The sequence below is a fragment of the Cellulomonas sp. ATA003 genome, from assembly GCF_031582905.1.
In the GTDB taxonomy this organism is placed as follows: Bacteria; Actinomycetota; Actinomycetes; order Actinomycetales; family Cellulomonadaceae; genus Pengzhenrongella.
In genome coordinates, this window is record NZ_CP133990.1 from 56,308 (window position 1) to 171,650 (window position 115,343).

At 74.7% G+C, this 115,343-nt stretch carries 93 protein-coding genes, 2 tRNA genes, 1 other RNA gene and 18 pseudogenes (2 of these 114 only partly in view); 62 read left to right on the forward strand and 52 right to left on the reverse strand.

Translation table 11 applies throughout. The features are described 5' to 3' along the window. From REH70_RS00290 to REH70_RS00315, 6 genes and pseudogenes are all read right to left on the reverse strand, one after another. Nucleotides 1-294, reverse strand: the beginning of a protein-coding gene (locus REH70_RS00290) for an anti-sigma factor (RefSeq protein ID WP_310750412.1). 528 nt of this gene lie to the left of the window's left edge; the window shows 294 of its 822 coding nt (coding positions 1-294); the start codon lies at nt 292-294; the stop codon falls past the left edge of the window. After that, complete coding sequence (locus REH70_RS00295) at nt 278-853, reverse strand: sigma-70 family RNA polymerase sigma factor (RefSeq protein WP_310750415.1); 576 nt, start codon at nt 851-853, stop codon at nt 278-280. Before REH70_RS00295 ends, REH70_RS00290 begins: the two co-directional genes overlap by 17 nt. Before the next feature lie 82 nt (nt 854-935). Next, nucleotides 936-1,616, reverse strand: a complete 681-nt coding sequence (locus REH70_RS00300; RefSeq protein WP_310750423.1) for a class F sortase — start codon at nt 1,614-1,616, stop codon at nt 936-938. A 250-nt stretch (nt 1,617-1,866) separates the two neighbouring features. Continuing rightward, nucleotides 1,867-2,688, reverse strand: a complete 822-nt coding sequence (locus tag REH70_RS00305; protein WP_310750425.1) for a DUF4397 domain-containing protein — start codon at nt 2,686-2,688, stop codon at nt 1,867-1,869. Between the two features lie 195 nt (nt 2,689-2,883). Further along, nucleotides 2,884-3,513 carry an MBL fold metallo-hydrolase gene (locus REH70_RS00310; RefSeq protein ID WP_310750428.1) on the reverse strand — a complete coding sequence of 210 codons (630 nt, stop codon included), beginning with the start codon at nt 3,511-3,513 and terminating at the stop codon, nt 2,884-2,886. Nucleotides 3,514-3,526: 13 nt separating this feature from the next. Next, a pseudogene (locus REH70_RS00315) lies at nt 3,527-4,618 on the reverse strand (S-(hydroxymethyl)mycothiol dehydrogenase); the annotation flags it as partial. A 216-nt stretch (nt 4,619-4,834) separates the two neighbouring features. Here REH70_RS00315 and REH70_RS00320 point away from each other — a divergent pair. From REH70_RS00320 to REH70_RS00335, 4 genes are all read left to right on the forward strand, one after another. Continuing rightward, the gene (locus REH70_RS00320) at nt 4,835-6,127 is read left to right on the forward strand and encodes an MFS transporter (protein WP_310754455.1); all 1,293 of its coding nucleotides are present in this window, start codon (nt 4,835-4,837) and stop codon (nt 6,125-6,127) included. A gap of 173 nt (nt 6,128-6,300) precedes the next feature. Beyond that, complete coding sequence (locus REH70_RS00325; protein WP_310750431.1) at nt 6,301-6,456, forward strand: hypothetical protein; 156 nt, start codon at nt 6,301-6,303, stop codon at nt 6,454-6,456. Further along, nucleotides 6,453-6,860, forward strand: a complete 408-nt coding sequence (locus REH70_RS00330; RefSeq protein WP_310750434.1) for a hypothetical protein — start codon at nt 6,453-6,455, stop codon at nt 6,858-6,860. The genes REH70_RS00325 and REH70_RS00330 overlap by 4 nt, the downstream gene beginning before the upstream one ends. A 197-nt stretch (nt 6,861-7,057) precedes the next feature. Next, nucleotides 7,058-8,347 carry an MFS transporter gene (locus REH70_RS00335; RefSeq protein ID WP_310750437.1) on the forward strand — a complete coding sequence of 430 codons (1,290 nt, stop codon included), beginning with the start codon at nt 7,058-7,060 and terminating at the stop codon, nt 8,345-8,347. A gap of 126 nt (nt 8,348-8,473) precedes the next feature. Here the strand turns inward: REH70_RS00335 and REH70_RS00340 are convergent, their stop codons facing one another. From REH70_RS00340 to REH70_RS00355, 4 genes are read right to left on the reverse strand one after another with little or no spacing between them, the layout of a single operon-like run. Next, a complete protein-coding gene (locus REH70_RS00340; protein ID WP_310750440.1) occupies nt 8,474-9,127 on the reverse strand; it encodes a hypothetical protein in 654 nt (217 codons plus the stop codon). Between the two features lie 16 nt (nt 9,128-9,143). Further along, on the reverse strand, nt 9,144-12,656 hold the full coding sequence (locus tag REH70_RS00345; protein ID WP_310754456.1) for an Ig-like domain-containing protein: 3,513 nt from the start codon (nt 12,654-12,656) through the stop codon (nt 9,144-9,146). Next, the gene (locus REH70_RS00350) at nt 12,611-12,991 is read right to left on the reverse strand and encodes a hypothetical protein (protein ID WP_310754488.1); all 381 of its coding nucleotides are present in this window, start codon (nt 12,989-12,991) and stop codon (nt 12,611-12,613) included. Before REH70_RS00350 ends, REH70_RS00345 begins: the two co-directional genes overlap by 46 nt. After that, a complete protein-coding gene (locus tag REH70_RS00355; RefSeq protein WP_310750443.1) occupies nt 12,988-13,452 on the reverse strand; it encodes a hypothetical protein in 465 nt (154 codons plus the stop codon). The genes REH70_RS00350 and REH70_RS00355 overlap by 4 nt, the downstream gene beginning before the upstream one ends. Nucleotides 13,453-13,686: 234 nt before the next feature. On the opposite strand from REH70_RS00355, the pseudogene REH70_RS00360 reads away from it, so the two are divergent. Together REH70_RS00360 and REH70_RS00365 are read left to right on the forward strand one after the other, a co-directional pair. Then, a pseudogene (locus REH70_RS00360) lies at nt 13,687-14,601 on the forward strand (FAD-dependent oxidoreductase); the annotation flags it as partial. Between the two features lie 299 nt (nt 14,602-14,900). Beyond that, a complete protein-coding gene (locus REH70_RS00365; protein ID WP_310754457.1) occupies nt 14,901-15,080 on the forward strand; it encodes a hypothetical protein in 180 nt (59 codons plus the stop codon). Between the two features lie 43 nt (nt 15,081-15,123). Here the strand turns inward: REH70_RS00365 and REH70_RS00370 are convergent, their stop codons facing one another. After that, nucleotides 15,124-16,479, reverse strand: a complete 1,356-nt coding sequence (locus REH70_RS00370) for an extracellular solute-binding protein (RefSeq protein WP_310750444.1) — start codon at nt 16,477-16,479, stop codon at nt 15,124-15,126. A 783-nt stretch (nt 16,480-17,262) separates the two neighbouring features. Here REH70_RS00370 and REH70_RS00375 point away from each other — a divergent pair. Beyond that, on the forward strand, nt 17,263-17,502 hold the full coding sequence (locus REH70_RS00375) for an LmeA family phospholipid-binding protein (RefSeq protein ID WP_310750447.1): 240 nt from the start codon (nt 17,263-17,265) through the stop codon (nt 17,500-17,502). 75 nt (nt 17,503-17,577) lie between these two features. On the opposite strand, the pseudogene REH70_RS00385 reads toward REH70_RS00375, so the two are convergent. Next, nucleotides 17,578-19,598: pseudogene (locus REH70_RS00385) on the reverse strand (putative bifunctional diguanylate cyclase/phosphodiesterase). Next, complete coding sequence (locus tag REH70_RS00390) at nt 19,558-20,598, reverse strand: DUF5995 family protein (RefSeq protein WP_310750454.1); 1,041 nt, start codon at nt 20,596-20,598, stop codon at nt 19,558-19,560. Before REH70_RS00390 ends, REH70_RS00385 begins: the two are co-directional and overlap by 41 nt. A 198-nt stretch (nt 20,599-20,796) precedes the next feature. On the opposite strand from REH70_RS00390, the gene REH70_RS00395 reads away from it, so the two are divergent. Together REH70_RS00395 and REH70_RS00400 are read left to right on the forward strand one after the other, a co-directional pair. Next, nucleotides 20,797-21,840, forward strand: a complete 1,044-nt coding sequence (locus REH70_RS00395) for an FGGY family carbohydrate kinase (protein ID WP_310750456.1) — start codon at nt 20,797-20,799, stop codon at nt 21,838-21,840. Next, nucleotides 21,789-22,277, forward strand: a complete 489-nt coding sequence (locus REH70_RS00400) for an FGGY-family carbohydrate kinase (RefSeq protein WP_396134604.1) — start codon at nt 21,789-21,791, stop codon at nt 22,275-22,277. Before REH70_RS00395 ends, REH70_RS00400 begins: the two co-directional genes overlap by 52 nt. A gap of 10 nt (nt 22,278-22,287) precedes the next feature. Here REH70_RS00400 and REH70_RS00405 read toward each other — a convergent pair whose 3' ends face one another. Both REH70_RS00405 and REH70_RS00410 read right to left on the reverse strand, forming a co-directional pair. After that, nucleotides 22,288-23,301 (reverse strand): hemolysin family protein, encoded by a 1,014-nt coding sequence (locus REH70_RS00405; RefSeq protein ID WP_310750462.1) that lies wholly within the window; start codon nt 23,299-23,301, stop codon nt 22,288-22,290. Beyond that, nucleotides 23,298-24,707: a hemolysin family protein gene (locus REH70_RS00410; RefSeq protein ID WP_310750467.1), complete on the reverse strand. Its 1,410-nt coding sequence runs from the start codon at nt 24,705-24,707 to the stop codon at nt 23,298-23,300. Before REH70_RS00410 ends, REH70_RS00405 begins: the two co-directional genes overlap by 4 nt. A 285-nt stretch (nt 24,708-24,992) precedes the next feature. On the opposite strand from REH70_RS00410, the gene arsB reads away from it, so the two are divergent. The 3 genes and pseudogenes from arsB to REH70_RS00425 all read left to right on the forward strand — a co-directional run. After that, nucleotides 24,993-26,117, forward strand: a complete 1,125-nt coding sequence (gene arsB / locus REH70_RS00415) for an ACR3 family arsenite efflux transporter (RefSeq protein ID WP_310750470.1) — start codon at nt 24,993-24,995, stop codon at nt 26,115-26,117. Next, nucleotides 26,114-27,121, forward strand: a pseudogene (locus REH70_RS00420) (metalloregulator ArsR/SmtB family transcription factor); the annotation flags it as partial. The gene arsB and the pseudogene REH70_RS00420, both read left to right, overlap by 4 nt. A gap of 84 nt (nt 27,122-27,205) precedes the next feature. Then, nucleotides 27,206-27,631 (forward strand): annotated as a pseudogene (locus REH70_RS00425) (arsenate reductase ArsC); the annotation flags it as partial. Between the two features lie 57 nt (nt 27,632-27,688). Here the strand turns inward: REH70_RS00425 and REH70_RS00430 are convergent. The 7 genes and pseudogenes from REH70_RS00430 to REH70_RS00460 form a co-directional block, all read right to left on the reverse strand. Continuing rightward, nucleotides 27,689-28,852, reverse strand: coding sequence for a TerC/Alx family metal homeostasis membrane protein (locus REH70_RS00430; protein ID WP_310754458.1), 1,164 nt, complete (start codon nt 28,850-28,852; stop codon nt 27,689-27,691). Between the two features lie 56 nt (nt 28,853-28,908). After that, nucleotides 28,909-29,604, reverse strand: a complete 696-nt coding sequence (locus tag REH70_RS00435) for a metal ABC transporter solute-binding protein, Zn/Mn family (RefSeq protein WP_310754460.1) — start codon at nt 29,602-29,604, stop codon at nt 28,909-28,911. Further along, nucleotides 29,556-29,822, reverse strand: coding sequence for a hypothetical protein (locus REH70_RS00440; protein ID WP_310750473.1), 267 nt, complete (start codon nt 29,820-29,822; stop codon nt 29,556-29,558). The genes REH70_RS00435 and REH70_RS00440 overlap by 49 nt, the downstream gene beginning before the upstream one ends. Before the next feature lie 106 nt (nt 29,823-29,928). Then, the gene (aztD, locus tag REH70_RS00445) at nt 29,929-31,293 is read right to left on the reverse strand and encodes a zinc metallochaperone AztD (RefSeq protein ID WP_396134605.1); all 1,365 of its coding nucleotides are present in this window, start codon (nt 31,291-31,293) and stop codon (nt 29,929-29,931) included. Between the two features lie 97 nt (nt 31,294-31,390). After that, nucleotides 31,391-32,587: a YibE/F family protein gene (locus REH70_RS00450; RefSeq protein ID WP_310750479.1), complete on the reverse strand. Its 1,197-nt coding sequence runs from the start codon at nt 32,585-32,587 to the stop codon at nt 31,391-31,393. Nucleotides 32,588-32,659: 72 nt separating this feature from the next. Beyond that, nucleotides 32,660-33,331: a TetR/AcrR family transcriptional regulator gene (locus REH70_RS00455; protein WP_310750482.1), complete on the reverse strand. Its 672-nt coding sequence runs from the start codon at nt 33,329-33,331 to the stop codon at nt 32,660-32,662. Continuing rightward, a pseudogene (locus REH70_RS00460) lies at nt 33,331-33,863 on the reverse strand (DoxX family membrane protein). The gene REH70_RS00455 and the pseudogene REH70_RS00460 overlap by 1 nt, the downstream one beginning before the upstream one ends. A gap of 230 nt (nt 33,864-34,093) precedes the next feature. Here REH70_RS00460 and REH70_RS00465 point away from each other — a divergent pair. Beyond that, nucleotides 34,094-34,552: an ATP-binding protein gene (locus REH70_RS00465; protein ID WP_310750484.1), complete on the forward strand. Its 459-nt coding sequence runs from the start codon at nt 34,094-34,096 to the stop codon at nt 34,550-34,552. A 46-nt stretch (nt 34,553-34,598) separates the two neighbouring features. On the opposite strand, the gene REH70_RS00470 is transcribed toward REH70_RS00465, so the two are convergent. Beyond that, entirely contained in the window at nt 34,599-34,931 is a 333-nt protein-coding gene (locus REH70_RS00470) for a hypothetical protein (protein ID WP_310750486.1), read from the reverse strand. 166 nt (nt 34,932-35,097) lie between these two features. Further along, nucleotides 35,098-35,805, reverse strand: a complete 708-nt coding sequence (locus tag REH70_RS00475) for a DUF4386 domain-containing protein (RefSeq protein WP_310750489.1) — start codon at nt 35,803-35,805, stop codon at nt 35,098-35,100. 412 nt (nt 35,806-36,217) lie between these two features. Between REH70_RS00475 and REH70_RS00480 the strand changes: the two genes are divergently transcribed. The 3 genes from REH70_RS00480 (at nt 36,218) to REH70_RS00490 (ending at nt 38,780) form a co-directional block, all read left to right on the forward strand. After that, nucleotides 36,218-36,718 (forward strand): AfsR/SARP family transcriptional regulator, encoded by a 501-nt coding sequence (locus REH70_RS00480; RefSeq protein ID WP_310750493.1) that lies wholly within the window; start codon nt 36,218-36,220, stop codon nt 36,716-36,718. Between the two features lie 182 nt (nt 36,719-36,900). Further along, on the forward strand, nt 36,901-38,064 hold the full coding sequence (locus REH70_RS00485) for a hypothetical protein (RefSeq protein WP_310750496.1): 1,164 nt from the start codon (nt 36,901-36,903) through the stop codon (nt 38,062-38,064). An 83-nt stretch (nt 38,065-38,147) separates the two neighbouring features. Further along, entirely contained in the window at nt 38,148-38,780 is a 633-nt protein-coding gene (locus REH70_RS00490; protein ID WP_310750499.1) for a hypothetical protein, read from the forward strand. A 104-nt stretch (nt 38,781-38,884) separates the two neighbouring features. Here the strand turns inward: REH70_RS00490 and REH70_RS00495 are convergent. After that, a tRNA-Ser gene (locus tag REH70_RS00495) sits at nt 38,885-38,969 on the reverse strand. A 172-nt stretch (nt 38,970-39,141) separates the two neighbouring features. Between REH70_RS00495 and ffs the strand changes: the two genes are divergently transcribed. From ffs to REH70_RS00525, 6 genes and pseudogenes are all read left to right on the forward strand, one after another. Further along, nucleotides 39,142-39,239: signal recognition particle sRNA small type (ffs, locus tag REH70_RS00500), an RNA gene on the forward strand. A 187-nt stretch (nt 39,240-39,426) separates the two neighbouring features. Then, nucleotides 39,427-40,143, forward strand: a complete 717-nt coding sequence (locus tag REH70_RS00505) for an ABC transporter ATP-binding protein (protein ID WP_310750502.1) — start codon at nt 39,427-39,429, stop codon at nt 40,141-40,143. Next, nucleotides 40,140-41,492, forward strand: coding sequence for an FtsX-like permease family protein (locus REH70_RS00510; protein ID WP_310750505.1), 1,353 nt, complete (start codon nt 40,140-40,142; stop codon nt 41,490-41,492). The genes REH70_RS00505 and REH70_RS00510 overlap by 4 nt, the downstream gene beginning before the upstream one ends. A 192-nt stretch (nt 41,493-41,684) precedes the next feature. Then, complete coding sequence (locus REH70_RS00515) at nt 41,685-44,093, forward strand: DNA polymerase III subunit gamma and tau (RefSeq protein WP_310750507.1); 2,409 nt, start codon at nt 41,685-41,687, stop codon at nt 44,091-44,093. 151 nt (nt 44,094-44,244) lie between these two features. Then, a pseudogene (recR, locus tag REH70_RS00520) lies at nt 44,245-44,843 on the forward strand (recombination mediator RecR). Next, nucleotides 44,836-45,453 (forward strand): DUF5063 domain-containing protein, encoded by a 618-nt coding sequence (locus REH70_RS00525; protein ID WP_310750510.1) that lies wholly within the window; start codon nt 44,836-44,838, stop codon nt 45,451-45,453. The pseudogene recR and the gene REH70_RS00525 overlap by 8 nt, the downstream one beginning before the upstream one ends. A gap of 25 nt (nt 45,454-45,478) precedes the next feature. Here REH70_RS00525 and REH70_RS00530 read toward each other — a convergent pair whose 3' ends face one another. Together REH70_RS00530 and REH70_RS00535 are read right to left on the reverse strand one after the other, a co-directional pair. Further along, nucleotides 45,479-46,591, reverse strand: coding sequence for an ABC transporter permease subunit (locus REH70_RS00530; RefSeq protein ID WP_310750513.1), 1,113 nt, complete (start codon nt 46,589-46,591; stop codon nt 45,479-45,481). Further along, the gene (locus REH70_RS00535; protein ID WP_310750516.1) at nt 46,588-47,574 is read right to left on the reverse strand and encodes an ATP-binding cassette domain-containing protein; all 987 of its coding nucleotides are present in this window, start codon (nt 47,572-47,574) and stop codon (nt 46,588-46,590) included. Before REH70_RS00535 ends, REH70_RS00530 begins: the two co-directional genes overlap by 4 nt. A 73-nt stretch (nt 47,575-47,647) precedes the next feature. Between REH70_RS00535 and REH70_RS00540 the strand changes: the two are divergent. The 4 genes and pseudogenes from REH70_RS00540 (at nt 47,648) to REH70_RS00555 (ending at nt 52,498) form a co-directional block, all read left to right on the forward strand. Continuing rightward, nucleotides 47,648-48,428, forward strand: a pseudogene (locus tag REH70_RS00540) (sulfite exporter TauE/SafE family protein). A gap of 113 nt (nt 48,429-48,541) precedes the next feature. Further along, a pseudogene (locus tag REH70_RS00545) lies at nt 48,542-49,884 on the forward strand (aspartate kinase). Between the two features lie 2 nt (nt 49,885-49,886). Continuing rightward, nucleotides 49,887-50,960, forward strand: coding sequence for an aspartate-semialdehyde dehydrogenase (locus tag REH70_RS00550; protein ID WP_310750520.1), 1,074 nt, complete (start codon nt 49,887-49,889; stop codon nt 50,958-50,960). Nucleotides 50,961-51,034: 74 nt separating this feature from the next. Continuing rightward, nucleotides 51,035-52,498 (forward strand): GGDEF domain-containing protein, encoded by a 1,464-nt coding sequence (locus REH70_RS00555; protein ID WP_310750522.1) that lies wholly within the window; start codon nt 51,035-51,037, stop codon nt 52,496-52,498. A 40-nt stretch (nt 52,499-52,538) separates the two neighbouring features. On the opposite strand, the gene REH70_RS00560 is transcribed toward REH70_RS00555, so the two are convergent. Beyond that, complete coding sequence (locus REH70_RS00560) at nt 52,539-53,030, reverse strand: NUDIX domain-containing protein (protein WP_310750526.1); 492 nt, start codon at nt 53,028-53,030, stop codon at nt 52,539-52,541. 280 nt (nt 53,031-53,310) lie between these two features. Between REH70_RS00560 and REH70_RS00565 the strand changes: the two genes are divergently transcribed. The 12 genes from REH70_RS00565 (at nt 53,311) to REH70_RS00625 (ending at nt 67,765) form a co-directional block, all read left to right on the forward strand. Next, entirely contained in the window at nt 53,311-53,811 is a 501-nt protein-coding gene (locus REH70_RS00565; RefSeq protein WP_310750529.1) for a hypothetical protein, read from the forward strand. A gap of 96 nt (nt 53,812-53,907) precedes the next feature. Continuing rightward, nucleotides 53,908-54,954, forward strand: a complete 1,047-nt coding sequence (locus REH70_RS00570; RefSeq protein ID WP_310750532.1) for a LacI family DNA-binding transcriptional regulator — start codon at nt 53,908-53,910, stop codon at nt 54,952-54,954. Further along, entirely contained in the window at nt 54,951-56,756 is a 1,806-nt protein-coding gene (locus tag REH70_RS00575) for an ABC transporter permease subunit (protein ID WP_310750535.1), read from the forward strand. Before REH70_RS00570 ends, REH70_RS00575 begins: the two co-directional genes overlap by 4 nt. 36 nt (nt 56,757-56,792) lie before the next feature. Then, complete coding sequence (locus tag REH70_RS00580; protein ID WP_310750538.1) at nt 56,793-58,103, forward strand: sugar ABC transporter substrate-binding protein; 1,311 nt, start codon at nt 56,793-56,795, stop codon at nt 58,101-58,103. A 169-nt stretch (nt 58,104-58,272) separates the two neighbouring features. Continuing rightward, nucleotides 58,273-59,460, forward strand: a complete 1,188-nt coding sequence (locus tag REH70_RS00585) for an ADP-ribosylglycohydrolase family protein (RefSeq protein WP_310750541.1) — start codon at nt 58,273-58,275, stop codon at nt 59,458-59,460. A 523-nt stretch (nt 59,461-59,983) separates the two neighbouring features. Continuing rightward, entirely contained in the window at nt 59,984-60,844 is an 861-nt protein-coding gene (locus tag REH70_RS20205) for an ADP-ribosylglycohydrolase family protein (protein WP_396134607.1), read from the forward strand. Between the two features lie 13 nt (nt 60,845-60,857). Next, nucleotides 60,858-61,829 (forward strand): ribokinase, encoded by a 972-nt coding sequence (locus tag REH70_RS00600; RefSeq protein WP_310750544.1) that lies wholly within the window; start codon nt 60,858-60,860, stop codon nt 61,827-61,829. Nucleotides 61,830-62,094: 265 nt separating this feature from the next. Beyond that, entirely contained in the window at nt 62,095-63,846 is a 1,752-nt protein-coding gene (locus REH70_RS00605) for an SUMF1/EgtB/PvdO family nonheme iron enzyme (RefSeq protein ID WP_310750547.1), read from the forward strand. Then, nucleotides 63,843-65,060 carry a CoA transferase gene (locus tag REH70_RS00610; protein WP_310750549.1) on the forward strand — a complete coding sequence of 406 codons (1,218 nt, stop codon included), beginning with the start codon at nt 63,843-63,845 and terminating at the stop codon, nt 65,058-65,060. Before REH70_RS00605 ends, REH70_RS00610 begins: the two co-directional genes overlap by 4 nt. Then, nucleotides 65,057-65,896, forward strand: coding sequence for a CoA ester lyase (locus REH70_RS00615; RefSeq protein ID WP_310750552.1), 840 nt, complete (start codon nt 65,057-65,059; stop codon nt 65,894-65,896). The genes REH70_RS00610 and REH70_RS00615 overlap by 4 nt, the downstream gene beginning before the upstream one ends. After that, nucleotides 65,893-66,543, forward strand: a complete 651-nt coding sequence (locus REH70_RS00620; protein ID WP_310750555.1) for a histidine phosphatase family protein — start codon at nt 65,893-65,895, stop codon at nt 66,541-66,543. The genes REH70_RS00615 and REH70_RS00620 overlap by 4 nt, the downstream gene beginning before the upstream one ends. A gap of 472 nt (nt 66,544-67,015) precedes the next feature. Beyond that, entirely contained in the window at nt 67,016-67,765 is a 750-nt protein-coding gene (locus tag REH70_RS00625) for an SRPBCC family protein (RefSeq protein ID WP_310750558.1), read from the forward strand. A 203-nt stretch (nt 67,766-67,968) separates the two neighbouring features. On the opposite strand, the gene REH70_RS00630 is transcribed toward REH70_RS00625, so the two are convergent. From REH70_RS00630 to REH70_RS00650, 5 genes are all read right to left on the reverse strand, one after another. Beyond that, nucleotides 67,969-68,463, reverse strand: a complete 495-nt coding sequence (locus tag REH70_RS00630; protein ID WP_310750562.1) for a hypothetical protein — start codon at nt 68,461-68,463, stop codon at nt 67,969-67,971. 121 nt (nt 68,464-68,584) lie between these two features. After that, nucleotides 68,585-68,658, reverse strand: a tRNA-Pro gene (locus tag REH70_RS00635). Nucleotides 68,659-68,711: 53 nt separating this feature from the next. Beyond that, entirely contained in the window at nt 68,712-69,632 is a 921-nt protein-coding gene (locus REH70_RS00640; RefSeq protein ID WP_310750565.1) for a metallophosphoesterase, read from the reverse strand. 4 nt (nt 69,633-69,636) lie between these two features. Continuing rightward, nucleotides 69,637-70,134, reverse strand: a complete 498-nt coding sequence (locus tag REH70_RS00645) for a PASTA domain-containing protein (protein WP_310750568.1) — start codon at nt 70,132-70,134, stop codon at nt 69,637-69,639. Continuing rightward, nucleotides 70,077-72,044, reverse strand: a complete 1,968-nt coding sequence (locus REH70_RS00650) for a transglycosylase domain-containing protein (RefSeq protein ID WP_310750570.1) — start codon at nt 72,042-72,044, stop codon at nt 70,077-70,079. Before REH70_RS00650 ends, REH70_RS00645 begins: the two co-directional genes overlap by 58 nt. A 186-nt stretch (nt 72,045-72,230) precedes the next feature. Here REH70_RS00650 and REH70_RS00655 point away from each other — a divergent pair, with 186 nt between their 5' ends. The 3 genes from REH70_RS00655 to REH70_RS00665 are packed head-to-tail and all read left to right on the forward strand — an operon-like array spanning nt 72,231 to nt 73,201. Next, nucleotides 72,231-72,530 carry a WhiB family transcriptional regulator gene (locus tag REH70_RS00655; RefSeq protein ID WP_310750574.1) on the forward strand — a complete coding sequence of 100 codons (300 nt, stop codon included), beginning with the start codon at nt 72,231-72,233 and terminating at the stop codon, nt 72,528-72,530. A gap of 13 nt (nt 72,531-72,543) precedes the next feature. After that, complete coding sequence (locus REH70_RS00660; protein ID WP_146899220.1) at nt 72,544-72,702, forward strand: DUF4177 domain-containing protein; 159 nt, start codon at nt 72,544-72,546, stop codon at nt 72,700-72,702. Between the two features lies 1 nt (nt 72,703). Further along, a complete protein-coding gene (locus tag REH70_RS00665) occupies nt 72,704-73,201 on the forward strand; it encodes a RidA family protein (RefSeq protein WP_310750577.1) in 498 nt (165 codons plus the stop codon). A gap of 91 nt (nt 73,202-73,292) precedes the next feature. On the opposite strand, the pseudogene REH70_RS00670 reads toward REH70_RS00665, so the two are convergent. Beyond that, nucleotides 73,293-73,969: pseudogene (locus REH70_RS00670) on the reverse strand (Crp/Fnr family transcriptional regulator). 23 nt (nt 73,970-73,992) lie between these two features. Further along, on the reverse strand, nt 73,993-74,358 hold the full coding sequence (locus REH70_RS00675; RefSeq protein ID WP_310750580.1) for a hypothetical protein: 366 nt from the start codon (nt 74,356-74,358) through the stop codon (nt 73,993-73,995). Between the two features lie 211 nt (nt 74,359-74,569). Here REH70_RS00675 and nth point away from each other — a divergent pair, with 211 nt between their 5' ends. Continuing rightward, nucleotides 74,570-75,235, forward strand: coding sequence for an endonuclease III (nth, locus tag REH70_RS00680; protein WP_310754073.1), 666 nt, complete (start codon nt 74,570-74,572; stop codon nt 75,233-75,235). 6 nt (nt 75,236-75,241) lie between these two features. Here nth and REH70_RS00685 read toward each other — a convergent pair whose 3' ends face one another. Together REH70_RS00685 and REH70_RS00690 are read right to left on the reverse strand one after the other, a co-directional pair. Further along, nucleotides 75,242-76,183, reverse strand: coding sequence for an alpha/beta hydrolase (locus REH70_RS00685; protein ID WP_310750582.1), 942 nt, complete (start codon nt 76,181-76,183; stop codon nt 75,242-75,244). A gap of 109 nt (nt 76,184-76,292) precedes the next feature. Beyond that, nucleotides 76,293-77,078: a response regulator transcription factor gene (locus REH70_RS00690; protein WP_310750585.1), complete on the reverse strand. Its 786-nt coding sequence runs from the start codon at nt 77,076-77,078 to the stop codon at nt 76,293-76,295. Between the two features lie 152 nt (nt 77,079-77,230). Between REH70_RS00690 and REH70_RS00695 the strand changes: the two genes are divergently transcribed. From REH70_RS00695 to REH70_RS00745, 11 genes and pseudogenes are all read left to right on the forward strand, one after another. Next, entirely contained in the window at nt 77,231-77,965 is a 735-nt protein-coding gene (locus REH70_RS00695) for a hypothetical protein (RefSeq protein ID WP_310750588.1), read from the forward strand. 283 nt (nt 77,966-78,248) lie between these two features. Continuing rightward, the gene (locus REH70_RS00700; protein WP_310750591.1) at nt 78,249-78,926 is read left to right on the forward strand and encodes an FABP family protein; all 678 of its coding nucleotides are present in this window, start codon (nt 78,249-78,251) and stop codon (nt 78,924-78,926) included. A 12-nt stretch (nt 78,927-78,938) separates the two neighbouring features. Beyond that, the gene (locus tag REH70_RS00705; RefSeq protein ID WP_310754075.1) at nt 78,939-80,039 is read left to right on the forward strand and encodes a glycine cleavage T C-terminal barrel domain-containing protein; all 1,101 of its coding nucleotides are present in this window, start codon (nt 78,939-78,941) and stop codon (nt 80,037-80,039) included. A 29-nt stretch (nt 80,040-80,068) separates the two neighbouring features. Then, the gene (locus REH70_RS00710) at nt 80,069-81,181 is read left to right on the forward strand and encodes an FUSC family protein (protein WP_310750594.1); all 1,113 of its coding nucleotides are present in this window, start codon (nt 80,069-80,071) and stop codon (nt 81,179-81,181) included. Between the two features lie 116 nt (nt 81,182-81,297). Further along, the gene (locus REH70_RS00715; RefSeq protein WP_310750597.1) at nt 81,298-81,642 is read left to right on the forward strand and encodes a DUF2516 family protein; all 345 of its coding nucleotides are present in this window, start codon (nt 81,298-81,300) and stop codon (nt 81,640-81,642) included. Between the two features lie 118 nt (nt 81,643-81,760). After that, a pseudogene (locus REH70_RS00720) lies at nt 81,761-82,186 on the forward strand (asparaginase); the annotation flags it as partial. A gap of 115 nt (nt 82,187-82,301) precedes the next feature. Next, nucleotides 82,302-82,655: an asparaginase gene (locus tag REH70_RS00725; protein ID WP_310754077.1), complete on the forward strand. Its 354-nt coding sequence runs from the start codon at nt 82,302-82,304 to the stop codon at nt 82,653-82,655. Further along, complete coding sequence (gene dtd / locus REH70_RS00730) at nt 82,652-83,077, forward strand: D-aminoacyl-tRNA deacylase (protein ID WP_310754079.1); 426 nt, start codon at nt 82,652-82,654, stop codon at nt 83,075-83,077. The genes REH70_RS00725 and dtd overlap by 4 nt, the downstream gene beginning before the upstream one ends. A gap of 195 nt (nt 83,078-83,272) precedes the next feature. Continuing rightward, nucleotides 83,273-85,848, forward strand: a pseudogene (locus REH70_RS00735) (ATP-dependent Clp protease ATP-binding subunit). A 207-nt stretch (nt 85,849-86,055) separates the two neighbouring features. Beyond that, nucleotides 86,056-87,909 (forward strand): ABC transporter ATP-binding protein, encoded by a 1,854-nt coding sequence (locus tag REH70_RS00740; protein ID WP_310750600.1) that lies wholly within the window; start codon nt 86,056-86,058, stop codon nt 87,907-87,909. Beyond that, nucleotides 87,906-89,827, forward strand: a pseudogene (locus tag REH70_RS00745) (ABC transporter ATP-binding protein). Before REH70_RS00740 ends, REH70_RS00745 begins: the two are co-directional and overlap by 4 nt. 15 nt (nt 89,828-89,842) lie before the next feature. Here the strand turns inward: REH70_RS00745 and REH70_RS00750 are convergent. The 4 genes and pseudogenes from REH70_RS00750 to REH70_RS00765 all read right to left on the reverse strand — a co-directional run bounded on the left by REH70_RS00750 (nt 89,843) and on the right by REH70_RS00765 (nt 95,756). Beyond that, on the reverse strand, nt 89,843-91,480 hold the full coding sequence (locus tag REH70_RS00750; protein ID WP_310750603.1) for an FAD-dependent oxidoreductase: 1,638 nt from the start codon (nt 91,478-91,480) through the stop codon (nt 89,843-89,845). After that, a pseudogene (locus tag REH70_RS00755) lies at nt 91,477-93,658 on the reverse strand (molybdopterin oxidoreductase family protein). The gene REH70_RS00750 and the pseudogene REH70_RS00755 overlap by 4 nt, the downstream one beginning before the upstream one ends. Before the next feature lie 51 nt (nt 93,659-93,709). Next, complete coding sequence (locus REH70_RS00760) at nt 93,710-95,110, reverse strand: nitrate/nitrite transporter (RefSeq protein WP_310750606.1); 1,401 nt, start codon at nt 95,108-95,110, stop codon at nt 93,710-93,712. 181 nt (nt 95,111-95,291) lie between these two features. Next, nucleotides 95,292-95,756 carry a tRNA (cytidine(34)-2'-O)-methyltransferase gene (locus REH70_RS00765; RefSeq protein ID WP_310750609.1) on the reverse strand — a complete coding sequence of 155 codons (465 nt, stop codon included), beginning with the start codon at nt 95,754-95,756 and terminating at the stop codon, nt 95,292-95,294. 380 nt (nt 95,757-96,136) lie between these two features. Between REH70_RS00765 and REH70_RS00770 the strand changes: the two genes are divergently transcribed. Together REH70_RS00770 and REH70_RS00775 are read left to right on the forward strand one after the other, a co-directional pair. Then, nucleotides 96,137-97,180, forward strand: coding sequence for an aldo/keto reductase (locus REH70_RS00770; RefSeq protein WP_310750612.1), 1,044 nt, complete (start codon nt 96,137-96,139; stop codon nt 97,178-97,180). A 182-nt stretch (nt 97,181-97,362) separates the two neighbouring features. Then, nucleotides 97,363-98,292 (forward strand): D-2-hydroxyacid dehydrogenase, encoded by a 930-nt coding sequence (locus REH70_RS00775; RefSeq protein ID WP_310750615.1) that lies wholly within the window; start codon nt 97,363-97,365, stop codon nt 98,290-98,292. On the opposite strand, the gene REH70_RS00780 is transcribed toward REH70_RS00775, so the two are convergent. From REH70_RS00780 to REH70_RS00795, 4 genes are read right to left on the reverse strand one after another with little or no spacing between them, the layout of a single operon-like run. Beyond that, a complete protein-coding gene (locus tag REH70_RS00780; RefSeq protein WP_310750617.1) occupies nt 98,219-99,571 on the reverse strand; it encodes an AGE family epimerase/isomerase in 1,353 nt (450 codons plus the stop codon). The genes REH70_RS00775 and REH70_RS00780 overlap by 74 nt on opposite strands. Further along, nucleotides 99,568-99,993, reverse strand: a complete 426-nt coding sequence (locus REH70_RS00785; RefSeq protein ID WP_310750620.1) for a TOBE domain-containing protein — start codon at nt 99,991-99,993, stop codon at nt 99,568-99,570. Before REH70_RS00785 ends, REH70_RS00780 begins: the two co-directional genes overlap by 4 nt. Then, on the reverse strand, nt 99,990-100,355 hold the full coding sequence (locus REH70_RS00790) for an ATP-binding cassette domain-containing protein (RefSeq protein ID WP_310750622.1): 366 nt from the start codon (nt 100,353-100,355) through the stop codon (nt 99,990-99,992). Before REH70_RS00790 ends, REH70_RS00785 begins: the two co-directional genes overlap by 4 nt. Then, nucleotides 100,352-100,687 carry an ATP-binding cassette domain-containing protein gene (locus REH70_RS00795; protein ID WP_310750626.1) on the reverse strand — a complete coding sequence of 112 codons (336 nt, stop codon included), beginning with the start codon at nt 100,685-100,687 and terminating at the stop codon, nt 100,352-100,354. Before REH70_RS00795 ends, REH70_RS00790 begins: the two co-directional genes overlap by 4 nt. Nucleotides 100,688-101,004: 317 nt before the next feature. On the opposite strand from REH70_RS00795, the pseudogene manD reads away from it, so the two are divergent. Both manD and REH70_RS00805 read left to right on the forward strand, forming a co-directional pair. Then, a pseudogene (manD, locus tag REH70_RS00800) lies at nt 101,005-102,230 on the forward strand (D-mannonate dehydratase ManD). A gap of 208 nt (nt 102,231-102,438) precedes the next feature. Then, nucleotides 102,439-103,991 (forward strand): annotated as a pseudogene (locus tag REH70_RS00805) (UxaA family hydrolase). 22 nt (nt 103,992-104,013) lie between these two features. Here REH70_RS00805 and REH70_RS00810 read toward each other — a convergent pair. After that, nucleotides 104,014-104,406 (reverse strand): VOC family protein, encoded by a 393-nt coding sequence (locus REH70_RS00810; RefSeq protein WP_310750629.1) that lies wholly within the window; start codon nt 104,404-104,406, stop codon nt 104,014-104,016. Nucleotides 104,407-104,484: 78 nt separating this feature from the next. On the opposite strand from REH70_RS00810, the gene REH70_RS00815 reads away from it, so the two are divergent. Further along, the gene (locus tag REH70_RS00815; protein WP_310750632.1) at nt 104,485-105,252 is read left to right on the forward strand and encodes a TetR/AcrR family transcriptional regulator C-terminal domain-containing protein; all 768 of its coding nucleotides are present in this window, start codon (nt 104,485-104,487) and stop codon (nt 105,250-105,252) included. A 19-nt stretch (nt 105,253-105,271) separates the two neighbouring features. Here the strand turns inward: REH70_RS00815 and REH70_RS00820 are convergent, their stop codons facing one another. From REH70_RS00820 to REH70_RS00830, 3 genes and pseudogenes are all read right to left on the reverse strand, one after another. Continuing rightward, the gene (locus REH70_RS00820; RefSeq protein WP_310754081.1) at nt 105,272-106,798 is read right to left on the reverse strand and encodes a mannitol dehydrogenase family protein; all 1,527 of its coding nucleotides are present in this window, start codon (nt 106,796-106,798) and stop codon (nt 105,272-105,274) included. 143 nt (nt 106,799-106,941) lie between these two features. Continuing rightward, complete coding sequence (locus tag REH70_RS00825) at nt 106,942-107,295, reverse strand: substrate-binding domain-containing protein (protein WP_310754082.1); 354 nt, start codon at nt 107,293-107,295, stop codon at nt 106,942-106,944. A 127-nt stretch (nt 107,296-107,422) separates the two neighbouring features. Beyond that, a pseudogene (locus REH70_RS00830) lies at nt 107,423-108,034 on the reverse strand (LacI family DNA-binding transcriptional regulator); the annotation flags it as partial. A 133-nt stretch (nt 108,035-108,167) separates the two neighbouring features. On the opposite strand from REH70_RS00830, the gene uxaC reads away from it, so the two are divergent. Next, nucleotides 108,168-109,601, forward strand: a complete 1,434-nt coding sequence (uxaC, locus tag REH70_RS00835; RefSeq protein ID WP_310750635.1) for a glucuronate isomerase — start codon at nt 108,168-108,170, stop codon at nt 109,599-109,601. A 78-nt stretch (nt 109,602-109,679) separates the two neighbouring features. Here uxaC and REH70_RS00840 read toward each other — a convergent pair whose 3' ends face one another. Beyond that, nucleotides 109,680-110,645 (reverse strand): AEC family transporter, encoded by a 966-nt coding sequence (locus REH70_RS00840; protein WP_310750638.1) that lies wholly within the window; start codon nt 110,643-110,645, stop codon nt 109,680-109,682. Between the two features lie 197 nt (nt 110,646-110,842). Here REH70_RS00840 and REH70_RS00845 point away from each other — a divergent pair, with 197 nt between their 5' ends. The 3 genes from REH70_RS00845 to REH70_RS00855 all read left to right on the forward strand — a co-directional run bounded on the left by REH70_RS00845 (nt 110,843) and on the right by REH70_RS00855 (nt 113,556). Continuing rightward, nucleotides 110,843-111,616 carry an IclR family transcriptional regulator gene (locus REH70_RS00845; RefSeq protein WP_310750641.1) on the forward strand — a complete coding sequence of 258 codons (774 nt, stop codon included), beginning with the start codon at nt 110,843-110,845 and terminating at the stop codon, nt 111,614-111,616. Nucleotides 111,617-111,707: 91 nt separating this feature from the next. Then, nucleotides 111,708-112,331: a bifunctional 4-hydroxy-2-oxoglutarate aldolase/2-dehydro-3-deoxy-phosphogluconate aldolase gene (eda, locus tag REH70_RS00850; RefSeq protein ID WP_310750645.1), complete on the forward strand. Its 624-nt coding sequence runs from the start codon at nt 111,708-111,710 to the stop codon at nt 112,329-112,331. 109 nt (nt 112,332-112,440) lie between these two features. Then, on the forward strand, nt 112,441-113,556 hold the full coding sequence (locus REH70_RS00855) for a sugar kinase (RefSeq protein ID WP_310750648.1): 1,116 nt from the start codon (nt 112,441-112,443) through the stop codon (nt 113,554-113,556). Nucleotides 113,557-113,630: 74 nt separating this feature from the next. On the opposite strand, the pseudogene glpK reads toward REH70_RS00855, so the two are convergent. Then, a pseudogene (gene glpK, locus REH70_RS00860) lies at nt 113,631-115,146 on the reverse strand (glycerol kinase GlpK). A gap of 98 nt (nt 115,147-115,244) precedes the next feature. Further along, a protein-coding gene (locus REH70_RS00865; protein ID WP_310750652.1) for an MIP/aquaporin family protein crosses the window boundary here: on the reverse strand, nt 115,245-115,343 show its final stretch. Its footprint extends 639 nt past the window's final position; 99 of the gene's 738 nt are visible here — the last part of the coding sequence; its start codon lies beyond the right edge, outside the window; its stop codon occupies nt 115,245-115,247.

A 115,343-nucleotide genomic window follows, 5' to 3' on the forward strand; every position in this document is an offset into this window, starting at 1 on the left:
GGTCGCGGTCGGCGCCGGAGCGGTGGACGGGCCCGTGGGCGGGCCGGGCGTCGCGCCCGGAGCGGTGAGGCCGCCGAGGTCGAGCTCGGCCCGGATGCGGTCCCAGACCGCGGGGGCCGGGGCGACCAGCGTGTCGGCGGGCGTCACGGAGCGTCCGACCGCCACGACGGCGGCCAGCGACGCGACCTCAGCCGCGCACCGCGGGCAGTGGTCGAGGTGGGCCCGGTCGGCGTCCGGCACGGGCTCGCCGAGCGCGACCAGGGCCAGGCCGTCGTCGTCAACGTGCTCCACCATCCACCTCCAACCGGTCTCGCAGGCGCAGCAGGCTACGTCTGATGTGGCTCTTGACGGTCCCCAGCGGCAGGTCGAGCCGCGCGGAGATCTGGTCGTGCGTGAGGTCCTCGTAGAACGCGAGGGCCACGATGGTCCGTTGCGGCTCGCCGAGCCGGCTCAGCTCGTCGGTCACGGTGAGACGCTCCGCGAGGCTCGCCGTGACGGGCTCGGGATCGGGCCCCGTCCGGGTCGCGACCGCCAGGGCGTCGCGCCGCTCCCGTGAGCGCCGGGCGTGCACGTCGGCGATCGCGTTCCGCGTCACGCCGACCAGCCACGCCGGCAGCGGGGAGCGGTCCGGGTCGAACCCGGCCCGCCCGCGCCAGGCGTTGACGTACACCTGCTGCGTGACGTCCTCGGCGTCCCCGACGTCGTGCAGCGAGCGCAGCGCGAGCGTGTGGACGAGCGAGGACCACCGACGGTACGCCTCCGCCATCCCGTCCTCGTCACCCGCACGGAATGCCCGGCCGACGGTGTCGTCGGTCCAGGCGTCCGGGGTGTCGAGCGCGGGGGCGCGCGGCACGGGTGTCAGGGCGGGCCTCCGGGTCGGGATCGGCAGGGGCGGCACGGGCGGCGGGGCGAGGCGAGGGCGGCCAGGACGGCCATCATGCACCGACAGGTTCCGCCGTCACGATGACGTTGTCCGTGTAGTGCCCCACGTCGCGCTGGAACGTACCACCGCAGGTGACGAGCACGAGGCGGTGCGCGCCGTCCCGCGCGAAGACGTCGCCCCAGGCGACCTCGGGCTTGGCCTGCCGGGTGACCGCGGTGACGGCGTACCGCCGGACACCGCCGTCGGCGAGCGTCACGTCGACGACGTCGCCCACCTCGGCGTCCGGGAGCCGTGCGAACGGGCCGAGCCCGGCGGACGCGACGGAGTCGACGTGCGCCGCGATGACCGCGGTGCCGGCGGCGTCGGCCGGGGACGCACCGAAGCGGTACCAGCCGCCGCGCTCGGCGAGCGGCGGGATCTCCATCTGGCCGTCGCCGGCCACCCCGACCGGGTCGACCGGCAGGGTGATGTCGAGCTCGGGGATCGTCAGGGCGACCGGGGTGACCGCCGTCGGGACGGTGGCCGCCGCATCGAGGGCCGCGCTGCGGACCGGTACGTCGGCGACGGTCCCGGACGACGCGTCGCGGGTCGGCTCGGGTTTGGGGTCGACGGCGGTGCCGGTGGGGGCGCCGGTAGGGGCGGACGGCGACCGGACCGGTTCACCACCGGGGGCCGCCGCGCCGCACCCGACCAGCCCGACGGCGAGCACCGACACGAGAGCGGCGGTCGCCACCCGGCGTGGTGCCCGTCGCAGGGGGCGGTCGAGGGACGGCACGGCGGGCCTCCGGGGGTGTGCGGATGACGGACAGGACGGACGGTCGTGCGGAGAGGTGCGGCACGGGGCCTGCGTCGCTGCGACGGTGCGGGTGTGGCAGCGGGGCGCGGCGCCCGGGGCGGGCGGAGTGGGCGCCGCGGCCCCGTGCCGGTCGGGTGGCGTGCTCGCGCACGCCGGTCGAGGGGCGCGCCCGGTCGGGCGCGCCGGTTCAGTCGCGGGTCACGCGCACCGGGCTGCGGCGGGAGAGCGCGAGCGCCCCACCGGCGGCGAGCAGGAGCGCGGAGCCGATCATCCAGCCGGCCGCGGGCGAGGAGTCGCTCGCGAGGCCGAGCTCACCGGACGGGACGCCGGCCGGTGCGGAGTGCAGGCCCTCGATGGTCTGGGTCGCGAGCTGCAGGTTGCCCGCCTCGAGGCTGCCCCACGCGTAGACGATCGTGCTGACGCCCTCGCGCACCGGGACGTCGGCCGGCCCGATGACCGGGTCGGTGGTCCCCGTGGCGGCGACCGCGGCGGACACGGTGCCGGCCGGGAGGTCGAGGACCTCCTCGTTCGGGTTGGACAGGTTCGTCACGACCGGGGAGCCACCGGCGAGCACGTCCACCGCGGGAGCGGCGGCCGTGTGCCGGACGGTGAGCCGGCCCTGACCTGCGGCGGTGTTCGACGTGTCGTTGGTGAACAGCGTCGCGGTGGGGGCGCCGGCGGCGTCCAGGTGCGCGACGGCGGTGTAGTTCGACCCGCCCGCCAGGGTGAGGTCGATCGGGCCGATCGCCGGGGCGGAGGCGTCGGCGGCGTCCGCGGCGGTGATGGCGACGCTGTAGGTGCCCGCGGGGAGCTCGAGCGGACCCGCCAGGTCACCCGGGGCGAAGTCGTCGAGGGTGCGCTCGCCGTTGACGTAGACGTCGACCGTGAGGTCCGGCACGCCGTGCAGCACGGAGAGCATGGCCTCGTGGTTGTCGGCCGAGGCGGGCATGGCGCCGGTGAGGGCGAGAGCGAGGCCGGCTGCGCTGCCGGCGATGAGACGAGTGCGCATGGTGTTCCTCCTGGTTCCGCCCGCTGGGGGCGCACTGAGAACTGCCTGACACACCCACTACGGCGCACGGTGCCGGTCTGGATGCAGACGGATCGATCGACTTCTCGCCGTTGCGCGCGGCTCGTTCCTCCTCACGACGGACGGGCCCGCACCTGCTCGTCGCAGGGTGCGGGCCCGTCCGTCGTCCGGGGCCGTTCAGTGCCCCCGGTCGATCCACTCCTGCAGGTGGGGGGCTTCGTCCCCGATCGTCGTGGAGTCACCGTGGCCGGTGAGCACCCTCGTCCCGGGCGGCAGCGTGAGCAGCCGGGTCCGGATCGACTCGACGATGGTCGGGAAGTCGGAGAACGACCGACCGGTCGCCCCGGGCCCGCCCGCGAACAGCGTGTCCCCGGTGAACACCGTGTCGAGACCGGGCGCGTACAGGCACACAGAGCCGGGGCTGTGCCCGGGCGTGTGCAGCACGTGCAGGTCGGTGCCCGCCACGGTGAGGACCTGACCGTCGGCCAGGTCGGTCGTCGTCGCCTGTGCGGGGTGCGTCAGCTCCCACACCGGGCGGTCGGCGGGATGCAGCAGCACGGGGGCGCCGAACCGGCTCGCGAGCTCGGGCGCGTGCCGCACGTGGTCGTCGTGCGCGTGGGTGGCGACGACGGCGACCAGCCGCCGTCCGCCGACCGCGGCGGCGATGACGTCCGCGTCGTGCGGCGCGTCGACCACGACGCACTCGTGGTCGTCCCCGACCACCCAGACGTTGTTGTCGACGTCGAACGTCTGCCCGTCCAGGCTGAACGTGCCGGACGTGACGAGGTGGTCCACCCGGGCGCTCACGCCTGCCCCCGTCCAGCACGACGACGGACCGCAGGACCTCGCCGCGCTTCATCGTGGCGAAGGCCGCCTCGACGTCGGCCAGGCCGATCCGTTCGGAGACGAAGGCGTCCAGGGGCAGCCGGCCACGCTGCCAGAGCTCGAGCAGCGCCGGGAAGTCCCGCTCGGGCAGGCAGTCGCCGTACCAGGACGACTTGAGCGCGCCGCCGCGACCGAACACGTCCGCGAGCGGGACGGTCAGCTGCATCTCGGGCGTCGGGACCCCGACCAGCACGACGGTCCCGGCGAGGTCGCGGCCGTAGAACGCCTGCCGCCAGGTCTCCGGTCGGCCGACCGCGTCGATGACGACATCGGCGCCCACGCCGTCGGTCTCGGCCTGGATGGCGGCGACGACGTCGTCCTCGCCCATGTCGCGCGAGCAGATCGTGTGCGTGGCGCCGAGCTCACGCGCCCAGGCCAGCTTCTTCTCGTCGAGGTCGATCGCGATGACGCGCCGGGCACCGGCGAGCACCGCGCCGGCCACGGCGGCGCAGCCCACCCCGCCGCAGCCGATCACGGCGACCGTCTGACCGCGGCGCACGGGCGCGGTGTTCACGGCCGCCCCGATGCCGGCCATCACGCCGCAGCCGAGGAGGCCGGCGACGGCCGGGTCGACGTCGGGGTCGACCACGGTGCACTGCCCGGCGTGCACGAGGGTCTTCTCCGCGAAGGCGCCGATCCCGAGCGCCGGCGAGAGCGGGGTGCCGTCGGTCAGCGTCATGGGCTGTGCGGCGTTGTGGGTCGCGAAGCAGTACTGCGGCTCACCGCGCTTGCAGGCCCGGCACTCCCCGCACACGGCGCGCCAGTTGAGGACGACGGTGTCGCCGACGGCGACGTGCGTGACGCCGTCGCCGATCGCGGACACGACGCCGGCGGCCTCGTGCCCGAGCAGGAACGGGTAGTCGTCGTTGATGCCGCCCTCGCGGTAGTGCAGGTCGGTGTGGCAGACCCCGCAGGCCCGGACGTCGACGACGGCCTCGCCGGGGCCGGGGTCGGGGACGACGATGTCGACGAGCTCGACGGGTGCTCCCTTCGCGCGGGACACGATCCCCTGGACGGTGTGCGGCATGTGCGTGCTCCCTGGTGTCAGGTGGGTGGTCCGGCGGCGTGCGTGCGGCGCACCGGGCGGCTGCTCGCCACGGTAACCGCACCCGGTGACGCCGGGCACGGGAGCGGCGCGGCGCCCGGCGCGGGAGGATGGTGCCTCGTGACCCCGTCGTCCTCCGCCCGGCTGCCCTCGTCGTGGTACGCGCTCGCGGTGTGGGGCACGGCGGTGGCCGCCTACGTGGTCGCGGTGCTCCACCGGTCGTCGTTCGGTGTCGCCGGCCTCGAGGCGTCCGAGCGGTTCGGGACCGGTGCGTCGACCCTGGCCACGTTCGTCGTCGTGCAGCTCGTCGTCTACGCCGGGCTCCAGGTCCCGGTCGGCGTCGTGCTCGACAGGCTCGGGCCGCGGCGCCTCATCGCCACGGGGGCCGTGCTCATGGCCGCCGGGCAGCTCCTCCTCGCGCTGGCCACGACGACGGGGCTCGCGTTGGCGGCTCGGGTGCTCATCGGGACGGGGGACGCCCTGACGTTCGTCTCGGTGATCCGGCTGCTGCCGTCCTGGTTCACCCTGCGCCGGGTCCCGCTGGTCACGCAGGTGACCGGCCTCCTCGGCATGCTCGGCCAGGTGCTCGCGGCGGTGCCGCTCGTGCTGCTGCTGCACTCCGCCGGGTGGACGACGGCGTTCGGGACCGCCGCCGGGCTCGGCCTGGCGGCGGCGGTCGCGGTGGCCGTGGTGGTGCGTGACTCGCCCGACCACGCCCCGGGACGGGCCGCGGGACGGCGGTTCCGGCGGGTGCGGCGCCCGGCCGAGCGCGCCGAGACGCTGCCGCTGGCCGAGCTCGCCGCCTCGTCGCCGGCGCCACGCCCGACGCGCGCCCCCGGGCTGCTCGCGGCGACGCTGCGCGAGCCCGGGACGTGGCTCGGCTTCTGGGTGCACTTCGTCGCGGGCTTCTCCGTCTACGCGATGGTGCTGCTCTGGGCGTACCCCTTCCTCGTCTCGGGCCAGGGCCGCACGCCCACCGAGGCCAGTGCGCTGCTGACCGTGACGGTCGTCGCGGCGGTCCTCGCCGGCCCGGTCGTCGGTCACGTCAGCGGACGCCACCCCGAGCGCCGCCTTGTCATGGTGGTCGTCGTCGCGGTCGTCGTCGGGATCGCCTGGGCCGGGCTGCTGCTGCCCGCCGACCCCTTGCCGCTCGGGACGCTCGCCGCCTTCATGACCGTGATCGGCGTGGGTGGGCCCGTCTCGCTCGTCGGGCTCGACATCGCTCGTGCGCACAACCCCCGGGAGCGGCTGGGGACGGCGACCGGCCTCGCGAACGCCGGTGCCTTCCTCGGCGCGCTGCTCATGATGATGGGCGTCGGGGTCGTGCTGGACGCCCGCGGCGGCGGCGCCGGTGTCGCGTACCCGCTGGCGGATTACCGCGTCGCACTGCTGAGCGCGGGTGCGGTGTGGGTGGTCGGGATGGTCGGCCTCGCGGTCGCGGCCCTGCGGCTGCGACGCCGACCCGCCGACGACGCGAGGCAGGCTCGGTAGCGGCCGACGCGCGACGCCCCACCGACGCGCGACCGACGCGCGACCGACGCGCGAACGACGCGCACCGCGAGCGCGGGGTCACGGCTCGGCCAACACTCGGCATCAGCTCGGGTCGATCCGTTGCCCCCGGGGTGCACCGGAGCAGCGTGGGGTGCCTACCGAGGAGGTGCACCATGCGCCGCCGACTCCTGGCGTTGCTGTGCTCGCTGTCCCTGATCGCAGGCCTCAACCTGCTCGTCGCGCCGGCTGCGTCGGCGCATCCCTTCTGCGGCCAGGTGTGGGGGTCGCACGCACGGTCGGTGGGCTCCTGTCCGACGGTCAGCTCGTGAACGTCCGCGCCGGACGGCACGCCTGCTTCGAACGTCTCGTCCTGGACATCGACGCTCCCCTGACGGGGTGGTCGGTGCGGTACGTCGACCAGCTCACGCAGTCCGGGTCCGGGTTCGTCGTGCCGGTCGCCGGTGGTGCGCGGCTCGAGGTCGTCGCTCGCGTCGGGGTGATCCCGACCGACAGCTTCTTCGTCGGGCCGGGGCGTCTGATCGACACGTCGTCCTACCGGACCTTCCGCGACGTCGCCTGGGTGGGCAGCTTCGAGGGCGTCACCACGGTCGGGCTGGGGGTCCGGGCTCACCTGCCCTTCCGGGCGTTCGTCCTGGCCGGGCCGGGGGACGGTTCGCGCCTGGTGGTCGATGTGGGGCACCGGTGGTGCGCCCCGGGCCACTCGCGCTGCTGAGGGTCCGGGCGGCTCACGGTCCGACGAGGGAGTGTCACCGGTCCGCTGGTGACCCTCCTCGTCGTCGTGCCCGGGTGCCGTGCCGGACGCCGTGCCGGGTGCCGTGCTGGACGCCGTGCCGGACGCCGAGTGCGACCCGACGCGGGCGACGGCATGATCGATCGCACCCAGACCCGGGCTCGACGTGAGGATGCGGAGTGCAGCGACCCGTGACGGCCGGACCCGGACCGGACCCGGCGACGAGGGCGCCCGAAGCCGTTCTGCCCGGCGCACCCACCGACGACGCGCGCTCGTGGCCGCGCGTCATGGTCGACCGCACGTTCGGGCGCTACCTGCTCGGCAACGTGCTGACGATGCTCGGGATCTGGGTCTTCAACATCGTCGCCGTCGTCGTCGCCTACGAGGCGACCGGGTCCGCGCTGGTCGCGGGCACGGTCACCGCCGCCCAGTTCGTGCCGCACATCCTGCTGAGCATCCCGGCCGGCGCCGCGGCCGACCGGTGGAGCCGCCGCACCCAGGCCGCCGTCGGGCACGCGATCGCCGCGTGCGGGTCGGGCGGGCTCGCGGTGTGGTCCGCGACCTCCGAGCTCGACGACGGCGCCGCGGTGCCGCTGGTCCTCGCGTCGGTGGTCGTGGGGGTCGGCACGAGCATCGCCGGGCCCGCGATGCTCGCGATGGTCCCGGCGCTCGTGCGGCCCGGCGAGCTGCCGACGGCCGTCACGCTCGGGATGGCGCCGCTGCCCATCGGTCGCGCGGTGGGGCCCGTGCTCGGCACGGCGATCGCCGTCGCCACCCAGCCCGCCGTCGCGTTCGCGCTGACCTCCGCGCTGAGCGTGGCGTTCGTCGTGCTCGTCCTGACCCTGCACCCCCGGCCCACGCCGCGCCCCGCCGAAGACGGCACCCCCCGCCTCGGCGTCTGGGCGTACCTGCGCGAGAACCGCCCGCTCGTCGTGCTGCTGCTGTGCGTCGCCGCGGTCGGCGCCGGGACGGACCCGCCCATCACCCTGGCGCCCGTCGTCTCCGCCTCGCTCACCGGGGGCACCGGGCTCGCCGGGCCGGTCGCGACCGCGTTCGGGGTGGGGGCCGGGCTCGGGTTCGCCCTCATCCCGGTCGCCCGCCGCGCGCTGGGTCTGCGCCGGTACGGGTACGCTGGGCTCCTCGTCATGGCGCTGGGCAGCGCGGTCGCGACGATCCCCACCGTCCCGGCCGCCGTCGTCGGCTTCGCGGTCTCCGGGGCCGGGCTCACCCTGACGATGACCGGGCTGAGCGCGACGCTCCAGGCGTCGCTGCCCGAGGCCGTCCGCGGTCGCATGATGGCGCTGTGGTCGGTCGCGTTCGTCGGCACCCGGCCGCTGGCCGCCGTCGGGAACGGGCTGGTCGCCGACCACCTGTCCCCGCAGGCGGCCCTGCTCGGCATGGCGCTCCTGGGCGCGGTCGCCGCCGGGTTCGGGCTCACGCGGGGTGCGGGGTCCCGTCGGGCGCCCTGACGTCGCCCACCCGTGCAGTCCCCGACGCCGCCTCTCGGACGGCGCCCCGGACGCCGCAGTGGCGGCGCCGGACGATGTCCGGCGCCGCCACGTCTGCTTCCGCCAGCGGGCGGAGTCCGCTGTCGATCAGGCGGTGCGACCACCTCGCCGGCGTGCCAGGACCAGAGCCGCAGCGCCGGTGAGCACGAGCAGCGCGCTCAGGCCCACGAGCGGCCCGGCGGTCGAGCCCGTGCGGGCGAGCGCGGTCGGACGGGCCGGACCGCTCGGCGCCGGTGCGGTGGTCGCCGGTGCGGTCGGCGCCGTGAGCACCGGGCCGACCGGTCCCGCGGGTGCGGTGACCGGCGCCGCCGGCGCCGGCGCCTCGGGGACCGCCGCGACCGTCACCGGGATCTCGGCGACGCGCTCGGAGGTGCCGCCGATCGCCCGGACGGTGTGCTGACCCAGCTCGGTGCCGGCGGGCAGCGCCGCGACCTCGAGCGTGGCGCGGCCGTCGTCGTCCGCGACCGCGGTGCCCAGGATGACGGGCTCGGAGTACAGGACGAACACGACCGTCTCGCCGGGCACGAACCCGTCGGCGGTGATCGACACCGGCGCGGCCGGCGCGAGCGTCTGGGACGACACGGTCACCTGCACGTCACCCCCGCTGGCCGTCGCCGGGCGCGGCGGGATGCCGGCCACGGTGAGCCGCACGGAGTGCTCGCTCGCGGTGTAGCGGTCGTCGCCGGCGTACCGGACGACGAGCGTGTGGTCACCCGCGGGCAGCGCCCGGTCGAGGCGCACGGGGTGCGCTCGCCGGTCACCGTGGCGGACCCGACGCCCTGGCCGTCGAGCTGCACGGTGAGCGCGCCGCCGGTCGGCACCGCTGCGGTGCCGCCGTCGATCCGCACGTCGAGCACCGCCGGCGTGCCCACCGTGGTGGTGGCGTCGGGGACGACCAGCGTCGTCGTCGACGGCACGACCGTGACGTCCACGCGCTGCTCGGCCGGGAGGTAGTGGGCGTCGCCCGGGAAGGACGCGGTGACCGTGTACGTCCCCGGTGCCCACGGCATGGCGCCGTCCGGTGCGACGACGACGCCGCCGGTCGCCGTGAGCGTCGCGGTTCCCGGCTGGGCGGCACCCGCGTGCGGGACCCCGTCGTCCGTGCGACCACCGACGACGCCGCACCGTAGGACCAGGTGCTGTCGCCGCGGACCTCGAGCAGGACCGCGGCCGGCGCCTTGGTGACGACGACGGGCAGCAGCTCGCTGGTGCGGGCCCGGTAGGACGTGTCACCCGAGTACACCGCGGTGACCGCGTAGGCCCCGGGGGCCAGCAGTGACAGGTCTGCCGTGAGCTGGTCGGATCCCACGTCCAGCCCGGTGCCGAGCGGCTCGGACGTGCCGTCGGTGCGCTGCACCCGGAACGTCAGCGAACCGGTCGGGGTGTCGGCGCCCTCGACGCCGGGCACGGCGCCGGTGACGACCGCCGGGGAGCCGTAGGCCCAGGTGGCCGGCCCCGAGACGGTCACACCGGCGTCGCCGGTCCGCACGTGCACGGTGGCGTCGGCCTTCGCCTCGGTGTAGCGCGTGGTCCCGAGGTAGCGCACCCGCGCATCGAGGTCACCCGCGGTGGTGGTCGGCACGGGGACGGTCACGGTGCCGTCCTCGCCCAGGTCGAGCGTGCGGGCCTCCCCGCCGACCGTGACGACGACCTGGCCCTCGGTGACCGGCGTGGTGGTGCCGTCGCGCACGACCCGGACGGTCGCGGTGGCCGGTGCACCGAGCAGGACATGCCCGTCGCCGGGGACCTCGACCTGCACGGCCGTGGTGATGGCGTCCACGGTGACTGGCCGGTCCTCGCTGCGCGAGGTCCGGTAGAGGGCGTCACCCGCGTACGTCGCGGTGATCGTGTGGTCGCCCGGCTCGAGCGACCCGAGGTCCAGGGTCGCCGCCCCGGCGGCGTCCACGGCGACCGGCTGCGCCGGTCGCCCGTCGACCGTGAAGGTCACGGCGCCGGACGGCACCGCCGTGCCGGACTTCGGGGTGACCGTGGCGGTCACGTGCGCGGGGTGCTCCCACGTCCACCGGTCCGGCCCGGACAGCGTGACGGACGTGGCGGCGGGCGTGACCTCGACCGACGCGGTGCCGGTCGCCGGCAGGTAGAAGGCGCTACCGGGGTAGGTCGCGGTCACGGTGTAGCGGCCGGGAGCCCAGTCCATGGCCCCGTCCGGGGCGATCCGGTCGCCGCCGTCGACGGTGAGCGTCGCGTCCCCCAGCTGGGCGAGGTGGCGGCCGGCGGGACCGGTGACCCGTGCCGACACGGTGGAGTGCGCGCCGTACACCCAGGCCTCCGGGCCGTCGACGACGGCCTCGACCGACACCGGGGCGCGCTCGACGACGACCTCGATCGGTGCGGTCGTCACCGGGACGTAGGTCGAGTCACCTGCGTAGGTGGCCGTCACCGTGTAGGTCCCCGGGGCGAGCCGGCTCAGGTCGGTGCCCGCCTGACCGTCCTCGAGCGGACCGTCGCCGTGCGGCATGCCGTCCACGTGGAAGGTCACGGTGCCGGTGGGCGCGTCGGCACCCGGCAGCCCGGCAGCCGTCGCCGTGAAGCTCGCGGGGGAGCCGTAGGCCCACGTGGTCGGTCCGGTGAGCCGGACCGCCGCGTCGCCCGCGGCGACGGACACGCGTCCCGTGCCCGCGCTGCCGATGTGCGTCCGGGTGCCGAGGTACTCGGCGTGCAGGACGACGTCGCCGACGCGGCTGGTCGGGACCTCGACGGTCACGGTGCCGTCGGCGCCGACCTCACGCATGACGTCGAACACGCCGAGGCGGCTGTCCGTCCGGAGGCGGACGGTGCCGGAGGTGATCGGCGTGCCGGTGCCGGTCCGGGTGACGGACACGGTGGCGGTGGTCGAGGTGCCGACCGTCGTGCTCGCCGTCGGCGTGGTCGTCAGCGTCGTGGTGGTGGGCACCATGCCGACGACGACGTGCTGCGGCGTGATGGAGGTCGAGCCGGCCTGGAGCGCGCTGCCCGAGTAGGTCGCGACGACGTCGTGCGCACCGGGGTCGAGCGCGTCGAGGGAGAGGGACGCCAGCCCGTCGACCAGCGGCACCGGCGGCTGCGCGATGCCGTCGACGACGAACGTCACCGACCCCGAACGCGGGGCCGGGCCGGTACGCGCCTGGACCAGGGCGTGGACCTGGCCCTCGTCGCCGTATGTCAGGAAGCCGGTTCCGGACAGGACCGTGTCCGTCTCGGCGTGCGTGACCTCGAAGGTGAGCTCGGCCGTGGCGGCCGCGTAGTGGTCGTCGCCGGGGTAGTGCGCGGTCACGGTGTGGTTGCCGGGCTTCCAGTCGCGCGTGTCGACGTGGGGCTGCGGGTCGCCGCCGTCGACCGTGTAGGTGACGGTGCCCGTGGGGTCGTGCCCGGTGACGTGGCCGATGCCGAAGAGGTTCGCGGTGATCGGTGCCGCCTCCCCGTAGGCGCGGGTGGTGCGGCCGTCGTGCACGACGATCTCGAGCGACGGCGTCGCCCTGGCGACCTCGACGACGACGGGCTCGGTCTGGGTCGGGACGTAGCTCGCGTCGCCGGAGTAGCGGACGGCGACCTCGTGGCGGCCGGGCGCGAGCCGGTACAGGTCGATCGGCAGGGTGGGTATGCCCGCGTGGAGGAACGCGGCGTGTCCCCAGGGGGCACCGTCGACGAGCGCCTCGACGATGCCGGTGGGCGCGTCGGCGTCGGGCACGCCCTTCAGGTGGGCGGAGAAGCCCGCGCTGTCGCCGTAGGCCCAGGCCGTGGGGCCCTCGAGGTCGATCGTCGGGGTGGCGGGCTGCACCGCGAGGGTGGAGCCGGTGTGGCTGGCCGTCCACTCGCCGCGACCGAGGTACTCGGCCTGCACGGACAGGTCCCCGGCGGTGCCACCGCGCAGCTCCCAGCGCGCGGTGCCGTCCGGCCCCAGGGGCACGACGACGCTGTGCAGCGACGTGGTGAACCGGACGTCGCCGCCCGTGACGGGTGACCCGTCGTCCTGGCGGACGACGGTCGCGACGGCCGTGGTCGGTGCGCCGAGGAGCGGCGCCCCGTCGAGGAACGAGACGGTGGTGCTGGTGGGGAAGGCGGTGACCTCGACGACGAACGGCGCGTACTGCTCGACGGGGGCGTGGGTCTTGTCACCCAGGTACACCGCGGTGACGTGGTACGTCTGCGCGGGCAGGCCGCTGAGGTCGAGCGTCGCGACGCCGTGCGCGTCGAGCTCCGCGTGCACCGAGGTGTGGCCACCGCTCAGGGGCTCGAGGTCGAAGAGGACGGTGCCGACCGGCGCAGGCAGGTCGGCGTGCGCGCCGCGGTGCGCGACCGTGGCCTGGACAGACGCGGGACGGCCCTGGGGGTGGTCGACGGGCCGGTCAGCGTCAGCGTGCTCTCGGCGCGCGAGACGTCGAGCCGCGCGGGGACGGACTCGGACGCCGCCAGGCGACCCGGCACACCCGGGAACGTCGCGACGACGTCGCCGCCCCACGCGGAGCCGGGGAGCTCGCAGGTACCGGACCACGTGTCGACCGACAGGGGCACGAGGGTCGCCTCGCATGCCGTGGCGGACCCGAGCGAGACCATGACGGGCGGCACGACGACATCCGACGGGACGTGCCCGCCGTGCGTGGTCACCGTGGCGGTCGCGGTGACGGGCTGGCCCGGGAGCACGCGGGAGGGGTGAGCGCGAGCTCTGTCGTCGTCTCGGTGACGGAGGCGACGTGGAAGGTGAAGGTCGCGTCAGGCGCCGAGTACAGGTGATCGTCCCCGGCGCACCAGACGGTGACGGGCTCGGTGGAGTCAGCCCGGTACTCCGCCTCGAAGGTGTCGGAGCCGGTAGGTCGGCCCCAGTCGCCCCAGCTCCAGCCTCCGATGTTTGACCAGTGCGTTCCCGCGGGGCAGGACCATGTCACTGAGGTGGGTTGGCCGGGAGCCGCCGGCATCGGCGACTGCTGGAAGTTCGTCGGTCCGGCCGGCATGGCCGACCCGGGCGCGGCGAGCGCCGTCATGCCGGCCAGCGCGACCGCGAGGCTCACTCCGGCGGCCGCGGCGCGGCGGAGCCGGCGCGGCAGAGGGATCGAGGATGCGGCGTGCATCGGGGGATGTCCTTCGGGCGGTGGGAGCGCGCCGCCGGGGCCCGGGGCGCGGCGGAAGGCACCCGTCTGGCTGTCACGCACCCGTGCGCACACGCTCGTCCGTCTTCCGCGTCGGACAGATCGGCGGTCGACCGGCCGATGTGACGACTTCCCGCGCTGCGCGGGTGACCGGTTGCGCGATTTCGTGCATGATCTCGGGGCGCGCCGCGGGCCGCCAGGCGTCAGAGTGTGCCCGTGACCGACACCTACGACGTCCTCGTCCTCGGGGCCGGCCCCGCCGGCACCTCCGCCGCGCTGCGCGCCGCCGAGCTCGGCGCCCGCGTCGCCGTCGCCGAGGAGCGACGGACCGGCGGCACCTGCGTCAACACCGGGTGCGTGCCCACCCGGGTGCTGGCGAAGACCGCGCGCCTCGTGCGCGAGGTCCGCACCGCCGGCATGTACGGGATCACGGTCGCCGCACCGACCGTCGACTGGCCGACGACGGTCGCCCGCGTCCGCGCCACGGTGGATCGCGTGCTCGAGGCGAAGTCCGACCCCGGGCGGCTCGAGGCCGCCGGGGTCGACCTGCTGCTCGAGGGTCGCGCGCGCTTCGTCGGCCCGCACGAGGTCGAGCTCACCGGGACGGGTCGCCGGGTGCGGGCGGACTCGGTGATCCTGTGTGTCGGCGGGCACTCCCGCCGGCTCCCGGTCCCCGGTGCGGAGCTCGCGACCCTGCCGGAGCACGTGCTCGACCTGCCCGACCGGCCCCGCCGGGTCGCGATCATCGGTGCCGGCAACACCGGCGCCCAGCTCGTGACCATCCTCAACGCGTTCGGCAGCGACGTCACGCTGCTCGAGGTCGCCCCGCGCATCCTCATCTCCGCCGACGCCGCCGTGTCCGCCGACGTCGCCGGTGCCTTCACCGACCAGGGTGTGCGGGTGCTCACCTCGGTGGAGACCGTGGTGTCACTCGCCCGGGCCGACGACGGCGCCATCGACCTCACCTGGCGAGTGGACGGCGCGGAGGAGACCGCGCGGTTCGACGCGGTCATCATGGCGGCCGGCTGGCCCGCGTCGGTGGAGGGGCTGGGCCTGGAGGCGGCCGGCGTGACCGTCGAGCGCGGGCGGATCCCGGTCGACGAGTACCTGCGCACCGACGTCGGGCACATCTTCGCCGCGGGCGACGCGAACGGGCAGGCGATGCTCGTGCAGGCCGCGCACTTCGAGGCGGAGGCCGCGGCACGCAACGCGGTGCTCGGCGCGACCCAGCGCAGCCCGCACCACCTGCTCCCGTCCGGCGGGTTCACCGACCCCGACTACGCCGGCGTCGGGCTCACCGAGGAGCAGGCGCGCGAGCGTGACCGCGACTGCCTCGTCGCGCACGTGCGGTACGACTCCATCGAGCGCCCGATCATCGACGACCGGCCCCGGGGTTCCTCAAGCTCGTCGCCGACCGTCGTCGCGAGCTCCTGCTCGGGGCGCACGCGGTCGGGGAGAACGCCGTCGAGGTCATCCAGGCGGTCACGACCGCGATGGCGGCCGGGATCGACGTCGCGACGCTCGCCCGCGTCGAGTTCGCCTACCCCACCTACAGCGCCGTCATCGGCGTCGCGGCCCGGCAGCTGCTCGCGCAGCCGGCGTCGCAGTGACGCCGGCCGCGCGAGCCGCCGCTGGTCGGTCCGGCGGTGCGGGTCAGCCTTCGTAGCCGGCGATGACGTCCAGCGTGGCCTGCGCGGCCTGCTCCGGTGTCATCGACCCGAACAGGACCTCGCTGCCGATGCGGCCGACCTCGGCGTCGAACGTCGCCGCGCTGCTCGGGGTGACCTGCGGCGGGTCGACGACCTCCTCCTGCATGGTCGAGGCGAAGTCGAGAGCCATCACGCCGGTGGGTGACAGCTGGGGCCGGATGACCTCCTGGATCGCCGGGATGCCGGGGACCCCGCGCTCGACCCCGAGCACCAGGGCGGCCTCCTCGTCGTTCAGCATGAAGTCGACGAGTGCGGCCGCCTCCGCCGGGTGCTCCGTCGTGGAGGCGATCGACCAGTACATCGACGCCTTGTTGACCATCTGCGGCTCGCCGGGCTCGACCGACGGGAGCCGCAGGAGCTGCAGCTCGGTGCCGCTCGCGTCGACGAACGCCTGGATCTGGGTGTGGAACTGCAGGTGGAACGCCGAGGTGTTCGTGCCGAACGGGCTCTGCTCGATCGAGGTGACGATGGTCTCGGTCTGCAGCGACGGCTGCGGGGTCGCGCCCGTCTCCTCCATGCGCTTGGCCAGCGCGTAGAACTCGGTGAGCGTCTCCTCGCTCACGGGCTCCTCGCCCTCGCGCGGGAACACCTGCTCGCCGTTCTGCCGGGCGTAGGCGGCCACCTCGGCCGAGTCCATCCCGAAGAAGTCCATCCCGGTGATGCCCTCGTCGCCGAGCGCCTCCGTCACCTGCGCCGACATCTCGACGAAGTCGTCCCAGGTCCAGGTCGTGTCGTCCGGCATCTCCAGGCCGGCGCGCTCGAGGATGGTCGGGTTGACGCCCACGGAGTAGATCGCGATGCCGACCGGTGCGCCGACGATCGTGCCGTCCACCTCGCCGGTGAGCAGCACCTCGGGCTCGATCGTGCTGACGTCGAGCGCGTCGGGCTGGGACTCCAGGTCCAGCAGCGACCCCTGCGTGCCGTAGGCGTTGATCTGGCTCTCGTCCATCTGGACGACGTCCGGCATGTCGCCGGCCGCGGCCCCGGTGGCGAGCTTGTCCCAGTAGCCGTCCCACGTGCTCCACTCGGGGACGACCGTGACCCCGGGGTTCTCGGCCTCGAACATGTCGATCACCTCCTCGGTGATCTCGGCGCGGGCGTCCGCGCCCCACCACGTGAAGCGGAGCTCGACGTCCCCGCCGGCGGCGGCCGGGTCGTCGTCGGTGGCGGTGCCCGGGTCCTCGCCCTGGCCGCAGGCCGTCAGGACGAGGGAGCCCGCGGCGACGAGGGTCACCGTGGTGACGAGCGGCCGATGCGGGCGGCCGGAGCGGGATCGGGTGACGGGGCGGGGGATGCGCATGGTGTCTCCTCGGGGTGGACAGCGGGCCGGAGCGGTGCGGCACCGTCCGCACCCGACGTCGTCGTCGACGCCGGTCTGTCGGGGCTCAGGTGGCGGGGTGTCTCGCCCGCCACGCGGACTCGGGTCGCCTCATCGAGGTCCCTCGTCGAGCCTCGTCTCTCTCCCCGAGCCTACGCCGGTCGCCGTCCCTCCACGCCCGCCGGAGGGGTCGCCATGGTCGCCACCGCCACCGCCACCGCCACCGCCGCCGCCGCCGAGCGCAGCGACGGCGCCGCTGACCCCTGAGGGCCAGACTGTCGCCATGGAGCGACGACGTGTGCAGGACCGTCTGGTCGGGGCGGCCGTCGCCGTCGGGGTGCTGGTCCTGGTCGCGGTGGTCGGGCTGTGGTGGGTCACCGACCCGGTCGCCGACGAGCCCGCGTCGCCCCCGAGGGTGACCTCGGACAGCACCGGCGGCACCGGCGGCACCGGCGGCACCGGCTCACCGGTGGGCGTCGACCCGCCGTCGGACCTCGCGGCGGGAGAGACCTGGCTCGGTGACTTCACGCTGGACGCGGGTGCGCTCGCCACCCCGGACTCGCGGCTGCGCGACGTGCGCGCGGTCGGCACCGACGCGCGCACCGGGCCGGACGGGGTGACCGTCGGGACGCTCGCGGTGGACGCCACGGTGCCGTTCGACGTGGTCGCCGACGGGATCGGGGGCGGACCACGATCCGCGCCACCGACGACCCGTCGCAGGCGACCGTCGTCCGGACCGTCGAGATCGCGGGCCGCGAGCTGCGCGTGGCCGCCACCGGCACGATCGAGGTGGAGCGCGGGCGCCTGGTCATCGAGCCGCGGTCGGTGGACATCGGCGGCCCGGACCTCCTCTCCGGAGCGCTCGGTGGGATCGCGCGCCGCCTGGTGACGATCGACCAGGACGTCGAGGGCCTGCCGGAGGGCCTCGTCCTGCAGGACGTCGTCGTGCAGGACGACGGCTTCCGCGCGACGCTGCGCGGCGACGACGTCGTGCTCGCGCAGTAGGTCGTTCGCGCACGGGTCTGGCGCGCTGCGGCAGAGCGACCGCGGGACGCCCCGGGTGACGCGGCCGGCGAGGGCTCAGCGGCCGCGCGGCCGGTCCGTCCCCGGGAGGACCCGCGGCGTCAGCACCGGCTCCGCCGCCGGCTGGTCGAGCAGGAACCCCTGCACGGCGGGGCACCGCATGGCACGCAGCGCCGCGAGCTGGGCGGCGGTCTCGACGCCCTCCGCGACGACGTCGATCCCGAGCTCCCGGCTGAGCGTGACGAGCGACTGGACGACTGCCGCGTGATGACGGTTGTCGGGGAGGCCGGCGACGAACGAGCGGTCGATCTTCATGGCCTGGATGGGCAGCTGGGTCAGATGCGTGAGGGACGAGTACCCGGTGCCGAAGTCGTCGAGGAACAGCTGGACCCCGATCTCGCGCAGACGGGCGAGGGAGCGGCGGTGGTCGTCGTCGCCGGCCAGGATCGCCGACTCGGTGAGCTCGAGCGCCAGGGCGTCCGGCGGCAGGCCGGTCTCCGTGAGCACGGCGGCCACGGTGTCCGGCAGCCCGGGGTCGTCGAGCTGACGGGGGACACGTTGACGGACACCCACGGTGTCGCACCCGGCTCGGTGCCCGGCGCCGCGTCCCGGTGCCACGCGGCCGCCCGGGCGCACGCGGTGCGCAGCACCCACGTGCCGAGCGGGACCAGCAGCCCGGTCCGCTCGGCGCTCGGGACGAAGAGGCTGGGGAGCTGCAGGCCGCTCGTCGGGTGCTGCCAGCGGACCAGCGCCTCGACCCCCGCCACCGCGAGGTCGTCGGCGCGCCGGACCGGTTGGTAGTGCAGGCGGAACTCGCCGTCGGCGAGGGCCTGCTCGAGCTCGGCCTCGAGCTCGCGGCGGCGGCGGGTGGAGCGGCGCAGCCCCTCGTCGAACAGCTGGACGTGGCCGCGGCCGCGAGCCTTGGCGCCGTACAGCGCGGCGTCCGCCTCGCTGAGCAGGGCGGCGGCGGTGCGGGCCTCGGGCGGTGCTCCGCCGGCCCAGGTCACCCCGAAGCTCGCGCTGAACGCGAGCGGGGTCCCGGACACGACCGCGGGCTCGGTGCACGCCGCCTGCAGCCGGTGCGCGAGCCGCATCGCGGCCGTCTCGTCCGGCACGGGCTCGCAGAGCACGGCGAACTCGTCCCCGCCCAGGCGCGCGACCGTGTCCTGCGGGCGGACCACGTCGACGAACCGACGTGCGGCCAGGGTCAGCAGGTGGTCGCCGGCGGCGTGGCCGTAGGTGTCGTTGACCGACTTGAAGTCGTCGAGGTCGACCATGATGACCGCGACGTCCGCGCCCCGGCCCGCCTCGTCCGACGTCGGCCGGCGGGCGAGCGCCTGGTCGAGGCGGTCGAGGAGCAGGGCGCGGTTCGGCAGACCGGTCAGCGGGTCGTGCAGCGCCTGGTGACCCAGGTGCTCGCGCTGCGCGACCTGCTCCCAGGCCGTCGCGACGACGCGGGCGAGCCGGCCGACGGCGTCGACGTCGTCGGGGCGGAACCGGTGGCGGCGTCGGGCGTGCACGGCCAGTACGCCCGTGACCTCCTGCGCGCCGCGGACCGGGACCGCCAGGCCGCTGACGACGCCGCGGGTCAGCAGCGGCTGGGGTGGCGCGATCCGGGGGTCGGACCGCAGGTCGGCGGAGACGAACGGCTCGCCGGTCTCGACCACCCGCATGACGTAGGACCGCTCGGGCGCGATCGGCAGGACCGTGCCCGGCGCCAGCGGCTCCGGACCGAGCTCCTCGGCGACGCGCATCCGGCCGTCCGGCAGGCGCCGCACCGCCGTGCCGTAGTCGGCGTGCGTCACGGCGACGGCGACCCGCAGCGCCTCGCGCAGCAGCGCGTCGGGCTGGTCCGCGGTGAGCGCCCGGTGGCTGAGCTCGGCGACCGCCTCCGAGACGACGGCGCGGCGGCGGAGCCGGGCGGTCAGCAGCCGGTCCCGCACCGCCAGCGCCGCCGCCAGGCCTGCCCCGGCGACGCCGAGCAGGGGAGGCCGCAGGGTCCGGGGCGGGCGCGGACCGGGGCGCGTCGGGGGACACCTAGTCCCCGGTCGCCGCGTGCTCGGCGCAGTGGCGGGCACGCCGGTCGGAGGACGTCAGCGGAGGCAGGTAGTGCGTCCCGGTGACGATCGTCTGCGCGGTCAGGGCCGCCTCGAGCTCGATCGTCCGGGCGACCAGCGCGCGGGTGACGTCGTCGGGGGCCGCGGCGAGCAGCTCGGCGTGACGCCACGCGGACTCGCGCCACGTCTGCAGCACCTGCAGGAGGGCGGTGTAGCCGACGCCGTACGGCGTCCACGGGACCCGCACGGTGGGGTCGAGGTCGGCGGCGATCTCGGCGACGAGCGGCTCGACGACCCCGTTGAGCATGCGGTTGATCCGGTCGTGGTCCACCTTGCGGCTCGTGCCGTCCGGCGCCACCAGCCCGATCGCGGCCAGGGCGAACGGCAGGTCCCGGTTGACGTGGGCGTTCATCCCGAGCAGCAGGTCCCCGACGCCGGCGACCCGGCGGTCGTCCGCGGCGCCGAACGCGATCCGCCACGCGGGTGGCACCCGCTCGGCCCGGCCGGCCGACCAGGCGTCCCACGCGTCGAAGTACATCTTGGCGAAGACGACGTCCTGGTGGTTGACGAAGGACGGGTCACGCAGGAACCCCGGCGTCAGCGCTGCGTCGAGGTAGCTCTCCGTCGTGCGCAGGTAGGCCAGCCCGAACACCGCCCCGTGCGAGCAGTCCGCGACCAACGGCTCGAGGCGGCGCTCCATCTCGCGGATCGTGCGGCGCACGCAGGACGTCCGGCCCGCCACGCAGTCGTCCGCGCTCGTCGGGGAGAACTGCCAGGCGAGGGCGGGCAGGGTCGCCGTCCACCCGACGAACGGCGGGTCCTCGGTGGCTGCGGCCGCCACGGAGTGTGGGGCGGCGAGGGCGGGAGGGGAGGCGGTGGCGGCGGTGCCCGCGCGGGCGGACGTCGCCGCCGTGGCCCCTGCCGGCAGCGCGGGCGCGGTGATCGCGAGTGCCGCGAGGGTCGCCACGACCGCTGCGCGGCGTGGTCGCCGCGACCTGCGGCGACGGTCTGCTCCAGGCATCTCGGCTCCGTCCCTGCGCAGCGACGCCGGTCCGCGTCGCGCCCTCGTCGTCGGTGCACGCCGGTCCACGTCGACCTCGATCGACCCTAGCCGGGGGCGCCCGGATCGGCTCGACGGGCCGGTGACGGCCGGGCGCACGCCCGGCAGGTGTGGTGAGGTCGGTGGCGACCCGGAAGCCCCACGGACGCGAGGTGCGAGATGACCAGGCCTGTCGACGACGTCGGACTCGGTGCGGCGCAGGACCCGCTGGTCGTGGCGCTCGACGTCGGGTCGACGGCGAGCCGCGGCGGGGTCTACGACGCGACCGGACGACCGGTCACCGGGCTGCAGCACAAGGTGCCGCACGCCTTCACGACGGCCCCGGACGGCACCTCCGAGATCGACCCCGACGCGGTCGTCGCGGAGATCGAGGAGATCCTCGACGCGCTCACCCGCGACCCGGCGCTCGGCACCCGGATCGCCGGGGTCGCGATGGACACCTTCGCGGCGTCCCTGCTCGCGGTGGACGCCGACGGTCGCCCGCTGACCGGGTGCCTGACGTACGCCGACTCCCGCTGCGCCGGTGAGGTCGCGGCGCTGCGGGCCGAGCTGGACGAGCACGCCGTCCAGCAGCGCACCGGCACCCGGATCCACACGAGCTACCACGCGCCGCGGCTGCGGTGGCTCGCCGGTGCGGACCCACGGACCTTCGCCGCAGCCGCGGGCTGGTGGTCGCTCGGGGAGTACGTGCTGCACCGCCTCACGGGGGTGGACGCGGCCGGGACCGCCACCGCCGCGTGGACGGGCCTGCTCGACCGGCGCACCGGCGAGCTCGACGCCGAGCTGCTCGCGGCGGCCGGGGTGCGGCCCGAGCAGTTCTCCCCCGGCACGACGTCGACGACCCGGTGCACCCGACCCACGGCGTGCGGTGGCCGGCGCTCGCGGACGCCGTGTGGTTCCCGGCGATCGCCGACGGCTTCGCGAGCAACGTCGGCGCCGGCGCGACCGATCCCGGCGTCATGGCGGCCGCCACGGCGACCAGCGGCGCGATGCGGGTGCTGTTGGACGGCCCCGCCGACCCGCTGCCGTTCGGGCTGTGGAACTACCGCGTCGGCGCGCACCGGTCCCTCCTGGGCGGAGCGCTCAACGACGTGGGCCGCGCGATCAGCTGGGCGCAGAGCACCTTCGACGTCGGCCGCGACCGCGCCTCGGTGCTGTCCGCGGCGCCGTCGTCGGGCACGCCGCTCGTGCTGCCGTACCTGACCGGGGAGCGCGCCCCGGGCTGGGTGGCGGACGCCCGTGCGGTGCTCGCGGGGGTCACCGCGTCCACCGACGGCGACGACCTCTTCCGCGGGACGGTCGAGGGCATCGCGATGACCTACGCCCGGGTCGCCGCCGAGCTCGCCCCCGCCGCGCCGGACGCCGCGCAGATCATGGCGTCCGGCCGGGTCAGCAACGACCAGCCCGATTGGTTGCAGATCCTCGCCGACGTCCTGGGCCGGCCGGTCACGCACGTGACGCTCAAGCGGTCGACGCTGCGGGGGACCGCCCTGCTCGCCCTGGACGTCCTGGCGCCGGACGTCCCGCGCGCCCCGCGGGCGACCGGCGCGACGTACGAGCCGGTCCCCGATCGTGCCGACCACTACGCCGAGCGCCGGGCGCGCTTCGGCGCGGTGTACGACGCCGTCGTGGCGCGCTGACGCGCACGCGTCACCCCACCCGGACGTCCCGCGGGAAGAGCCGGGCCAGGACGTCGGCGAGCGTGACCACCCCGACGAAGGCGCCGCCGTCGGTCGCGACCGCGAGGTGGTTGCGGGACTCGCGCATCGCGGTCAGCGCGCTGTGCACCGCCATGCCCGCCTCGACCGTGAAGACCGGGCGCATGAGGTCGGCCGCCGGGCGGTCGTCGGGCTCGGTCAGCGTGTCGCGCACGTGGATCACGCCCTGGACCGACCCGGCGACCCCGACCAGGACGCGCAGGTGGCCCGACGCGCGGGTCGCGGCCCGGACGTCCTCGACCGTGGCGTCCGACGCGACCGCTGTCGGCCGTGCGCCCGGACGGAGCAGGTCGCGGACGGTGAGCGACTGCAGGTCCAGCGCACCGGCCAGCTGGGCGGAGTAGCTCGCGTCCAGCGCCCCGACGTTGGTCGAGTGCTCGAGCAGGTGCCGCAGGTCCTCCGGGCTCTGGCCGGTCGCCAGCTCGTTGGCCGGCTCGACGCCCACCCGTCGCAGGCACCAGTTGGCCATCTCGTTGAGCGCGACCAGCAGCGGCCGGGTGAAGAACATGAACGCGCGCATGGGCAGCGCCAGGACGGTCGCCGACGTCTCCGGGTGCGCGATCGCCCACGACTTGGGTGCCATCTCGCCCACGACGAGGTGCAGGAAGGTCACGACGACCAGCGCGAGCACGAACCCGGCGACGTCGGCCAGCCACAGCACGACGCCCCAGGACTCGAAGATCGGGGTCAGCCAGTAGTGGACCGCCGGCTTGGTCAGGGCGCCGAGGGCGAGCGTGCAGGCGGTGATGCCGAGCTGGGAGCCGGCGAGCAGCACCGTGAGCTCGGTCGAGCTGCGCAGCGCGGCGCGCGCGGAGCGGCTGGTCGCGGCGGCGTCCTCGAGGCGGTGCCGGCGCGCGGCGAGCAGCGCGAACTCGACGGCGACGAAGAAGGCGCTGAGCGCGATCAGGCCCGCGGTGACCAGGGTGAAGACGATCGGGTCGCTCATCGGTGGGCCCCCTGGGCGTCGGTGCGGGCGGCGTGGTCGGCGCGGGCGGCCGGGACGGCCGGCACCGCGGGGACGGTCACCCGGACCGTCGCGGGGACGTGCCGCTCGATGGCCAGGACCTCGACGCGCATCCACACCGGGGCGGGCGGGTCGGCGAGAGCCAGGTCGGCGGGGTCGGGCGGGAGCTCGAGCTCGACGGTGGTGCCGACGTCCGGCAGCGCACCGTGCCGCTCGATCACCAGGCCGGCGATCGTCTCGTAGTCGTCGCGCGGCAGGTCGTGCCCGACGGCGCGCTCGACCTCGTCGATGTGGACGTCACCGGCCATGACCCAGGTGCCGTCGTCCGCGACCGGCAGGACGTCGGGCTCGGCCGGGTCGTGCTCGTCGGTGATCTCCCCGACCAGCTCCTCGGCGAGGTCCTCGAGGGTGATGACGCCCGCGAAGCCGCCGTACTCGTCGACGACGCACGCCATCTGGTTGCGGGACTCGGCCAGGAGGCGCAGGACGTCCGGCAGGGTCATCGCCGTGGGGACCATGACCGCGGGCCGGATGAGGCCGGTCAGGGCGGCCGTGTCGGCGTGCACGCCGACGAGGACGTCCTGGAGGTGCACCACGCCGACGACCTGGTCGTCGTCGTCCAGCACGGGGTAGCGCGAGTGCCCGGTGCTCATGAGCTCGCGGACCTGGCCGACATGGTCGCCCGTGCGGACGACGTCGACCCGGGCGCGGGGGATCATCGCGTGCTCCACGTCGCGCTCCGGGAAGTCCAGGATGCGGTCGAGCAGGAGCGAGAGCTCCTCGGGCAGGTCACCGCTCTCGCGCGAGTCGGCGACGATGTGCTCGAGGTCGCGGACCGTCGCGGAGTGCTCGACGTCGTGCACCGGTTCGATGCGCAGGGCCCGCAGCAGGACGTTGGAGGCGTGGTCGAAGACCTGGATGAGCCAGCCGAAGGCCTTGAGGTACAGCGTCGTGGACGTCGCCAGGCGCAGCGCGACCGGCTCGGGCCGGGCGATCGCGAGGTTCTTCGGGAACAGCTCGCCGAAGAGCATCTGCACGAAGGTCGAGAGCACCAGGGCGAGCACCGTCCCGATGGCGATGCCGACGCCGGTGGGCACGCCTACACCGCCGAGGGCCGTGCCCAGCGACTCGCCGATCAGCGGCTCGGCGACGTACCCGACCAGCAGCCCGGTGACCGTGATGCCGAGCTGGGCCCCGGAGAGCATGAAGGACGTGCGTCGCGTGACGGCCAGCGCCCGCTTGGACGACGGGTCACCGGCCGCGGCCCGGGCGCTCAACCGTGACCGGTCGACGGCCATGTACGCGAACTCCTGCGCCACGAAGTAGCCGGTGGCCGCGGTGATCGCGAGCACCACGAGGATGCCCAGGAGCAGGGACAGCACCCACATCAGTGGTTCCCCCTCTCGCCACGTCGTCTGCGTGCGGCTCGAGGGGGCTCGTACTGTCGCTGTCCATCTCTCTCCAGGGTCGGTGACGTCGGTCCACGGTGCCAACGCCCTGCGGGGCGCGCCGGTTCCGTCGGACGAGGGTATGCCGCCGGGTTAGCGGGACCGACTCACCAGCTCTTGTTTCGAGGCGCTTCTATATAGACTAGATTCGAAGCAGTACCACCTCACGTCCCCGTGTTCCCTCTCGTGCACCGCGGGCGTGTCACCAGCAGGGAGGAACCTCCAGTGACGCACACAGTCGCCGTCCCCCGGCGGTCGGCTGCCGGACGGCTCTCGGGCCTCGACCGGTGGCTACCGGCCTGGATCGGGCTCGCGATGCTCGCCGGACTGGCCCTGGGTCGGTTCGTTCCCGCCCTGGCCGACGTCCTGGCGCGTTTCGAGGTGGGCGGCATCTCGCTGCCGATCGGCGTCGGCCTGCTCGTGATGATGTACCCCGTGCTGGCCAAGGTGCGGTACGACCGTGTCGCCGCCGTGACGGGTGATCGCCGCCTGCTGGTCAGCTCGCTCGTCCTCAACTGGGTCGTCGGGCCGGCGCTCATGTTCGCCCTGGCCTGGGCGCTGCTCCCGGACCTGCCCGAGTACCGGACCGGCCTCATCATCGTCGGGCTCGCCCGGTGCATCGCCATGGTGGTGATCTGGAACGACCTGGCGTGCGGGGACCGGGAGGCCGCCGCGGTGCTGGTCGCGGTCAACTCCGTGTTCCAGGTCGTCGCGTTCGCCCTCCTCGGCTGGTTCTACCTCACCGTGCTCCCCGGGTGGCTGGGGTGGGACACCCAGGGGCTGGACGTCTCCGTCGGGCAGATCGCGGTCAACGTCCTGGTGTTCCTCGGGGTCCCTCTCGTCGCGGGCTTCGCGTCCCGCGCGGTGGGGGAGCGCGTGCGAGGGCGGGACTGGTACGAGGCCGTCTTCGTCCCACGGGTCGGCCCGTGGGCGCTGTACGGGCTGCTGTTCACGATCGTGCTGCTGTTCGCCCTGCAGGGCGATGCGGTGACCCGCAACCCGCTCGACGTCGTGCGCATCGCGCTCCCGCTGCTGGCCTACTTCGCCCTCATGTGGGGCGCCGGTCTCGCGACCGGGAGGGCGCTGGGGCTGGGGTACGCGCGGTCGACGACCCTGGCGTTCACCGCGGCGGGCAACAACTTCGAGCTCGCGATCGCGGTGGCGATCGGCACGTTCGGCGCCACGTCCGGGCAGGCCCTGGCGGGGGTCGTCGGGCCGCTGATCGAGGTTCCCGTGCTCGTCGGCCTGGTCTACGTCTCCCTGTGGGCCGCCCGCCGGTGGTTCGCGACCGACCCGTATGCCACCGCGCCGGACGTCACCGTCCCGGTCCACGAGGAGGCCCCGCGATGACCACCGTGACCCCGCCACCGCCGTCGTCCACCTCCGCCGCCGACCCCGGCTGCGCCCCCACTGAGGCCCGTGCCATGGGCCCGGACGTCGCGGGGCAGGTCGCCGTCGTGCTCAAGGCCCTGGCGGACCCCCTGCGGCTGCGGATGCTGTCCTTCCTCACCGCCAGCGCCACCGGTGAGGCCTGCGTGTGCGACATCGCAGGGGTCGCCGACGTGTCGCAGTCGACCGTCTCGCACCACCTCAAGGTCCTCAAGGACGTCGGGCTCCTGACGTCCGAACGGCGCGGCACCTGGGTCTGGTACTCCGTCGTGCCCGAGGCGCGCCGTGCGGTCACCGCGCTGCTGGAGTCCTTCGCGCCGGCGGCCCTGGACGCCGCGCGGCACCGGGCGCAGCCCCTGGGCGGGCTGACCGACGTCGACGCGGCGCTGGCGCGGCTCGCCGACGACCTCGCCCCCGGTACTGCGCTGGACCCCGGCACCGTCCTGCGCACGGTGCGCGAGTCCTACGCCGCGCTGGTGCGCAACGCCGGGGTCAGCGGTCATCTCGTCGCCCTCACCCGCCGGTTCGCCGAGCAGCGCCTCGCCGACCTGGCACGCACCGCAGCACCGCAGGCGCCGGGCCGCCCACCTCAGGTGCTGTTCGTCTGCGTCGCGAACGCCGGTCGGTCCCAGCTGGCCGCGGCGCTCCTGCGGCACCACGCCGGCAGTGCCGTGATCGCCCGCTCGGCCGGCTCCGCGCCCGCCGGAGCGGTGCACGACGCCGTCCGCCCTCTGCTGGGCGATCTCGGCGCCGACGACGCCTACCCCAAGCCACTGACCGACGACGCCGTCCGCGCTGCCGACGTCGTCGTCACGATGGGCTGTGGGGACACCTGCCCCGTGATCCCGAGGGTGCGGTACGAGGACTGGGTGGTCGGGGACCCGGCGCTCGCCTCGACCGACGGCGTCGCGGCGATCCGCGACGACCTCGACGCGCGGGTCCGCGCCCTGCTGGCCGATCTCGTCCCCGACCTGCCCCTGCCCGTGCGTCCGGACGGCGCCCGGCGCGACGACCACCCCGACCACCACCGCGACGAGGAGAACGAACCGATGAGCGACCTGCCCACCACCACCACCACGCCGAGCGCCCTGTTCGTCTGCGTGCACAACGCGGGCCGCTCGCAGATGGCCGCCGGGTTCCTGCGCCACCTGTCCGGCGGCAGCGTCGAGGTGCGGTCCGCCGGCTCGATGCCGGCCGACGCCATCAACCCCGTCGCGGTCGAGGCCATGCTCGAGGCCGGCATCGACATCCGTACCGAGCGCCCCAAGGTCCTCACGCCCGAGGCCGTCCAGGCCTCCGACGTCGTCATCACCATGGGCTGCGGGGACGTGTGCCCGATCTACCCCGGCAAGCGGTACGAGGACTGGGCGCTCGCGGACCCCGCGGGGCAGGGGATCGACGCGGTGCGGCCGATCCGCGACGAGATCCGCGGTCGCGTGCTGGCGCTGCTCGACGAGCTCGGGGTCGAGCCCGTCGAGCAGCACGAGCCGGCCGAGCGCACGAGGGGCGTCGAGCCGCTCGAGGGTGACCGCTCAGTGCGCGCCGGGCTCGGCGACGTGCGCCGAGTGCTGGGCGTCGCCGTCCTTGCCGCGGGTGGTGTAGAGGCTCGTCGCGGTGACCACCGCGAGCACCACGAGGATGACGACGAGCGAGAGCACCGTCGGGATCTCCGGGACGCCGGCCCACTCGCCGTGCGCCCAGTGCAGGACGAGCTTGACGCCGATGAACGCGAGGATCGTCGCGAGGCCGTAGCCGAGGTGGACGAGCTTGCTCAGTGCGCCCTGGAGCACGAAGTACAGCGCGCGCAGGCCGAGCAGGGCGAACGCGTTCGTGGCGAACACGAGGTACGGGTCGCCGGTGATGCCGTAGACCGCCGGCACGGAGTCGACCGCGAAGACGACGTCGGTGGCGAAGACGGCGGCGACGACGACGGCGAGCGGCGTGAGGATCCGCCGGCCACCCTCCTTCACCGACAGGCGCGGGCCGCGGTAGTCGTCGGTCACGGGCATGACCCGGCGGATCAGCCGCACGGAGCGCATCGTCGACACGTCGACCTCGTGGCCGGCGCCGGTGAGCTGGTCGCGCAGGATCTTCACCGCGGTGAGCAGGAGGATCACGCCGAACAGCAGGAACGCCCAGCTGAGGTTGGCCAGCACGGCCGCGCCGAGCGCGATGAAGATCCCGCGCAGCACGAGCGCACCGGCGATGCCGAAGAGGAGGACGCGCTGCTGGAGCACGACCGGGACCGCGAACGCCGACAGCAAGAGCATGAAGACGAAGAGGTTGTCCACGGACAACGACTTCTCGACGAGGTACCCGGTGAGGTACTCGACGCCGGTGGTGGAGCCGTAGCGGGACCAGATCCAGGCGCCGAACCCGAGCGGCAGGGCGATGTAGAAGGCGCTCCACCCCAAGGCCTCGCGCATGGAGACCTCGTGCGGCTTGCGCGTCACGGCGAAGTCGAGGGCCAGCAGGGCCAGGACGCCGGCGATGGTCACCGCCCACAGCGAGGGGGTGGCGATGGTGGCCAGGACGTCGTCGGTCACGGCGACGGGGGCGAGATCGAGCACGGAGTCTCCCGGGATCGGTGGGGTCCCGAGGTCTCCTTCACCCTGAGCAGGGCCACCGTCCGAGGTCGCTGGTGCGCCGTACTGACCGGATCGGTGCTGGGAAGTACTCCCTCGCCCGCGCAGCATAGGCAGGTGCCCGTGGGTCGCGCACCGTGGGCCGGGTCACGCCGGGTCACGCCGGGTCACGACTGGCAGCTCAGCCCCGTCCGCAGCGCCTCGAGGTTGGCGTGCATGGTGTCGAGGTAGTCGCGGTCCGGGTCGGTGCGCCCCTCCAGCGGGTCGAGCACCGCGGTGGCGACGCCGAGGTCGTCGGCGAGCACCCGGGTGACCTCGGGGTCGGCCAGCACCTCGAAGAACAGCCGCCGGACGCCGTTGTCCTCCACGACCTGACGGACGCCCCTCAGGCGTGCCGGGGACGGCTCGACCTCGGGGTCGACGCCCGTGATCCCGACCTGCTGCAGCCCGTACCGGTCGGCCAGGAAGCCGAAGGCGGCGTGCGACGAGACCACGGTCGCCCCGGCGCAGCCGGCCAGTCCTTCGGCCATCGCCTCGTCGAGCGCCGTGAGGTCGGACTCGAGCTCCGCTGCCGCGGCGGCGTAGTCGGCGGCGTGGTCGGGGTCGACCTCGGCCAGGGCGTCGGCGACGTCGTCCACGACGAGGGCCAGCCGGGTCGGGTCCAGCCAGAAGTGCAGGTCGGTCGGGCCGTCGGGCGCTCCTGCAGTGGTCCCGGCCCCGGGGTCGTCCGCGGCGGCGCCGACGGCGTCCACGACTCGCGCCCGTACGCCGGTCGCGACCGCCTCGTCGGTGGCCGCTTGCAGCCCGGACAGCATCACGACGACGTCGGCGTCGCGGATGTCCCGGACCTGCCGCGGCGACAGCTCGAGGCTGTGCGGGTCCGCCCCGGGAGGGTGAGCGAGCCGACGTCGGCGTGCTCGCCACCCACCCGGTCGGCGACGAACTGCAAGGGGTAGAACGACGCGAGCACCTGGGGGCGGCCGCCGTCCGGCGGCGAGGTCGGTGCCGCGGCGCAGCCGGTCAGCAGTCCGGCCGCGACGAGCGCGGACGTGAGGGTGTGGAGCGGGCGGGTGGCGGGCATGTGTCCTCGTGTCAGCGGAGCGGTGGGCGTGCGCCGGCCGGCCGCCTCGCGCGCAGGGGCGGAGGCGGCCGGTGCGGGGAGCTGCCGGGCGGCGGGGTGACGGCGGTCAGTCCTGGTGGACGTCCTCGTCCGCCTCGTCCTCGTGCGCGGGGTCGTCGTGCGCGTGGTCGTGGTCGTCGGCCGGGACGTCGCCCGTGACGCCGGTGAGCTCGTTCGGCGTGACCGGGAGCCGCACGCTGTTCCAGATCTCACCCGTCTCGATGTCCACCGCGTGCAGGGTGTCGGTGCTCGGGTCGGTGACGTACGCCGAGCCGTCGAGCACGAACAGGGTCGGTCGCGGGCTCTGCCAGTCGTCCGGCTCCTCCCACGCGTCGACCACGGGGATCGACCGCACGAGGGTCCCGGCCTCCGGGTCGATGACGTGCAGCGCGCCGTCCGTCCCGAGCACGAGCGCCTCGCCGGCGTCGCCGCGTCCGAGCGAGCGGAAGCTGTAGCTCGCCGGGAGGTCGACGAGGGCCAGTCCGGCGGTCCGCGTGTCGATGAGCGAGACGCGGGTCGGGCGTTCGAGGTCGGCGTCCGGGTCGGACTTGTAATCCCCGAGCACCACGGGCGAGACGTCGCTGCCGGCCTGGTTGCCGATCCGACCGTACGGGTCCGGGCTGGACACCTTGGTGATGGTCGCGCCGACGTGGACGAGGGCGCCGTCCTCGCACCCGATGACGACGGCGTCGTCGGCCGCGACGGCCTCGCCGTGCACGCCCGGGCAGTCGTCGGACGACGCCACGGTCCTCCCGTTCGCGTCGAGCACGCGGGTCCCGGTCCGCTCGTCCTCGGTCCCCTCGGAGACGACGAGCGTGCCGTCGGCCAGCTCGACCGCGACGCCGTGGTGCGCGGACGGCGTGGTCAGCTCGCGCAGTGCGCGGTGCTCGCTCTCGGCGACGGCGGCCGAGTCGAAGGCGACGACGTCACCCGTGCCGTCGTCGAACAGGACGGTGCGCCCGTCGTGGACGACGACGTGCCCGGGCTTCTCGGCCTCCCAGGCGACATCCGGGAACGTGGGGGCCTGCGTGTAGTGGTGCGCGTGGTCGCCGTGCGGCTCGGACCACGTGCCGGCGTCGAGGAGCTGGAAGCGTCCGGCGGTCGACACGAGCAGGTGGCGACCGTCGCCGGCGCCGTTGAGCCGGTTGAAGCCCGGCAGCTCGAGGTCACCGACGGTCTCGAGCGAGGTGGCGTCCAGGACGAGGACGCCGCCGTCGTAGGTGAGCGCGAGGCGGGGCGTCACCGTCGCTGCCTCGCTCGGGCGCGGGGTGGCCGAGGGCGCGGCCTCGGTCGGCGTCCCGGTGTCGGGACCGGACTGCGTGGCGGTCCCGCCGGAGGCGCACCCGGCCAGGAGGAGCAGCGGGACGGCGAGCCCGAGGGCGGCGCGGGAGCGGGAGCGCGGGCGCGGACGGGGCGAGGGCATGGGGGTCATCGGCGGGTCGGGTGCGCCGACGCAGGGCGCGGCGCACCCGTCTCCTCTCTGGGGAGGTGGGACGGACGCCGGTGACGCTAGCAGCAAATGAGAATCATTATCGAGAAGCACCGACGGGCGGGGGCGCCGGTTCCGCGGGGTCGGGCGTCGACGCGGACCGCACCACCCAGGCACCGATGGCCGTGGTGACCGGGATCGCCAGGACGAGGCCGATCGACCCGACGAGCGTCCGCGCGACCTCCTCCGCGATGTCGCCGCTGGTCAGGGAGTCGAGGATCGACCGGTCGGAGATGCTCAGGAGCAGCACGAGCGGCAGGCTCGCGCCGAGGTACGCGAAGACGATCGTGTAGACGGTCGAGGCGATGTGGTCGCGGCCGATCCGCATGCCGCGGTCGAACAGCTCGCGCCAGGACGCGTGCGGCGACGTCGCGTGCAGCTCCCAGACCGCCGAGGCCTGGGTGATGGTGACGTCGTTCAGCACGCCGAGCCCGGCCAGGACCATCCCGCACAGCAGCACGCTGCGGAGCTGGATCTGGGGTGCGTACGACTGCAGGTCCATGGCGTACTCGCCGGCCAGCCCGGTCAGGTGAGCGGCGCCGCTGGCCCACGCGGCGATGCCCGCGGTCGCGACCAGGCCGACCAGGGTGCCCAGCAGCGCCGTGGACGTCCTGGTCGTGAACCCGTGCGCGAGGTACAGGACGACGAACATGATGAGCGAGGACGACACGAGCGCGACCGGCATCGCCGGGCGCCCCTCGAGGAGCGCGGGCAGGGTGAACGCGCCCACCACGGCCAGGGACAGTCCAAGCCCGATGAGCGCAGCCAGCCCGCGCCAGCGGGCGACGGCGACCACGAGGACGCCGAATACGGCCGCCAGCCAGCCGAGCGGCGGGCCGCGGACGAAGTCGACGAAGAGGTGCGGCGTGCCCTCGACGGCGGCCTCGGCGACGTACGCGATCCGCACCCGGTCACCCGGCGCGACCTCGGGCAGGTACTCCTGTGGGACGAGGACGCCGACGTCGGTGCCGTCCGCCATGGTCGCGCGGACCTGCTCGGACACCGCGGCGGCGTCCGGCCGGACCGTCGTCACCTGCACCGCGTGGAACGTCATCCCGGGGCCGGTCGTCTGCATGACCGGCCGGTCCTCGGCGGTCGGTCGCAGGAGGACCGCCCCGGCGAGGGTCGCCAGGAGCGCGGGCACCAGGATGGCGGCGAAGATCACGCGTGCCCGCCGACGCACCGGCGGCGCTGCCGTCGTCACCGCGGCCCCGTGGGTGTGGGTGTGGGTGGTCATCGCACCAGGGTCGGCGACGCCGAGGGTGCGACCGGGCGGGACGCGCCGCGGGTCGTCCGCCGAGCGCGTCGCTCAGGCGCCGGTAGGGCGCCCCGGCGCACGAGCCGACCGTCCCGCGGCGACGACCGCCGCGCCGGCGCGCAGGAGCGCTCGCCGCACCTCGGCCGCCGGCACGTCGTCGCCGGCGGCCATGGCGCCGTCGCGGAGCATGACCAGCTGGACGGCGATGCGGTCGGGTCGGGCGAGGCCGAGGTCGTCGAGCAGGTCGCGAGCCTGGCCCCGCAGCCACGTCCGGTGCTCCTCGGCGGCCAGGTGCACGGGGTGCGCCGGCTCAGGGTGCGCGGCGAGCGCGTTGAGGAAGGGGCACCCGCGGAAGTCGGGACCGTGCGCCTGGGCCCCGAGCGACCAGGCGTACGCGACGAGGACCCGTCCGGGCGCCGTCGGGTGCCGCGCGCGCCATCCGGCGACCGTGGCGCGCTCCGCGGCCGCGACGGAGCGCAGGTAGACGACCACGACGTCGTCCTTGGTGGGGAAGTGGCGGTAGAACGTCGCCTTGGTGACCCCGGCGGCCTCGATGATCGCGTCGGCCGCGACCGCCCGCACGCCACGGCCGTACAGGAGCGGGGCCGCGGCGGCGACGATGCGCCGCGCCGCCTCTGCCTGGCCGCCGTCCCGGGTCGGGCGCCCGACGACGAGCGCGGCGTCGACTGCCGGGGCGAACGCGGGTGGCGGGGTCGGAGCCATCAGCGGGGCGCGCTCGTCGACCGTCCGGTGCCGGTGCCGGTGCCGGCGGCGCGGTGCGCGTCGCTCCGGGCGCGCCAGGCGGCCCAGGCGCCGGTCGACCACAGCGCCCACAGCACGAGCAGCGGCTGGAAGGCGAGGCGGACGGCCCGGGCGCGATCGGTGTCCAGGCCGAACCCGTCGGTGCGCTCGACGTACTGCGCGATGTTGCCGGGGAAGATCGCGACGAAGAACGCCCCGACCACCCAGCCGACGATCCAGCGGTGGCGGCGAGGGTGACCAGCAGGGCCAGCCCGAGGGCGATCTCCACGACCCCGGACGCCACGACGACGACGTCGGGATCCAGCGGCACCCAGCTCGGGACCTGCGCCTGGAACTCCTGCCGGCTCACGGTCAGGTGGCTCACGCCGGCGAACGCGAGCACGCCGCCGAGCGCGAGCCGCCCGGCGGTCCGCGCCGGGGACGCCGGGCCGGGAGGTGCGTCCGGCGCCGCACGCAGCGACGCCGGCGAGCGGTGGGCGGGTGTGCTGCTCATGGGTTTCCTTCGGTGCGCGCTGGTAGACAGACGAGTTCGTCTACCCTAGGCGGTCATGGTGCTGCGACGGCTGTGCTGACGCCGTGCCGTGCGGCGCCGCGGCGTCGTCGGTGGTGGACTAGGGGCCCAGGGGCACCACACCAGCGTGCCCGCAGAGAGGCCCCAGGTCGGTCTCCACCTGGACCGTACGGGGAGGGTCGTTGAGCGGGCACACGCCGGACCATCAGGACATGGACGAACGGCGCGCGGACGAGGGCCTGGTCACCGCCCGACCGCCGGCCGGCTTCACGCTCGTCCGGCAGTGGCGGCTGGACACCACGCCGCAGCTGGCGGGACTGCGCGCGAGCCTGAAGAGCGAGCTCGCCGAGGGGACGCGCCCCGAGCCGGAGCTGGACCCGGTCGCGCACGACATGGTGCTGGTCGCGTCCGAGCTGGCGACCAACGCGCTGCGGCACGGCATCCCGCCGACCATCGTCCGGCTGCTGCGCTCGGTGGGCACCTATCTCCTGGACGTCGCCGACCACGACCTCAGCTCGACCCCGCACATCGCCGGTCCCCGTGCCCCGGGCGAGGGCGGCTACGGACTGCAGATCGCCCGCCGCGTCGCCGTGGACGTCGGCTGGTACACCACCGACGCCACCAAGCACGTGTGGGCGCTGTTCCCGGCGCGCGAGGCGTCGATCTCGTAGACGTCCGCCCCGCGCCGGGTACTGGGTACACGACGGCACGACGGCGTCAGGGCGTGCTGCGGAGGCGCCAGATCAAGATGGCGAGTGCCGCCGCGACGGGTGCCCACACGCGCTCCACGGGTGACTGTGTCGCCAGGTTCCCGACGATGCCGAGCACCATGAACAGGCTCGTCCCCGTCAGCGATCGACGCCGTGCGGTCGGCGAGAGCCTGTGGGTGGCCACCAGGGCGGCAAGCCCGCAGTAGATGAGCATCGAGCCGGTGCTGGCAGCCCGTAGCGGCCCGGGCAGCACGCCCGGCGCTACCCCGCCCCACGCAGCCGCTCCCCAGGGCGCGCCGGCTGCCAGCGCGAGCTGGAACGCTGCGACGACGCCCAGCAAGCTGAGCGCAGCGCGGCGGTCAGACGTTCGCTGTCCCGAGGGATGAGCTGCTCCGACGCCGGTCACGGTGTTCGCGCTCCAACGCCGACCGGGGTGATGGGCACGAGTGACCTCCACACGGATGGCTGGGGCATCGAGCGGGATGGTCGGACGGACCGGTCGCGGGTCACGCGTCGACCAGGAAGCGCTCGGCCGGCTGCCGGTTCAGGACGCCCTTGGCGAGGAGGAACACGAGCAGCGACCCCTCGGCGAGGACGAACAGGCTCACGAGCGCTGGGTTGACCAGGTCGGCGGCGGTGGGTGCCAGGAACTGCAGGAGGACGTCGACGAGGTACCCCGTGGAGGCGGCGATCAGGACCGCTGCGATGGCGCGGGGGAACATCCCGGACCGCCAGGCGAGGAGGCCGAGGGGGAACAGCCACAGGCCGAAGAAGATCTGGGCGGCGAGGTACCCGTAGTGCTGCAGGTCCATCAGGAGCATCACCAGAGAATCCGCGCCGTCGGCGCCGAGGGCTGCGGCGTAGGACGGTTCGGTCGCGACGAGCAGCGCGCCGAACTGATGCACCATGTTGAGCGTGATCATGGCCACGGCGATCACCACGAACAGGACCATCGCCCGCGCCACCCGGGCGTCGACGTGGTGCAGGAGCCGATGGAGCGCCAGGACGACGAAGACGAGGAAGGTCGCCTGAACCAGGTCCGCCGCGACGCTGTACCGGACGAGGGCGACGTTCTCGACCACGCGCGCGGCGGTGGTCGTCGCATCGCCGGGGACGTACACGATGCCGCGGACGATGTGTGCGAAGGCGCCGAGGACGGCGACGACGAGGTAGTACAGACCTGCGGTGCGGGCGAGCCGCTGGGTGGGCTTCATGACGTGCTCCTCTGATCGGGGTGGGCCGTGCTGTCGTCCGACCGTCGCAGCGACGGGTTGAGCCCGGGTCGAGCCGTGGTCGAGGGCAGCGAGCGCCGGCAGGAGTCGTGCGAAGATCGGTCACCGACCAGGAGGGACGTGCCGTGGTCCGGATCCGGCTCTTCGGCGAGGTCGGCGCCACGGATGACCGTGGCCGGCCGCTCGATCTGGGGCCCGCGAAGTGTCTGGCGGTCCTGGCGGTCCTCGCCCTCGCGCCGCGGTCGGCGATCCCGGTGTCCCGGATCGTGGAGGCGGTCTGGGAGGGGACGCGCCGCGGACCGCGGAGAAGACCCTGCAATCCTACGTCACACGCCTGCGCAAGGCCCTGGGCAACGATGCGATCGTCCGCGCCGGTGCGGCTTACCGTCTGGATGTGCCCGGCGGGGCGATCGACGTGGTCCGCTTCCGCAAGCACCTGGACGTCGGCGAGGTCGAAGCGGCACTGGCGGAGTGGACCGGGGCGCCTCTCGCCGGCCTGGATGCCCCGGGCCTCGCCGCCACGGTCGACGGTCTGCTCGAGGAACGACTCGCTGCCCTCGAGACGGCGCTCGGGCGGCAGGTGGACGCGGATCCCGCCGCCGTGATCGGCGCCCTGACGGAGCTGACGGTGGACCACCCGTTCCGCGAGGGCTTCTGGGCGCTCCTGATGACAGCGCTCTACCGATTGGGCCGGCAGGCGGACGCCCTGGCTGCGTTCCAGCGGGTCCGGTACCACCTCGTCGACGAGCTGGGGGTCGAGCCCGGCCGGCGGCTGCGCGACCTCGAGGCTCGCATCCTCGACCAGAGCCCATCCCTCGGTGATCCGCAGGGGTCGCAGCCCGTGCGGGGCGACGGCACGCGGCAGGAAACCTTCCGGCGCGGCGCGAGCGGCTGATCGGCCGCGAGGCCGACCTGGAAGCCATCGCGGGTGCATCGGCGACCTCGGCGGTCGTCACCCTCGTCGGACCAGGGGGAATCGGGAAGACGCGCCTGAGCCTCGCCACGGCGCAGGCCTGGGGAGAAGGCACAGGTGAGGCATGGTTCGTCGCGCTTGCCGGCCTCACCTCCCCCGCGGACGTGCCGCGCGCCGTCGCCGAAGTCGTCGGGGTCGCCGAGGGGCCCGGCAGGACGACGACGCAGGCGGTCGTCGCGGCGCTACGACCCCGACGGGCGCTCGTGGTGCTCGACAACTGCGAGCACGTGATCGCTGGGGCGGCCGCGATGGCGACGGCGCTCGCCGAAGGCTGCCCCGAGCTGTGCGTCCTCGCCACCTCGCGCTCGCGGCTCGGGGCACGCGGGGAGCGCCTCCTCGCGGTGCCTCCGCTGGACATCGCCGGACCGGCCGTCGAGCTGTTCACGGCGCGCGCGCGAGCCGTGTCCCGAACGGTCGACATGGAGGCCCATCGTGCCGAGATCGAGGAGATCTGCTGCGCCCTTGACGGGGTGCCGCTCGCGATCGAGCTCGCGGCCGCCCGGACCACGACGCTCTCCGTGCCGGAGATCGTCGGACGGCTGGACGACCGTCTCCGGCTCCTGACGCGGAGCCCACGGACGAACGAGGACCGGCACCGGACCCTGCGCGCGACCATCAACTGGTCGGTCGACCTCCTCACCCAGGAGCTCCGCACGTTGTTCGCCCGGCTCTCCGTCTTCGCGGGAGGGGTCGATCTCCGGGCGGTCCACCGGGTATGTGGCGAACCGGGGCTCGACGAGGCGCAGGTGGAAGATCTCCTGGAGGACCTCGTCGACCAGTCGATGCTCGTCATCGAGCCCGAGCCGGCCGGGCGCCGCTTCCGGTTGCTCGAAACCCTGCGGGAGTTCGGGGCGGCCGAGCTCGCCGCAGCCGGCGTGACGGACCAGGTCGCGGCACGCCACGCAGGGTGGTGCCTGGAGGAGGTCGACCGCATCCATCGCCAGCTGGTGGGGCACGCCGAGGTGGAGGGCGTCGCGCGGCTCGGCGTCCTGTGGCCCGACCTGCGCGTGGCCGTCGACCGCGCCTGCCGGATCGGGGACCACCTCCTGGCGGACGCGCTCGTCCGGCCGCTCGTCGCCGAGGTGACCCTGCGGCGGCAGGGGGAGATCGGCGAATGGAGCGAACGGATCCTCGCCGTCGTCCCGCCCGACGACGTGGACCGGGTCGTGTTCTGGCTCACCTGGGCGGCGCACCGCTCCATGCACAGGGGGACAGAGAGCGCTACGAGCAGGTCGTCGGCCGCCACGGCCACCGCGATCACCCGCTGATCGCCTACACGCGCGCCTACCTCTACGAGGACAGCGCCGCGCTCAGCGGTGTCTCACCCGCAGCGGTCGCAGAGCTGCGGCGGATGGGTGAGCCGTACCTCGCCTCGCTCATCGAGCTGTCCGGGGTGGCGTCCGGGTTGATGGCCACCGGACAGCTGGCCGCCTTCGACACGTTCGTGGCGCCCCTCGTGGCCCGCTACCGAGCGGACGGCCCACCGGCGATGCTCCACCTCGCACTTCTGGGCCTGGGGTACTCGGCCCTCTTCCAGGGCAGGACGCAGGACGCGGACGACCTCTTCGACCAGGTGTCCCACATCGATGTGCCCGAACGGACCTTCTCGGTGAACCGCCCCGTCGAGGCGCGCGCCGCCTTCCGACGCGGCGACCGTGAGCGCGCCTACACCGTCCTGCGGGACCACGTCGACGATCTGCTCGACACCGACGTGATGGACACCGCCCGGCTCGCAGCCCTCGAGTTCGTCACGATCATGCTGGCGGTGGGCCGTGCGGACGACGCCGGCCGGGTCCGGCCCTACCTCGAGTCGACCGGTGGCTTCGGCGAGCTGGCCGCCCGCGTCGTCGGGGCCTTGGGGGATCCGCCCGTGAGGGCTCCCGCGCCCGGCCAGGTGACCACGCCACCAGCCGCCGTGGACGCGGACGCGCGCCGTGCGCTGGAGCACGTCCGTGACGTCCTCACGTCCATCCTCGCCCGCTGACGACAGCCCACGGCGAGCGCCGTCCACGAGGTCGGGCGCACCGCCGCCCGCGCACACGACGAAGGGCCCGTGACCTGGCAGCAGGTCACGGGCCCTTCGACCGGCGGAGGATGGGGGATTCGAACCCCCGAGGGCTCTCACCCAACACGCTTTCCAAGCGTGCGCCATAGGCCACTAGGCGAATCCTCCCGGCCGGACGAGGATACCGGAGCCGGACGCGTGCGCCGAACGTGACCTCGGGCACGGCGCCGCGGGTGACCGATGGGGCGGTGTCTCCCGGTGTGCGCTGCGTGGCGCCCCCGCTGCCGGCGGCGGTCCGCGACCGGTTCGCCAGCACGCCCGCGGGCTGCGTTAGGCTGAGTGCAGACCCCTCGTGCGGCGTCATCTCGCTGAACTCCCCCAGGGCCGGAAGGCAGCAAGGGCAGGCGGGCTCTGGCGGGTGTGCGGGGGTCCTTCCATGCCCGGAGACGCCAGGCCCCGAAGGCCCCGCGACCCTGAGGTCGCACCCTGACGGCGTTCGGGGTCCGACCGGTCCGCGGGTACGACTCAGGGTGGACCGTGACGCGACCCGGGTCGTAGCCCACGCCGCCACGGACCGTGCCGGGGGCCGATGTGCCGCCCCACCGGTCCCGGCCAGCCTGGGGGCATGACCTCAGCACCCGCCTCCGCCACCCCGCGTCTGCAGGCCCGCGGCCTCGTCAAGAGCTACGGCCCGACGACGGCCCTGGCCGGCGTCGACCTCGACGTCGCCGAGGGCGAGTCGCTCGCGGTCACGGGGCCGTCCGGGTCCGGCAAGTCGACGCTGCTGCACACCCTGGCCGGCGTGCTGACCCCGGACGCGGGCTCGGTCCGGCTGCGCGGTCGTGAGGTCGCGGACCTCAACGAGCGTGAGCGCTCCCTGCTGCGCCGCCGGCACTACGGCTTCGTCTTCCAGTTCGGTCAGCTGCTCTCCGAGCTGACCGCGGCCGAGAACGTGGCACTGCCGCCCATGCTGCTCGGGACGTCGCGCAACCAGGCGCTCACGCACGCCCGGCAGTGGCTCGGCGCGCTGGGTCTGGCCGGCATGGAGGACCGGCGCCCCGGCGAGCTGTCCGGTGGCCAGGCGCAGCGCGTCGCCGTCGCGCGGGCGCTCATCACCGGGCCGGACGTCGTCTTCGCCGACGAGCCGACCGGCGCGCTCGACCAGTCCACCGGCGCCGAGGTGATGCAGGTGCTGACCGACGCGACCCGCGCCGCCGGCGCCTCGCTCGTCGTCGTGACGCACGACCGCGACGTCGCGGCGTGGTGCTCGCGCCGGATCGAGGTCCGTGACGGTCTGGTGGTCGCCGACGAGCGCACGCCGATCGGCGTGGCCGCCCGATGAGCGTGATGGTCCCGCTCGCCGTCCAGCTCGGCCGGGCCGGTGGCCGCCGCGGGCTGACGACGACGGCGCTCGCGGTCGTCGCCTTCGCGGTCACCGCGACGTTCGGGCTGAGCGTCCTCGGCGGCCTGCGCGGGTTCATGCGCCGCGACGCCGCGCCGACGTCGTCGGCGATGGCCGAGTACTCCGACATCTACGTCGTGCTCGCATGGGCCGCCGTCGTGCTGCTGCTGGTGCCGCTGGTCGCCCTCGGAGGGGCCGCGGCCCGGCTGGGGCTGTCCCGGCGGGACGCGCGCCTGGCGACGTTGCGGCTGCTCGGCGTGACCCCGCGCGAGGTGGTCGGTCTGACCGTCCTGGAGACCGCGGCGCAGGGGCTGGTCGGGGCGCTCCTCGGGATCGTCGGCTACCTCGTGCTCCTCCCGGTCTGGACGTCCATCCCGTTCCAGGGCGCCGACTTCACGGTGGGCGAGGTGTGGGTCGGCGTGCCGTCGCTCCTCGGTGCGCTCGTGGCGGTGCCTGCCCTGGCGGCGGTGAGTGGCGCGGTGTCCCTGCGTCGCGTCGTCGTCGCCCCGCTCGGGGTGGCGCAGCGCACGACGCCGCCGCGGCTGCGGGTGGTCCGCCTCGCCGGCGCCGGGATCGCGCTGCTGGCCTTCGCGCTCGTGACGCAGGGCGGGGACGCGTTCGGTGCCTTGCTCTTCGTCGTGCTGATCGGGATGGTCGGCGTCGTCATGCTGTCCTTCAACGCGCTCGGGCCGTGGCTGATCGGCCGGCTCGGGCGGGTCATGGTCCGGTTCGCCCGGAGGCCCGCGCAGCTCCTGGCGGGCCGGCGGCTGCTCGACGAGCCGCGCGCCGCGTGGCGCGTCGTCGGTGGGCTGGGGCTGGCCGGCTTCGTGGCGGGCGTGCTGGCGGTCGTCCCGGTGGCCGGCGCCGGGGGCGGTGACAGCCCCGACGCGGTCCTCATGCGGGACCTGACGACCGGTGCGCTGCTGACTCTCGCGATCGCGTTCACCGTCGCCGCCGCGTCGGCCGGGATCATGCAGGCCGCGAGCGTCCTGGACCGCCGCCGCGAGTTCGCCCTGCAGCGCCTCGCCGGCGTACCCGTCGAGCTGTTCGACGCCGTCCGGCGCCGCGAGGTGCTGGCCCCGATGGTGCTCGTCGCCGGCTCCGCGGTGGCGACCGCGTGGCTCCTGCTGCTGCCCCTCTTCGGCATGTCGCTGGTGGCCGGGCCGCAGGGCGTGATCCTGCTGGTCGGGTGCCTCGTCGGCGGTGGGCTGCTCGTCTTCGGAGCGACCGAGCTGAGCCGACCGCTGCTGCGGTCCGTGCTCGCCGAGACGGTCGTCCGCGCAGACTGACCCGCTTCGCCGACGCCGAGCTGGGGGCGGCATCGGCAGGCGGGTCGAACGGCCTCGGCGCCGCCCGTGACGACAGGGTCAGGGGCGGCGTCCGAGGCAGCCGGTGCACCGCCCGCGCGCGTGGACGAGTGGTGCGGGGGAGCGGCGGGGAGCGGCTGGGGTGCGTGGGTGGCGGCGTCTAGAGTTCCGTGGGTGACGACCGCCCTGTACCGCCGCTACCGGCCCGAGAACTTCGCCGAGGTGATCGGGCAGGAGCACGTCACGGTGCCGCTGATGCAGGCGCTGCGCACCGGGCGGATCAACCACGCCTACCTGTTCAGCGGCCCGCGCGGCTGTGGCAAGACGACGTCGGCCCGCATCCTCGCGCGCTGCCTCAACTGCGCCGAGGGCCCGACGGACACTCCGTGCGGTGTGTGCCCGTCGTGCGTCGAGCTCGCCCGCGGCGGCGCGGGGTCCCTCGACGTGGTGGAGATCGACGCCGCGAGCCACGGCGGCGTCGACGACGCCCGCGACCTGCGCGAGCGTGCGACCTTCGCCCCGGCGCGCGACCGCCACAAGATCTTCATCCTCGACGAGGCCCACATGGTCACGCCGCAGGGCTTCAACGCGCTGCTCAAGATCGTCGAGGAGCCGCCCGAGCACGTCATGTTCATCTTCGCGACGACGGAGCCGGACAAGGTCATCGGCACGATCCGCTCGCGCACGCACCACTACCCGTTCCGCCTCGTCCCGCCGGACGTGCTGTCCGGCTACCTCGAGACGCTGTGCGCGTCCGAGGGGGTGCCGGTCGGTGCGGGCGTGCTGCCGCTGGTCATCCGCGCCGGCGCGGGGTCCGTCCGCGACTCGTTGTCCGTCCTCGACCAGCTCGTGGCCGGTGCCGACGAGCGCGGGCTCGACTACGAGCGTGCGGTGCAGCTGCTCGGCTACACCCACGCGACCCTGCTCGACGACGTCGTGGAGGCGATCGCCGCGGGCGACGGCGCCAGCGCGTTCCGCGTGGTCGAGCGGGTCATCACCACCGGGCACGAGCCGCGCCGCTTCGTCGAGGACCTGCTCGAGCGCCTGCGCGACCTCATCGTGCTCGCCGCCGCGGGCGAGGCCGCCGACGCCGCGCTGCGCGAGATCCCCGGTGACCAGCTGACCCGGATGCGTGCGCAGGCCACCCACCTCGGTCCGGCCGAGCTCTCTCGCGCCGCCGACGTCGTCAACGCGGCGCTCGGAGAGATGACCGGGGCGACGTCACCGCGCCTGCACCTCGAGCTGCTCATCGCCCGGCTGCTGCTGCCCGCCGCCGACGACGGCGTCCTGGGTCACGCGGCGCGCCTGGACCGGCTCGAGCGCGGGACCGGCGCGCCCGTCGCGTCTGTCGCGTCCGCCGAGCGTGCGGTGGGTGGTGGGGCGGCCGTGCCCGCGGTGGCCGCCGCGCAACCTGTGCCTGCTGAGCCGGCCGTGGCACCGCTGCCGGCACCTGTGGTGGCAGCGCCGGTCGAGCCCCGGCCGGACGGTCCCCCTGCGCCCCGACCGGTGGCGGGGCCGGTCGGCGAGACCGCCGACGGCCACCCCGGGCAGCCGCCGGAGAGGACGGCCGAGCGCGCCGTCGCTGCCGAGGCTGCGTCGGCCGCTGAGCCGACGGACCGGCCGACGGACCGGCCGACGGACCGGCCGACGCCGGAGGCCGCGCCCGTCGGGCCCCCGCAGCCGGGGCCGTCGCTGATGGCGTCCGGCACACCCAACGCCGCGCCGGCGACGTCGACCCCGGTGACGCCGACCCCGGTGACGCCCTCGGCGCCCGCGCACCCGGCCGACGCGCCGGCTCCCGCCCGGGGCGATGCGGCGCCCGCGCCCGCGGCGCCGGCCTCGCCGCCCGCGCAAGCCGCTGCGCAGGCCGCGCCCGCACCCGCCGGTCGGCCCGCACCTGCGTCCGGGGTGCCCGGCCTGGAGACCGAGGTCCTGCGCCGCCGGTGGCCCGAGGTGCTCGAGACGCTCAGCCGGCTCAAGAAGGCGACGTGGGCGATGGTCGGCCAGCACGCGCAGGTCGGCGAGCTCACCGGGACGTCCCTCACGTTGCTGTTCCCCGGGCCGGGGCTCGCGACGGCGTTCCGCGGCGGCCCGCACGCCGAGGTCGTGCAGCGCGCGGTGCGCGAGACGCTCGGGTTCGACGTCCGGGTCGAGGGGCGGGTGGGCGACGGCGCGTCCGCGGCGGGCGGCGGCTCGTCGTCCGCGCCGGTCCGTGCGGCGGCTGAGCCGACCCGCCCGGCGGAGGCGCCGTCGGGTCGTCGGGTCGTGGACCGCGCGGCGGCCGAGGCGTCGTGGGCGACCGTCGAGCCGCCCGACGACGACATCCCCGAGGGGCCGACGGTCGACGCGGTGCCGCCGGACCTCGAGCCGGAGCGCCCGGCCGGTCGCCCCAGCGCCCGCGAGGCCGGGGAGCGCGCGCACGCCGCCGCTGCCCAGCGCGCCGCGGCGTCGGGCCCGGCCGTCGAGGACTCGCCGGACCCGGACGACCCCGACATCGCGAGCTCGCACCTGACCGGTCCGCCCCTGGTCGCGCAGATGCTCGGCGGCACCGTGATCGACGAGCAGGTCGGGGACGAGGTCTGACGATCCGGCACGCCACGGCCCCGTGCCCGGTCCCTCTCGCGCACGGGTCGCGGACCGTGGTTCGCTCGTCGCCGACCTCGGTTCGCTCCCAGCGCGACCCTGCCCGGCCCCGCCGAGGGGCGGCGTCGGTGGGACCCCCTAGGCTGGTGGGGTGTACGAGGGCGCGGTCCAGGACCTGATCGACGAGCTCGGGCGACTGCCCGGCGTCGGTCCCAAGAGCGCGCAGCGGATCGCGTTCCACCTGCTCGCTGCCGACCCGATCGACGTCCGGCGGCTGACCGACGCGCTGACCGAGGTCAAGGCGCGCGTCCGGTTCTGCGAGATCTGCGGGAACGTCTCCCAGGAGCCGCAGTGCCGCGTCTGCCGCGACCCGCGGCGGTCGGACGAGGTCATCTGCGTCGTCGAGGAGCCCAAGGACGTCGTCGCGATCGAGCGCACCCGCGAGTTCCGCGGCAAGTACCACGTGCTCGGCGGGGCCATCAACCCGATCGCGGGCGTCGGCCCGGACGACCTGCGCATCAAGGACCTGCTGTCGCGGCTCGCCAGCGGGGTCGTCACCGAGGTCATCCTGGCGACCGACCCGAACGTCGAGGGGAGGCCACGTCCACCTACCTCGCACGCATGCTCGTGCCCATGGGGCTCACCGTGAGCCGGCTCGCCTCCGGGCTGCCGGTCGGCGGTGACCTCGAGTACGCGGACGAGGTCACCCTCGGCCGCGCCTTCGAAGGAAGACGGCGGATCCATGCCTGAGCTCATCCCCGAACCCCGCCCCGCTGTCGACGCGGTCGACGAGGCCGTCGTCGCCGAGGCCACCGAGCTGCTCGAGGTCGCCCGCGCCGTCGCGGAGGAGTCGCGCAGCTACCTCAGCACGGTCACCGAGGTCGCCGCCGGGTCCAGTCCCGACGCGACGATCCCGCTGCTGCTGCTGGCCGTCTCGGACATGCTCGCGGCCGGTGCCCGGCTCGGTGCGATGCAGGACATCGTGCCGCCGGAGCGGTTCGAGCCCGACGTCGGCCCCGACCCGGACGTCGACCCCCTGCACACCGCGCTGGCCAACGTGCTCGACGGGCTCGACGAGTACCCCGAGATCGTCGACCCCGTGCTGGGGATCGAGGTCGGCGCCGCGACACTCTCCGGCGACCTGGTCGCCGTCGCCGGGGCGATCGCGCAGGGCCTGCGCCACTACGAGGCCGGCCAGGCGCTGGAGGCGCTGTGGTGGTGGCAGTTCTCCTACCTGTCGGTGTGGGGTGAGCGGGCGTCGAGCGTGCTGCGGGTGCTGCAGCTGCTGCTCGCCCACCTGCGGCTCGACGTGGAGGACGACGTCGCCGCCGAGGCGGAGTACGACGCCCTCCAGGCGTGAACCGCACGCCGCACAACCCTCACAGTCAGGCCACCCGGGTCCCCCGCGGCAGCCGGCGCTGCGGGATCGACAACCGCCGGATCGCCACCGCCAGCCCGGCGCCACCGAGCAGAAGGTTCGCCGCCAGCCCGTACGGCCACACGACGCTGCGGTCCGGCTCCGGCTCCTGGACCGGTGACTGCGCCGCGTCGGCCGGGGTGCCGTCCGCGGTCAGCTCACCCCACGCGCCGGTGCACCAGTCCTGCTCGGTCGCGGGTCCGGTCCGGGCCGTGCGCACGCCGGCGCGGATCGCCCCGAGCGGGTCCGCGACGCTCGCGGTGGACGCGCGGGCCTCCGGGGCGGCGTCGGCCAGGATCACGAACGGGTTGACCGCCAGCAGCCACCACGTCCGCTCGGTGTGCGCCACGCTCATGGTCTGGGTCTGCCACTCGCACACGGGTGGCTCCCCGCTCTCCCAGTCGTAGGACGCCGGGATCGTCCAGACCCGGACCTCCTCCTGGGCGGTGACCGACGGCAGGCTGAGGGCGAACACGATCGGGCTGAGCACACTCAGCGCCGCGACCGACAGGAAGGTCAGCACGGCCGAGCCGGAGGTGCGCGGCGTGACGGCGGAGAAGCCCAGGCCGATCGCGCACACCACGGCGAGCAGCAGCGCGAGCACCACGAGGGACACGGGGACGGACGCGACCGGCACCCCGCCCGCCGCCAGGGCGACGACGAGGAACGGCACGCTGACCGCGAGGAACGCGAGCGCGGCGGCCCACGCGGCGAGCAGCTTGCCGACGGCGATCTCGGCCGGGCTCAGCAGCGTCACCTGCAGCGTGGCGAGCGTCCCGGCGTTGCGGTCGCCGTTGACCGAGGTCGCGCTGAGGGTCGGCGAGACCAGCAGGCCGAGGAAGAGCACGAAGAAGACGACGACGCCGTAGACCGGCGGTCCGACGAACACCCCGCCGGTCTCGCCGGGGTCGCCGACGAAGCCCTGGCCGAACCGGCTCACGGCCGCCCACGTGAGCGCGGTGATCGCACCGACGATGACGAACCACACGACGAGCGCGACGACCCAGCGGGTCGAGCGCACGCGCTGGCGCAGCTCGAGCACCGCGACGGTCCGGACGCCGTGCCAGCTCACCGCGCTCATCGCCGCTCCTCCTCGAGGGTCAGGTAGGCGCGCTCCAGCGCCCCGCCCGCCGGTGCCAGCGCGGTCACCGGGACCCCGGCCCGGACGGCGTCGGCGAGGAGCTGCGCCGCGCCGACCTCGCCGGCGACCGGCAGGAGCACACCGCCGGACCCGGGCGGGGCGTCACCCCCGCCCGCGTCGTCCGGTCGCCACGGCGTCCCGGTCGAGTCCAGCCAGGTCGTGAGCGCCTCGAGCGACAGCGCCCGCACCCGCCACTCCCGGGCGCCGTCGGCGGCGCCCCCGAGCTCGTGCGGGTGGACGGTGCGGCCGCCGGAGAGGAACACCGCGTCGTCCGCCATCTCGTCGAGCTCGCTGAGCACGTGGCTCGAGACGAGGACGGTCGTCCCGGCTGCGGCGAGGTCGCGCAGGAGGACCCGCAGGTCGACGCGCGAGCGCGGGTCGAGGCCGCTGGCCGGCTCGTCGAGCAGCAGCACGTCCGGCCGGTGCACCAGGGCGCGGGCCAGACCGAGCCGCTGCTTCTGGCCGCGCGACAGCACGCTCGCGGGACGGTCGGCGTACTCCGTCAGGTGCACGGTCTCGAGCAGCTCGGCGGCCCGCTCGCTCGCGACGGCGCGCGGCAGTCGGTACGCGGCGGCGAAGGTCAGCAGGACCTCGCGCGCCGTCAGGGAGTCCCAGGTGCCGAAGGCGTCCGGCATCCAGCCGGTCGCGGCGCGGGCGGCGCGGCCGTCGGTCACCGGGTCGTGCCCGGCGATCCGGACCTGACCGCCGTCCGGGACGAGCAGCCCGGCCAGGACCAGCAGCAGTGTGGTCTTGCCGGAGCCGTTCGGCCCGACGAGCGCGGTCACCGCGCCGGCGCGCGCGACGAGGTCCACCCCGTCGAGCGCGCGCACGGTGCCGAACGACCGGTGCACCGCGGTCACCTCGATGCCCGGCGGGACGGACGGCGCGGGCGGCGGGACGGCGGTGTCCGTGGCGGTCGACATGGTTCGACCGTAGGCCCGGTGCGGGCTCGGGCGGGTCAGACCCGCCCGCCGACTCCTGTGGTAGACCAGCGCGGTGACCAGCGGAGGCGTCGAGATCGCGACCACCGCGGTCGCCCTCCTCGTGCTCGCCGGCTTCGTCGCCGGGTGGATCGACGCCGTGGTGGGCGGCGGGGGCTGGTGCAGCTCCCCGCCCTGCTGCTCGTGCCCGGCCTGAGCCCGGTGCAGGCCCTCGCGACCAACAAGCTCGCCGGGATCATGGGCACCTCGGTCAGCGCCGCGACCTACTACCGGCGCGTGCACCCGGACATGCGCACGGCCACACCGATGGCCCTCGCCGCGCTCGGCGGGGCGGCCGGGGAGCGCTGCTCGCGAGCTCGCTGCCCGCCGCGGTGTTCCGCCCGGTGATCCTCGTGGCGCTCGTCGCGGTGGCCGTCTACACCGTCGCCCGGCCGTCGCTGGGCCGGGCGACGTCCCTGCGCTGGACCGGACGACGGCACCTCGGGGCCGCCGCCGGGCTCGGCGCCGGCATCGGCTTCTACGACGGGCTGCTCGGTCCAGGGACGGGCACGTTCCTCGTCATGGGCCTGGTCGCGGTGCTCGGCTACGCGTTCCTCGAGGCGTCCGCGAAGGCGAAGATCGTCAACGCCGCGACGAACCTCGGCGCGCTCGCCGTGTTCAGCGTGCAGGGCGCGCCGCTGTGGAAGCTCGGGCTGATGGTCGGCGCCGCGAACATCGCCGGCTCCTACCTCGGGGCCCGGATGGCGGTCGCCAAGGGCAGCACGTTCGTCCGGGTGGTGTTCATGGTGGTCGTCGGCGGACTGATCCTGCGCCTGGGCTGGGACGTGTTCGCCTGAACGACACCCACCGGCGACCTCGTCCGCCATGTGACACCGGCACCGTCCACACTCTGGTCCCGCCGTAGACTCGGCCGCCGACCGACCGCTGTCCCACCCCCGGAGCGTCCAACGTGGCCCTGATCGTGCAGAAGTACGGCGGGTCGTCCGTCGCGGACGCCGCCAGCATCAAGCGCGTCGCGAAGCGGATCGCCGAGTCCAAGCGGGCCGGGCACGACGTCGTCGTCGTGGTCTCCGCGATGGGGGACACGACGGACGAGCTCATCGACCTCGCCAACGAGGTCTCCCCGCTGCCGCCGTCGCGCGAGATGGACATCCTGCTCACCGCGGGCGAGCGGATCTCGATGTCGCTGCTCGCGATGGCGATCGCCAACCTCGGGGTGGAGGCGCAGTCGTTCACCGGCCAGCAGGCCGGCGTCATCACCGACACCGCGCACGGCAAGGCACGGATCATCGACGTCACGCCGTCGCGGATCCGCAACGCGATCGCCCAGGGCGCGGTCGCGATCGTCGCCGGCTTCCAGGGCGTCACCCAGCACACGAACGACGTCACCACGCTCGGCCGCGGCGGGTCGGACACGACCGCCGTCGCCCTCGCCGCGGCGCTGATGGCGGACGTCTGCGAGATCTACACCGACGTCGACGGCGTCTTCACCGCGGACCCGCGGATCGTGCCGACCGCCCGCAAGATCGACCGGATCACGTACGACGAGATGCTGGAGATGGCGGCCAGCGGCGCCAAGGTGCTCGTGCTGCGGTGCGTGGAGTACGCCCGCCGCTACGACGTCCCGATCCACGTGCGGTCCTCGTTCTCGGGGCGCCAGGGGACACTGGTGACGTCGCGTGCCGCGTCCGGGGACCCGGCCGCCCCGGGGGCCACGTCCAGACCGACGACCAGGCCGACGACCAGACCGACGAGCAGGGAGAGGGAGCCGTGGAGCAGCCGATCATCTCGGGCGTCGCGCACGACCGCACCGAGGCCAAGATCACGGTCGTCGGGGTGCCCGACGTCCCCGGCAAGGCGGCGCGGATCTTCGAGGTCGTCGCCGGTGCCGGCGTCAACATCGACATGATCGTGCAGAACGTCTCCGCCGCGGCCACCGGCCTGACGGACATCTCGTTCACGCTGCCCGCGACCGACGGCCAGGTCGGCATCGCCGCGCTCACCGCCGTCCAGGGCGACATCGGCTTCGAGTCGCTGCAGTACGACGACACGATCGGCAAGCTCTCGCTCATCGGTGCCGGCATGCGCTCGCACCCGGGCGTCTCGGCGAAGCTGTTCGCCGCGCTGAGCGGCGCCGGGATCAACATCGAGATGATCTCGACGTCGGAGATCCGCATCTCGGTGGTCACCCGGGCCGACCACCTGGACGACGCGGTCCGCGCCGTCCACACCGCGTTCGAGCTCGACAGCACCGAGGACGAGGCCGTGGTCTACGGCGGGACGGGGCGGTAGTCATGAGCGGGACCAACGGTCTGCGCGTCGGCGTCGTCGGCGCGACCGGTCAGGTCGGCGCCGTGATGCGCCGGCTGCTCGAGGAGCGGGACTTCCCGGTCGCCGAGATGCGGTACTTCGCGTCGGCCCGCTCGGCCGGCACGACGCTGCCGTGGCGGGGCGCCGACGTCGTCGTCGAGGACGCCGCGACCGCCGACCCCAGCGGGCTGGACATCGCGCTGTTCTCCGCCGGTGGGGCGACGTCGAAGGCGCAGGCGCCGCGGTTCGCGGCGGCCGGCGCGATCGTCATCGACAACTCCTCCGCCTGGCGGATGGACCCCGACGTCCCGCTCGTCGTCGCGGAGGTCAACCCCGAGGCGGTCCGCGAGGCACGCACGGGCATCATCGCCAACCCGAACTGCACCACGATGGCCGCGATGCCGGTCCTCAAGGTGCTGCACGACGAGGCCGGTCTGCAGCGGCTCGTCGTCAGCACCTACCAGGCCGTGTCCGGCAGCGGCCTGGCGGGCGCGACCGAGCTGGACGAGCAGGTCCGCAGCGCCGTCGAGCAGGACACCCTCGGGCTCGTGCACGACGGCGGCGCGGTGACCTTCCCCGAGCCGCAGAAGTACGTGCGCCCGATCGCGTTCGACGTCGTCCCGCTCGCCGGCAACCTCGTCGACGACGGCTCGCACGAGACCGACGAGGAGCAGAAGCTCCGCAACGAGAGCCGCAAGATCCTCGGCGTCCCCGAGCTGCGGGTGTCCGGCACGTGCGTGCGGGTGCCGGTGTTCACCGGCCACTCCCTGTCGGTCAACGCCGAGTTCGACCGGCCGCTGCCGGTCGAGCGCGCGCGCGAGCTGCTCGCCGGTGCGCCCGGGGTCGAGCTCACCGACGTCCCGACGCCGCTGCAGGCCGCGGGCGCGGACCCGAGCTTCGTCGGCCGGTTGCGGCAGGATCCCGGTGTGCCGGACGAGCGCGGGCTCGCGCTGTTCATCTCCAACGACAACCTGCGCAAGGGTGCGGCGCTCAACGCGGTGCAGATCGCCGAGGTGCTGGTCGCGGACCGCGCGGCGCGGGAGTCCGTCGCCGGTTGACGGCGGGGGCCGCCGGCCCCTCACCCCGGCCTCGGCCGTGCCGATGGGCAGACGTGGCCGGACGTGCGTCTCGCGTGTTCCTCGCCCTCGGCGGCCTCGCCGTGGCGGGGTACGTCGTGCTGCCCACGGCGGCCCGGGACGCCGTCTACCTCGCGGTCGGCCTCGCCGCCTGCGTCGCGATCGTCGTCGGGGTGCACGTGCTGCGGCCCGTGCGGCGTGCGCCGTGGTGGCTCATGGCCGCGGGGCAGCTCTCCTGGATCGCCGGTGACGTCGTCTACACCTGGTACGAGAGCGTCCTGGCCGTCGAGCCGTTCCCGTCGCCCGCGGACGTGCTGTACCTCGCCGCCTACCCGCTGCTCGCGGTGGCGTTCGCGCTGCTGATCCGCGGTCGGCGGTCCGGTCGGGACCGCGACGGTCTGATCGACAGCGCGATCTTCACCGTCGCCGTCGGCCTGCTGTCCTGGGTGTTCCTCATGCGCCCGACCCTGCTGGGCGAGGGCGTCGACGTCGTCGAGCGCGCCATCGCGCTCGCGTACCCGCTGGGCGACATCCTGCTGCTCGGGGTCCTGCTGCGGCTTCTCGCCGGTCCGGGCGCGCGGAGCCCGGCCTTCGGGATGCTCGCCGCGGCGTGCGGGCTGCTGGTCCTGGCCGACGCCGCCTTCGCGGTGCTCGCGACGACCTCGTCGTACGGCGGCGGCTGGGTCGACCTGCTGTGGCTCGGCTCGTACGTCTTGTGGGGTGCGGCGGCGCTGCACCCGTCGATGCGCGGGCTGTCCCTGCCGTCGCCGGACGGCACGGCGCCGTTCACGCGCCGCCGTCTGGCCGCCCTCACGGTCGCGATCCTCGCCGCCCCGGCGACGCTCGCGGCGCAGCTCCTGCTCGGGATGGCGCTCGACGGCTGGGCCGTCGTCGTCGGCTCGACCGTGCTGTCCGTCCTCGTCGTCGTCCGGATGTCCGGGCTGCTCACGCGGCTCCAGGCGCAGGCGGGACGGCTCGACGAGCTGGCCCGGACGGACGCGCTCACCGGTCTGCCCAACCGGCGCAGCGCGGACGCGGAGCTGGCGCGCATGCGGCGGGTCAGTGCCCTCGACGGTCGCCCCCTGGTCGTCGCGATGCTCGACCTCGACCGGTTCAAGGCCTTCAACGACACGTACGGCCACGGGGCCGGCGACCGGCTCCTCACCGAGGCCGCCGACGCCTGGCGCGGGGCGCTCGGGAGCGGGCCGCTGCTCGCCCGCTACGGCGGTGAGGAGTTCGTCGTCGCCTTCACCGGGTTGTCGCTGCCGGACGCCGTCGACGCGCTCGACCGCGTCCGCGCCGTGACCCCCGGGGGGCAGACCGTGTCGGTCGGGGCCGCGCTGTGGGACGGCGTCGAGGACACCGCCGCGTTGACGCAGCGCGCGGACGTCGCGCTGTACGCGGCGAAGCGCGCGGGGCGGGACCGGGTGGTGGCCGCCGAGGGCGCCGCGCGCACCGGAGCGGTCCTGCCCACCCAGGCCGACGCGGCCACCCGGCCCGGCACCGTCCCGACCGGCTGATCCGCCGCCGTCGGGCGCGACCCCGCAGTCGGTGCCCCGGTCAGTCCCGCGCGAACCAGGGCCCGCGCCCCGGGTCGGCGTGCAGCGCCAGCGCCCGGTCGATCCGCATCCGCGACGACGCGACGAGTGGCTCGGGCAGCGCGTCCGGGTGGAACCAGGCCACCTCCGTCGACTCGTCATCGGCCACGTGCGCCTCGCCGCGGACCGCGCGGCACAGGAAGGTCACGTCGAGGTACTGCGCACGGTCCCCGTTCGGGTAGACGACGACGTCGCTGTCCGTGCCGACCGAGGCCAGGGCCTCGATCCGGGCGACCACCCCGGTCTCCTCGAGGACCTCGCGCACCGCGGCGACCCCGGGCTCCTCGCCCGGTTCGAGGATGCCGCTGATGACGGCCCACCGGCCGTTGTCCGACCGCCGCCCCAGCAGGACGCGGCCCACGTCGTCGACGACGACGGCGCTCACGCCGGGCAGCCACAGCAGCTCGGTGCCGACGTGGGCGCGCAGGCGGCTGACGAACTCGGGGATCGGCACGCGCTGACCCTAGCCAGCCGCCCGTCCCGCCGTGGCGCGGGCGAGCCGGACCCGACGGTGCAGTCGCCGCCCGAGGGTGATGTGGCGGACGTCGCACGCCCTGCGGCTCACCGAGGTCCGCGCTGCGCCGATGGACGGCCGGAGGCGCGGGAGGACCCGCGCCCGCCCCCCACCACCCCGCAGCCCGCGCACGTGACCCGTGCCGGGTCTGCTCCTGCGCGTCGACCCGCACGCAGGTCCTGCACCGCCTGCCCACCCGCAGGTTCGACATCGGAGAGACATGCACGCCGCCACGGAGGTCATCGGGATGATGGCCTCGCTCACCTCGTTCCTGCTCTGGCTGCCCCAGGGGCTGCGGGTCTGGAGGCACCGCCACGAGCCGGCCCGGCTCGCCGGGATCGCGATGAGCACCCAGCTCATCTCGGTGGCCGGGAACGTCCTGTGGACGGCGTACGCGGTCCTGCTGGGCTCGTTCTGGCTCGGGGCACCGGCGATCGTGAACCTCCCGATCGCGGTCGCGACGATCGTCGTCCTGCGGCGAGGGCCGCGGCGTCGCCCGCGCGGGCGACGGACGACGACGCCCGCGGCGACGCGCTCGGCACCGCGCTCGACATACCGCAGGACACCGCGGTGGGCGTGGTGGCGGACCCGGCCACGGACCTCGACCTCGCCGCCTGAGCGGGACGCGGCGCGGGTCCGTCGCCGTGCTGCCCACGCCACCGACCGGCGACGTCGCCCCGGACGGATGACGCCGCGGTCGCGGCGGCGCCGCCGTCGTTGACAACCACCCCGACGACGTGGAAACGTCTCCACCAGCAGACGTGGAAACGTTTACAAGGCCTCGACGACGAGGCCACGACCTCGACGGGGAGGTGCGGTGAAGCAGCGTGCGACCATCACGGACGTCGCCCGGCGTGCGGGCGTCTCCGTCGCGTCCGCCTCGCGCGCGCTCAACGGTCTGAGCGCGAGCGCGGCGACCGTGGAGCGCGTGCGCACCGCGGCGGGTGACCTCGGGTACATCCCGGACGCCACCGCCCGGGCGCTCAAGATGGGCCGGACGCTGCAGCTGTCCTTCGCGGTCGACGACATCGGCAACCCGGTCTACGTCGAGATGATGAAGGCCGTCCAGTCCGTCGTCACCGTGCCCGGCTACCGCCTGATGATCTCCTCCACCGGCGACGCGGACGACACGATCGACCTGCTGCGCAGCCTGAGCAAGGGGTACGCGGACGGGATGATCCTCTCCCCGCTGCGGGTCACCGACCGGCTCGTCGAGGAGGTCCGCGCAGCACCCGTCCCGGTGGTCGTCATCGGCCGCCTGCCCGAGGGCAGCGGCGTGGACACCGTGATGACCGACTCGGCGCGCGGCGTCGGCATCGCCGTCGACCACCTCGTCGAGACCGGCCGGCGCCGGATCGGCTTCGTCAACGGACCGCTCGACACGACGCCCGGCCGCGCCCGTCAGCACGGGTTCGAGGCCACCGCCGAGCGCCTCGGCGACCGCCACGGACCCGCCGTGGCGGCCGCGGACTTCACCGTCGCGGCCGGGTACGACGCCGCCCGGACGCTGCTCGCCGGGCACGGCGCCCCCGGCGGGACCGGGCCGGGCCCGCACGCCCTGGACGCCGTCGTCGCGGCGAACGACCTGCTCGCGATCGGCGTGATGCACGCCGCGCACGACGCGGGCGTGCGCGTGCCGGACGACCTCGCCGTCGTCGGCATGGACGACACCGAGCTCGCGCGGGTGTTCCAGCCCTCCCTCACCAGCGTCAGCCTCGGCTCGGGCGAGCGCGGGACCCGCGCCGCCGAGCTGCTGCTCGCCCGCCTCGCCGACCCGCAGCGCGAGGCCACCACCGTCGTCGTGCCGCCCGCGCTGCACGTGCGGCACTCGACCCGACCCCCGCACGGAAGGGACACCCCATGACGGCCTCCACCCCGTCGGCCGCGTCGACCGCGGCGCTGCGCCGCCAGGCCGACGTCCCGCCCGGGCCGCCGCGGCCGCCGATGCGGACCGGCGGTGTGGGCCGCAGCCAGCGTCGCGAGGCGATCGGGCTGGTCATCCCGGCGATGCTGCCGGTGGTGATCTTCTCGGTGATCCCGCTGGTCAACGGCATCTACCTGGGCTTCACCGACGCTTCGCTGCGACGCAACGCGGAGACGAGCTTCGTCGGCCTGGAGAACTTCGCCCGGCTGATGGGTGACCGGCTGTTCTGGGAGTCGTTCCGGATCGGGCTGGTGTGGTCGGTGTCGGTCGCGCTGCTCACGCTGATCGCCGCGATGGGGCTGGCGCTGCTCCTCAACGCGGACCTGCGCCTGAAGTCGCTGACCCGCATCCTCGCGCTCATCCCGTGGGCGATGCCCCCGGTCGTCGTCGCGATCATGTGGCGGATGATCTACTCCCCGACCTCGGGGCCGCTCAACGCGGGCCTGGAGATGGTCGGGATCCCCGGCGTGAACTGGCTCGGCGACTTCTCCACCGCGCTGCCGGCGGTCATCGTCGTCGCGGTGTGGAGCGGCATCCCGCAGACCACGGTCCTGCTCCTGGCCGGCATGCAGCAGATCCCGGACGAGCAGTACGAGGCCGCAGCCGTCGACGGCGCGGGCGCGGTCCGCCAGTTCTGGCACGTGACCCTGCCCGCGCTGCGCCCCGTGATGTTCGCCATCACGTCGCTCGACTTCATCTGGAGCTTCAACTCCTTCGGCCTCGTCTACGTCATGACCGAGGGCGGTCCGGGCGGCCGGACGATGCTGCCGATGCTGTTCACCTACCTCGAGGCCTTCAAGAACCGCAACACCGGCTACGCGGCCGCGATGGGCGACGTCCTCGTGCTCGCCGTCGTCCTCATGCTCTCGGTCTACCTCGTCCACCAGTTCCGCAAGGAGGACCGCATGAACCAGCGCGCGTGGTTCGTCCGGCCGGGGCAGTACGTCCTGCTCACCGGCTACCTGCTGTTCCTCGGGTTCCCGCTGCTGTGGCTGGTCTCCGCGTCCCTCAAGTCGTCCGCCGAGCTGAACTCCCTCGCGGTCAACCTCATCCCGAGCGAGTTCGTCTGGCAGAACTTCACCGACGCGATCGAGCGGCAGAACCTCATCCGGTCCGGGCTGAACTCGCTCCTCGTCGCGGTCGCGACGATGGTCATCTCCGTCGTGCTGTCGCTGCCGGCGGCCTACGCCCTGGCCCGCTTCCGCGGGCGGATCAAGACGATCGGGACGACGTGGATCCTGGTCAGCCAGGTGTTCCCGACCATCCTCATCATCATCCCGCTGTTCCTCATCCTGCGGACGCTGCTCCTCAACGACACCCTCATGGGCCTGATCCTCGTGTACGTCACGTTCACGATGCCGTTCTCGCTGTGGATGCTGCAGGGCTACGTCGCGGCCATCCCGCGCGAGCTCGAGGAGGCCGGGTCCATGGACGGCGCCACCCGCCTGACCGTCCTGCGCACCATCGTCTTCCCGCTGCTCATGCCGGGCATCATCGCGACCGCGATGTTCACGTTCGTCGCGGCGTGGAACGAGTTCTTCATCGCGCTGGTGCTCATCCAGTCGCCGGAGAACTACACGCTCCCGCTGACGCTCAAGATGTTCATCGGCATCGAGGGCCAGCTCGCCCTCGGTCCCCTCGCCGCGGGCTCGGTGCTCGCGACCATCCCCTCCCTCGTCGTCTTCGGCTTCCTCCAGAAGAAGCTCACCGGGGGACTCCTCTCCGGTGCCGTCAAGGGCTGACCCGCACCGCCACCCACCCCGAAGAAAGGGTCGATCATGAAGTCACGTGGTCTCACCGCCATGGCCGGAGCGGCAGCCGTCGCGCTCGCCCTCACGGCCTGCCAGCAGGGCAGCGCCACCGCCCCCGACGACGCGGACGCCGGCGGCGACCAGGCCGCCGGGGAGCCGATCACCCTGGAGTTCCAGTCCCTCGCCGGGCAGCCGGCGGCGATCGCCGCGGTCGACGACATCGTCGCGGCCTGGAACGCGGACAACCCCGACGTCCAGGTCGAGATCGTCCCCGCCGGCTGGGACGGCATCTACGACAAGCTCGTCGCGCAGTTCAACGGCGGCGCCGCGCCGGACATCCTCCACTTCGAGGCGGCGAGCATCATCCCGTTCGGCGTCGACGGCTACCTCGCCGACCTCACCGACCACATCACGCCCGAGGTCCGGGACGACGTGCCCGAGGGCATCTGGGAGTCCGTCACGGTCGACGGCCAGATCATCGCCTACCCGACCATGCTCCAGTCGTACATGGTGTTCGCGAACACGGCGCTGCTGGAGGCCGCCGGGGTCGAGGTCCCCACCGGCGACACGATGACCTGGGACGAGCTGCGCGAGATCGCCCGCGCCACCACGTCCGACGGCGTCTACGGCCTCACCTGGGGCCTGCGCAGCCCCACCGCGACCGTCATGAGCCTGTCGATGGGCTTCGACGGCGACTTCTTCGAGGGCGAGGGCACCGACGTCACGATCGACGTCGGCGACGACGAGCTGGCCGTCCCGCAGCGCATCCACCAGATGGCCTACGAGGACGGCTCGATCGACCCCGTGTCCCTGACGCAGTCCGGCTCGGAGGTGCTCGCCGGCTTCTACGGCGGGACCGCCGCGATGACGGTCCAGGGCTCGTTCCAGGCCGCGAACATCGCCGACGACGCCCCCGAGGGCTTCGAGTGGACCGTGCTGCCCCCGCTCGAGGGCTCCGCCGACGCCGAGCAGGCCGCCAACCCGCAGACGTACTCGGTCAACGTCGACTCCGAGCACGTCGAGGAGTCCGCGGAGTTCCTCAACTTCCTCATGTCCGCCGAGAACCTCGCCGCGCTCAACATGGCCGACGCCCTCATCCCGACCACCGAGTCGGCACGGGCCGAGCTCGCGACGATGACGGCCGACCAGACCGGCTGGGACCAGATCCTCAAGTCCGCCGACCACCTCACGTCCCCGGCGTTCATGCACGTCGGTCCCTACACGCAGTGGAAGGACACCATCGCGACGCCGTCGCTGCAGCGCTACCTCGCGAACGAGATCGACCTCGAGGGGCTGCAGACCGAGCTGACCGAGGGCTGGGAGCAGACCAACCGCTGACCACAGGTGCCGGTGCCGGTGCCGACCGACGACGACCGTCCGTCGGCACCGCGCACCGCGTACGAGCACGAGCACGAGCACGAGCACCGAGCAGCGGGCCGTGCGCCGCCCGGCGCCGGCGCACGGCCCGGCGCAGACTGCCGCCGCAGGCGACGACGAGGAGAGACACGTGAACTGGCTCGACGACCGGGTGGGTGCGGTGCTGACCGGCGCCGCCGTGGGGGACGCGCTGGGTGGTGCCACCGAGGGGTGGACGCCCGAGCAGATCGCGGAGCGGCACGGGGGCCGCGTGACCGGGATCGTCCCGCCGTACTACGACGACTGGCGCACGGCGCGGCCGATCGCGCCGTACCACAAGGGTGACGGGCACGTCACCGACGACACCCTCATGACCCACGCCCTGGTGGACGTGTACGCCAAGCGGCGCCGGCACCTCGACGCGTTCAACGTCGCGGAGGACCTCGTCCCGCTCATGATCGGCGCGACCCGCTGGGTGCCCGAGCTCGAGGCGGACGCACTCATCCTCCAGCGCGTGTTCCTCGCCGAGAAGTGGATCGTCGCACGCCTGCACTACGGCCACGTCGACCCGCGCGAGGCGGGCGTGGGCAACATCGTCAACTGCGGCGCCACGATGTACATGGCACCGGTCGGCCTGGTGAACGCCGGCGACCCGGAGGGCGCGTACCGCGAGGCCATCGACCTGGCCGGGGCGCACCAGTCGTCCTACGGCCGGGAGGCGGCGGGTGTCTTCGCGGCGGCCGTCGCGGCGTCCGTCGTCCCGGGGGCCACCGCGCGGTCGGTCGTCGACGCCGCCGCGGCGCTCGCGCACGACGGCACCGCGGCCGCGGTGGCCGCGGTGGTCGGCGCCGTCGAGCGCGCCGGGGCCGTGGGACCGGACGAGCTGGGCCGGGTCATCCGCGACGCCGTCGCGCCGTACGACACCGTCGGGCCGGAGTACCGCAGCCCCGCGATGGACGCCCGGCTGCCCTCGCGCACCAAGTCGATCGAGGAGCTGCCCGCCGCCCTGGGGTTCGTCCTGGCGCACGACGGCGACTTCAGCGCCGCCGTCCTCGGCGCGGTCAACTACGGCCGCGACGCGGACTCGATCGCGACGATGGCCGGTGCGATCTGCGGCGGCCTGGGGGGACGTGAGGTCATCCCGGCCGACTGGGCGCGGGACATCGCGGCCGCGAGCCGCATCGACCTCGACGCGGTCGGTGCCACCATGGCCGACGTCGTCCGCGACGTCGCCGCGGCGGACGCCGAGCGCGCCCGTGCCCGGGTGGAGACGCTCGCCGCGCTCACGGCGGCGCAGCCCTCCCCGGCGCAGCCTTCCGCGGGTCGGGACCTGGGTTGAGGCTCACCTGGGCGCAGCCGGAGGACCTCGTGCCGGCCGAGCTGGTCGCGCTGCACGAGCAGGGCGCCGACCCCGGGCCGGTCGACGCGGTGGCCGAGCGGTGGGCCGCCGCCGGCGGGGCGGTCGTCCCGTCGTCGGCCGGGGCGAGCGACCGCCCGGCCGACGCGGGGCTGCGCGCCCTCGCCCGCGACCTGCTCGACGAGCTCGCGACCCTGCAGCCGACGTCGGCCACCGAGCCGGACGGGTGGGACGAGATCGTGGCGCTCCTGCCCGCGTCGCCCGGCCGGGGGCCGGTCGGCGGAGCGCCGACCACCGAGACGGCCGCTGTGCCGGCCACCGTGCCGAGCCTCGACCGGTTCCTCGGTGCGTGGACGGGCCGGGCGGCCGGGTGCCTGCTCGGCAAGCCGGTCGAGAAGATCCCGCGCGCCGGCATCGAGGAGATCCTGCGCTCGACCGGTCGCTGGCCGCTGGACCGGTGGTTCACCGCGGTGGGCCTCGACCCCGCCGTCGCCGCACGCTGGCCGTGGAACCGCCGCAGCGCCCCGACCTCCTCGAGGAGACCATCGACGGGATGCCCGAGGACGACGACCTCAACTTCCCGATGCTCGCCCTCGACCTGCTCGAGGTGCACGGGGACGCGCTCACCACGGACGACGTCGCCCTCGCGTGGCTCGCGAACCTGCCCGCCGGGCGGGTCTTCACCGCCGAGCGCGCCGCGTACCGCAACCTGCTCGACGCGCGCCCCGTGCCGCAGACCGCGACCCACCACAACCCCTTCCGGGAGTGGATCGGCGCGCTCATCCGCACCGACGCCTTCGGCTGGGCCCACCCCGGCGACCCGCTCACGGCGGCCCGGCTCGCCTGGACGGACGCGCGTCTGAGCCACACCCGCAACGGCCTGTACGGCGCGATGTGGGCCGCCGCGCTGTGCTCGGCCTCCGTGGTCGCCGACGACGTCCGCGCCGTCCTGGACGCCGCCGACGGCGTCGTGCCGCCCGGGAGCCGGCTCGCGGCGGCGGTCGCGCTCGGGCGCGAGCTCGGCGACTCCGGCCGCCCCGTCACCGACGCGCTGGACGTGCTGCACGCCGAGCTCGGCCGGCACCACTGGGTGCACACCCTCAACAACGCCGCCCTGATCGCCTTCGCGCTCGCCGGGGTGGCGCCGGTGGCGCCGACCTGGGGCGCAGCATCGCGATCGCGGTCACCGGCGGGTGGGACACCGACTCGGCCGGCGCGACCGTGGGGTCGGTGGTCGGCGGCCTGCGCGGCGCCGCCGCGATCCCCGCGCAGTGGTCTGAGCCCCTGCGGGGCCGGATCGCCACGTCGCTGCCCGGCGGGGCGACGCGTGACATCGAGGACCTGGCGCGGCGGACCCGCGCGCTGAGCGGAGGTGACCGGTGAGCGGTGTGGTGGTGGTCGGCAGCGCCAACCTCGACGTGGTGGTGCGGGTGCCGCGCATCCCCGGGCCCGGCGAGACGCTGCTCGCGGGCGGGATCGCGCGGGGTGCGGGCGGCAAGGGCGCGAACCAGGCGGTCGCGTCCGCGCGGGCCGGCGGCGCGCCGACGGCGTTCGTCGGCGCGGTGGGCCGGGACGACGACGGCGCCGCGCTGCGCGCCTCGCTGACCGCCGCCGGCGTGGGTGTCGAGGCGCTCGGGGAGTCCGGCGAGCCGTCCGGGACCGCGCTCATCTCGGTGTCCGACGACGGCGAGAACGCGATCGTCGTCGTCGGCGGGGCGAACGCGTCGTGGGACCGGCTCTCCGACGCCCAGCGGGCGACCGTCGCCGCGGCCGACGTCGTCCTGGCGCAGCTCGAGGTGCCGCTCGACGTCGTCCTCGGCGCCGCGCACGCGCGGCGCCCCGGTGTGCCGTTCGTGCTCAACGCCGCGCCGTCGCGCGACCTGCCGCCCGCGCTGTGGGCCCAGGTCGACGTCCTGGTGGTCAACGAGCACGAGGCGCGCGACCTGGCCGGCGGTGCGTCGCTCGACGACGCCGTCGCCGCGCTCGCCGCCCGCGTCCCGGCGGTCGTGGTGACCCTGGGGGCGCAGGGCTGCGTCGTCGTCGAGGGCCAGCGGCGCACCGACGTGCTCGGCACCCCGGTGCGCCCGGTCGACACCACGGGCGCGGGCGACACCTTCTGCGGCGTGCTCGCCGCGCGTCTCGCCGCCGGGGACGGCCTCGTGGAGGCGGCCCGGTGGGGTGGCGCGGCGGCCGCGCTCGCGGTGCAGCGTCCCGGCGCGCAGTCCGCGGTGCCGACCGCGGACGAGACCCGCCGCGCCCGCGCGGCGCAGGACGACGGGGCCGACGGTGCCGACGGCGCGGACCTTGCCGACGGTGCCCGGTCCGCCCGGACCGAGGGGACCCCGCGATGAGCGACGGCTTCGACCCCCTGGTCCCGCGTTCCCTGGACCTGCCGACGGCCGTCCCGCTCGACGTCGACCTGTCGTCCGGCCCCGCGGCGGAGGCGCTCGACGAGGCGAAGATCCTCGCGGCGCCCGACGACCCGGCCGACCTGCCCCGCTGGCGCGCGCAGCTCGCCGCCTGGCGGGCGGGGCGCGGGCCCGGCACGGGCACACCGGCGAGCGGTACGACCGCCCCGAGGCCGCGTGGGCGGCGACCTGCTTCACGGTCGCCCAGGTGTGGCTGTGGGACGAGCTGTTCTTCGACGCCGCCGCCCAGCGGTTCACCCCGGACCGCTTCCTCGCCGACGCCCGCGAGCGCCTCGGCGGCGTCGACGGCGTCGTGCTGTGGCACGCGTACCCGGTGATCGGGATCGACGACCGCAACCAGTGGGACTTCTACCGCGACGTCCCCGGCCTGCCCGACGTCGTCGCGGCGCTCCAGGGCGCGGGCGTGCGGGTGTTCGTCGACTACAACCCGTGGGACACCGGCACCCGGCGCGGCCACGACGACGTCACCGAGCTCGCCGACGTCGTGCGCCTGCTGGGTGCCGACGGGGTCTTCCTCGACACCCTGAAGAAGGCCGAGCCCGCGCTCGTCGGCGCGCTCGAGGCGGCCCGCCCCGGGATCGCGCTCGAGGGCGAGTCGAAGCTCGCGACCGAGCGCGTCGCCGACCACGCGCTCTCCTGGGCGCAGTGGTTCGCCGACTCCGGTGCCCCCGGCGTCCTGCGCGCGCACCTGTACGAGCGGCGGCACATGCAGCACCACGTGCGCCGCTGGAACCGGGACCACTCCGCCGAGCTGCAGTCCGCGTGGGTCAACGGCGTCGGGCTCATGGTGTGGGAGGTCGTGTTCGGCGTCTGGGTCGGCTGGAACGAGCGGGACGCGACGACGCTGCGCCGCATGCTGCCCGTGCAGCGCCGCCTGTCCCGGCTGCTCGTCGACGGCGAGTGGGTGCCGCTCGCGCCGCTGCTGCCGGGTGCGCGCGAGGCCGGCGTGCACGCGTCGTCCTTCACCCGGAACGGCGTCACGCTGTGGACGCTGGTCAACCGCTCCACCGCCGACGTCACGCTCCCGGTGCTCGACGCCGCACCCGGCCGCTGGGTCGACCTGCACGCCGGGCGGGACGCGGACCCGCGGCCGGCGACGGGCCCGGTGACGGTGCGCGTCCCGGGCCGCGGCGTGGCCGCCGTGCTGCACGTCGCCGAGGGGGCACGGCGCCCGCGGACCTGGACGCGCTGCTCGCCGAGCTGGCCGCCGTGCCGCAGTCCGGCGACCCGGCGTTCGTGCACCGCCGCGCGGTGCGCGTGCCGCCGCCCGTGCCGGTGGCGGCCCGGGACCGTGACGCGCAGGGCGACGTCGTCGTCGTGCCGGCGGGGAGCACGTCCTCACGGTCCGCCACCGCGCGCGGGAGACCGGGATGTACGACGGCGCTCCCTACGTCGAGGAGTGGAAGCCCCTGCCGCCGCGGCTGCACGACCCCGGACGCTCGAGCGCGTCGTCCACCTCGACGTCCCCGTGCAGGTCGCGGCGCGCGAGGTGTCCGTCGCCGAGTGGGACGCCTTCGTCGCCGCGACCGGGTACGAGCCCCGCGTCCCGAACCGCTACCTGACGGGCACCGCGGGCCCGTCCGACCCCTCCGACCCCGAGGCGCCCGTCACCCGGATCGGGCTCGACGACGCGCGCGCCTACGCGGCGTGGGTCGGCGGGCGGCTGCCCACCGAGGACGAGTGGCAGCTCGCCGCCGCGCTCCCCGGGTTCCGGCGCCGCACCCCGGCGGTGTGGAGCTGGACCGAGAGCGAGCACACCGACGGCCGCACCCGGTTCGTCATGCTCAAGGGCGGCGCCGACCACGTCAGCACCGGGTCCCACTGGTACTTCGACGGCGGGGTGCGCGGGCCCGAGTTCACCGCGAAGTACCTGCTGCCCGGGCTGGGCGTCGAGCGCTCGGCGAGCATCGGGTTCCGCTGCTGCTGGGAGGACCGATGACCGACCACGGGCGAAACCACGACCACGACGCCGGCGCGCTGGCCGGGCTGCGGGTGCTGGACGTCTCGACCCTGTTCGCCGGGCCGATGGCGGCGATGCACCTGGGGGACATGGGGGCGGAGGTCATCAAGGTCGAGCACCCGCGGCGACCCGACCCGTCCCGCGGGCACGGCCCCTCGCGCGACGGGCACAACCTGTGGTGGAAGACCCTCGGCCGCAACAAGCGCACGGTCACCCTGGACCTGTCCGTGCCCGCCGGGCAGAGGGTGTTCACCCGGCTCGCCGCGACGGCCGACGTCGTCATCGAGAACTTCCGCCCCGGCACGCTCGAGCGCTGGGACCTCGGGCCCGACCGCCTCGCCGCGGTGAACCCGGGTCTCGTGCTCGCGCGCGTCACCGGCTTCGGCCAGGTCGGCCCGTACCGGCGCCGGCCGGGCTTCGGGACGCTCGCGGAGGCGATGAGCGGGTTCGCGGCGATGACCGGCGAGCCGGACGGCCCGCCCACGCTGCCACCCTTCGGGCTGGCAGACGGCGTCGCCTCGCTCGCGACCGCCTACGCCGTCATGGTCGCGCTGCACGCCCGCGAGCGCACCGGGCTCGGGCAGGTGGTCGACCTCGCGATCATCGAGCCGATCCTCGCGATGCTCGGCCCGCAGATCACCCGCTGGGATCAGCTCGGGACCACGCAGCCCCGCACCGGCAACCGGTCGGCGAACAACGCGCCCCGCAACACCTACCGGACCGCCGACGGCCTGTGGGTCGCGGTGTCGACGAGCGCGCAGAGCATCGCCGAGCGGGTGATGACGCTGGTCGGCCGGCCCGACCTCGCCGCGGAGCCGTGGTTCGCGTCCGGCGCGGAGCGCGCCGCCCACGCCGACGAGTTCGACGACGCCGTCGGGGCCTGGATCGCCCGCCGCACGCGCGACGAGGTGGTCGCCGCGTTCGAGGAGGCGCAGGCCGCGGTCGCACCCGTCTACGACGCGCAGGACATCATGGCCGACCCCCAGTTCGAGGCCCTCGGCACCATCCGTCGGGTCCACGACGACGACCTGGGGGACATGGCCATGCAGGGGCCGCTGTTCCGGCTGTCCCGGGACCGGCCGGTGCTCGGGTTCACCGGCCGGGTGCCGGGCGCGGACACCGACGCCGTGCTCGGCGAGCTCGGGTACGACACCGACGCGATCACCGCCCTGCGCGCCGGCGGTGCGGTGTGACGGCGCCCGCCGGGCGCCCGGTGCTCACGCTGCTCTACGTCCCCGGCGACCAGCCCGCGCGCATCGCCAAGGCGCTCGCCTCCACCGCGGACGTCGTCATCGTCGACCTGGAGGACGCCGTCGCGCCCGACCGCAAGGACGTCGCCCGGGCGGCCGCCGTCGAGGCCGTCGCCGCCACCGACCGGCCGGTCCAGGTACGGGTCAACGCGCTGGGCTCGCCGTGGGCGCTCGACGACGTCGCCGCGGTCGCCGACCTGCCGCTCGGCGTCGGGTTGCGCGTGCCCAAGGTCGTCGACGTCGACGACGTCCGGACGCTCGCCGCCTCGGCGCCGGGTCGGGGGCTGCACCTGCTGCTCGAGTCGGCGCTCGGGGTCGAGCGCGCCTTCGACCTCGCGACCGCGAGCCCCGACGTCGCCGGGCTGGGCCTCGGCGAGGCCGACCTGCGGTCCGACCTCGGCCTGACCGGCGACGCGGGCCTGCTCTACGCGCGCTCGCGGGTCATCGTCGCGGCCCGGGCGGCGGGTCTGCCGGCCCCGGCGATGTCCGCCTACACCCGGGTGGGCGACCCCGAGGGGCTGCGCGAGTCGTGCCTGGCCGGCCGTGCGCTCGGCTTCCTCGGCCGCACCGCGATCCACCCCGCGCAGCTCGACGTCATCGTGGCGGCGTTCCGGCCGTCCGCCGAGGAGGTCGAGCGCGCCGCTGCGGTCGTGGACGGGGTCGCCGCCGCGACGACGGTCGGGCGGGGGACGGTCGTCCTGCCCGACGGCACGTTCCTCGACGTCGCGATGGTCGAGCAGGCGCGTCGCGTGCTGGCGCTCGCGGACCGCGACCGGTGAGCGCCGGCCGCCTCGTCCTGCTGCGGCACGGGCGCACCGCCTGGAACGACACCGGCCGGCTCCAGGGCCGCTCGGACGTCCCCCTGGACGACGTCGGGCAGCGGCAGGCCGTGGCCGCCGCGGCGACGCTGCGCGACCCCGCGCCCGCACTCGTGCTGTCGTCCGACCTGCGCCGGGCGCACGACACCGCCCGCGTGCTCGCGCACGCGTCCGGCGCGCCGCTGCGCACCGACCCGCGACTGCGCGAACGCGACTTCGGCGCGTGGGAGGGCCTGACCGGCGACCGGATCGCCGCCACCTGGCCCGACGCGTACGCCGCGTGGCGCCGCGGCGACGAGCCGGTCGAGATGGCGGCCGAGGCGCGCGCCGCCGTCGGGCACCGGGTGGCCGCCGCCGTCACGGACGCGGTCGGATGCGTCGCGGACGGCGGGACGCTCGTGGTCGTCGGCCACGGCGGGGCGCTGTCGACCGCGATGGCGGCGCTGCTCGGCATGACGCCGGGGGAGTGGTTCGGCGTCTACGCGATGGGCAACGGCCGCTGGTCCGTCCTCGAGCCCAACCCGCGCCGGGAGCCCGCGTGGCGCCTGCGGCGGCACGACGTCGCCCCGGATGCCGGCGCGGCGTGTTCAGATCTCGCCACTGGCTGATGGTGGACGCCGCCGGCATCCGCACCCTCCTACCGTCGTCGGGACACGGCACACCACGTGCCCCGACCTCGACGACGAGGAGAGACCGTTGGCCACCACCCCGGCCGCCACGCACCTGCCCGACCCGCCGCCCCGGCACCCGCCGCCCCCTCGGCGGCGTCGCCCCGGCGAGCCGAGGCCGCGCGATGACCGCCCTCGGGTCGCCGGCGAACTCCGGCCACACCGACGCGACCGGCGCCGTCGTCGCCAGGCCGGCGTCCTGCAGCGCCCACGCCACCGTGAGCCCGGCGACGCCCTTGGTCGCCGACGCACACGGGCGTCTCGCGCCGGTAAGCATGGCGCGCTCCGGCACCGCCCGGTCGCGGTCGGGGAAGCCGACCTAGCGTCGACGGCACCGACCGGCCGCTGCCGCACCCAGGGTGGCGCCGGACCGACCACGGGGCGCTGCGCCCCCGCAGGAGGTTCAGCACAGATGACGACCACCGTCGAGAAGTCCATCATCGTCGGCGTCCCCGTGGGCGTCGCCTACGCCCAGTGGACGCAGTTCGAGAGCTTTCCCCGCTTCATGAGCGGCGTGACGTCCGTGACCCAGCTGACCGACGACCGGCTGGAGTGGGTCGCCGAGATCGCCGGCGTCAAGCGGCAGTGGGAGGCGAAGATCCTCGAGCAGGTGCCCGACCGCAAGGTCGCGTGGGCTGCCACGTCCGGGGCCACCAACGCCGGGTCGGTGTCCTTCGAGCCGGCCGGGGCGGACCAGACCCACGTGCACCTGCACCTGGAGTACGAGCCCGAGGGACTCGTGGAGACGGTCGGGGACAAGCTGAACGTCGTCGAGAAGCAGGCCGAGGGCGACCTCGAGCGGTTCAAGGCATTCATCGAGTCCGAGGGCGCCCCGACCGGTGAGTGGCTCGGCGCGGTCGCCCCCGGCCGGGACGCGCACCCCGGCGTTGCCGACGCGGCCGCCTCGCAGGGCGACTCGGGCAAGGCCGGCGTGTCCACGGGCGCCGTCGCCGCCGGGGTCGGCCTGACCGCCGCGGCCGTGGCCGGTGCGGTCGCCGCGACCCGGTCGGGCTCGGACGACACCGACGACGTCGACGTGAGCCACCCCGCCCCGGTCGACACGGTGGTGACCGACACGGTCGTCGTCGAGCCCGCGGGCACGCCGGACCTGCCGGTCGAGCAGACCGGCGCCGTGCCGGGCGACGAGGCCAACCTCATCTGAGCCCTGAGCCCTGAGCCCTGAGCCCTGAGCCCTGAGCCCTGAGCCCTGAACCCTGGGCCCTGGGCCCTGGGCCCTGGGCCCTGAGCCCTGGGCCGTCCCGCTCGCCGACCGATCGGCGAGCGGGACGGCGCCCCTCGCTCAGGCGCCGGGCGACCGGACGCGGCGCAGTTGCGCCCGGCACGTCACCGCGAGCCGTGCGGTGGTCACCCGCGTCGACGCTCCAGGTGCGCCCGGAAGCGTGCGGCGCACCCGGGGCACACCGGCATGGTCTGCAGGCGGCGTCGTTCCGCCTCGCTCAGGTGCACGAGCACGCTGCGAGCCCCGCACAGCGTCATCTCGTCGCGGACGACGTGCGCCCACGACGTGGGCCACCGGTAGGAGTATTCGTATCCCTCGACCAGCTCGAGGTCCGGCACCCGCGGGCCGGTGGAGTGCGCGATCGAGTGCGCCCGGAGCTCCTCGTCCCCGGTGCCCTGACGGGTGAGCCGGCAGGTGTGGCGCAGGAGGAACGGCTCGCCGACCGGGCGCCGAGCGACCGTGGCCGGGACCGCGCCCCGGGTGCGCGAGACGTACCAGCGCACCGACTCGGGAGCGGCGGGGTTGGTCACCGGCTCGACGTCGAACCGCTCCCGCTGGCCGTTGTACGTGTCCAGCAGCAGCGTGGGTGCGCCGCACGTCCGGCAGGCTTCCGTGCTCACCTCGGTCGTCCTCCCTCGGATCGTGCGTCGCCACCCGGCCGGTCACCCTGCCCCGGGTGACCGTGGGCAAGCAGAAGGCCCGCGCCAGCGTTTCCGCTGAGCACGGGCCTTCCTTCACCGGTCGGGGTGGCGGGATTCGAACCCACGACCTCCTCGTCCCGAACGAGGCGCGCTACCAAGCTGCGCCACACCCCGATGAAGCCTGCTCAGGATAGCCGACGCGCGAGGGTGCCACGAAACCGAGACGCCTAGCGGGCGACGAGTGTGAGCAGCGTCGCTTCCGGACGGCACGCGAACCGCACCGGTGCGTACGGCGAGGTGCCCAGACCGGCGCTGACGTGCAGCCACGACGACTCGTCCCCGCCGGCGGCGTCGGGCCGCGGTCCGGGCCAGCCGTGCAGCCCCTTGACGCGGCCGCGGTCCAGGTCGCAGTTCGTCACGAGCGCGCCGAAGCCGGGCACCGCCAGCTGACCGCCGTGGGTGTGCCCGGCCAGCACCAGGTCGGCGCCGTCGGCGTGCATCGCGTCGAGGACACGCGTGTACGGCGCGTGCGTGACGCCGAGGTGCAGGTCGGCCGCCGGGGTCGGTGCGGGGTCCGGGAACCGGTCGCTGTCCATGTGCGGGTCGTCGACGCCGACCAGGGACAGCGTGCGTCCGTCGGTGTGCACGACGTCGCGCCGGTTGGTGAGGTCCTTCCACCCGGCCTCGCGCAGCCGTGCCGCGAGCTCGTCCGCGGGCAGCTGCGTGGGGTCGCCGGGCAGCGGCAGGCGCGCGTCGGGCAGCAGGTACCGCGCCGGGTTCTTCGGGCGGGGGGCGAAGTAGTCGTTCGAGCCCAGCACGAAGGCCCCTGGCGTGCCGAGCAGGGGCTCGAGCGCGTGCAGCAGGCTCGGCAGCGCCTCGGTGTCCGCCATGTTGTCGCCGGTGTCCACCACGAGGTCCGGCCGCAGGGTCGCCAGGTCGCGGACCCAGTCGATCTTGCGCTGCTGCCGGGGCACGAGGTGCAGGTCGGACAGGTGCAGCACGCGCAGGGGTGACTGGCCCGGCGGCAGCACCGCCACGGTCACCTCCCGCAGCGCGTACCAGCGGACCTCGACCAGGCTCGCCCAGGCCAGCGCGGCGGCGCCGGCGACGGTCAGCGCGCCGGCCGCCCGGACGACGGGGGACGTCACCGGCTCAGTCGCCCTCGTCCGGGGTCGCCTCGTCCGGCGCGGCGTCCCCCGGCTCGGGCTCGGGCTCCGGCGCGGGTGCGGGCGCCGGCCCGCTGGACAGGTAGATCGTGATGACGCCGCCGCGGGTCACCCGGCTGCCCGAGCCGGGCGACGTCGAGGCGACGCGTCCGGGAGTGACGTTCGCCTCCCGCCGCTCGCTCGCGACCCGGACGATGAACCCGGCGTCGCGCAGCGTCGCCCGGGCCTGCGCCTCGGTGCGACCGATGACCCGCGGCACGGTGACGCGCTGGCCCTCGACCTCGAGCACCCCGGGCGCCGGGAAGGCGGCCTCGGGCAGGCCCTCGTGCGCCTGGCGCATGAACCGCTGCCAGGTGGGCGCGGCGATGGTCGAGCCGTACGCGTTCCGCACGAACTTGCCGTTGATGGTCGTGCGCTGCACCGGGATCATGCCCTCGGAGTACCCGACCCACACGGCGGCGGCGAGCTGCGGAGTGTAGCCCACGAACCAGGTGTGCTCGTTCTGCGACGTCGTGCCGGTCTTGCCCGCCGACGGGCGCCCGATCCCGCCCAGGCCCTCGCGGTGCCCTCCCAGACGTGGCCGAGCGCGTAGCTCATCGCCGCGGCGATGCGGGGCTCGATCGCCTCCCGGCAGTTCGCGGACGGGACCGGCAGCTCGTTGCCGTCGGTGTCGCGGACGCTGAGCAGCGCGACCGGCTCGCAGAAGGTGCCGTTCGCCGCGAAGGCGGCGAACGCGGACGCCATCGTCAGCGGGGCGATGGAGTCGCTGCCGAGCACGTTGGCCGGCGTCACCTTGAAGTCGGAGCCGTCCGGTGCGTGGACCCCGAGGGACTTCGCGGTGTCGAAGATCCCGCAGATGTCCAGCTGGCTGGCCATCTCGATGTAGCCCGAGTTGACCGAGTTCTTGGTGGCGTTGAGCACGCTCATGACGCCGCCGCTTCCCTCGGCGTTGCCGAACTTGTACTCACCGACGAACCGGCCGCAGGTCGAGTTGAAGTCGCTCATCTTGTACGGCCGCAGGTTCGCGTTGATGACCTCGTTGAGGCTGTGCCCCTCCTTGAGCCACTGCACCAGCGTGAACGGCTTGAAGGTCGAGCCCGGCGCGAAGCCGCTGGAGCCGCCGTACGCGAAGTCGGTGTTGTAGTTGACCGCCGTCTCGCGCGGGCCCGCCGTGGAGGTGTTGTTGTAGATGCGGTTCTGCGCCATCGCGAGGATCTTCCCGGTGCCCGGCTCGACCACGGAGATCGCCGAGGCGACGCCCGACGGGTCGTCGACGGGGACGCCGGCCTTCACCTCGGCGTCCGCCATGGCCTGCCTGGCCGGGTCCAGCGTCGTGGTGATCGTCAGACCACCGCGGTACAGCAGGTCGATGCGGTCCTCCGCGGTCTCGCCGAAGGCCGGGTTGTTGCGGATCACCTTGGTGACGTAGTCGCAGAAGTAGCCCGCGTTCGCGACCGCGTTGGCGTTGATGCACCCGCGCATGGTCTGCGTCACGTTGAGGTAGTCGGCCAGCGGGGTCGCGACGCCGGCGTCGAACTGCGCCCGGTCGATGTAGCCCTGGTTGAGCATCACCCACAGCACATCGTTGCGGCGCTGCTCGTTGTTCTCCGGGTACAGCACCGGGTCCCAGTGCCCCGGGCTCTGCGTGACCCCGGCGAGGGTGGCGGCCCGCAGGTAGTCGAGCTCGCTCGCCGGGATGCCGAAGTAGTACTGGGAGGCTGCCTCGACGCCCCACACCGATGCGCCGAACTGCGCGATGTTGAGGTACTTGCCGAGGATCTCCGATTTGGAGTACTGCTGCTCGAGCGCGATGGCGAGCTTCGCCTCGCGCAGCTTGCGGCTGACGCCCGCCGTGCCCTCCGCCCCGCGAGCCGCGATGATCGCGGCCTCGCGCTCCTCCGGGGTCTTCATGCGGGTCGCCGACTCGATGAGCACGTTCTTCACGTACTGCTGGGTGAGGGTCGAGGCGCCCTCCAGGTCGTCGGTGAGGACGTTCTTCGCCGCGGCACGCAGCATGCCCGTCGGGTCGATCCCGCCGTGCTCGAAGAAGCGCTTGTCCTCGATGGCGACGACCGCGTTCTGCATGTCGACCGAGATGGCCTCCAGCGGCACCACGATCCGGTTCTGGTTGTAGAACGTCGCCAGCACCGTGGTGCCGTCCGCCGCGAGCACCGTCGACTTCTCCGACAGCGGCTCCTCGCGCAGCTCGGTCGGCAGGTCCTCGAAGACCTCCGTCGTCGCACCCGTCAGCGCGCTGGCGCCGGCGACGGCCGGCATGAGCAGGCCGGCGGCGAGGACGCCACCGACCCCCGCGACGAGGAGCAGGGCGAGCAGGAGTGCGAGCGCCTGGAAGAGGTTGACCTGGCGGCCCCGCGAGTGGGCAGAGTAAGGCATTGGATCAGACTACGCGGGGCGTTGCCGAAGGCCGATGTCGTCCACCCGACGCGCCGCGATCCTGCACGCCTCCTTCACACGGTTGCCAGATCTGACCCGTGGGGCTCCTGTTGCGGGTGACGATTGACGGGTACCTTTCCGGCACGGGCGACAATCTTGGGGTCGCCATTTGCTCGAGGAGGCACCGTGCGCGTCACGGACGACGTCAACTGGACCAGCCGCGGAGCCTGCCTGACGGTGGAACCCGACGACCTCTTCGTCCAGGGGGCCGCTCAGCGGTCCGCCCGCAGCGTGTGCGCGGCCTGCACCGTCCGCCTCGAGTGCCTGGCCGACGCGCTGGACAACCGGGTCGAGTTCGGGGTGTGGGGCGGGATGACCGAGCGCGAGCGCCGCGCGCTGCTGCGCCGCCAGCCCGACGTCGCCTCGTGGCACGAGGTGCTCGTGGTCGCCGGCCGGTCCCCGGACGACGCCACCGTGAGCGCCTGACTACGCTCACCCCATGGCCACCACGTGGGAGTACGCGACCGTTCCTCTGATCATCCACGCCACCAAGGCGATCCTCGACCAGTGGGGCTCCGACGGCTGGGAGCTCGTCCAGGTCATCCAGGGCCCGGACGCCGGCCTCGTGGCCTACCTCAAGCGGCCGACGTCGGCCTGACGTGCCGGACCACCCCGGCGGGCGCGCGACAGGCGGCGTCGCGGCTCGCCTCGCCGACCTCGGCCTCACCCTGCCCGACGTCGCCGCGCCGGTCGCCGCGTACGTCCCCGCGGTCCGGTCCGGCGCCCTCGTCCACACCTCGGGGCAGCTGCCCTTCGTGGACGGTGTCCTGCCGGTCACCGGCAAGGTCGGCGTGGGACCCGGGCTGGTCGATCCCGACCGCGCCGCGGAGCTCGCCCGGACTGCCGCCCTCAACGCCCTCGCGGCCGTCGACGCGCTGGTCGGGGACCTCGACGCGGTCGTCCGCGTCGTCAAGGTGACCGGGTACGTCGCGAGCGACCCGTCCTTCACGGGGCAGCCCGCGGTGATCAACGGCGCGAGCCAGCTGCTGGGTCAGGTGCTCGGGGACGCGGGCGTGCACGCACGCAGCGCCGTGGGCGTCGCGGTCCTGCCGCTCGACTCCCCGGTCGAGGTGGAGATCGTCGTCGAGGTCCGCTGACCGCAGCGGCGCGGCGCGCGCCCGGCTGACCGTCCCGGCGTGGGCGGCGGAGCCGACCGGGCCCACGCGCGCCGGCTACGCCCGCCGTGCGTCAGCGCGCGCGGCGCTCGAGCCGGTCGATGTCCAGCAGGACGACCGCGCGGCCCTCGCGCCGCACCCAGCCGCGTGCCGCGAAGTCCGCGAGCGCCTTGTTCACCGTCTCGCGCGAGGCGCCGACGAGCTGGGCGAGCTCCTCCTGCGTGAGGTCGTGGGCGACCCGCAGGCCGTCGTCGACCGGCTCGCCGAAGCGCGTGGACAGGTCGAGCAGCGCCTTCGCGACGCGACCGGGGACGTCGGAGAAGACGAGGTCGGCGAGCGCCTCGTTGGTCCGGCGCAGTCGGCGCGCGAGCGCCTCGAGGAGGTGCTTGGCCACGGTCGGGCTGGACTGCAGCCAGTCGACGAGGTCCTGGTGACCGAGCTCGAGCAGGTGCGCGTCGGCGACCACGCTGGCCGTGGCGGTGCGGGGACCGGGGTCGAACAGGGAGAGCTCGCCGAACATCTCGCCCGGCCCGAGGACGGCGAGGAGGTTCTCGCGGCCGTCGCTCGAGCGCCGACCGAGCTTGATCTTGCCGCTCGCGATGACGTAGAGCCGGTCACCCGGCTCGCCCTCGTGGAACAGGACCTCGCCGCGGGTGAGGTCGAACGGCGTCATCGACGCCTGCAGTGCCCGCGTCTGCTCGCGGTCCATGTTGGCGAAGAGGGGGCGGAGAGCACAACGTCGTCGTCCACGTGCGTCCTTACTGTGCCGGGGGTCACGTCCTCGGGACAGTCTGCCCCATGCCACCTCTCGCCGCCTCGATCGCCTGGTCGACACCCTGGGCGTGCCGGGCCAGGCGGGCGTCGAGGTCACGCAGCGACTCCAGGCGGTCCAGCTCGCCCTGCGGGCCACCGGCGCTCACGGCGTCGACCAGTGCGAGCAGGTCGGGGACGTCCGCGTCGGGTCCCAGCGCCTCGGGCAGGACGAGCGCGGCGACCGCGAGGTCCATGCGGGCCCTCACCAGCCGGCGCCAGTGCGTGACCCGGGACCGCTCGGCGCGCAGCGCCCGCAGGAGGTGCGCGGGGTCCACGGGGCCGGTCAGGAGCGGCGCAGCCGGTCGGTCGGGCGAGCTCACGGTCATGGCGGACCTCTCGGACGGGCGCGGGGACGCGGGTGGGCGCGTGCCGGACGCCGGGGCGCCGTGCAGCACGTCGACGTGCCGGTGGTGACCCGTCGACGTCACTGCTTCGGCGCCCCGGCGCGCGCACTTGAGCCGGAGTCGTGCACGTCACCGCTGTGGCGCAGCGGTCGTAGGCTCGACGGGTGACGACGACCGGGAGTCCCGCCTCGCGCTGGTGCGGCGCGCGCGGCGCATCAACCGGACGCTGGCCGAGCGGTACCCCGACGCCCGGTGCGAGCTGGACTTCCGCACGCCGCTGGAGCTGCTGGTCGCGACCGTGCTCTCGGCGCAGACCACGGACGTCCGGGTGAACCTCGTGACCCCGGAGCTGTTCTCGCGCTACCCGGACGCGGCCGCCCTCGCCGCCGCGGACCGCACCGAGCTCGAGGATGTCATCCGCAGCACGGGCTTCTTCCGCGCCAAGGCGCAGTCGCTCATCGGGCTGGGGCAGGCCCTGGTCGAGCGCTACGACGGCGTCGTCCCGGGCCGCCTCGACGACCTCGTCACGCTCCCCGGCGTCGGGCGCAAGACCGCCAACGTCGTCCTGGGCAACGCGTTCGGCGTCCCGGGCCTGCCGGTCGACACCCACGTGGGGCGCGTCGTGCGGCGGCTGGGGTGGACCGCCGAGGAGGACCCGGTGAAGGTCGAGCACGTCGTCGGCGGCCTGGTCGAGCGGCGCGAGTGGACGATGCTGTCCCACCGGCTGATCTTCCACGGGCGCCGCACGTGCTTCGCCCGCAACCCCGCGTGCGGCGCGTGCCCCGTGGCGCGGGACTGCCCGTCGTCGGGCATCGGCGAGACCGACCCCGTGCGCGCCGCCGCGATGCTCAAGGGCTGACGGCGCTCACGGGCCGACGGCGGGGACCGGCGCGACCTCGCGCAGCCAGTCGGCGAGCAGCGCGTTGACCCGCCGGGGCGCCTCCTCGGGCAGGAAGTGCCCCGCGCCGGCGACGACCTCGAACCGGTACCCGCTGCCCGCCAGCCGCGCCTGCGGCCCGTCGAGCCGCGCGGTCGCCAGCGGCAGGCACCGGTCCATCGCGCCGTGCACCTGCAGCACCGGCACCGGCACCGGCGTGTCGAGCGCCTCGAGGTAGCGGCGCCCGTCGGCGCGTGGGGTCGACCGCACGAGCCAGCGCAGCTGCTCCATCGCGCTGTGCGCGGCGAACGGCACCTGGGCGGCCGCGCGGTAGGTGGCCAGGGTGGCGGCGTCCGGCCACCCCGGGGCGCTCCACTCCCGCAGCACCCGGTCGACCCGGTCGCCCTGGGACATCGCGCGCTCGGGCAGCGCCGGCAGCTGGAAGAAGGCGAGGTGCCGCAGCGGACCGGGGCGCAGGGTGCGGGCGACGGCGGCGTGCAGGCGCACCGGGTGCGGCGAGGACACCGCGGCGATGCCGCGGGTGACCCCCGGGTGCAGGGCCGGCATCGCCCACGCCACGGTCCCGCCCGTCCCGTGCCCGACGACGACGGCGCGGTCTGCCCCGAGGGACCGGACGAGCCCGGCGACGTCGGCGGCGAGGGTGGGGACGTCGTAGCCGAGCGGTGGCTTGTCGGACGCGCCGGTGCCGCGCAGGTCCATCGCGGCGACCCGGTAGCCGGCGTCGGCGAGCGCGGTCAGCTGGTGCCGCCACGCCCACCAGAACTGCGGGAAGCCGTGCAGCAGCACCACGAGCGGCGTGTCCCGGTCGTCCGGGCCGGCGACCGCGACGTGGAAGCGAGCGGCGTTGGCCGGGACGAACCGGTGCTCCCAGGGTCCGTCGACGAGCACGGTGCTGGTGTCCGACGTCATCGGGCGCTCATCGGGCGCTCATCGCTTGTCCGGTCTCATCGCGTCGAAGGCTACCGAGTCGCCACCGCGGAGCGGGACACCCGGACGGGGGTCGTCGCCGGCGTCGCGGCTACGCGCCGTCGGGCAGCCCGGACCGGCGCGCGCTCGTCACCCGGTCGGCCGGGCCGCCCGCGCCGCCCGGGCCGCCCGGGTCGGCGGCGTCGGCCCGGGGCTCGCGGCGCTCCTTGGGGGCGTCGTAGCGGTAGCCCACGTTGCGGACGGTACCGATGAGCGCCTCGTGCTCGAGCCCGAGCTTGGCGCGCAGGCGACGCACGTGGACGTCGACGGTGCGCGTGCCGCCGTAGTAGTCGTAGCCCCACACCTCCTGCAGCAGCTGGGCGCGGGTGAACACGCGGCCCGGGTGCTGCACGAGGTACTTGAGGAGCTCGAACTCCTTGTAGGTGAGGTCGAGCGGGCGCCCGCGCAGGCGGGCGGTGTAGCCGCCCGCGTCGATGGTGAGCTCGCCCGAGGAGATCTCCTGGGGTGCGCTGTCCAGGCTCTCGCGAGCGCTGCGCTCGATGACGAGCCGGATGCGCGCCTCGACCTCGGCCGGCGACGCGTTCTCCAGGACGATGTCGTCTGCGCCCCACTCGGCGGTCAGGGCGGTGAGGCCGCCCTCGGTGAGCACGAGCAGGAGCGGCACCGCCAGGCCGGTGGCGCGCAGCAGGCGACACGTGGTGCGCGCCGTGACCAGGTCGCGGCGCGCGTCGAGCACGACGACGTCGGAGTCCGGCGCGTCGACGAGAGCGGAGGGCTCGACCGGAAGCACCCGGACCCGGTGGGACAGCAGACCCAGGGCGGGCAGCACCTGCGCTGAGCCCCCTGCGGTCGGTGTGAGGAGCAGGAGGTCTGCCACGTCACCTCCTCGAGGGGCGGGGCGTCAGAGTAGCGCGCGGCGCCGCGCCGACGGTCGCGCTCGATGTTCTGCGAGACTCGCGCCGTGCTCGCCCTCCGACGACCCCTGCTGACCTGCCCGTCCCCGACCCCGTCCACGGGTGTCGCCGCCCGATGACGGTCGCCACCCGCGCGGTCCTCAGCGCGGCGCTCGCCGCCGCGGTCGCCGGCGCCGCGCTCCTCGGTGAGGTCGCCCTCGTGGTCGTCGCCGCGCTGCTCGCCATCACCGTCGCGGTCGGGTGGCCGGCACTGGCCGACGCGCCGGCGCGTCGTGGCGCCGGCGTGGTCATCGGTCTGGGCGGGGTCGGCGGTGTGGCGGCGGTCGTCGCCACCACCGGGGAGCCGTACCTGCGTGAGCTGCCCGAGGTGTTCGCGCTGGCGATCGTGCTCGCCTTCGTCCGCGAGCTCGTGCGACGGGACGGCCGCGAGCGGCTTGTGGAGTCGGTCGCCGCGGTGGTGTCCGGTGTGCTCGTCGCGGCCTCGGTCGCCGGGTGGGTCGCGGCCGGCCGGACGACCGCCGGGGAGGAGGTCGTCGTGACGGGGGCGCTCGCGCTCGCGGTGGGCTCGGTGGTCTCCGCGGTGCGCCTGAGGGGCTGGCTGTCCGCGGTCGTCACGGTCGTCGCGGCCGCCGGGGCAGGGGCAGGGGCCGCCGCGCTCGTGCCGGACGTCGACCCGCTCGCGGGCGGTCTCATCGGGCTCGCCGTCGGGGTCCTCGTCGCGACGCTGCACCGGCTGTTCGACCGGTTGCCCACGACGGGCGACCGGTGGCCCGCCGTCGCCGGTGCCGTCCTGCCGGTGACCGTCACCGGCGTCGTCGTCTACGTGGTCGCGCGCGTCCTCGTCGGCTGAGCGCGTGCCGGCGCGGGGTGCCGGCGGCCCTGCGGGCGCTGTGGTGTCGACCACTCGCGACGCCCGGGCGTCGCGCGGTCGGTAGGCTCACCCCCATGTCCACGCACGCGCTCGAGATCCTCTTCATCGGCCTGCTGGTCGCCGCGACGATCGCGATCGGTTGGATCGCCGGCCTGGTGATCCTGCGCCTGTACAAGGGTCAGCGCTGACCTGAGCGCTGACCTCACCGCACGACCGCAGGGGGCGGCTGGTCGCCGCCTGCGCTGACGGAAGGCTCCCGCGAATGGCGTTCTCCCTGCCCGACGGTCTCGCACCCGAGGTGTACCCGCTGGCCTGGTTGGTCGGCCGGTGGCGCGGTGAGGGCGTCGTCGGCTACCCGGGGATCGAGGAGGCGGCGTTCACCCAGGACGTCGAGTTCGACCACGACGGCGGGCCGTACCTGCGCTACACCTCGACCATCCGTCTCGTCGTCGTGCCCGACGACGCCGCCGCGCTCACCGGGGACGACGCCGCCGGCGCCGCGCCGGACCCGGCCGCTCCGGGCGCCTCGGGCGAGGCCGAGCCGCTGCGGACCGCGGGCGGCGTGGTGCCCGAGCCCGCGGGGTCGGGCGCCGGTGGCGGCGCGTCGCCCGACGACGGCCCGGTGTGGTCGACGGAGTCCGGGTTCTGGCGGATCTCCTCCGAGCGTCCCGCGGGGCTGAGCGAGAACCAGTACCCGGTGGAGGTCCTCATGGCGGACCCCGCCGGGCACGTCGGCGTGTACGTCGGGGCCGTCGGCAACGGCCGCATCGACCTGGTCAGCGACCTCATCGCCCGCACGTCCACCGCCGCCGAGGTCGCCGCCGCCAAGCGGCTCTACGGCTTGGTCAACGGCGAGCTGATGTGGGCGTGGGACCTCGCCGCGTTCGGCCACCCCATGCAGACGTACGCGTCCGCGCGTCTGACCCGTCAGGAGGCGTGACATGGCGAGCCCCTGCTCGGGCGCCGCGGTGCCGTCGCGGCCGCCGGCGTCGACGACGGCGTCGCGTGGCACCTCGGCGACCCGACGGCCGAGCAGCGTGCGCTCGCGGCCGGTGGCGCCGTCGTCGACCTCTCCCACCGCGGTGTCGTCCGCGTCGAGGGGCCGGACCGGCTCAGCTGGCTGCACTCGATCACGTCCCAGACCCTGCTCGGCCTCCCGCCGCGGGTGTCCACCGAGCTGCTCGTGCTGAGCCCGCAGGGCCACATCGAGCACGCCGCGGGCGTCGTCGACGACGGCGAGGCGACCTGGCTGCTCACCGAGGGCCCGGGGGCGGCGCCGCTCGCGGCCTGGTTGGACCGCATGCGGTTCATGCTCCGCGTCGAGGTCACCGACGTCTCCGCCGACTGGGCCACGCTCGGCGAGCCGGTCGCGTCCGAGGGCGTCGAGGGCGAGCCGGTCACGTGGTGCGACCCGTGGCCGCGGACGCTGCCCGGCGGGACGCGCTACGGCCGTGACGACGCCGACCACCCCGGTGCGGACCGTCCCTGGCGGCTCGTGCTCGTCCCGCGCGCCGACCTCGTCGCCGCGGTCGCCGAGCGGGAGGCGGCGGGCTGGCGCCTTGCCGGCACCTGGGCCGCCGAGGCGCTGCGCGTGGAGGCGTGGCGCCCGCGGGCGGCCACCGAGGTCGACCACCGGTCGATCCCGCACGAGCTCGACTGGCTGCGCACCGCGGTGCACCTGGACAAGGGCTGCTACCGCGGTCAGGAGTCGATCGCGCGCGTGCACAACCTTGGCCGCCCGCCGCGCCGGCTCGTGATGCTGCACCTGGACGGCTCCGGGCACCTGCTGCCCGAGCGCGGCGCCGAGGTCCGCGCCGGCGACCGCGTTGTCGGTGCCGTCACGACCGTCGCGCGCCACCACGAGCTCGGCCCGATCGCGCTCGCGGTCGTCAAGCGCAGCACCCCGGAGGACGTCGACCTCGAGGTGGACTGCGACGGTGGCGCGATCGCCGCCGGCCAGGAGGTCGTCGTGCCCGGTGAGGGCGTCTCGGTCGACCGGCCGGCGCAGCGGCGCCCGGTGGCCCGGGGCCTGGGGCACCGACCGAGCCTGTGAGCGCCCGGTGAGCAGCCGGTGAGCCGCCCGTGAGCACCGCGTACGCGGTGCCGGTGCCGCGCCGGCGGTCGGTGCGGCTGCGTGCGCGGGTGCGTCAGGGCGTCTCGCGCGTCCGGGGCTCGGCCGTGGCGATCCTCCAGGCCGGGGTGGCCGCCGGTGGGTCGTACGCGATCGCGCGCTACGGGCTCGACCACCCCTACCCGTTCTTCGCGCCGGTCTCGGCGTGGATCGCGCTCGGCTTCAGCCAGACCCGACAGCTGCGCAAGGTGGCCGAGCTCGCGATCGGCGTCGCGATCGGGGTGGCGCTCGGCGACCTGCTGGCCCACCTCATCGGTGCCGGGTGGTGGCAGATCGGCCTGGCGCTCGTGCTGGCGGCGTCCGTCGGCCGCTTCCTCGACCGCGGCGGCATGCTCGCGACCCAGTCCGGCGTGCAGGCGATCGTCGTCGTCGGGCTCCCGGCGTCCGTCGCGAGCGGCGGCGCGTTCGGCCGCTGGACGGACGCGCTGGTCGGCGGTGCGGTCGCGGTCGCCGTCGCCGCGCTCACCCCGGGCGACCCGCGCCGGCTGCCGCGCCGGGCGGCGCGCGCCGCGCTGCTCGAGCTCGTCGCGACGCTGGGGCAGCTCGTGCGTGGGCTGCGCGCCGGCAGCGTCGACGAGGTCGAGGACGCGCTGCTGCGCGGGCGGGCGTCCCAGCCGGCGTTCGACGAGTGGCGCGCCGTCGCGCTCGGGGCGCGGGACATGGCGCGGGTGTCCCCGCGCTGGCTGCGGCACCGCGACGAGCTGACCGCGCTGCAGACGGCGTCCGCGCTCGGGGACCGCGCGCTGCGCAACGCACGGGTCATCGCCCGCCGCTGTGGTCCGCTGTGCCAGGGACCGCACCGGGTGGAGGGCCTCGCGCTCGTGCTCGAGGAGCTCGGCTCGGCGACCGAGGCGCTCGCCGAGGCGTTCGGGGCCGGGGCGGGCCTCGACGCTCCGCGCCGGACCCTGGAGGCCATCGCGGTCCGGATGGACCCCTTCGTGCTCGCCCCCGACGACTGGCAGGTGCAGAGCGTCGTGCTGCTGCTGCGGTCGCTGGTCGTGGACCTCCTCGAGGTCGCCGGAGCCGACCCGGCGGTGGCGCGGGCGCTGCTGCCGGAGATCTGACCGCAGGGTCCGGCCGGCGCCGCAGCCCGACCGACCGGCCCGACCCGACCCGGTTCGACCCGGCGTCCGGGCGACCCGCGGACGTCGGATCGCCACATGTCTCGTACCCTCGGCACGTGAGTTCGATCGCTGCTGCGCAGAGCCTCGTCTACCTGGCCGTGGGCCTCGTCGCCTTCGGGCTGTCCGTGTGGTCCCTCGTGGACGCGGGCTCCCGGCCCGCGGCGGCCTTCACGAGCGCCGGCAAGCGCACGAAGAAGTTCTGGCTCGTGCTCACCGGGGTCGCGACCGCGCTGACCTTCATCGCCCTGCCCCCGCTGGGGGCGGGCGGGCTGTCGCTCTTCACGCTGGGCAGCGCGGTCATCGCCGGCATCTACCTGGCCGACGTCCGGCCGGCGGTGGCGCCCTACTCGGGTCGGCGCGGCCCCCGCGGGGGACCGTCGGGGCCGCGCAGCGGCTGGTGACCGGCCGGTGACCACCACCTCCATCACCACCACCGCTGACGTCGCCACGCGCGCCGTCCCGCTCGCCCGCGTCACCCGCGGCGACCTCGTGGAGTCCGTGCACCTGGGCCACCTCGTCGTGCTCGGGCCGGACGGTGGGACCCGCCTCGCCCTGGGTGACCCGGACGCCGTCATCTGGGCACGCTCGTCGCTCAAGCCCCTGCAGGCGCTCGCGCTGCTGGACGCCGGCGCCGGTCTCGACGGCGCCCCGCTCGCCCTCGCCTGCGCGAGCCACTCCGGCGAGCCGGTCCACCTCGACGTCGTCCGGTCGGTGCTGCACGGTGCCGGGCTGACCGAGGCCGACCTGCGCAACACCCCGACGCTGCCGCTCGACCCGGCCGCCGCGCTGGCCTGGCAGGTCGCCGGCCGCGGGCCGGAGGCCCTCGCGCAGAACTGCTCGGGCAAGCACGCCGCGATGCTCGCGACGTGCGTCGCCGCCGGCTGGCCCACCGCCGACTACCTCGACCCCGAGCACCCGCTGCAGCGCGCGGTCCGCGCCCGGGTCGCGGCGGCCACCGGCGTCGCCGTCGACCACGCAGGCGTGGACGGCTGCGGCGCGCCCTCTTCTCGACGACGCTGCGGGGCTGGCCCGTGCGTTCGGCGCGATCGCCGTCGCCCCGATTCGGGGGCCCGGCAGCGCCTCCGCCCGGGTCGCCGCGGCGATGTCGGGCCACCCCGAGCTCGTGGGCGGGACGGGCCGGGACGTCACCCGGTTCATGCGCGCGCACCCCGGCCTCGTGGCCAAGGACGGCGCCGACGGCGTCTACGCGGCCGGCCTGCCGGACGGCGGCGCCGTCGCCTTCAAGGTGCTCGACGGCGGCGACCGGCCGCGTGCGGCGGTGCTCGGTGCGGCGCTCGCCCTCGCGGGCGCGGACGGCGAGGCCGTGCGGGCCGCGGCCCGCACCCCGGTCCTCGGCCACGGCCGGCCGGTCGGCGCCGTGCTGCCCACCTTCGGCCCGCCGGACGGCGCGTGAGGGCGGTCGTCCAACGGGTCACCCGCGCGTCGGTGACGGTCGACGGCGAGGTGGTCGGCCGGATCACGGAGCCGGGGCTGCTCGTGCTGGTCGGCGTCACGCACGACGACGGCGCGGAGCAGGTCGCGACCATCGCCCGCAAGGTCGCCGAGCTGCGGGTGCTGCGCGGCGAGCGCTCGGCGGTCGACCTCGGCGCGCCGGTGCTCGTGGTCAGCCAGTTCACGCTCCTCGGCGACACCCGCAAGGGACGCCGACCGACCTGGAACGCCGCCGCCCCCGGACCCGTCGCAGAGCCGCTCGTCGCCGCCGTCGTCGACGCGCTGCGCGCCCGTGGGCTGACCGTGGCGACCGGCGTGTTCGGCGCGGACATGGCCGTCGAGCTCGTGAACGACGGCCCGGTCACGCTGCTGCTCGAGGCCTGACGCCGCGCGCCGCGGGTGACACCTCGCGTGATCGCCTGGTGACCGCGTGGTGACCGCGCCGTGACCGCGTCCCGGGGGCGTCACGCCTGCGGCGAACACGGGCAGTCCGCGTGGGTCCCCGCGGTTAGCCTGGTCAACACGCTGACCCAGGCCGGGCTCCCACGCCCGGCTGCACGCCGCTCGTGAGGAGTGCACATGTTCGAGAGATTCACCGACCGAGCCCGCCGGGTGGTCGTCCTCGCCCAGGAAGAGGCGCGGATGCTCAACCACAACTACATCGGCACCGAGCACATCCTCCTGGGTCTGATCCACGAGGGTGAGGGTGTCGCCGCCAAGGCGCTGGAGTCCCTCGGGATCTCGCTCGACGCCGTGCGCTCGCAGGTGCAGGAGATCATCGGCGAGGGCCAGCAGGCGCCGTCCGGTCACATCCCCTTCACCCCGCGCGCCAAGAAGGTGCTGGAGCTCTCGCTGCGCGAGGCCCTGCAGCTCGGCCACAACTACATCGGGACCGAGCACATCCTGCTCGGGCTGATCCGCGAGGGCGAGGGCGTCGCCGCCCAGGTCCTCAACAAGCTCGGCGCCGACCTCAACCGCGTGCGCCAGCAGGTCATCCAGCTCCTCTCGGGCTACCAGGGCAAGGAGCCGGTCGCGGCCGGCGGCCCGGCCGAGGGGCAGCCGGCGGGCTCCGCGGTGCTCGACCAGTTCGGGCGCAACCTCACCCAGGCCGCTCGCGACACCAAGCTCGACCCGGTGATCGGTCGCGAGAAGGAGATCGAGCGGGTCATGCAGGTGCTGTCCCGCCGCACCAAGAACAACCCCGTCCTCATCGGCGAGCCCGGCGTCGGCAAGACCGCCGTCGTCGAGGGCCTCGCGCAGGACATCGTGCGCGGCGACGTGCCCGAGACGCTCAAGGACAAGCAGCTCTACACGCTGGACCTGGGTGCGCTCGTGGCCGGCAGCCGCTACCGCGGTGACTTCGAGGAGCGGCTGAAGAAGGTCCTCAAGGAGATCCGCACCCGCGGCGACATCATCCTGTTCATCGACGAGATCCACACCCTCGTCGGGGCGGGTGCCGCCGAGGGCGCCATCGACGCCGCGAGCATCCTCAAGCCGATGCTGGCGCGCGGCGAGCTGCAGACCATCGGTGCCACGACCCTCGACGAGTACCGCAAGTACGTCGAGAAGGACCCGGCCCTCGAGCGCCGGTTCCAGCCCATCCAGGTCTCGGAGCCGAACCTCAAGCACGCCATCGAGATCCTCAAGGGCCTGCGCGACCGCTACGAGGCGCACCACCGCGTCTCGATCACCGACGGGGCGCTCGTGGCGGCCGCGACGCTCGCGGACCGCTACGTCAACGACCGCTTCCTGCCGGACAAGGCGATCGACCTGGTCGACGAGGCCGGCGCCCGCCTGCGCATCCGCCGCATGACGGCTCCGCCGGAGCTGCGGGACCTCGACGAGCAGATCGCCGAGGCGCGCCGGGACAAGGAGTCCGCGATCGACGAGCAGGACTTCGAGAAGGCCGCGCGCCTGCGCGACACCGAGAAGCAGCTCGGCCTCAAGCGGATCGAGAAGGAGAAGGCCTGGAAGTCCGGTGACCTGGACTCCGTCGCCGAGGTGGACGAGGACCTGATCGCCGAGGTGCTCGCCATCGCGACCGGCATCCCGGTGTTCAAGCTCACCGAGGAGGAGAGCTCGCGCCTGCTCCACATGGAGGACGCGCTGCACAAGCGGGTCATCGGTCAGGACGCCGCCATCAAGGCGCTGTCCCAGGCGATCCGTCGCACCCGGGCCGGGCTCAAGGACCCGAAGCGTCCCGGTGGCTCGTTCATCTTCGCCGGCCCCACCGGCGTCGGGAAGACCGAGCTCGCCAAGGCGCTCGCGGAGTTCCTGTTCGACGACGAGGACGCGCTCATCCAGCTCGACATGAGCGAGTTCTCCGAGAAGCACACGGTCTCGCGGCTGTTCGGCTCGCCCCCGGCTACGTCGGGTACGACGAGGGTGGCCAGCTCACCGAGAAGGTGCGTCGCAAGCCGTTCTCGGTCGTCCTGTTCGACGAGGTCGAGAAGGCGCACGCGGACATCTTCAACTCGCTGCTGCAGATCCTCGAGGACGGTCGCCTGACCGACTCCCAGGGTCGGGTGGTCGACTTCAAGAACACCGTGATCATCATGACCACCAACCTCGGGACCCGGGACATCGCCAAGGGCGTGCAGACCGGTTTCCAGGCCGGCGGCGACCTGTCGACGTCGTACGAGCGCATGAAGGCCAAGGTCAACGACGAGCTCAAGCAGCACTTCCGGCCGGAGTTCCTCAACCGCGTGGACGACGTGGTCGTGTTCCCGCAGCTGTCGCAGCCCGAGATCTTCGCGATCGTCGACCTGATGATCGCCAAGCTCGACCAGCGGCTGGCCGACAAGGACATGTCCATCGAGATCACCCCGGCGGCCCGCAAGCTGCTGTCGGAGAAGGGCTACGACCCGGTGCTCGGCGCCCGTCCGCTGCGTCGCGCGATCCAGCGCGACATCGAGGACCAGCTCTCCGAGAAGATCCTCTTCGGCGAGCTGCACGCGGGCCAGAAGGTCGTGGTCGACGCCGTCGGCGAGGGCCTGCTCGGTGAGTTCACCTTCCGGGGCGAGCCCAAGGGCGACCGGACGTTCGAGCCCGTGGGCATCGGCGCGAAGGGGACGCCCGGCTCGGGCGTCGACGTCCCGCCCGCGCCGCCCGCCTCCTCGCTCGGCGACACCGGCACGATGCCGCAGCTCGGCTGACGGCCGGCGGACGCCGACCGGCGCAGCCGGCTGACGGCCGGCACCGACCACGAAGGGCCCGGATCCACACGGATCCGGGCCCTTCGTGCCGGGCGACCACGGGGCGGACCCGTCGCGCGCCCCCGGTTGACCGGGGCTAGCGTTGTCGTCGGCCGCCCGCACCGGAGCGCGGCCACACCCCTGAGCGCGGAGGATCGACGCCCTCTCATGCCGTCCTCGGACAGACCGGTCACCCCACCCCGCCGTGACGGCGGTGCCCCCGTCGTCTCGACGGTCTCGACCTTCCGGCGCCTGGGGCCCTTCGTCCGCCCCGTGCTCCCGCGGCTGGTCGCCGGGATGCTCTGCGCGCTCGGGGCCAGCCTCGCCGCACTCGCCGTCCCGCAGGTGCTCGAGCACCTCGTGGACGGGACGCTGCTCGACGCGCAGTCGGGCGACCGGTCCGGGCTGTGGGCCGCGGTCGGCGCGGTCCTCGCGCTCGGGGTCCTCGAGGCCGGGCTGATCTTCGCGCGTCGCGCCTTTATCCTCGTCCCCGGCACGCACGTCGAGGCACGTCTGCGGCGCACGCTGTTCGCCCACCTGCAGGACCTGCCGGTGGGCTTCCACGACCACTGGCCGGGCGGTCAGCTGCTGTCGCGGGCCATGTCCGACCTGGGGCTGCTGCGCCGCTGGCTGTCCTACGGCATCGTCATGCTCGTCGTGAACACCACGACCATCCTCGTGGGCGCGGCGCTCATGATCTCCCTCGGCGGTCCGCTCGGCCTGGTGTACCTCCTCGGCGCCGTCCCCGTCGTCGTGCTGAGCTTCCGGTTCTCGCGGCGGTACCGGGTCATCTCCCGGCTCAGCCAGGACCAGGCGGGCGACCTCGCCACGACCGTCGAGGAGTCGGTCCACGGGATCCGGGTGCTCAAGGCGTTCGGCCGCGGCAACCACGCCCTCTCCGGGTTCGCCGAGCAGGCGGGCACGCTGCGGGACACCGAGCTGCGCAAGGCCCGCACGCTGTCGACCATCTCGTTCGCGCTGTCGACGATCCCCGAGGTCGTCCTCGGGGTGTGCCTGTTCTGGGGGATCTTCCGGGTCACGCAGGGGCAGCTCGACGTGGGGGCGCTCGCCGCGTTCTTCGCGACCGCCTCGGTCGTCAACTCCCCGGTGGAGCAGGTCGGTCAGCTGCTGTCGATGACGCTCACCGCCAAGACCGCCGTGGACCGCCACTTCGAGGTCGTCGACACCGTCAACGACGTCGCCGACCCGGCCCGTCCCGTCGAGCTGCCGCGGGACGCGGACGGCCGACCGACCGCGCGGGGTGCACTGACCTTCTCGGACGTGCGCTTCCGGCACGACGGCGCTGCCGGGCCGGGTGGCGTGCTCGACGGCGTCGACCTCGAGATCCGCGCCGGGGAGACGATGGCGCTGGTCGGGCTCACCGGTGCGGGCAAGACGACGATGGCGATGCTCGTCCCGAGGCTCTACGACGTGACGGCCGGCAGCGTGCGCATCGACGGCGTCGACGTGCGGGACATGACGCGCGGTGACCTGCGCAGCCTCGTCGCGGTCGCGTTCGAGGACGCCACCCTGTTCTCGGACACCGTCCGGGCGAACGTGCTGCTCGGTGCGCCACCGTCCGCGCGCACCGACGCGGACCTCGAGCGCGCGCTCGCCGTCGCGCAGGCGCAGTTCGTCCACGACCTGCCGCACGGCGTCGACACGCAGATCGGGGAGGAGGGGCTCGCGCTGTCCGGGGGCCAGCGTCAGCGGCTCGCGGTCGCCCGCGCCATCGCGGCGCGCCCCCGCGTGCTCGTGCTCGACGACCCGCTCTCGGCGCTCGACGTCTCGACCGAGGAGCTCGTCACCGCGGCGCTGCGGCGCGAGGTCGAGGGCACCACGGCACTCGTCGTCGCGCACCGGCCGTCGACCGTCGCGCTGGCCGACCGGGTGGCGGTCCTCCAGGAGGGCCGGATCAGCGCGGTCGGGACCCACTCCGAGCTCGTCGCCACGCACGAGCACTACCGCTACGTCATCTCCAGCCTGGCGGAGAGCGAGCAGATGGCGCAGGTGCGGGTGTGAGAGCACGTCGGACGTCCGTCACCGAGCCGGTCGACGCCGCGCCGGCCACCGCGTCCGCGCGCGCCGCCGACGCCGCGCAGGCCGGGGCGGCCACGCATCCGGACCCCCGCGCGCTCGCGGGCTTCGGGGTCGCGGACGAGGAGAACAGCGACCCGGACCGCCGGCAGTCACGCAGCATCCGCCGGCGCTCGCTGCGCCTGCTGTCCTCGCTGCTCGAGTCACGACGCCCGGACTTCGCCCTCGCCGTCGTCCTCGTCGTGGTCGCGCAGGCCGCGCGCGTCGCGGGGCCGCCGCTCATCGCCCTGGGGATCGACGAGGCGCTGCCGGCGGCGCGGGACGGCGACTGGACGCGCACCGTTCTGGTCGGGGCCGCCTACGTCGCGGCGGCGGTGCTCGCGGGTGCGTGCACCGCCGGGTACATCCGCGTCGCGGCCCGGGTGAGCCAGGCCGTGCTGCTCGACCTGCGCCGGCGGGTGTTCCGCCAGACCCAGCGCCTGAGCCTGGAGTTCCACGAGTCGTACACGTCCGGGCGGATCATCTCCCGGCAGACGTCGGACCTCGAGGCGGTGCGCGAGCTGCTGGACTCCGGGCTGACCGCACTGGTCCAGGGTGCGCTGTTCATGGTCTTCACCGGGATCACGCTGTTCGCGCTGGACTGGCGCAGCGGGCTCGTCCTCGGCGTCGCCGTCGTGCCGGTCTACCTCCTCACGCGGTGGTTCCGGAAGCGGTCGCAGCTGTACTACCGCACCTCCCGGGTCGCCTCGGCGCGGCTCATCGTCAACTTCGTCGAGACCGTGACCGGGATCCGCGCGGTGCAGGCGTTCCGGCGCGAGCGCAGCAACGACGACACCTTCGCCGAGCTGACCGAGGACTACCGGGCGGTCAACGCCCGCGCGATGGGCCTCAACGGGGTGCTCGACCCGGGGCTCGTCCTCATCGGCAACCTCACCGCCGCGACCGTGCTCGCGCTCGGCGGGATGCGCGTGCTCGACGGGACGATGGACGTCGGCGTGCTGCTCGCCGTCGTCCTGGCCACGAAGCGGTTCTTCGGCCCCGTCCAGCAGATGGCGATGTTCTACAACGCGTTCCAGTCGGCGGCCGCGGCGCTGGAGAAGATCTCCGGTCTGCTCGAGGAGGAGCCCACGATCCGCGAGCCCGCCCGTCCGGTCCCGCTGCCCCGGGCGTCGGGCGCGGTCCGCTTCGACCACGTGGCCTTCGGGTACGCCGCGGGCACGACCGTCCTGCCGGACCTCCACCTCGACATCCCGGCCGGTCAGACCGTCGCCGTCGTCGGGCAGACCGGCTCGGGCAAGTCCACGCTCGCCAAGCTCCTGTCCCGGTTCTACGACGTCACGGACGGCCGGATCACGCTCGACGGCGTCGACCTGCGCGACATCCCCACGGCGGACCTGCGCCGCGCCGTCGTCATGGTGACCCAGGAGGCGTACCTGTTCTCCGGCAGCGTCCGGGACAACATCGCGCTCGCGAGGCCGACCGCGACCGACGAGGAGATCGTCCGGGCGGCCCGGGCCGTGGGCGCGCACGACTTCATCACCGCGCTGCCCGACGGCTACGACACCGACCTCAACAAGCGCGGCGGGCGCGTCTCGGCCGGGCAGCGCCAGCTCATCTCGTTCGCCCGGGCGTTCCTCGCCGACCCCGCGGTGCTCATCCTCGACGAGGCCACCAGCTCGCTGGACATCCCGGGGAGCGGCTCGTGCAGCACGGCCTGCAGACCCTGCTCGCCGACCGGACGGCCGTGATCATCGCGCACCGCCTCTCCACGCTCGCCATCGCCGACCGCGTGCTCGTGATGTCCGACGGGCGGGTCGTGGAGGACGGCACCCCGGCCGAGCTCGTCGGCGGCAGCGGCCGGTTCGCCGCCATGCACGCGGCCTGGCGCGACTCGCTGGTGTAGGGCGTCGGCCGCGGCTCAGTGCGGGCCGGCCGCGGCCGCCCCGGCCGCGAGGACGGGGCGCGCGGGCGCATCGGCGGGTGGCGGGGCGCCGTCACGGTCGGGGCCGGCCGGTGGGTCGGTCCGGTGCAGCCACTCGAGGATGCCGCACACGGCGTCGGTGCAGCCGCCGCACCCGGTCGTCGCGCGCGAGGCGTGGGCGACCTCCTCGACCGTGCGAGCCCCCGCACGCCAGTGCCCGACCAGGTCGCCCTTGGTGACCCCGTTGCAGCGGCAGATGGTCGTGCGGTCCGGCATGAGCGTCGGCGACGGGTCGGACGCGGCGTCACCCGCACCGGCCAGCGGACCGAGCAGGAGGTAGGCGGGGTCCCGCGGGGTGGGGGTGCGCCGGGTGTACGCAGCGGTGAGGGAGGCCGCGACGGAGCCGGCACCCACGCACGTCGCCCCGACGACGACGCCGTCGGCCACCACCACCTCGACGTGCCGCCCGGCGCCGGGGTCGCTGAGCCGGACGCAGCGGTGACCGGTCGGCGCCTCGCCCCGCCCCGCGCCGACACCCATCGTGACGACCTCCAGGCCGGACGCCTTGAGTCGCACGACGTCCGTGCCCGGGGCGCCGGGGCTGCCCGGACCGACCGCACCGACCGGGTTGCCGGCACCGACCGCACCGCCGGGGCCACCGGCGCCGCTCGGGACGCCCGGGCGGTCCGGTGCCGGTCCGGACGGACGGGTCGCTCGGTCGGCGAGGTGGGCCGCGAGCCGACGTGCCTGCTCCCAGCCCTGGGCGATGAGACCGCTCGCGCCCTCGGGCGGCTCGGCGCAGTCGCCGATCGCGTGGATCGCGGGGTCCGCGGTCGCCCCGTCGGGGTCCACGAGCACGCCGCGGCGCACCGGCAGGCCGGCAGCCTCCGCGAGGCCGGCCTCCGGGACCGTCCCGGCGGTGAGGACGAGCAGGTCGGCCGGCAGCCGCTCACCGTCGGCCAGGACGAGCGCGCGCAGACGGCCGTCGGGGCCGGCGTCGACCCCGACGGCCCTCGCGTCGACGCGGTGCTCGATGCCCAGGCCGGCCAGGCCGTGGGCGACCGCCTGTGCGGCCGCAGCGTCCAGCTGGCGGTCCATGACGTGACCACCACCGTGCACGACCGTGACCGCCAGCCCCCGGCGGGCCAGCCCGCACGCCGTCTCCAGACCCAGGACGCCGCCGCCGAGGACGACCGCCCGGCCTGCGTTGACGGTCGCCGCGACGATCTCCCGGGCGTCGTCGAGCGTGCGCAGCGCGTGCACCCCGCCCGGGAGGCCGGCGTCCGGGTCGATCCCGATGAGCCGGGGCACCCGGGCGCGCGCCCCGGTCGCCAGGACGAGCGCGTCGTACGGGACGAGGTCCCCGGCGCCGGTCGTCACCGTGCGGGCGTCGCGGTCGACGGACGTGGCGACGGCGCCCGGGTGCACCGTGACCCCGGGGAGCGACGTGCGGGGCAGGGTGAGCGACGCGACGTCGACCCGGCCGGCGACGACCTCGCTGAGCAGCACCCGGTTGTACGGCTCGTACTCCTCCGCGCCGAGCACGGTGACGCGTGCGCCGGCGTCGCGCCGGGCCAGCTCCTCGACGAAGCGGGAGCCGACCATCCCGTGGCCGACCACGACGACGCGCGTCACCGCGCCACCGCCACGCCCGTGCGCACCGTGCGCGCCCTGCCCGGGTCAGCCTCGCCGTGCGCCGCCGTCCCGCCCGGCGGCGCCGCGTCGGCCGCCCGCACGTCGACGGCGCACACCTTGAACTCCGGCATCCCGGAGACCGGGTCCGTCGCGTCGCTCGTGACCCGGTTCGCGCTGCCGTCACCGGACCAGTGGAACGGCATGAAGACGACGTCCGGCCGGGCGGTGCCCGTCACGTGCGCGACGGCGACCGCGGACCCGCGGGACGACGTGACGCGCACGGGGTCGCCGTCGGCCACGCCGATGCGGTCGGCGAGCAGTGGGTGCAGCTCGGCGAACGGTTCGGGTTGCGCGGTCGCCAGCGCCGGCACCCGCCGGGTCTGGGCGCCGGACTGGTAGTGCTGCAGCACCCGCCCGGTGACGAGGTAGACGGGCGCGTCGGGGCGCAGGTCGTCGGCGGGGCCGTGGTGGTCGACGGCGACCATGCGGGCGCGGCCGTCCGCGGTCGGGAAGCCGTCGGCGAACAGCCGCGGGGTGCCGGGGTGCGGTGCGGCGCCGTCGGGGGTCGCGGGGCAGGGCCAGAAGGGGCCGTCGTCCCCGGCGGCGGTCGCGGCGTCGAGGCGGGCGTGGCTCAGCCCGCTGTAGTCCGCGGGCCCGCCGGCACTGGCCCGCGCGAGCTCGTCGAACACCTCGGCGGGGTCGGTCGGGAAGCCGCGGTGCACGCCGAGGCGTGCGGCGAGGTCGTGCAGGACCTCGAGCTCCGAGCGCACGCCGGCGGGCGCTGGCAGAGCGCGACGGCGGCGCAGCACGCGCCCCTCGAGCGACGTCATGGTCCCCTCCTCCTCGGCCCACTGGGTGACCGGCAGGACGACGTCCGCCAGTGCGGCGGTCTCCGACGGCACGAGGTCGCAGACGACGAGCAGGTCCAGCGCGGCGAGACGGTCCCGGACCGGGCCGGCGTTCGGTGCGCTGACCACGACGTTGCTGCCGTGCACGAGGAGCGCGCGGGGGCCGTCCGGCGTGCCGAGGCGACGCAGCAGCTCGACGGCGGGGATGCCCGGGCCGGGCAGGTCCTCCGCGTCCACCCCCCACACGCCGGCGACGTGCGCACGTGCGGCCGGGTCGTCGATCCGCCGGTAGCCGGGCAGCTGGTCGGACTTCTGGCCGTGCTCACGCCCGCCCTGACCGTTGCCCTGGCCCGTCACCGCGCCGTAGCCGCTCCCCGTCCGGCTGGGCAGGCCGAGCGCCAGGGCGAGGTTGATGGCTGCGGTCACCGTCGCGGTGCCCTGGGTGCTCTGCTCGGCGCCGCGTCCGGTCAGGACGTACGCCCCACGGCCGCCGTGGACCGGAGCGGCGGCCGCGAGCAGCCGGGCGACGCGGCGCAGCTCGTCCGCCGGGACCCCGCACACGGCCTCCGCACGCTCCGGCCACCACGCGGCGACGCTGCGCCGGACGTCGTCGGCGCCGGACGTCCGGGTGTCGAGGTAGGCGGTGTCCGCCAGCCCCTCGGCCCACACGACGTGCAGCAGGGCGAGCAGCACGACGAGGTCGGTCCCGGGCACGGCCTGCAGGTGCACGCCGGCGCCGTCGTCGGTCAGGGCCGCCGTCGCCGACCGGCGCGGGTCGACGACGACGAGGCCACCGGCGGCCCGCGCCCCGGCGAGGTGCGCCGACGACGGCGGCATCGTCTCGGCGACGTTGCTGCCCAGCAGGAGCACCGCCCCCGCGCCGCCGAGGTCGGCGAGCGGGAACGGCAGCCCGCGGTCGACCCCGAACGCCCGGTTGGCGCCCGCCGCGGCGCTGGCCATGCAGAACCGGCCGTTGTAGTCGATGAACGGCGTCCGCAGCACGACCCGGGCGAACTTGCCCAGCGCGTACGCCTTCTCGTTCGTCAGCCCGCCCCCGCCGAAGACGGCGACCGCCCCGGCGCCGTGCTCGGCCTGCAGGGCCTGGATGCGGTCCGCGACGACGTCGAGCGCGGCGTCCCAGGTCGCCGGGTGCAGCTCGCCGTCGGCCCCCCGCACGAGGGGCTGGTGAGCCGGTCCGGGGCCCGCAGCACCTGGGCGCTGGTCCAGCCCTTCTGGCACAGCCCGCCGCGGTTGGTCGGGAACTGCCGCCCGGTGACGGTGAGGGGGCGCCGACCTCACGGGCGGCGGCGTCGGGCGGGGTCAGCGTCATGGCGCACTGGAGGGCGCAGTACGGGCAGTGGGTCGCGGTGGCGGGCGGCACTCAGATCCCCGCCGCGCTCATCGCGGCGCCGCGCCGCCGGTAGACCGCCCACGTGGTGGCGGCCATCACGAGGTAGAGGCCGACGAAGGCGACCAGGGCGGGCTGCAGGCTGCCCGCGACGTCGTTCGACACCGCGAAGCCGCGCGGGATGAGGAACCCGCCGAACGCGCCCACCGCACCGGCGATCCCGATGCACCCCGCGGCGGCCTTGCGGCTGCGTGCCGTGCGCTCGGGGGTGGTGGCGCCGACCCGGAAGACCGCCGGGATCATCCGGTAGGTCGCCCCGTTGCCCACACCCGTCGCCACGAACAGGACGAGGAACGAGGCGAGGAACATCGGGAAGCTCGACGCCCGCAGGGCGGCGGCGGCGCCCAGACCCGCGACGGCCATGGTCCCGAACGCGGCGATCGTCATCCGCGCCCCGCCCCAGCGGTCGGCCAGCATGCCGCCCGCCGGGCGGGCCAACGAGCCGACGAGCGCACCGAGGAACGCGACGCTCAGCCCGACCTCGGGGAACTGGTTGTTCAGCAGCGTGGGGAAGGCGCCGGAGTAGCCGATGAACGAGCCGAAGGTCCCGATGTAGAGGAACGAGATGATCCAGGTGTGCCGGTTGCCCGCGGCGGCACCGAACGCCCGGAAGTCGGCCTTCGCCGCGGTGAGGTTGTGCATGGTGCGCCACGCCAGGACCGCGGCGCACAGGACGAGCGGGATGAACATCAGGCCGGCGCGCTGCAGCTGCAGGCCGGCGGCGGAGACGATGACGATCGGGACCGCGAGCTGGACCGCCGCGGTGCCGAGGTTGCCGCCGGCGGCGTTGAGGCCCAGCGCCTTGCCCTTCTCCCGCTCGGGGTAGAAGAACGAGATGTTCGCCATCGAGGACGCGAAGTTGCCGCCGCCGAGCCCGGCGAGCGCGGCGACGACGAGCAGCGTCCCGAAGGGCGTCTCCGGCCGGCTGACCACGAACGCGAGCGCGCTCGCCGGCAGGAGCAGCAGCAGCGCCGAGACGACCGTCCAGTTGCGGCCGCCGAGGAGTGGGACGGCGAACGTGTACGGGATGCGCAGCGTCGCGCCGACGAGGCTCGGCACCGCGATGAGCCAGAACTGCTGGTCGATGCTGAGCGCGAAGCCGGCCGCGCCGAGCTGGGGGACGACGATGCTCCACGACGCCCACACCGCGAAGCCGAGGAACTCGGCGACGATCGACGGCACGAGGTTCTGCCGGGCGATGCGTCGGCCGCCGGCGGCCCAGAACCCGGCGTCCTCCGGCTCCCAGTGGTCGATCCACCGGCCCCGCCGGACGACGGGGCCGACGTCCGTGCCGACGGCGACGGTGTCGACCGTCGGGCTGTCGATCGTCGTGGTGCCGCTCGTGATCGCGGTCGATCCGTGCTGTGCCGTCATCGCTGCCCTCCCGCCTCGCCGCCCGTCGGAACGGGCCGCGCGGGCGCCCGGCGGCGCCCCCTGTGGTGCCCACGACGCTAGGGAGCGGGTGTTTCGGGCGACCGTGCCGGGGCGTTAAGGGTCTGCGACCGACATCGCACGGTCGGGAAGCGGAGGCTGTGAGATCGACGCGCGCCGGAGGTCAGGGGGCGCCGTCGAACCCGAGCTGGCGCCACGCCTCGTACACCGCGATGGACGCCGAGCTCGTGAGGTTGAGGGACCGGCGTCCGGCGAGCATGGGGATGCGGACGGCGTCGGCGATGCGCGGGTCGGCGAGGACGTCGTCGGGCAGGCCGGTGGGCTCCGGACCGAAGAGCAGGACGTCGTCGGGCCGGTAGGCGACGTCGGTGTAGACGGTGGTGGCGCGCGTGGTGAAGGCGAGCACGCGGGCGTCGCCGAGGGCCGCCCACGCGGCCGCGAGGTCGGCGTGCACGACGACGTGCGCGAGGTCGTGGTAGTCCAGGCCGGCGCGGCGCAGCTTGGGCTCGGACAGGTCGAACCCGAGCGGCTCCACGAGGTGCAGCTCGGCACCGGTGACGGCGGCCAGCCGGATCGCGTTGCCGGTGTTCTGCGGGATGCGGGGCTCGAAGAAGAGGATGCGGACCACCCGAGGATGGTGCCACCCCGGCGTGCACCTGCGGCGTGACCACGGTGCAGGCGCGAGGATGGAGGGCATGAGCACGATCGGCATCCAGCAAGAGCCCTGCCCGTCACGGTCTCCCGACGGTGACCCGTGCATGCGCGCCGCGGCGCACCTGGACCCGCACCGGCGCGACACCGACGGACGCCGGTGGACCGGCGGGGTCTACCGTCCGGCGGCCTGGGCCGCCGGGTACGTGCCCCACCAGAGCAGTGCCCACCACAGCTCGCCGGCCCACTTCAGGTCTTACCGCTGAGCGCCCGGTCCGCGCGGCGCCGACCCGGCGCGCCGCCCGTGACCCGGGTCGGGCACTACGCTGGCGGCCGCTCCCACCGAGAGGACTGTCGATGACGACGCCGTACCGCGCCGCGGACGACCGCTACACCCGCATGCCGTACCGCCGCACCGGTCGCAGCGGCCTCGACCTCCCCGCGCTGTCCCTCGGGCTGTGGCACAACTTCGGCGACACCACCCCGATGGCCACCCAGCGCGACGTCCTCCTGCGGGCGTTCGACCTCGGCGTGACCCACATCGACCTCGCGAACAACTACGGCCCGCCGCACGGCTCGGCGGAGGAGAGCTTCGGGCGGCACCTCGCGCGGGACCTGCGGCCGTACCGCGACGAGCTCGTCATCTCGACCAAGGCGGGGTACGACATGTGGCCCGGCCCGTACGGCGACGGCGGCTCGCGCAAGTACCTGCTCAGCTCTCTCGACCAGTCCCTGGCCCGGATGGGCCTGGACCACGTCGACATCTTCTACTCCCACCGGCCCGACCCGACGGTGCCGATCGAGGAGACGATGGGGGCGCTGCACACCGCCGTCGTCAGCGGGCGGGCGATCTACGCCGGCATCTCGAACTACAGCCCTGCGCAGACCCGGGCGGCCGCGCGCGTGCTCGCTGACCTCGGGACGCCGCTGCTCATCCACCAGCCCTCGTACTCGATGTTCAACCGGCACGTCGAGATCGCCCAGCCCGGGCCTGACGGCGCCGCAGCCGAGTCCCTGCTCGACGTCGTGGGGGACCTCGGCGTCGGCACGATCGTGTTCTCCCCGCTCGCGCAGGGCCTGCTGACCGGCCGCTACCTCGACGGCGACATCCCGGCCGACTCACGCGCCGCCGTCGGGCACTTCCTCAAGCCCGAGCGCATCGACGAGACGTACCTGGCCCGGGCCCGGGCGCTCGCGGAGGTCGCCACCGGGCGCGGGCAGTCCCTCGCGCAGCTCGCGCTCAGCTGGGTGCTGCGTGACGAGCGGGTGACGTCGGCGCTGATCGGCGCGAGCAGCGTGGCCCAGCTCGAGGAGAACATCGCGGCGCTGTCCGCGCCCGCGCTGACCGCCGAGGAGCTGGCCGCGATCGAGCCGCACGCCGTCGACGGCACCGCCCGCTGACGTCCCGGCCCGCTTCCGCACCGCGTACCGACTCCCGCACCACCTGCCGAAGGGATGCCCATGACCTCCACCGACCGGCTCCGGATGGTCCTGGCCACACCCTGCCCGAGGAGCTGTGCCGGCTGGTCGAGCAGCTCGAGCCCCGCGTCGAGCTCGTCCGCGACCACGACCTCCTGCCGCCCATGCGTCAGCCGGGCGACCACGGCGGTGACCCGGCGTGGCGGCGCACGCCCGAGCAGCAGGCCCGGTTCGACGCACTGGTCGATTCCGCCGAGGCGCTCTACGGCATCCCGGACGTCTCGTCGCAGGCGCTCGCCCGGACGGTCGCGGCCAACCCGGGGCTGCGCTGGGTGCAGACCATGGCCGCGGGTGGGGCGGCGTCGGTCGCGGCTGCGGACCTCGACGCCGACGCGCTGGAGCGCGTGACCTTCACGACCTCGGCCGGCGTCCACGCCGGGACGCTCGCCGAGTTCGCGCTCTTCGGGGTGCTCGCCGGGGCCAAGACGCTGCCGCGGCTGATCGCCCAGCAGCACGCGCACGAGTGGCCCGCGCGCTGGTTCATGGGCCAGGTGCGCGAGCAGACCGTCCTCGTCGTGGGGCTGGGGGCGATCGGCCGGGAGACCGCGCGGCTGCTGCGTGCGGTCGGCGCGCGGGTGCTGGGCGCGAACCGCAGCCCGGTCGAGGTCGAGGGCGTGGAGCGCGTCGTCGGGCTGGACCGGCTCGCCGACGTCGCCGCGGACGCGGACGCCGTCGTCGTGACCCTGCCCGGGGCGGCGGCGACGACCGGGCTGGTCGACGCCGCGGTGCTGGCCGCGCTGCGGCCCGGCGCGACCGTCGTCAACGTCGGCCGCGGGACGGTGATCGACGAGGACGCCTTGGTGGCCGCGCTGCGGGACGGCTCGGTCGGCTGTGCGGTGCTGGACGTCACGGCCGTCGAGCCGCTGCCCGGCGACAGCCCGCTGTGGGACCTGCCGAACGTGCTGCTCAGCCCGCACACCGCGGCGCTCAGCGTCGAGGAGGACCGCCGGATCGCCGAGCTCACCGCCGAGAACGCGCGGCGCCTGCTCGACGGCGAGACGCTGCGCAACGTGGTGGCGCCCGAGGACCTCTAGGGTCGGCGCGCGGCCGCGAGCGAGCTCGCGAGCGACTGCCCCAGCGGGAGCCGGGGAGCAGGGTCGCCTGCAGCGCGTGGTACGCGTCGGCCTTGCCGGGCCGGATGGTCGCGGCCGGACGGTTGTGCGGGTCGAGCTCGTGGTGCCACGACCCGTGCTCGTGGTCGACGAGGTAGCGCTCGGCGTACGCCCACCAGGTCGCCTCGTGGTCGCGGTACCGGTCGTCCCCGGTGACCTGCCGCAGCACCGTCGCCGCGCCGAGCGCCTCGCACAGCACCCAGTGCAGGCGCTGGCGGACGCGCGGATTGCCGTCCCAGTCGACGGTGTAGATGAACCCCGGCTCGCCGTCGACCGCCCACCCCTGCTCGACGGCGGCGTCGAACAGGTGGACGGCGCCGTCGAGCAGCTCGGCGGCGAGGGTCAGGGTCGCCTCGTCGCCGGACCGGGTGAGTAGCGCCGCGCGCACGTGCAGCGTGAGGCGGCTCCACTCCAGCCAGTGGCCGACGGTCGAGCCGTAGGGACGGAACGGGTCGTCCGGGGTGTCGCTGTTGTGGTCCAGCAGCGGGCGCCAGGCGGCGTCGTAGTGCTCGGGCAGCCGCCACGCGTGCGCGCGCGCCTCGGCGTGCGCACGCCGGGTGATCCGCACCGCCCGGTCCAGCCAGCGGTCGTCCCCGGTGGCCGCGTACGCGGCGGTGAACGCCTCGACGGTGTGCATCGCGGAGTTCATGCCCCGGTACGGGTCGAGCGTCGTGAAGGTGCGGTCCCACGTCTCGACCATCATCCCGGCGGCGTCGTCCCAGAAGTGGCGCTCGACCACGTCGAGGGCGTCGGTCAGCAGCGCGGACGCACCGGGGCGGCCGGCGATCGCCGCGCTCGACGCGGCGAGGACGACGAACGCGTGCGGGTAGGCCGACTTGTCGTCGTCCACCGGCGAGCCGTCGGCGTCGACCGCCCCGAACCACCCGCCGTGCGCGGCGTCCCGGAACAGCCCGGTGAGCGCCCGCAGCCCGTGGTCGGCCGCGTCGGCGCTGCCCGGGTGGCCGAGCAGGGTCCCGAGCGCGTGGACGTGGGTCATCCGGCAGGTCACGTAGAGCCGCGCCGGCAGCCCCGGGGTGACGGCGCCGCGCGCGTCGAGCCAGCCCCAGCCGCCGTCGGGCAGGGCGGCCGCACGGCTGAAGTCGAGCAGGTCGCGCCCGAGCCCTCCGAGGCGGCGGTGGTGGTCGGGGGAGTCGACGTCGATCGGTGGCGTGCCGGACGGCGCGGGTGGCTCGGCGGTCATGACGGCTCCTGGTTCGCGGAGGGGGCCGGGTGCCCGGGCCCGGTCCGGTAGACCAGGACGCGGCGTGGGTCGGCCGTGAGCTCCACGATGCTGCCCACCCGGGGGGCGTGGTGCGACCGGGCGTGCAGCGCGAGCCCGCTGGACGTGAGGGCCTCGACGGCGAACTCCCGGCCGTGGTACTCCACGACCGAGACCCGCGCGGTCGTGGTGGTCCCGCCCTGGGTCGGCGCGCCGGGGGCCACGGTGAGGTCCTCCGGGCGGACAGCCACCCGCACGCGGTCACCGACGGCGACCGGGCCCATCGCGGTGCCGCGGAGCGTCAGGCCGCGGCCCGCGACGGTCACGGCGTCCCCCGCGACCGCGGTGACGTCGACGTCGAGGAGGTTGCGGTAGCCCATGAAGTCCGCGACGTGCCAGCTCACCGGGGCGTCGTGCAGCTCCTGAGGGTGCCCACCTGCTGCACCCGGCCCTCGCGGAGCACCACCAGGCGGTCGGCGAGGGACAGCGCCTCCTCCTGGTCGTGCGTGACGTAGATCGTCGTCCACCCCAGTGCCTGGTGCAGGCGGCGGATCTCGGTGCGCATCTCCAGGCGGAGGTTGGCGTCGAGGCTGGACAGCGGCTCGTCCATGAGCACCAGGCGCGGCCGGAGGACGACGGCGCGGGCGATGGCCACCCGCTGCTGCTGGCCGCCGGAGAGCTGGCCGGGGAGCTTCTTCGCGTGCTGCGCGAGCCCGACCATCGTGAGCGCCTCACCGACACGGCGTGCGATCTCCGGCTTGGTCACCCCCGCATCTGCAGGCCGAAGGCGACGTTGCCCTCGACGGTCAGGTGCGGGAAGAGCGCGTAGTCCTGGAAGACCACCCCGAACCCGCGCCGCTCGGCGGCGACGGTGTCGACCCGTTCGCCGTCGATGAGGATCTCGCCGTGGGTGAGCGGGATCAAGCCGGCGAGGCAGTGGAGCGCGGTGGTCTTGCCGCAGCCCGACGGGCCCAGCAGGGCGACGAGCTCCCCGGACCGGACGGTGAGGTCGAGGTCCACGAGCGCCTCGGTCTCCCCGAAGGTCCGGCCGACGCGGCGCAGGGTGAGCGTGTCCCAGCCGCCGGTGGCGATGGCCATCTCAGCCGCCAGCGGCGGACCGGGCGGACCGCGCGTCGTTCCTCAGGAGCACCATGTCGCCGCCAGACGTTACCCGCGGCAGGTGCGGCGTCCGACCTGTGGCGGACGAGCCGGCCGGCGGGGCCGTCGTGGAGCACGGGTAGCATCCTCGACGTCCAGCCCCACTCCAGGTCGCGACGCGTCGCGTCCTGGTCAGCGCTTCGAGGAGGAGACGTCATGCCGGCTCATCCCCATCGCGCGGTCGGCGCGCCGCGCCGCCGTGCAGTCCGTGACTCCAGGAGCGGTGCCCGTGCGGACCGGACCGTCGAGGTGGCCGCGTGAAGATCGCCAGTGCCGAGGTCCTCGTCACCAGCCCGGGTCGCAACTTCGTGACGCTGCGTCTGACCACCACCGACGGCGTCGTCGGGCTCGGTGACGCGACGCTCAACGGGCGCGAGCTCGCCGTCGTCTCCTACCTGCGCGACCACCTCGTCCCGCTGCTCGTGGGACGCGAGGCGGACAACATCGAGGACACCTGGCAGTACCTGTACCGCGGGGCGTACTGGCGTCGTGGTCCGGTGACGATGTCGGCGATCGCCGCGGTCGACATGGCGCTGTGGGACATCAAGGGCAAGGTGGCCGGCCTGCCGGTCTACCAGCTGCTGGGTGGCCGGAGCCGGCGGGGGCGCTGGCCTACGGGCACGCATCCGGCTCGACGCTCGAGGCCCTGTTCGACTCGGTGCGCAACCACCTCGACGAGGGCTTCCGGGCGATCCGGGTCCAGACCGGCGTGCCCGGGCTGAAGAAGATCTACGGCGTCGGCGGCGACCAGGCGCGAGGGCAGAAGTACGACTACGAGCCCGCCGGTCGCACGGCCGTCCCGGTCGAGGAGGACTGGGACACCCGGTTCTACCTGCAGCACATCCCCGGCGTGTTCGCCGCGGTGCACGAGGAGTTCGGTGCCGGCCTGCCGCTGCTGCACGACGCGCACCACCGGCTCACGCCCAACCAGGCCGCCCAGCTCGGCCGGTCGCTGGAGCCGTACGACCTGTTCTGGCTCGAGGACTGCACCCCGGCCGAGAACCAGGAGGCGCTGCGGCGCGTGCGGTCGATGACGACGACGCCGCTGGCGATCGGCGAGGTCCTCAACAGCGTCCACGACTACCAGACGCTGATCACCGAGCAGCTCATCGACTACGTGCGCTCGTCCGTCACGCACGGCGGCGGCATCACCGCGATGAAGAAGCTCATGGACTTCGCCGCGATCTACGGGATCAAGTCCGGGTTCCACGGCCCGACCGACATCTCCCCGGTCGGCATGGCCGCCGCGCTGCACCTGAGCATCGCGCTGCACAACTTCGGCATCGTCGAGTACATGCAGCACAACACCCAGACGCTCGAGGTCTTCCGGACGAGCTACACGTTCACCGACGGGCTGCTCGACCCGGGCGAGACGCCGGGCCTGGGAGTCGACATCGACGACGAGCTCGCGGCCACGTTCCCGTACACGCCCGCGTACCTGCCGGTGAACCGGCTGCTGGACGGCACCGTCCACGACTGGTGACGCGGGGGCCGGGGCGCGGAGCCCCGGCCCCGGGCGTTGTGCCCGGTCCGGAATGCGCTTACCATCGAGGGAGGCGTGGCCGACGACGTCCCGGTCCTGCGCCTGCCGGCGCCGCTGCCGCTGCGCGCGACTCGCGCGCCCCTGCGGGACGCGCCCGGCGCGACACGTCCGAGGAGATGTCAGCCGTGATGCCCCAGGAGGCCCGGACATGACCACCACAGACCCAGGTGTGCTGCCCCTGGCCGAGTGCGCCCTGCTCCTGCGCCCCGACGACGACGTCGCGGTCCTCACCCGCGAGCTGCCCGCCGGGACCCGCGTGCTGACCCCCTCGGGCGAGATGGTGCTGCCCGGCGACGTGCCCCGCAGCCACAAGCTCGCCGTGCGCGCGGTCGCGGCCGGGGCGCCGGTGCACAAGTACGGCCAGTCGATCGGGCTCGCGACGGCCGACATCCGCCCCGGGGACCACGTGCACGCGCACAACCTCGGGATGGACGACACCGCCCGGGCCTACGAGTTCGGCACCGTGCGCCGGGACCTCCCGGCCCCCGAGGGCGAGCTCCCGACCTTCCAGGGCTACCACCGCGCCAACGGCAAGGTCGGCACCCGCAACTACATCGCCGTCCTGACCTCGGTGAACTGCTCGGCGTCGACCGCGAAGATGATCGCCGCCCACTTCGGCGGGATGGCCCTGGACGCCTACCCGAACGTCGACGGCGTCGTGGCGCTGACCCACGGCAGCGGCTGCGGCCTCGTGCCCGGCAGCGAGGGCTCGAACATGCTGGTGCGGACGCTGCGTGGGTACGCCCAGCACCCGAACGTCGCCGGTCTGCTCGTCCTGGGCCTCGGGTGCGAGATGGTCCCCGTGCAGTCGCTCGTCGACGGCCTGGAGCTGCCCGCGGACACCCTCGTCGAGACGCTGACCATCCAGGCCACCGGCGGCATCCGCGCCACGGTGAAGGCCGGCATCGACAAGATCAAGGAGATGCTCCCCGAGCTGGACGCCCGGCGCCGCGCACCCGCACCCATCAGCGAGCTCGTGCTGGGGCTCAACTGCGGCGGGTCCGACGGGTACTCCGGCATCACCGCCAACCCGGCGCTCGGCCACGCCTCGGACCGGCTCGTCGCCGCGGGGGCACGTCGATCCTCGCCGAGACGCCCGAGGTGTTCGGCGCCGAGCACCTGCTGACGCGCCGCGCGGTCTCCGAGGCGGTCGGCCGCAAGCTGCTCGACCGGATCGACTGGTGGCAGGACTACGCCCGGGCCGGCGGCGGCAGCCTGGACAACAACCCGTCGCCCGGCAACAAGGCCGGTGGGCTCACGACCATCCTCGAGAAGTCCCTCGGTGCGGTCGCGAAGGCCGGCCAGGCGGACCTGTCCGCGGTGTACGAGTACGCCGAGCCGGTCACCGAGCGCGGCATGGTCTTCATGGACACCCCGGGCTACGACCCGGTGTCCGTCACCGGCATCATCGCCGGCGGCGCGACCGTCGTGTGCTTCACGACCGGCCGCGGCTCCGTGCTCGGCGGGCGCCCCACGCCGGTGATCAAGCTCGCGACCAACACCGAGATGTACGAGCGCATGAGCGACGACATGGACCTCAACGCGGGGCGCATCGTCGACGGCATCGCGACGGTCACCGAGGTCGGCGAGGAGATCCTCGAGCGCATCATCGCGGTCGCCTCGGGCGAGACCACCGTCAGCGAGGAGCTCGACCTCGGCCAGGAGGAGTTCATCCCCTGGCAGCTGGGCACGGTCACCTGACGCCTGGGCTGCCGGCGGGCGGTCACCGGTCCCGGACGTCGCCCTCCCAGTCCACGAGTTGCACGATGACGCCGTTGGGGTCGCGCACCTGGAACGCGCGCTCGCCCCACTCCTCGACCGTCAGCGGCATCGTGATCGCGACGCCCTCCCGCTCGAGCCGCGCGAGCTCGCCCTCGAGGTCGTCGACGACGAACGCGAGGATCAGCCCGGTGGCGTGCACGTCCCGCTGGTCGGCGGGGAGCGTGGGCAGGCCCCGCCGCAGGAGGACGACGTTCATCCCGGCGTCGTCGCGGGCCAACGAGGCGAAGCCGTCGGCCGACATCTGCTCGACGAAGCCGAAGTGGTCGCGGAGGAAGTCGCGCGACGCGGGGACGTCGTCGACGGTGAGCGACACGGCGCTGGAGAGGATCTTCATCGGGGTCCGTTCGTCGGGCGGCCGACCGTCGGCTGGACGGTGTACGTCGTACAACGTACGGCGAGCGAGGATGTTCCCGTGAGCCCCGACCGCACGAGCGCCGGCGACCCGGCGCGGACCCTCGCCCTGCTGTGGCGCGACCCCACGTCGGTGCCGCGGCGCGGGCCGCGCCGCGCGCTCGACCTGGACGCGGTCGTGACCGAAGCGATCGGCGTCGCCGACGACGACGGGCTGGCGGGGCTCACGATGCGCCGTGTCGCCGACCGCCTCGGGGTCGCCACGATGTCCGTGTACACCTACGCGGGCAAGGACGACCTCCTCGACCTCATGCTCGACGCCGTCCTCGCGGCCGCGCCGCGCGCCGACACGTCCGGGCGGGGGTGGCGCGAGCGCGTCGGCGCGGTCGCGGAGGAGAATCGCGACCTCTACCGGGCACACCCGTGGGCGGCCGAGGTGTCGACCCTGCGTCCTCCGCTCGGCCCGGGCCAGATGGCGCGGTACGAGCACGAGCTCGCGGCGTGGGACGGCTGCGGGCTGGACGACGTCACCATCGACGACTGCCTGACCCAGCTCCTCGGGTTCGTCCGGACGTGCGCGCGCGACGCCGGGGCGGTGCGCGCCGCGCGACGTGACTCCGGGATGGACGACGCCCAGTGGTGGGCCGGTGCGGCCCCCGTCCTGGCGCGTGTGCTCGACCCCGCGCGCTATCCCCGCGCGATCCGCATCGGCGAGGCCGCGGGTCGTGCGCACGGCAGCGCGCACGACCCGGAGCACGCCTACCGGTTCGGCCTCGAGCGGCTCCTCGACGGGTTCGCCGTCCTCATCGACCGGGCGGTGCCCCGCTGAGGGCCGCGAGCCCCCGCGCTCAGCGGGCGGGCACGGTGCCCAGCAGGTCCGCGACCTCGGACCGCAGCGCCGACCGGAAGCCGTCGTGCTCCCGGACCGGCTCGCTGAACACCTCGTGGATGCCCAGCATGCGGTCGGCGAGACCGGCGTCGTCACCGGCCGCGACCTCGCGCAGGCGGTCGGCCAGCGGGTCGTCCAGCGGCAGGTCCTGGCCGTTCACGTCCCGGCCGCGGGCGACGAACACGACCCAGGCCGCGACGGCGCGCGTCGCCGCGGCGGGGACGGATCCCGCGGCGAGCCGGTCGGCGACGGTGCTGATGAGGCGGATCGGCACCTTCTGCGACCCGTCCCCGGCGACCTGGAGGGTCGTGTAGCCGGTGGCGGGGTTGGCGTAGCGGTCGAGGATGTCGTCGCGGTAGTGCGCGAGGTCGAGGTCGGCCGGCGGGGTGAGGGTCGGGATGACGTCCTCGTCGAGCAGCCGGCGGGCCAGCCCGGCCACCTCGGCGTCGAGCATCGCCTGATCGATGAGGCGGTGCCCGCGCAGGGCACCGAGGTACGCGACGGCGGAGTGGCTCCCGTTGAGCATGCGCAGCTTGGCGCGCTCGTACGGGGCGACGTCGTCGGTCAGCGTGGCGCCGGGGACGAGCTCCCAGCGTGGCCGCGGCCCGGCGAACAGGTCCTCGACGACCCACTGCGTGAACGGCTCGGCGACGACGAGCGCCTCGTCGCGCCACCCGGACAGCGCGCTCGCCTCGGCCTGGTGGGCCTCCGTGGTCGCGGGCGTGATCCGGTCGACCATCGTGACCGGGAAGCGGACGGACTCCTCGACCCAGGACCGCACGCGGGCCGCGTCGGCGCCGCCGGCGGCGTCGAGGATCCCGGCGACCAGGCCGGCGACCACCCGGCCGTTGTCCATCATGTTGTCGCAGCAGACGACCGTCAGCGGTGCGCCGTGCGCGCGCTGGCGGCGGGCGAGGCCGCGCACGAGCGCGCCGATCGGCGTGCGCGCCGGGGCGCCGGCGTCACGGCCGGACAGCTCGGCCGTGAGGGCGGCGATGTCGGCGGCGAGGTCCGGGTTGGTCAGGTCGGGGCCGCCCGCGGCGTTGCGCCGGTAGCCCTTCTCGGACACCGTCGAGGACACGATGTGCGTGGTGGGGGCGGCGATCGCGGTCAGCACCCGCTCGGACTCGTCGCCGAGCGACGCCGCGCCCCGCATCGAGCCGATCACGCGCAGCGACGTGCTCTCGCGGCCCTTGGTGAGGACGCCGTACAGGCCGTCCTGCGGGGCGAGCTGCTCGGCGACCCGGGGGCTGCGCCCGGTGACGCCGAGGATGCCCCAGCGGTCCTCACCCGCCGCGGCCGCGGCCTCCTCGGTGAAGACGGCCTGGTGGGCGCGGTGGAAGGCGCCCACGCCGAGGTGGACGATGCCGATCCCGGTGGTCCGCGGGTCGACGGCGGGCGGCTGGACGGTGGCATCTGCCGAGGCGCCGGAGGGCCGGGCGGCGGAGCCGGCGCTCTCGAGGGTGCCCAGGGACAGGCGGGGCAGCGGGTCGGGGAAGTCATCGCGTCAGCTCTCGGTCGGGGGTGGGGACGGTGCCGGTCAGGCAGTCAGGCAGTCGGGCAGTCAGGCGGTGGAGCGGTGGGAGCGGTGGAGCGGTGGAGCGGTGGGGCGGTCAGTCGGTCAGTCGGTCAGGCGGGAAGGGCGGATCGGCGGGGGCCGGTGGAGGCCCGCACCACGAGCGAGACGGCCGTCGGCCTCGAGCGCCGGTCGCCGGCGTCGCCCGCGTCGGGGGCGTCGGGGGCGGGGTCGAGCAGGGTGTCCACGCACGTGCGCCCCAGCAGGCGCAGCGGGATGGCGACCGTGGTCAGGGCGGGCGTGACCTGGGTGGCGGCGGGCACGTCGTCGAACCCGACGACGGAGACGGCGTCGGGCACCGGGACGCCGCGCAGCCGCAGCCGGTCGAGGATGCCGAGCGCGATGAGGTCGTTGTGCGCGAGCACGGCCGTCGCGCCGCTCGCGGTCACCAGGTCGGCCGCGGCCACGCCGCCCGCGAAGACCGGGGAAGTGGCCGAGGTCGACGAGGTCGACGTCGGGCAGCGTGCCGACGACGGCGGCGAGGCCGCGGCGCCGCTCGAGGTCGGACCACGAGTCGGTCGGGCCGCCGGCGTAGGCGATGCGCCGGTGCCCGAGCGCGTGGACGTGCTCGAGCGCCTGCCGGATGCCGTCGACGTTGTCCACGGTGATCGAGCGCAGTCCGGGCGCGTCCCGGTTCACGAGCAGCACCCGCGGGCGACCGGGGCGGGCGGCGAGCGCGGCGAGCGCGCGGTCGGACATCCGCGGGGAGCACAGCAGCAGGCCCTCGACGTCCGGTGCCAGGTGGTCGACGAGCTCGGCCTCGACCTGCGAGTCCTCGTCCGCGTCGGCGACGAAGACGGTCAGGCCGGCCGCGCACGCCCGGTGCTGGATGCCCTTGACGAGCCCGGAGAAGAACGGGTTCTCCATGTCCGGCACGATCACCCCGAGCCGCCGGGTGACCCGCGGCGTGCCCAGGTCGACGGGGCCGGGCGCGCCCACGACGCCGCCCACCGGCCGGTAGCCGAGGTCGTGCGCGGCGCGCAGGACGCGCTCGCGCCGGACGGTCGCGACCGCGCCGGGGTCGGCGAGCGCGCGCGACGCGGTGGCGGGCGAGACGCCCGCGGCGCGGGCGACGTCGCGCAGCGTGACCACGGGGCCTCCCTGGGCGTCGTCGGCGTCGTCCGATGTGAAACGCGATTTCACCATGTCTCACGGTGTCTCACAAGGGACGTGCGTCGGTTGCCTCCGGTTGCTGCACGCTGTTGCCGTGAGCAGCGACGATGCCGCACACTCGACCGGCACCCGTGTGTTTCACACCGTCTCAACGTGGAGGTCTGTCGTGACCGTTCCGTCCCCGGGCACCTGGGCCCTGCACCCCGACCGGGCCCTGCCGGCCGATCCCGTCACCCGGGACCTGGCCCGCGCGGTCTACGCCCAGACCCGTGACCTGCCGATCGTGTCGATGCACGGGCACGTCGACGCGGCGATGCTCCGGCGCAACGAGCACTTCGGTGACCCGGCCGAGGTGTTCGTGGTCCCCGACCACTACCTCGTGCGGATGATCGTGTCCCAGGGCGTGCCGCACGACGCGCTCGGCGTCCCGCGCAAGGACGGCGGCGCGGTGGAGACCGACCCGCGCGCGATCTGGCGGACGTTCTGCGCCAACTGGAAGCTGTACCGCGGGACCCCGACGCGCTACTGGCTCGAGCACGTGTTCGTGGAGGTCTTCGGCCTCAGCGCGCGCCCGTCCGCCGAGACCGCGGACACGCTCTACGACGAGATCGTCGCCAAGCTCGCCACCGACGAGTACCGCCCGCTGGCGCTCTTCGACCGGTTCGACATGGAGATCGTCGCCACCACCGACCCCGCGACGGCGACCCTGTCGGACCACGCCGCGCTCGCGGAGCGGGGCTGGGGCCAGCGCGTGGTCCCCACGTTCCGCCCCGACGCGGTGCTGCAGCTCGACAAGCCCGGCTGGCGCGACGACGTCGCGCTCCTCGCGGAGCGCGCCGACATCGCGGTGGACTCCTATCCGTCGTACCTGCGCGCGCTCGAGGCCCGCCGGGCGGCGTTCGTCGCCGCCGGTGCCCGCGCGACCGACCACGGTCACCTCTCCGCGGACACCACGCCGTTGCCCGCGGACGAAGCCGCCCGCATCTTCGCCGCCGCACTGCGCGGCGAGGTCACCACGGCCGAGGCGGACGCGTTCAGCGGGAACATGCTGTGGGAGATGGCCCGCATGTCCACCCAGGACGGCCTCACCATGCAGATCCACCCCGGTGTGCTGCGCAACCACAGCGCCGACGTGTTCGCCGCCCGCGGCGCCGACGTCGGGTACGACATCCCGGTGCCGACCGAGTACACGCACAGCCTGCGGCCGCTGCTCGAGTCCTTCGGCCACCACCCGGACCTGCGGCTCATCGTCTTCACGGTCGACGAGACGGTGTTCGCGCGCGAGCTCGCCCCGCTCGCCGGCGTGTACCCGGCGATGAAGCTCGGCGCGCCGTGGTGGTTCCTGGACACCCCGGACGGCATGCGCCGCTACCGCGAGGCCGTCACCGACACCGCCGGCTTCTACAACACCACTGGCTTCGTGGACGACACCCGCGCGTTCTTCTCCATCCCGGCCCGGCACGACCTGGCCCGCCGCATCGACGCCGGGCACCTCGGCCGCCTGGTCGCCGAGCACCGCCTCGACCTCGACGAGGCCGTGGAGACCGCCGTCGACCTCGCCTACAACCTGCCGAAGGCGGCGTACCCCGCGCTCGGCTGAGGTCCCCGACGTCCGCCCGGCGCCCGTGCACCGTCACGGGCGCCGGGCGGACGTCGCTCAGCGGTCGCCGGTCGTCGGTCAGGCGAGCGTCGCGGCGACCGCCAGCATGACCGGGACGGCGAGCAGCGTCGTGACGAGTCCGGCGTCCCGCGCGACGGCCTGGCCGCGCCCGTACTGCAGCGCGTACACGAGGACGTTCTGCGCGGTGGGCAGCGCCGCCATCGTCACCACCGCGAGGAGCTCGGGGCCCTCGAGCCCGAGCAGCCGGCCCACGCCCGCGGCGAGCAGCGGGTGGACGACCGACCGCAGGGAAACGGCCAGCACGAGCTCGCGCCTGCCGCCGGGTCGGCCGCCGGCCGGGCGGGGGACCGCGAGCGACATGCCGAAGGTCAGCAGTGCGAGCGGTGCGGCCGCGGCGCCGACCAGCCGGAACGGCTCGAGGACGACGTCCGGGACCTCCCACGGGAGCCCGGACAGCACGAGCCCGGTGAGCGTGGCGATGATGATGGGGTTGCGCAGCGTCCGGCCCAGAACGCCCCGGGCGCCGGTGTGCACCGCGCCCACGCCGACCGCGGCGTCGTCGGCCCGGTCGTCGGCCCCGGGGCGTCGCGAGTCCAGGACGACGAAGGCGATCGGGGCCAGGACCAGCAGCTGGAACAGCAGCGTGGGCACGACGGCGGTCGCGTCCCCGAGCAGGTAGACCGCGAGCGGCAGCCCGAGGTTCCCCGCGTTGACGTACGACGACGCCAGGGTCACGACGGTCGCCTCGCCCGCGGCGAGGTGCCACAGCCCGCGGGCGACCGCGAGTGCGACACCGGCGACGACGAGCGTCGAGATCGCGATCGTCAGCGCCGTCCGGGACGCGAGCAGGTGCAGGTCGGCGCGGGCGATGGTCACCAGCAGCAGGGCCGGGGTCGCGACGGCGAAGACGGTGCGGGCGAGCACGGTCTCGGCCCCCGCACCCAGCCAGCGGTACCGCCCGATCAGCCAGCCCGCGACGCCGATCGCGGCCATCGTCCCGAGCGCGGTCGCCACCGCTCCCATCAGCGGCCCACCGAGGTGGACGGGGCAGGGACGAGGCGCGCGGTCACCGGGCGATCCTCGCAGGCCCCCGCCGACGACGTCCCGTGGGGCGCAGGCGTGGACGCCCCGCCGCGACCGCCGCGTCCGGAAATCGCCCTACGCTGGCGGGCGCGGGCGCGGGGCGCGGACGCGGACCCGAGGCAGAGGAGGGCGACCCGATGACGGAGCCTGGACCGACCGGCGCGTCGCCGGTCGAGAGCGTCGACCGGGCGCTGCTCACGCTGCAGGCGCTCGCGGGCGCCGGAGCCCGCGGGATGTCCCTCGCCGAGCTCGCCGGGACGCTCGGGCTGAACAAGTCGACCGTGCACCGCGCGCTGGCCGCGCTGCGGTTCCGGGGGTTCGTCACCCAGGACCCGGCGTCCGGTGCGTACGTCCTCGGGTCGGCGGCCACGCAGCTCGCCGACGACTTCCTCGGGGACGAGAACCTCCCCGTCCTGCTGCACGCGGCGCTCGTCGCCCTGTGCGGGGTCGCCGACGAGCTCGTGCACCTGGGCGTGCTCAGCGGCACGCACGTGGTCTACCTCGACAAGGTGGAGCCCGAACGGTCGGTGCGCGTCTGGTCCGCCGTGGGGCGGCGTCGCCCCGCGGTGACGACCGCGCTCGGACGTGCGCTGCTCGCCTTCCGCGGGACCGACCGCTCGATGCTCGCGGGGTACGTGCGTGCGGCGGGTGAGGGCGTGGAGGTGGACGTCGACCACGTCTGGGACGTGCTCGAGCGCGCGCGGGAGACCGGCTACGCGACCGAGGACGAGGAGAACGAGGTCGGCATCAGCTGTGTCGCGGTGCCGCTGCTGCGCTCGGGGTCGGCCGTCGCGGCGGTGAGCGTGACGGCGCCGGCCGAGCGGATGACGGCGGAGAGGATCGCGACGGTCCACGCACAGGTCCGCGAGGTGCTGCCCCCGCTGCTTCCCGCCGGACTGCGCCTGCCGTGACCGTGCCGAGGCCTTGAGCGGACCGATCTCGTGTGGCATCCTAATTCCGGAGAGCGACACCCTCATTCCATCCAGCGAAACGGAGTCCGCGATGGACGTCCTGTCATCCCTGCGCGCCGCCCGCCTCGTGCCCGTCGTCGTGCTCGACGACGCCAAGGACGCCGCCGGCCTCGCCGGTGCCCTGGTCGACGGCGGTCTGCCGGTCGCGGAGGTCACGTTCCGCACCGCCGCGGCGCAGGACTCCATCCGGACGATGGCGGACCGCGGCGACATGCTCGTCGGCGCCGGCACCGTCCTGACCGTCGAGCAGGTCGACCAGGCCGTCGCCGCCGGGGCCAGCTACGTCGTCTCGCCCGGCCTGAGCCGCGCCGTCGTCGAGCGCTGCGCGGAGCACGGCGTCCTCGCGCTGCCTGGGGCGGTGACCGCGACCGAGATCCAGGCCGCCCTCGAGCTCGGTCTGACCACCGTGAAGTTCTTCCCGGCGGGCACGTCCGGCGGTGCGCCGGCGATCGCCGCGCTCGCCGCGCCGTTCACCGGCGTCTCGTTCGTGCCCACGGGCGGCGTCGGCCCCAAGAACCTCCAGGACTACCTCGGCATCGCCGCCGTCGCCGCCGTCGGCGGCTCGTGGATGGTCCCGCGCGACGCGGTCAAGGCCGGCGACTTCGACCGGATCCGGACCCTCACCGCCGAGGCCGTCGCGCTCGTCCAGGGCTGACCCGCCCGCGCCGCGGGTGAGGCCGTCGACCCGCAGCGCCCGCTCCACCGCCGTGCACGCCACACCACCCCCAGCACAGCCCGTCCGACAGATCAGCGAGGACCTGACGATGACCGAGCCGATGACCGCCCTGACCATCCGCCCCGCCGCGGAGTGCCGCTACGACGCGGTCTCCCTCGGTGAGGTCATGCTGCGCCTGGACCCGGGCGAGGGGCGCATCCGCACCGCGCGCTCCTTCCGGGCGTGGGAGGGCGGCGGCGAGTACAACGTCACGCGTGGCCTGCGCCGTGCCTTCGGGCTGCGCGGGGCGATCGTGACCGCGCTCGCGGACAACGAGATCGGTCGGCTGGTCGAGGACTTCATCATGACCGGCGGCCTGGACACCGACTTCATCCGCTGGGTGCCGTACGACGGCATCGGCCGCAGCGTGCGCAACGGCCTCAACTTCACCGAGCGCGGCTTCGGCGTGCGCGGCGCCGTCGGCGTCTCGGACCGGGGCAACACCGCCGCGTCCCAGCTCAAGCCGGGCGACGTCGACTGGGACCACCTGTTCGGCGAGCTCGGGGTGCGCTGGCTGCACACCGGCGGCATCTTCGCCGCGCTGAGCGAGACCGCCGCGGAGACCGTGATCGAGGCCGTGACGAAGGCCAAGGAGCACGGGACCGTCGTGTCCTACGACCTCAACTACCGCCCGAGCCTGTGGAAGGCGATCGGCGGGCAGGCGAAGGCGCAGGAGGTCAACCAGGAGATCGCGAAGTACATCGACGTCATGATCGGCAACGAGGAGGACTTCACCGCCTCGCTCGGCTTCGAGGTCGAGGGCGTGGACGAGTCCCTCTCCGCGCTCGAGGTCGACTCGTTCGCCGCCATGATCGAGACCGCCGCGGCCGCCTACCCGAACTTCAAGGTCATCGGCACCACGATGCGGACCGTGCACTCGGCGAGCATCAACGACTGGGGCGCGCTGGCGTGGTCCCGCGACACGGGCGTCGTGCAGTCCACGCACCGCGAGCGGCTCGAGATCCTCGACCGCGTCGGCGGCGGTGACTCGTTCGCGTCCGGGCTCATCTACGGCCTGCTCGACGGCCAGCCCCTGCAGACCGCGGTCGAGTACGGCGCCGCCCACGGCGCGCTGGCGATGACGACGCCCGGCGACACCACGATGGTCACCAAGGCCGAGGTGCTCAAGCTCGCCGGCGGTGGCGGGGCACGCGTCGACCGCTGAGCCCTGCGCCCGCACCGACGACGGCGCCCGTCCCCCCACCGCGGGGGACGGGCGCCGTCGTCGGTGCGGGCGGACTACTTCACGTCGTCGTCGACCCAGTCGAAGGTCTTCGTGACGGCCTTCTTCCACAGGCGGTACTGGCGGTCGCGCTCGCCGTCGTCCATCGCCGGCTCCCAGCGCTTGTCCTCCGCCCAGTTGTCGATGACGTCCTGCTCGCCGTTCCAGAAGCCGACCGCGATGCCGGCCGCGTAGGCCGCACCGAGGGCGGTGGTCTCGGCGACCTGGGGCCGGATGACCGGGACGCCGAGGATGTCCGCCTGGAACTGCATGAGCGTCTCGTTGACCACCATGCCGCCGTCGACCTTGAGCTCGGTGAGGTCGACCCCGGAGTCGGCGTTCATCGCGTCCAGGACCTCGCGCGTCTGGAACGCGGTCGCCTCCAGGACGGCGCGGGCGATGTGCCCCTTGTTGACGTACCGCGTCAGCCCGACGAGCGCCCCACGGGCGTCCGACCGCCAGTACGGGGCGAACAGCCCGGAGAACGCGGGGACGAAGTAGGCGCCGCCGTTGTCGTCGACGGTCGCCGCGAGCTTCTCGATCTCGGGAGCCGAGCTGATCATCCCGAGGTTGTCCCGCAGCCACTGCACGAGCGACCCGGACACCGCGATCGATCCCTCGAGCGCGTACACGGTCGGCTGGTCGCCGATCTTGTAGCAGACCGTGGTGAGCAGCCCGTTCTTCGACGGGATGGGCTCGGTGCCGGTGTTGAGCAGCATGAAGTTGCCCGTGCCGTAGGTGTTCTTCGCGGTGCCCACCTCGAAGCACGCCTGGCCGAACGTGGCGGCCTGCTGGTCGCCGAGGATCCCGGCGATCGGGACACCCGGGACCATCCCGCCCTCGCGTCCCTTGCCGTACACCTCGGACGACGACCGGATCTCGGGGAGCATCGACATCGGGATGCCCATCTCCGCCGCGATCTCCTCGTTCCAGCTGAGGGTGTCGAGGTTCATGAGCATGGTGCGCGAGGCGTTCGTCGGCTCCGTGACGTGCAGGCCGCCGTTGGTGCCGCCCGTCATGTTCCACAGCACCCAGGAGTCGGTGTTCCCGAACAGCAGGTCGCCCTGCTCGGCCTTCTCCCGTGCGCCGTCGACGTTGTCCAGGATCCACTTCACCTTGGGACCCGAGAAGTAGGTCGCCAGCGGCAGCCCGACGCGGTCCTTGTACCGGTCGGCCCCCGCCGAGCGCGGCGAGCTCGTCGCAGATCTTCTGGGTCCGGGTGTCCTGCCAGACGATCGCGTTGTAGACCGGCTTGCCGGTGGTCCGGTCCCACACCACCGCGGTCTCGCGCTGGTTGGTGATCCCGACGGCGACGATGTCGCGGTAGGTGAGGTTCGCGCGGGTCAGCGCGAGGCCCACGACCTCACGGGTGTTGCGCCAGATCTCTTCGGCGTCGTGCTCGACCCAGCCGGCCTTGGGGAAGATCTGCTCGTGCTCGAGCTGCCCGGTCTCGACGATGAGGCCGGAGTGGTCGAACACGATGGCGCGCGTGCTGGTGGTGCCCTGGTCGATCGCGAGGACGTACTCAGCCATGATCTACGGCCTTTCTCTCGGGGGAGGCGCCGTCGGGGACGGCGGGGAGGGCGGGAACGGCGGGGAGGGTGCGGCGGGTGCGTGGAGGCACGGCCGCGTCAGGCGACGAAGCGGGCGAACAGGCCGGCGAGCATGCCGCCGGCGATCGGACCGGCGATCGGGACCCACGCGTAGGCCCAGTCGCTCGACCCCTTGCC

What these genes read in the sequence shown, in the direction of transcription:
- REH70_RS00305 (WP_310750425.1), bottom strand. Translation starts at nt 2,688, where the DNA reads ATGCGCACTCGTCTCATCGCCGGCAGCGCAGCCGGCCTCGCTCTCGCC.
- REH70_RS00325 (WP_310750431.1), top strand. Translation starts at nt 6,301, where the DNA reads ATGCGCCGCCGACTCCTGGCGTTGCTGTGCTCGCTGTCCCTGATCGCA.
- REH70_RS00355 (WP_310750443.1), bottom strand. Translation starts at nt 13,452, where the DNA reads ATGCACGCCGCATCCTCGATCCCTCTGCCGCGCCGGCTCCGCCGCGCC.
- REH70_RS00370 (WP_310750444.1), bottom strand. Translation starts at nt 16,479, where the DNA reads ATGCGCATCCCCCGCCCCGTCACCCGATCCCGCTCCGGCCGCCCGCAT.
- REH70_RS00390 (WP_310750454.1), bottom strand. Translation starts at nt 20,598, where the DNA reads ATGCCTGGAGCAGACCGTCGCCGCAGGTCGCGGCGACCACGCCGCGCA.
- REH70_RS00395 (WP_310750456.1), top strand. Translation starts at nt 20,797, where the DNA reads ATGACCAGGCCTGTCGACGACGTCGGACTCGGTGCGGCGCAGGACCCG.
- REH70_RS00405 (WP_310750462.1), bottom strand. Translation starts at nt 23,301, where the DNA reads ATGAGCGACCCGATCGTCTTCACCCTGGTCACCGCGGGCCTGATCGCG.
- REH70_RS00410 (WP_310750467.1), bottom strand. Translation starts at nt 24,707, where the DNA reads ATGTGGGTGCTGTCCCTGCTCCTGGGCATCCTCGTGGTGCTCGCGATC.
- REH70_RS00430 (WP_310754458.1), bottom strand. Translation starts at nt 28,852, where the DNA reads ATGCTGCGCGGGCGAGGGAGTACTTCCCAGCACCGATCCGGTCAGTAC.
- REH70_RS00440 (WP_310750473.1), bottom strand. Translation starts at nt 29,822, where the DNA reads ATGCCCGCCACCCGCCCGCTCCACACCCTCACGTCCGCGCTCGTCGCG.
- aztD (WP_396134605.1), bottom strand. Translation starts at nt 31,293, where the DNA reads ATGACCCCCATGCCCTCGCCCCGTCCGCGCCCGCGCTCCCGCTCCCGC.
- REH70_RS00450 (WP_310750479.1), bottom strand. Translation starts at nt 32,587, where the DNA reads ATGACCACCCACACCCACACCCACGGGGCCGCGGTGACGACGGCAGCG.
- REH70_RS00455 (WP_310750482.1), bottom strand. Translation starts at nt 33,331, where the DNA reads ATGGCTCCGACCCCGCCACCCGCGTTCGCCCCGGCAGTCGACGCCGCG.
- REH70_RS00465 (WP_310750484.1), top strand. Translation starts at nt 34,094, where the DNA reads ATGGACGAACGGCGCGCGGACGAGGGCCTGGTCACCGCCCGACCGCCG.
- REH70_RS00475 (WP_310750489.1), bottom strand. Translation starts at nt 35,805, where the DNA reads ATGAAGCCCACCCAGCGGCTCGCCCGCACCGCAGGTCTGTACTACCTC.
- REH70_RS00490 (WP_310750499.1), top strand. Translation starts at nt 38,148, where the DNA reads ATGGGTGAGCCGTACCTCGCCTCGCTCATCGAGCTGTCCGGGGTGGCG.
- REH70_RS00505 (WP_310750502.1), top strand. Translation starts at nt 39,427, where the DNA reads ATGACCTCAGCACCCGCCTCCGCCACCCCGCGTCTGCAGGCCCGCGGC.
- REH70_RS00510 (WP_310750505.1), top strand. Translation starts at nt 40,140, where the DNA reads ATGAGCGTGATGGTCCCGCTCGCCGTCCAGCTCGGCCGGGCCGGTGGC.
- REH70_RS00525 (WP_310750510.1), top strand. Translation starts at nt 44,836, where the DNA reads ATGCCTGAGCTCATCCCCGAACCCCGCCCCGCTGTCGACGCGGTCGAC.
- REH70_RS00530 (WP_310750513.1), bottom strand. Translation starts at nt 46,591, where the DNA reads ATGAGCGCGGTGAGCTGGCACGGCGTCCGGACCGTCGCGGTGCTCGAG.
- REH70_RS00535 (WP_310750516.1), bottom strand. Translation starts at nt 47,574, where the DNA reads ATGTCGACCGCCACGGACACCGCCGTCCCGCCGCCCGCGCCGTCCGTC.
- REH70_RS00550 (WP_310750520.1), top strand. Translation starts at nt 49,887, where the DNA reads ATGAGCGGGACCAACGGTCTGCGCGTCGGCGTCGTCGGCGCGACCGGT.
- REH70_RS00565 (WP_310750529.1), top strand. Translation starts at nt 53,311, where the DNA reads ATGCACGCCGCCACGGAGGTCATCGGGATGATGGCCTCGCTCACCTCG.
- REH70_RS00575 (WP_310750535.1), top strand. Translation starts at nt 54,951, where the DNA reads ATGACGGCCTCCACCCCGTCGGCCGCGTCGACCGCGGCGCTGCGCCGC.
- REH70_RS00580 (WP_310750538.1), top strand. Translation starts at nt 56,793, where the DNA reads ATGAAGTCACGTGGTCTCACCGCCATGGCCGGAGCGGCAGCCGTCGCG.
- REH70_RS00610 (WP_310750549.1), top strand. Translation starts at nt 63,843, where the DNA reads ATGACCGACCACGGGCGAAACCACGACCACGACGCCGGCGCGCTGGCC.
- REH70_RS00625 (WP_310750558.1), top strand. Translation starts at nt 67,016, where the DNA reads ATGACGACCACCGTCGAGAAGTCCATCATCGTCGGCGTCCCCGTGGGC.
- REH70_RS00650 (WP_310750570.1), bottom strand. Translation starts at nt 72,044, where the DNA reads ATGCCTTACTCTGCCCACTCGCGGGGCCGCCAGGTCAACCTCTTCCAG.
- REH70_RS00660 (WP_146899220.1), top strand. Translation starts at nt 72,544, where the DNA reads ATGGCCACCACGTGGGAGTACGCGACCGTTCCTCTGATCATCCACGCC.
- REH70_RS00675 (WP_310750580.1), bottom strand. Translation starts at nt 74,358, where the DNA reads ATGACCGTGAGCTCGCCCGACCGACCGGCTGCGCCGCTCCTGACCGGC.
- REH70_RS00685 (WP_310750582.1), bottom strand. Translation starts at nt 76,183, where the DNA reads ATGACGTCGGACACCAGCACCGTGCTCGTCGACGGACCCTGGGAGCAC.
- REH70_RS00695 (WP_310750588.1), top strand. Translation starts at nt 77,231, where the DNA reads ATGACGGTCGCCACCCGCGCGGTCCTCAGCGCGGCGCTCGCCGCCGCG.
- REH70_RS00700 (WP_310750591.1), top strand. Translation starts at nt 78,249, where the DNA reads ATGGCGTTCTCCCTGCCCGACGGTCTCGCACCCGAGGTGTACCCGCTG.
- REH70_RS00740 (WP_310750600.1), top strand. Translation starts at nt 86,056, where the DNA reads ATGCCGTCCTCGGACAGACCGGTCACCCCACCCCGCCGTGACGGCGGT.
- REH70_RS00760 (WP_310750606.1), bottom strand. Translation starts at nt 95,110, where the DNA reads ATGACGGCACAGCACGGATCGACCGCGATCACGAGCGGCACCACGACG.
- REH70_RS00770 (WP_310750612.1), top strand. Translation starts at nt 96,137, where the DNA reads ATGACGACGCCGTACCGCGCCGCGGACGACCGCTACACCCGCATGCCG.
- REH70_RS00775 (WP_310750615.1), top strand. Translation starts at nt 97,363, where the DNA reads ATGCGTCAGCCGGGCGACCACGGCGGTGACCCGGCGTGGCGGCGCACG.
- REH70_RS00780 (WP_310750617.1), bottom strand. Translation starts at nt 99,571, where the DNA reads ATGACCGCCGAGCCACCCGCGCCGTCCGGCACGCCACCGATCGACGTC.
- REH70_RS00795 (WP_310750626.1), bottom strand. Translation starts at nt 100,687, where the DNA reads ATGGCCATCGCCACCGGCGGCTGGGACACGCTCACCCTGCGCCGCGTC.
- REH70_RS00810 (WP_310750629.1), bottom strand. Translation starts at nt 104,406, where the DNA reads ATGAAGATCCTCTCCAGCGCCGTGTCGCTCACCGTCGACGACGTCCCC.
- REH70_RS00840 (WP_310750638.1), bottom strand. Translation starts at nt 110,645, where the DNA reads ATGGGAGCGGTGGCGACCGCGCTCGGGACGATGGCCGCGATCGGCGTC.
- REH70_RS00845 (WP_310750641.1), top strand. Translation starts at nt 110,843, where the DNA reads ATGACGGAGCCTGGACCGACCGGCGCGTCGCCGGTCGAGAGCGTCGAC.
- eda (WP_310750645.1), top strand. Translation starts at nt 111,708, where the DNA reads ATGGACGTCCTGTCATCCCTGCGCGCCGCCCGCCTCGTGCCCGTCGTC.
- REH70_RS00855 (WP_310750648.1), top strand. Translation starts at nt 112,441, where the DNA reads ATGACCGAGCCGATGACCGCCCTGACCATCCGCCCCGCCGCGGAGTGC.